Here is a 113,046-nt window from a genome sequence, read left to right as displayed (position 1 = left end):
GCCCTGCCGGATCCACTGCAATTCGTCGGAAATTGCCTTCTGCCGTCCGGACTCCTCGCGGTCCTCCTGCTCCAGCCGCTTCGCCTTTTTCTCCAGGTAGGTCGAGTAATTGCCCTCGTAAGGGTAATACGACCCGCGATCGAGTTCCAGGATCCAGCCGACGACATTGTCGAGGAAGTAGCGGTCATGGGTGATCATCAGCACCGCGCCGGCATATTCGGCGAGGTGATTTTCCAGCCAGTTCACGCTTTCAGCGTCGAGGTGGTTGGTGGGTTCGTCCAGCAGCAGGATCGAAGGCTTCTGGATCAGCAGGCGTGTGAGGGCGACACGGCGCTTTTCGCCACCGGAAAGAGGGCCGACCGCAGCATCGGAAGGCGGGCAGCGAAGCGCCTCCATTGCAATTTCAAGCTGATTGTCGAGCGTCCAGCCATCGACCGCGTCGATCTTCGCCTGCAAATCGCCCATCTCTTCCATCAGCGCGTCGAAATCCGGCGCGTCGGGATCGCCCATCTGCATGGAAATCTCGTTGAACCGGTCGACCATGTCGGCCGTTTCGCGTGCACCGTCCCTGACGTTTTCGAGAACGGTCTTGCTCTCGTCCAGATGCGGTTCCTGCGGCAGATAGCCGACCGTGATGTTTTCCCCGGCCCAGGCCTCGCCCTGATATTCGGTATCGATCCCGGCCATGATCTTCATCAGGGTGGATTTGCCTGCACCGTTTGGACCCACGATGCCGATCTTGGCACCCTGGTAGAATTGCAGGTTGATGTCCTTCAGCACCGGCTTCGGGGCAGCGGGGAAGGTTTTCGTCATGTTCTTCATGACATAGGCGTATTGCGCGGCCATCGGGCGTCCTTCGGATTGTGTTCTGTCGCTGGGTAATGGATTGCGCCCGCAGATAGGGTCTGTCGCGCGCGGGGGCAAGGAGGGTTATGCGCCTGCAGTCGGCGGCTGGGGCGAGGAGCCTTTTGCCGCGGTGCTGGACAGGGAGCAGGGCCAACGATAGCAGATGCGCCATGAAAAGAATCGCCATTGCGCTTACCGCTCTCCCGCTCGTCATTCCCGCCGCTCTCGCTGCCCAGCAGCCTTTATCGGCACAAGCACCTGCCGCCATGCAGGCCGAAGCCGCGTTGCAGAGCGACATGATTGCCTGGGACTTCGTGGAAGGGATTACGACCGAGGTCGGACCGCGTCAGGCCGGCACTCCGGCAGAGGCGCGGGGCCGCGAATGGGCGATGAACTGGCTGCGGCAGCAGGGCTTCGCCAATGTCGCGAACGAGCCTTACATGATGGACACCTGGGTTCGCGGCGACGAGCGCGCGACCATCGTCTCTCCATTCCCGCAGCCCATGCATGTCACTGCGCTCGGCAACACCAGCGCGACACCCGCTGGCGGCATTACGGCAGAAGTCGTGCAGTTCCTGAACTATGCCGATCTGGTCGCCGCACCAGCTGGCAGCCTTGCAGGCAAGATCGCCTTTATCAGCCACGACATGGAACCGACGCAGGACGGTTCGGGCTACGGCTTCGCCGGTCCGGCGCGCTGGACGGGGGCGGGGCTTGCCGCGAGCAAGGGCGCGGTCGCAACCGTCATCCGGTCCATCGGAACCGATGATCACCGGAACCCGCATACCGGCGGAACCAGCTTCCCGGACGGCGTAGCGCCAACCCCTGCCGGTGCCCTGTCGAACCCGGACGCCGATAATCTGGAGCGCATGTTCGAACGAGCCAATGGGCCGATCACGATGAACCTCGTGCTTACGCCGCGCAGCCTCGGGCGAACGGAAAGCGGGAATGTCGTCGCCGAGATCGTCGGGCGCGAACCGTCGCTCCCGCCGGTCCTCGTCGCCTGCCACCTCGACAGCTGGGATCTTGGTACAGGCGCAATCGACGATGCTTCGGGCTGCGGCATCGTCGCCGCCGCTGCGAAGAACGTTGCCGCCGCCGGCCAGCCTCTGCGCACCATCACGGTCTTGTTCGCAGGGGCCGAAGAAACCGGCCTTTGGGGCAGCAAGGCCTATGCCGCCGCCCATGCCGACGAACCGATCGCCGTGGGCCTGGAAAGCGATTTCGGCGCGGACCGTATCTGGCAGTTCCAATCGAACTTCACAGAGAGCAATCCCGATCTGTACCGCCGCATCGCCGATGCCGTGGCACCGTTCGGCGTCGCACCTACCTCGATCGTCGCGACCGGCGGGGCGGACATCAATATCGCTCGCGAACAGAACACCGCAATTATCGATCTTCAGCAGGACGGCACCCGCTATTTCGACCTGCATCACACGCCGGACGACACACTGGACAAGATCGACATCGCGCAGCTTCGCCAGAATGTCGCCGTCTGGACGCAAGTTGTTGGTATATTGGCGAATGAGCGGGAGCCGATCGCCCGCTGAGAGGGCGGCACAGGCGAAACGAAACGGGAACCGGCTCACCGACCGGCCGTTACAGGGGCATGAAAACTATTCTTCTACCTCTCGCCGCACTCGCCCTTCCTGCAACTGCACTGGCCCAATCGGTTTCGGGACCTGAACTGAACAATTCTGCTGATCGTTCGCAAAGCAATTCGCTCAGCGTCACACTGCCGGACGGCATTACGTCCAGCATGCTCGGCAAGCGCGATGCGCAGATGATCGCAGTGCAAACCATGCTCGATCGCAGCCGCCATTCGCCCGGTGTGGTCGATGGCTACAATGGTGAGAACACGCGGCGCGCTATCAGCGCCTACAGGCGTGCCAATGGTATCGGATCCGGTGGCAGCATCGATGGTGACCTGCTGCGCTCGCTGCTTGAAACGCAGGGCGGCGACGTGTTTCAGACCTATACGATTACTTCCGATGACTTAAACCGCAGCTTCACGGATGTTCCGGCGGATTTCGAAGCAAAGGCTGAACTGGACAGTCTCGGTTACGAATCAGCGCAGGAAATGCTGGCCGAACGGTTTCACATGGATGCCGATTTCCTCGCTGCCATGAACCCCGGCGTCGATTTCTCGCGTGCCGGGCAGACGATCAACGTCATCGCCAAGGGTGACGAGACTTTGAACGCCGACGTCGCGCGCATCGAAGTTCGCAAGAATGAAAACTCCGTCGTTGCCATGAACAGTGCGGGTGAAATGGTCGCCAGCTATCCTGCAACCATTGGCAGCGGTGAATTTCCCAGCCCTAGCGGCAACATGACCGTTGCTGCTATTGCGCCCGCTCCGAAATATTATTTCAGTCCTGAAGGCCGCGAGTGGGGCCCTGATCGCAAGCTCACCATCGCCGCTGGGCCCAACAATCCCGTTGGCGGAACGTGGATCGACCTCAGCAAGGAAGGCTACGGCATCCACGGCAGCCCCGATCCCAAAATGGTCGGCAAACGTAACAGCCACGGATGTGTGCGGCTGACCAACTGGGACGCGGAAGAACTTGCGAAGGCGGTGTCACAAGGGGTGACGGTCGTATTTACCTGAACTGACGAGGTATCGGACAAAGGGTTTCCGGACCGTTTCTGATTGCGCCTGACAGCGGGATGAGAGAAAAAGGGCGCATGGTGCGCCCTTTTTCCATGCCTGCTACGTGCGGTCTTCCGGCATGAGGAAGATGGCCGCGCCAGTCGATCTCAGCCCTCACTTCCTGGCCGCTAATCATATCGTCGCTCTTCAGGAGGGCGAGGGCGTCGTGGTAGTCACGGCGAGTCGACCCCTGTCCGATGCGGCACTTGCAGCCCTTCAATTCGCCGCGGGTCTTCCCGTTCGTGTCCAGATTGCAGAGCCTGAGCGGACTTTCGTCCGCCACGGGTTTGAAAAGCCAGATAGCAACGGCGATCACGAATACTCCGGCAGCCTTGCCACCAGCCTCTTTGCTCGCTTCGCCCGGCACGAAACGCAGACGAGTTCGCTTGCCGGTTTCGCCGAATGCCTGGAGGCCGGGTACTCACCGGTGCAGGCAGCAGACCTGATGCTTGCTTGCGGTGCTGGAGCGTCAGCGGATGCCGACCTCCGGAGCTTCTACCATGATCTCTGCGCCAGCAAAGATTTCGCGGCTGAAATCGCTAGGAGCACGGTGGTACCGCGCTGGATGGGTCAGGCAATTGCTTTTTTTCCAGGCCGGGAAATGCAGGTCCGCCTTTTTGCGCGGCTCATCCCCATCATCGCGGCATCGCGATCAAAGGCGCGGCAGGATCGGTTCAGGACGCTTATCTCCGCCACTGTCTGGATTCTCGCCGCTTCTGCATGGGCGCTGTTCTGGATTCTGGCTGGTCTCGCCATGGCGGCGGGCGGAATAGCTTTCGCTCTATGGCAGCGGGAAGGTCGCGCCGACGCCAGGGTGCAAGCTGCAGTTCTCCAGATTATCGAAGCGGCTCACCAGATGAACCTTCCGCCTGCCGTTTCGGTTCGCATAAGCGGCCAATATCTGCTCGAAATGCAATTGCTAACGGGGCGAATTCCGAAAACGCGGGAAAGCCTCGGCGCTGCATTGCACCTTTCTCCGCTGAGGCAGGCGCTCTTCGCAAAGGGTGATCTGGGAGAGGCGGCAGAGCGCCTGATCAAGATTACGGAAAGGGACAGGAAATCTGCCGACAGCAGGGCGCGACGGATCGTCTGCTGCATTGGTATTTCCGGCTTCGTGCCGCTCCTGATCATCGCAGCGCTGCAATGAAAAATACGCATGATGCCGATGAGGTCGTGCAATCAGTAGCAAGCCCGAGCGACGAGGTCGAATTACCGTTTCCTTCTCGGCTAGTCGTTCCGGCAGAGCTTTGCCTGATGGTTCAGTTGTCTCGCCGCCCCAACGGTGCCGCAGATTTCGCCGGATTGTTGCAGGAAGCAGTGCCGCTCAGGCTGAATGCGCTGGTGTGGACAGAACCGTTCGGACCTGATGCGCGCAGCGTGATTGTGGTTCGGCGGCATGAGTTCGAGCAGTTCCTTGCAAACGCCCAACCCGAAAACGGCGTCCGCCTGCCGGCTGTGACAGAGGAGGGGGAATGGCCCATCGGCCCTGCCTCGCGACCAGCGCCGAATATCTGGCTGACCTACATCATCGTTGCCGGAAGCCTCGTCACGATCCTTGCCGCCATGTCACTCGCCTCGACGGGAGAACCGGCTGTGAGGAACGTAACGACAGAGAAAGTTCGCACCACCTCGGCCCTGCTGCCGGATTTCCCCGGCTTGTCCGCTACGGTGCTAAGTTATGCCGGCAGGTCTGTGCAGAACGGAATCCTTACCGGGATCACCCGAACGGCCGATGGTGCGCTGGAACTCGTCTACACAGCCACTGATCCCGACGAATTGCGCGGTGAACTTGCCGGGAACACCACGCTGGCCCAGTTTCAGCCGGTGTCGCAATCAAGAGCGGAAGAGGGGATGGAAGGTTACAGAGTGAGCCTTCGCGCCGACCCGCAGGCTGATGGGCCGCTCCTGGCAGGCAATCCAATCGCCGCGCCGAACGCTGCAGCCGCAGCTTCCAGAGCCGAACAGGTGCTGCTGGCGCTCGGCAGGGGGAAGGACATCGAGATGAGCCTGTCGCGCGCCGACACGTCGCGATCGGGTGTCCTTCGCCATTCGCTGGAACTTTCCGGCCCGCAGCAGAATGTGCTCTCCTATGTCGATGATCTGGAAAGCGGAAACCCGCCCATGCGCTTGAGCGACTGGGCGCTTTCGCCGCAAATCAAGTCGCGCGGGCCAGCGGAAATCTTGTTGCAGGGGACACTGCTTGTTCCGTGGGAGGAGGGGCTGTGACCGTTTCAGCCCACCGGATCATTCGTCTGACTGCACTGATGCTGGCATTCGCAGCATTGGCGATCGCTCTTTCACCGGACACGCCCGCTTTGGACCCATTGCCGCAGTCAAGGTCATATCCATCGGAGTTGGTCGTGCCATTAGCTTCGGCAAATCCATCCGTCGCGAACCTGCCGCCGCTCTTCGGCACGAACTCTCCGCTGGATCAAGCCGAATTCGCATTTGCACCGGAAGAGCAAGCGACAGCTGCCGATGCGGCCTCGCCGGTCTTGCGCGAGCGCAGTTCGTCTCCTGCTTCCTTGCCGACGCTGATCGGAATTGTTGGCCGTTTGCCCGACGATGCTGAAGTGCTGCTGCGGCTCGTCGATGGATCGACCGCTACGCTTGCCGTGGGCGAAGATGCAGCGGGGCTGCGTCTGCAGTCGGTTGGTGCGGACAGGGCGGTGTTCGCGCGTGGCGGGCGCAGGATCGTGCTGACCATGGGCGAAGACTGACGCTTTTGCCTCGCGCTCAATAAACCCCGTCAATCTCCAGCGGCAGACGCGCTTCGGGTGGGTCGATTAGCAGGCTGTCCGTGTCATATTCGAGAAGCGTTTCCGCCGCACGAACCTGATCGTATCGCTCGCCCGCCGCCGCCCGGACCGCTTGCGGATCGCGAAGGATCGTCGGCTTCAGGAACACGAACAGGGTTCGGCGGGTCTTCTGTTCCTGGCGGCTTCTGAACAGTTCGCCGATGACGGGTATGTCACCCAGAATGGGAACCTGGCTGCGCGTTTCGATCTGATCGTCGCTGATCAGTCCGCCGAGCACGATCGTCTGCTCGTTATCGGCCATGACCGTCGTCTGGATGGATCGGCGGTTGGTGATGATATCAGCCGCGCCGACCACGCTGCCGACGAGGGAGGACACCTCCTGGCTGACCTCGAGCCGAACGGTGTCGCCCTCGTGAATGCGTGGGACGACGCGCAGGGTGATGCCCACGTCCGCGCGTTCGATGGTGGTGAAAGGCGTCACGTTGATGCCCTCCGACACGAAGGCACCGGTGCGGAACGGTACGTTCTGCCCGACGACGATCTCGGCAGGCTTGTTGTCGAGCGTGGTTATGCTGGGGGTGGAGAGAAGGTTGGCGCGTGTCGATTGCCCCAGCGCCTGCACCAGCAGCGCAAAGTCGCCGCGGCTGCCGAGCGCCGCCGACAGGCCGCTGACGGCAAGAGCGCCTGCCGCCGGCGCGCCGACGATCGCCAGCGCCTGTCGCAGCGAAAGACCAAGGTTGGTGAAGGAGGTGCCGCCGGAGTTCAGCGGAATGTCGGCCGCACCGCCAAGGCCAAGCTGCAGGCCGAGTTGTTCCGACTGATCGCCGGTGATCTCGACGATGGCCGCCTCGATCATCACCTGAGGGCGGCGGATGTCGAGTTCTGTAATAAGGTTTTCGATCGAGGCGATCTCGCTCGGCGCACCGCGGATGACGATGGCATTCAATTCCGGCGCTGCCTGGACCGACAATGTTTCGCTGGAATAGCCCACGACGCCGCCGGGTACGGTGCTGCCGATCGGCGTGTTGCGCAAACCGCCGGCAGTGGGGAAGCCGGCAGTCTGCCCGAGCGCCGGAAGGCCGCCCACGGCAGAAACCGTCTCCTGCACTGGCACGGCGCCACTCACCAGGCGGTTGTCACCGATTGTGCCAAGCGTGCTTGCAACGGGATTGTTCGCCCGCCTGTCGCCGCCGATCAGGCCACCTACGATGGCTGCGACTGTTTCCGCATCATTGTAGCGCAGCCGGATTACCCGCGTGATGCTTGCCTCGCCATTGATCTTGTCCAGCGTGTCGGCGATGCGGCGTGCCTCGGCGATCTCGGACAGCGTGCCGCGGACCAGCACGACATTGGCACGTTCGTCCGCCACGACGCGGGGGCCACCTTCCTCACCGCCGATGATACCTTCGATCGCGGTTGCAATCTCTGGCGCGGAACCGCGGGCGATATCGATCGTGGCGAAGCTCTGTTCCTCGCGCTGGCTGCCCCGGTCCAGCGACTGGGCGAGCGATGCGATCCGCGCGACATTGTCCGCATAGTCGGTCACCACAATGGCGTTCGGATTGGTAACCGCCTCGATACTGCCGAATGCGGCAATCAGGGGGCGGAAGATACGGACAGCCGCCTCGGGCTCCAGGTTCCTGAGGGATATCAGTCGCGTGACGACCCGGCCGCTTACAGCGCCGCCTGCAGGTTCGCGCACGGCCGTCGCCTGCGGTATGACACGCCAGGCACGACCGTTGCGAACGACCGCATATCCCTGGCCGCGCAGCACGCTCACGAACAGTTCCCACACGCCCGCAGGGCTGAGCGGTGCGGAACTCGTGACATTGACGGTGCCGGTCACACTGGGATCGAGGATGATCGTGCGCCCCGTAATGCGCGAGATCTGCTGCGCCACGTCCGCGATGTCCACGTCGCGCATGTTCACGACGACGTTGTTCGTCGCCACCGATGACTGCTGTGCCGCGCCCGGAAGAGCCAGCGCCATGGCGAGAGTGATGCTGACTGTCCAGCGTGAAATCCGTTTGATCTTCATGGCGTTATCCTGGCGCTCTTGCGCCGCTGGTTGGCTGTGCGGAAGGGGCTTCATCCGCAGCCGCACGGGGCGGGGGAGGTGGAGGCGGCGGCAATTGCGTAGCAACCGGCGAAGGGGCGATCTGGCGGTCAGGCGCAGCGCCGGAAGCAGAAGATGAGGGGGCAGCTTCTGGCGAGGCAGGCGCGGCAGGGTCGAAGCTGAGGACACGAAGACCGCTGCCGCTTCGCAGCAGGACGCGCTCGGATTCGATCGCTTCCACGATGCCGCCCGGCGTTGCCTCGCCGATGGAGAAGGGCGAAACCTGACCGCTGGCATCGGCGATCAGCGCGACCGAGGCGGATGCGGGCTGCGCTGCGAAAATGGCCCGCAGGCTCACTTCCTCGCTGCCAATTGCGACATCGCCCCCGATCACCCGTCCGAACGGCGCTAATGCCAGAATGCTCCCGATCTGCGATTGTCCGGACATCCCCGGAGCCACTGGCGCAGTCGCAGGACTCGTACCGGTATAGCCCTGCATGCGCCAGGTCAGCGCAGCCAGCGCCAGCGCCACCGATACGATCACCGCGGCGGTGAAGATATCCAGAGCCAGGCGTGCCTGTCGGGGCGTCACCGCGTGATCGTCCCGCGATCGACGAAACCGCGCATCGAAACCATTGTTTCCCCCTCGGCGGCGCCTTGCGGGCTTACTTCGATTCGCGCCAGAAGAATATCGGGATCGTCGCTGGGTTCGACCCGCGTGCTGACCGACCAGTTGCCGGCCAGCATGGGCACATTTCTGGCCTGGCCGGGCGGCATCCCCAGGCGGAGTTCGGCCAGGGCGTTCTCCGCCACCCAGAGGGCGGCGGCTCTCTGCTCCATGCTGCGAAGGCGATCCACATGCGCCTCGATGGCCTGCACAATGCCGACGGACGCTATGCCGAGGATGACGAGCGCGACCATCGCTTCGATCAGAGTGAAACCGCTTTCCGATGAGCTGGCGCGGCTCATCGGGCCAGATCTGTCGATGCGGGTGTCGCCAGCGGAACGAGTCGCGCGGTCATGCCATCGAAGATCACCGTCCAACCACCCGTGCCGGGGCGTTCGCTATCCTGCAGGTCCAGCGCGAAAGGCTGTCCACCTGCTTCAGCCCCGATCATGAAAAAGGAACCGGCGGGGCGGGCCGACAGAGCGAGTCCGCCTGTCAGTTCGTGAGTCTGGCCCAGATCGTCAGGCAAGGGCTGCCAGTCTCCAGCCGCAGAGGACATGAAGGCATAGCGGTCGTCGGTGAAGGACAGCGCCAGTGGGACCCCTTCAATCATCGTCCGGTCGGCAGCCATCTGAATACGCGCCTGAAGGCGTTTCGCCTCTGCCCGGCTGCGCATACCGTCGTCGGAGCCGAGCGCCAGCACCGAGATCGAAGCCGTTACCGCGATGATGGCCAGAACAACCAGCAATTCGACCAGCGTCATGCCGGAATCCCGATCGCGGTCCCGCGCATGCCCGGGCGACCGAACAGGCGCGCTACAGGCCATCTTCAGCGCGAATCGACAGTGATGTCGGCATCGGGCCCTTCGCCGCCGACCGTCCCATCGGCACCAAGAGTGGTTATGGCGAAACCGCTACCATCCGCCTGATAGGCATAGGGCTGGCCCCAAGGATCGACGGGCACCTGATCCAGATAGCCGCTGGGCGACCAATTCGCGGGCTGAGGGGGTGCAATCGGGCGTTCGGCAAGGGCAGCAAGGCCCTGCTGCGACGTCGGATAGGCGCCATTGTCCAGCCGGTACATTTTCAGCGCAGCGGAGATAGTACGCAGATCGGTGCTGGCGACGGTCGCCCGGGCCTGATCCGGCCGGCCGATCACGTTCGGCACGATGAGATAGGCCATGACCGCGATGATCGCGAGCACGACCAGAATTTCGATTAGCGTCAGCCCGGTTTCAGCGTCGGGCACCTGCCTCGCAGGAGCAGACGAGCGCGCGCCGGTTCCAATTAGCTTTTGGTTCTCGTCCATATTCGCTGATATATCCTGAAACGATGCAAAAGCCACTACTCGAACAGCCCTGGCCAGCCGTTTTCCGGTGCTGCCCGGTGGCGGGCTGCGGCGGGGAATTTGCCGGGTGACACCTGCCCGGACTCGCCTGGTCATCGATATATTCACCGCAGCGGTCGTGATCTCGGTCGCACTCGCGCTGGCCGCGCTGACATGGCGCTTGCAGGGCTACTCCGCAGTGCCCCCGGTGGCAGCTCCCTCACAGTCGGTGACGAGCAGCGCGGCGGACGCGGCTGCTGTATCGGCACTGGCGCCTTTCGGCCGTTCCACCGGCAACGCTGCGGTGGTCGGCAGCGGGGATGTGACGCTCCGCGCCATTTTCGCCGCTGTGCCGGCTGCAGCTTCCGTGACCTTGATCGCCGGTCCTGAAGGAAAGGTGGTGCCTTATGCAATCGGCGAGCTCACACCTGCAGGTGTCGTCGAAGCCATCGAGCCGGAGCGCGTCTTGTTGCGGAGCGGCAGTGGCCTCCAGGTCCTCAGTTTCGACCCCGCTGCCGCAGCGTCGTCATCCGGACCGGACGCGGAGGAGCCGCGAATCGCATCGGTCGCCGATCTGGCCGACCCTTCGGCGGAATTGCCGCCGCCGCCGCCTCTGCCGCCACCGGCCGCTCGCGGCAGATGAACTGTGCAGCTTCCGGGATCAGCTAACCCATTGTTTTTCCCTTGACCGAATCGTTAACCTGACGCAAATGAGTAGGTCCTCGCTAAGGGACAATTCGGGTTCGCATCGCAAGATCAAGCCCCAGGCGATTGGTTAGGTCTAGCTGGAAGCAGATCAGCCTTAGGTCGCAGGTACTGAACAATCTGGCTGGCCCCGCAACTCTTGGGGGGTTTGGTGATGAAACGTCGTACATTCATGCAAATCGGTGCCGCTGGCGGTGCCGCTGCCGCAATCGGGATGAAGACCGCCTCGGGTATCGCCCGTTCGAGCGATACCGAATTCGCGCTCACCATCTCTCCGGCCAATACCGAACTGATCGACGGTACGTGGGTCTACACGCTGTCGTATTTTCTCGGCTCCAGCCGACCGAGCCCTGAAATCAGGGTGACCGAGGGCGAGGAAATCTCGATCACGGTCACCAACAAGGACACGCAGACACACGGATTTGCGATCCCCGGCATCGCATCGGCGACGATACCCGCAATCGAACCGGGTGCTACCGCGCATGTGGTGTTCAAAGCCCCCTGGGCTGGCAGTTTCCTTTACGTGGATCCTTATAAGGAACCACTCAACCGCATCCTCGGTCTTCATGGCGCCTTCATCGTCGAAGCGGAGGAGGGGAAAACCCCTTATGGTTCCGAAACACCATTCTCGGGCCCGAAGCAGACGCCGCAGGTTCAGGCGCTATTCGATGCCCTGGGCGGCGGTGATCCGCGATTCCCGGGCGACCAGTGGCGTCGAAACGATCTGCGGCGCGACAAGCTGTGGCTGTTCTCGCAGACCGACCCTGCGCTTAATGCGCGCGTGGCCGCTGGTGAGATGGTCGATCCCGCGAAGGTGAAAGCCAATTTCGTGCCGCGTTATTTCACCATCAACGGACTGTCAGGTTACGACACGGCCATTCACGAAGGGTCCCATTCGGACGATGACGATGATGATTGGGACGATGACGACAATCCCGCGGGGCGGATCATGCCCTCGGGCAAGGAAGGTGAACCCTGCCTCATCCGGACGATGAATGCGGGCCTCGCAAACCATTCGGTGCACATCCACGGCAATCATTGCTTCATCCTGTCGGGAGTGGATTCCGAATATCGCAACGAGTGTGCATTGTACTGCTTCGAGCGCGACGTCTGGCAACTCAGCCCGATGCAGCGGACTGACGTGCTGCTACCGTTCAAGCGACCTCCGGATATTCCGCTTTCGGCATGGCCGCCAAAGGACGAACCCTTCCCGCTGCGCTACGTCATGCACTGCCATTTCGAGCTGTCCCAGACCGCAGGAGGCGGAAATTATCCGCAGGGAGCCGTGACGCACTGGGAGATGACTGCACCGCTTTGAGAACGGAATTTGGGAGGAGACCACGATGTCAAATCTGGAAGATACGGCGTTTGAAGAACGACTCACATTCTCGACCTTCGGCTGCGATCCGTTCAAGGCCGATCCGCGAACCCCCGACAGAGAGGATGCCGACGTCACGATCCGGCTCGAAGGTGCCGAGGGCATGGATCTGAGGGCACCGGACGGTCGCAAGATCAAGGTCTGGAGCTTCGAGAACAAATCGGTGCCGGATGGACAGAGAAGGCTGACCTATCCATCCGCGCCGATCCGCGTCAGGCAAGGGCAGATCGTCCATACAAGGCTGAGCACCTCCAAGGGCCCTCACACCGTACACCACCACGGGATCGAACCGAGCACCGCCAATGACGGGGTCGGCCATGTTTCCTTCGAAGTCGGCGATTCCTACACCTATCAATGGCAGCCCAGCAGCCCGGGAACATTTTTCTATCATTGTCACAGGAACACGGTTCTGCATTTCGAACTCGGAATGTTTGGCCTGCTCATCGTGGACCCCCCGAGCGGGCCCGGCAGCATCTATGAAGGCGGGCCGACCTATGATGTCGAACAGGCCTGGGTGGCGGACGACATGGATCCGCGCTTTCACGCCATCAGCAATCACGATGCTGGGCTGTGCGGGCTGGATGTCGGCCTAAATCGCTTCGAGCCGAAATATTTCCTGCTTTCGGGTGTGTTCAACAACCGCACCATGACCGATTCCCGCACGATGGTGAGTGCCAAGCTCGGGCAACGCATCCTCATCCGGCTGCTGAACGCCAGCTATTCGATCCTTCGCGTGGCGCTCGGCTGCGATGCGGAATGGGTGGCGTGCGACGGGCGCAACATGGGGCAAGATCCCTGGTGCGACACCGTGCCGATTCCGGCGGGAACGCCTTTCGAACTTACAACCGCACAGCGGTATGACCTGATCCTCTCGCCTCCTGCCAGGGGCACCTATCCGGTGCGGATGGAATTCCGTCACTGGATAACCGGAGAAATTCAGGATCGCGGCGCCGGCGTGGTGCAGACCAAGGTGGTGGTATCATGAGACAATCAGCCATTCGCATCTCCGAATCCTATCTCGTTGCGGAAGAGCAGAGAGCGGTCCTGGGGCAGGCAAGGCATCGCTACGGCGACAGCCAGCTTTCCCCGGACGAGATCGGCGGGCATTTCGACTATTCAGATTGGCGAGGGCGGTCCGTTTCGCAGCAGAACTTCCTCGGCCGCTGGACGATCCTCTATTTCGGATACAGCCGGTGCAATGGCTCTTGTCGAACTGTCGCTCCCATGATCGCACAGGCAGCCGATGAGCTTCGCGGCAAGGGCTACCCGGCAAAGGCGGTGTTCGTCGACATCGAAACGCAGCGCGTCGGCCCGGCCCGGATGATCAGCGGCGACGGGGTGGAGCATGGCGAACACAGCAACTGGCCGATGCGCTTCGCCATGTCGCGGCTCTATGCCGAACAGGGCGGCAAGCTGGAGGTGATGAGCGGAAATCGCGCGCAACTCGCACGGGCGACGGCCGGCTTCCACGTGCTGCGCGAACATGTACCGCCGCGCTTGAACGAGAAAGCGGTTAGCATCAATCATAGTTCGATTGTCTATGTGCTCGGCCTCGACACCTTCGTCGCCGCTTATGGCTACCACGACATGACCCGAAACGATCTGACGTCGCTGGTACAACAACTCGCCGCCGCAGAGCGGAAGAAGATCGATTATTCCGCGGTGCGAAACCGTTACATCAGCGGCGCTTGCGGAAATGAAGCAGCATGAGCGGAGTTACGCTGATTGGCGGTGCTTCTAACCCGGGATGCAATAGGCCTCGAGCTTGAGTTCGACGGGGATGAGCGTCCGTCCACGCGGATAGGTTCTCGCTTGCCGTTCTGCGTTGCGCGCCGCGACAAGGGCGGCGATCGCTTCACGCGCGTCTTCGCAGCGCTGCTGGCTGGGGTAATCCGTGATGGCTACGCCTGCTGGTTCTCGCAGGATGACCAGCTTGTAGGGCTGTTCCTCCTGCGCAACTGCCGCCGCCGACATGACGAGAGGCAAAAGGGCAAAATATCTGATCGGCATCATTCCTGTCCTTTTTTCATCGCACCCGCTTTGCTCCGCCAGCATACTTCTTTTCAAGGAACTGCGGAAGTATTGGTCCAAGGCGCATGTTCGATCTCCTGGGCAGGGACAGAGATGATCGCCTTCGACCGGGCAGATTTTGCACGTGCGTCGAAGAAGCGTGATGTTCTTCTCGGTTCGGCCTGCTATGTTGCCCGCCGATGGAACAGGCACCGACAGAGCGTCCCGAATACGTGACCGGATTGGATGAAGGTTCCGAACCGATGCTCCGCAACTCCAGCGGGATCTGGTCGCTCGACGGGGAGCGGCTGGCGAGCGTAGAGGATTTCGACGAAGGCCCGGCAGTGGTCCTCGTGCCCAGCGAACATGTGCTGCTGCTGGCGGTGGATCTTCCGCCGATCGCGAATGCGATGAAACGCAGGCAGGCCGCGCCCTTTGCCGTTGAAGATCGTATTGCTCAGCCGCTGGACGAGGTTCACGTCGCCATCGGAGACGAGATTGCGCCGGGTCGCTGGCTGATCGGCGTGGTTCGGCACGACACGATGCGCCAGTGGATCGCGCGGCTCGGTACTGCCGGACTGACTCATGCGGCCCTCGTGCCCGATTGCCTGTCCCTGCCGCGACCTGCCGGCAACAGCTGGTCGGTCGATCTTGCGGCAGGCAGGGCGATGGTCCGTCCCGCCGATGGTACCGGCTTCGCTGTTCCACTTGGGCTTCTTGAACGATCCTGGCGGTCTGCAGGGGAGCCCGAGTGCGTCGCATTCGGCGATGAATTGCCACCGCCCATGCATGCACCATCGCTCGAACTGCAGGCAGAACCACTGGCCGAACGGCTGCTCCGTCCTGCACTCGATCTGCGGCAGGGCATCTACGCCGCGCCGCGCCGCCGTGTCGATGCGCTGTGGAAACGTGTGGCGACCGTGGCGGCGCTGGGTGCGCTGGCCCATGCGGGAATCGCCATCGCAGACACGCTGGCATTACGCAATATTGCCGAACAGCGCGAGCAGGAGGTCCGCCAATTGGCGCAGACCCGGCAACCTCCGGTCATTCTCGGTCCGGACCTGTCCTCCACCGCCGGAACGCTGGAGGCGCAGGTTCTTGCAGAAGCAGAGAGCGGCGGCGCCGTTCAGCCCAGCCTGTTTCTGCCGCTGCTCACCCGTGCGGGGGGAGCATTGGCCGAAGTCGGGCCTTCGGTCACCTGGCGCTCGGTCGGCTATGACGGTTCGGGCCAGATCCTGACGATAGAGGTGGAGGCAGCCGACGCGGCGACCCTGCAGAGGGCAGCGAGCGCGCTGCAAGGCGCAGGGCTGCAGGTGACCCCCGGTGCGCCCGTCAGCGGCGGGATGGGCAGCATCGCCAGTTTCGCGGTGCGTGGCCAATGACCCGCGAACCCCGCTTCACCTTGCCTAATGTGGAACTGGGCGCGCTGGAGCCCTACTGGTATCGCCTGCGCGACTGGTGGGGCGCGCGCAGCTTGCGCGAACAGGTGCTGCTCGGCGGGCTTGCCGCCGTCGGCATCTTCGCTCTGCTGCTGCTTGTGCTTGCGCCGCTGCGTGAAGAGCGGTCGGATGCGATTGCCGATATCAGGGCAGCCAATCTGATCCAGGCGCGGCTGCTGTCGGGCGCGAGCATCGGGGCGCAGTTCCGCACCGGCGCACCTTCGGTAATCGTGAGTGAGACTGCTGCTTCGCGGCAGCTCACGATCGAGCAGGCGGAACCTGCCGGGACCGACCTCCGCGTCGTTCTGGCACCCGCGCCCTTCGATGCAGTGATGAACTGGATTGCCGAGGTGGAAGCGACGAGCAATCTGCGGGTGCGCGACCTGTCCTTACAGGGGCAGGGCGCTACAGGATATGTCGATGCCACCGTGGTGCTGGGCTGATGGACAATCCGCGTCCTCTGCCTCGCCCCGACCGCGACTTGCCAAGCGGCGCGGCTGCCGCGGCACCTTTCCTGCCTCCACATGCCTTGCGGGCTGTTGGTCCGATGGAAGACGAGGCACCGCTGGCACCCGCCATGCCTCGCACTGGCGCGCTGTCCTATTCTTTCGCGCGTGAGGGGGGCGTGCTGGTGCGGGATGATGGCGAAATGCTGGTCTGCCTGCACCGGGCCAATGCCGATCTCGCGAGCCTGCTCGAAGTGCAGCGACTGTTCGGCGATGTGGAATGGCGCGAGGTTTCAGACGACGACTTCACCGAAGCGCTGCAATCCGCCTATCGCGAGAACGCCGGAACGGCGGAAGATTTCGCCGCAGGTGACGATGTCGACCTCGCCTCGCTGGCCGACAGCGTGACCGAGGTGGACGATCTGCTCGACACGCGGGATGATTCTCCGGTCATCAGGCTGATAAACGCCCTGTTGCTGCAGGCGATCCGCGAAGGCGCGTCGGATGTACATATCGAGACGCAGGAAAAGCGCCTGATCGTCCGCTTCCGCATCGATGGCGTGCTGCGCGACATGATCGAACCGCGCAGGGCCCTCGCCCCGCTACTGGTGAGCCGTATCAAGGTCATGGCCCGGCTCGACATCGCAGAAAAGCGCGTGCCGCAGGACGGGCGAGTCAGCCTGCGCATCGGCGGTCACGAGATTGACGTGCGTGTATCCACCATTCCCACGCAGCATGGAGAGCGGGTGGTGATGCGCCTTCTTGATCGCGGGTCGGTGAAGCTGGAACTGGCGAGCCTCGGCATGAATGGTCGCGACGCCCAATTGCTCGACCGGCTGCTGCTTCGCCCGAACGGCATGATCCTCGTCAGCGGACCCACGGGCTCCGGCAAAACGACGACGCTTTATGCCGCGCTCACCCGGCTGAACGATCGCAACCGCAACATCATGACGGTCGAGGATCCGATCGAATATGAACTGGAAGGCATCGCCCAGACACAGGTAAATCACCGGACCGAGATGAATTTCGCGCGTGGCCTGCGCGCGATCCTGCGCCAGGATCCCGACGTCATCATGGTGGGCGAGATCCGCGACCGGGAAACGGCCGAAGTTGCCGTGCGGGCCAGCATGACCGGGCATCTCGTCCTTTCAACGCTCCACACCAACTCGGCCGTCGGCAGTATTACGCGCCTGATCGACATCGGTGTCGAACGCTATCTGCTCGCGCCGATGGTGGTGGGGCTGGTGGCGCAGCGTCTGGTTCGCAAGCTGTGCCCCGAATGCCGAGAGAAACGCGTCGCCGACAAGGCCGACGCCATCCTGCTCGACGGTGCGATCAGCGAAGGCGACACTCTCTGGCACCCGGTTGGCTGCGGTGCATGTCACGGCGAGGGATACAAGGGCCGGATCGGCCTGCACGAAGTCGTGCCGGTGGATCGTACGCTGGAAACGCTGATCCACGAAGGCGCATCGGAAGCGGAACTGACCCGCCATGCCCGGACGCTCAGCCCCTCGCTGCTCGACGATGGGGTGGCGAAGATCCGTGAGGGCCTGACCAGCGTGGCGGAAGTGGCCGGCGTCGTGCGCGAAGAAGGCTGACGTGGCAGGTTTCGCCTATCAGGCTATCGACGCGAAGGGGCAGACCCGCAAGGGCGTGATCGAAGCTGGCAATGCCGCTGCCGCCCGCGCAGCGTTGCGGGCGCAGAAATTGCTGCCGGTCGCCGTCACGGCGGGTGCGTCGACAAGCGCTGCCGTTGTGCGCCCCAACCGGACGATGGCAGGGCGTGAGAATGTGCCGGGCGAAGCCGCGGTTACGCGGCCCAGTTTACGCGAACGCTATGGCCGGGGGCGCCTGTCCAGCCAGGGTCTCGTCACGGCAACTCGCCAGCTCAGCACCCTGATCGGCAGCGACGTTCGGATCGAGGAAGCGCTCCGCCTCGTCTCCCGCCAGAACGACGCGCCTGCCTTGGCCGAGGTGCTGATGGATGTGCGCGGAAAGGTGATGGAGGGCTCGAGCTTCGCGCGCGGCCTGATGCAGCACCCCCGCATATTTCCGGATTTCTACGTCGCCTCGATCAACGCGGGCGAACAGTCGGGCCGACTGCCCGAAGTGCTCGCCTATCTGGCCGACTTCGTCGAGGCACGGCACGCCGCCAACCGCAAGCTGAAGCTGGCGCTGCTCTATCCCGCGCTGCTGGCCGGCGTCTCCGCCCTGATGATGACGATGATGATGATCTATGTCGTCCCGGACATCGTGCGGGTCTTCGTCTCGCGCGGGGCCGACCTTCCGCTGCTGACGCGCATGCTGATCGCGGTGAGCGGCGCCCTGAACAGCTTCGGTCTGTTCCTGCTCATCGGTAGCGTCGCAATCATCTTCTTTGCTCGGCTCGAATTTGCAAAACCGCACCGGCGGCTGGCGTTCGACAGGCTGATGGCCACGCGCCGCCCCTTCGCGCGGTTCAGCCGTCAGTTGAACGCTGCGCGCTTCGCCGCGACGCTGGCCACTCTCGTCCAGAGCGCAGTGCCGCTGCTCGATGCCTTGCGCGCCGCGGCGGCGGTGGTCCCCAATCGCCACGTGCGCGAGCGAATGGAAGATGTCGCCGACCGCGTTCGCGAAGGCGATAGCGTCAGCCGATCGATGCGCGAAGCGGACATTCTGCCGCCCATGCTGGTCGCCATCGTCGAAAGCGGGGAGGCGAGCGGCAAGCTCGGCCCGGCGCTGGAGCGGGCGGCAGGGGAACTGGACCGCGAAGTCGAGGCGCAGATGCAGGTTGCCGTGTCTCTGGTCGAGCCGATGGTGCTGCTGGCGATGGGCGGGCTGGTGCTGCTGATGGTGATGGCCATCCTGATGCCGATCATCGGCCTCAACGACCTCGCCATCGTCTGATCACTAATCAGCTCCGAAGCAGCCTTCAAGGTCAGTCTATACGAGTATCGTACCTTTGGCCGGCCAGCAGCGGAAGGCGCTCCACCGCCATCGGGGTCGGCCAGATGCTGAGCATCCCGTCGCGATCAAGCCGCATTTCGACAAGATGTTCCTTGCTTTGCTCCGTCATCAGCGCCCCGGCAGAGATTTCGTCGCTTGCCACAACATCGGCAGTCAGCGGCGGCAATTGCACGGGCAGGGCAGCCATAGCCTTGGCCGCACAGGTGACCGGTCCGGTTCCGATGTTGGCCAGCGCCACCTGATCGTCGCCGCCAAGTCGCAAATTATCTATTCGCGCCGCGCCGGTGAAGCTGCATGTCAGCGGCAGGCTGGGGAACAGCGCATCCAGGAGGCTTCCATCTATCTGGCCCGCTGCATCGTGCAGCGTCATGACGTCGCCCCGCTGGCTGATCACTCCGGCAAGGTCGGTGCCGCCGCCGGTGATACGCCAATCCGCGCTGAAGGCCAGGCGAGAAAGGGTGGTGATGGGAGCGAAGGACCATTCGACGCGGATGGTGGAGGCAAGCACCGCTTCGCCGTTCCAGATGGTTCCGCCCACCGCCAGCCGGTCGCTTTCATCCAGTACGGCTGCGGCGGGAATTGTGGCGATCAATCCGATCACATATGCTATGGCGGCGCAGCCAACGAATATCGCCGTGCGCCGCCGGTTCCGGTGCGGCGCAACAGGAGAATCTTGCCGTGCCAATGGATCGACGTCGGCTGCTGCGATCTGCGCCGCCATTCCTGCTTGCCCCGTCATTGCTGTCGGCATCTTCGCTTTCCCTGATTGCCGCACCGGCGACGGCGGCGCGTGCGGATGGGCCGGTGGCCCTGCTGATTCCCCGTAGCGGCCCCTATGCCGCATTGGGCCTGAGCATGGAACGGGCAGCGATGCTAGCGCAAGCAGCTTCTGGTGCGGACTCCTCGACCGGTCGCCTGTTGGTCATCGATACCGGAGGCTCCCCGCAGGGCGCGGCTGGCGCTGCGAACCAGGCGCGCAAGCGCAAGGCGGCGATGATCCTCGGTCCGCTGCTATCGGCTGAAGTTCCTGGCGTCGTGCAGGCGGCGGGCGGGCAGATGCCGGTCATCACCTTCAGCAACGATTCGAACTTGCGCGAAAGCGGTGCTTTCCTGCTCGGCGTGACGGCGCGGCAGAGCGTCGCCGGCATCCTGAGGTTCGCCGCAGACCGGGGTATCCGCTCCGTCGGAGTAGGGGCAGGAGCAGGGGACAATGGCTGGGCGGATCAGGTTCGCCTCGCCGCGACGAGCGAAGGAGAGCGGCTCGGCCTGCGAATAACATCCTTGCCAGCCGATCTTTCAAGCGGTTTCGGCGGCGGATATGGCGACACTTCCGACGGGCTGCCGGATGCTGTCCTGATGGCGGATGCGGCGAGCCTCGTCAGGGTTTCGCAGCAACTTGGCCGGCAGGGCATCCAGCCGCTGGGCGCATTTGCCGAACTGGAGGTGGACCGTTCCGCCTTTGCCGCTCTGGCGGGTAGCTGGCTCGCGCTGCCCGATCCTCGGGATTTTTCCGCTTTTGCACGCGACTTCGAACGCCGCATCGGCACGCGGCCCGGCATGATCGCCGCGCTCGCTTACGATGCCGCGAACATTGCGATCACGACTGCCGGTGCGGCTGGCCCCGGCCGTTCGGCCTTGCTCGCCGCAAATGGCTTCGACGGGGTTTGCGGCCATGTCCGTTTTCGGGAGGATGGCAGTGCCTCGCGTGCATTGGCCATCCTGGAGATCGCAGCAGCAGGCGCACGCAAGGTGGCCACTGTTACATCAGGGTGAGGCACGTCAGGGTGAGGCACTTCAGGGTGAGGGCAGTGGAACAAGAACCAGCGCGAGCGCCTGGCAGCGCCGGTTTCACGCTGGTGGAACTGCTGGTGTCGCTGCTGCTTTTCGCGCTTATTTCGTTGGCCGGCGTGGGCGTGGTGGAAACTGTTACCCGGGTTCAGGAACGTACCGAGGGCAGGGGTGAACGCCTCGCCGAAATACAGCGAGCAAGGTTTCTGCTGGCCGCCGACCTGGAGCAGATCGTCGCCGGTCCGGTGATGGAGGAAGATAGTTTTACCTTCCTGCGCGGCAGTGCGGCTGGTCCTTACCGTGTCGCCTACCGCTTCGCCGATGGCACGCTTTTTCGCGAAGCCGGAACCGTCGCGGCACCCATGCTGAGCGGGCTATCGCAATTCGGGCTGCGCTATTTGAAGGCGGATGGCTGGACCACTCAGCTTACGACGGAGGAGGATCCTTCGCGGCCCCGAGCGGTTGAATTGGGCTTTGCGCTGCAGGCGCGCCCCGGGCAGGCTGCAGGCCGGTTGCGGCAGATCGTCGAATTGCCGCAGGAGCCTTCGTGACCAGCGCCGCCGGTGCCGACCGAGGCGGAGATCAGGCAGGAATGATCCTCATCAACGTGCTCGTCATCGTGATGCTGGCGACCGCGGTGCTGGCCCTTATGATCGCCGGTGACGACAGCGATATCGAGCGCAGCATCCGCCTGCGCGAGGCGTCCGATGCCATGGCTGTCGCTCGGGGTGCGGAACTTTCGGCCATCGCAGCCCTGCGCCGCGACATGGCCGAAGGAGCGAACATGGATGCTCCGTCCGAAAAATGGGGCAGCATCGCAGACAGCAATGCCGCAATCGAAGGCGGCAGGTTCTCCTACGCCGTGCAGGATGCGCAGGCACGGTTCAACGTCACCAATCTCATCCGCATGGATGCCCGCAACTTGGCGCTGTTCACCGCGATTGCCTCCGGTGCGGGCTGGACCGAGGAGGATGTCGGCGCTCTGCAGCAGGCGGTGCTCGCGTCGGGGGACGTGCCTGACATCGACGATCTGCGCGCGATCGGCATTGCGGAGGACAAACTGGTCGCGCTGGCACAATTGGTGACCTTTCTGCCCGAACCCACGGATATAAACGCGAACACGGCCAGCGAAGGGCTGCTTGCCATCGTGTTGAACGATCCGGCGCTGGCCAGCCGCCTCGTTGCCGAGCGGGAGAGGAGCGGCGGCCTCACGCGCGGCGATCTTGCCGAACTGGGAATCGCGTTGCCTTCGGGCGTGTCAGTATCATCGAATTATTTCTGGTCTGGAGCCGGAGTGCGGATCGGATCGACCGTGCAGAGGCTGACCAGCCTGCTTCAGCGCAGGATCAGGGACGGAGAACCCGAAGTCGTCACATTGCAGCGATGGCGCGGTGCAACGCCGTTGCAGGCACCGGCGTTCCCCTTTGTTACGCCCTGAATTTCGCATGAGCATCCATCCTGTTCCAATGTTTGTAACCCATCAACTTAACCGAAGCACTGCATGGTGACGCAACTGCACGATTTGATGGCGGTACTTCCGGCCTGGTTCGCGGGCCTGCTCGGTGGAGTAGTGGGGCTTTGCATCGGCAGCTATCTCGCAACCGTTCTGTCGCGCTGGCCCCGAAATTTGCGGACCCGCGATGGACGATCACGCTGTGACAATTGCCATGTCGCTATCGGCCCGCTCCATCTGGTGCCGATCGCCGGTTATGTCATGGCGCGTGGTCGGTGCAGAAATTGCGGATCGAGCATCGACCCCGACCATCTGATCGTCGAAGCGATCTGCGGTGTAATCGGAGCGATTTGCGGCGCGGCCGGAGTGCTGCTGGTGGCACCGTTCCTGTGGCTGCTGGCGGTTCTCGCAATGTTCGATGCAAGATATTTCTGGCTGCCCGATCGCCTTGTGGCCGCAACTGCCGGCGCGGCGCTGCTGGTGCCGTCTGCCGCCGAATGGCATCTTCGTATTCTCGGCGGAATCATCGGTTTCGCAATGCTCTGGATTGTCGCCGCAGCCTATCGCCGGATCAGGGGCCGGGTTGGCTTGGGCGGGGGCGATGCGAAATTGTTCGGCGCGATCGGGCTTTGGTGCGGAGCCCTGAACCTGCCGCTCGTGCTCCTGATTGCAAGCTTGCTCGGCCTGCTCGACGCAGCAATTCGCACGGCACGCGGCGGTGACGCAGCGACCTTGCGCATTCCCCTTGGCACACATCTGAGCCTGGCTGCGGCCGGCCTGTTGCTGTTCCAAACCGCGCTGAACGGTTCTATCTAGATTGGCTTGAGAGAATATCCTGCCGGTAATCAAGATCGAGATGTTCTGCCAGAATCCGCAGGTCCTTGCGGCTGCCGTCGGTGAACAGGGGCAGCAGGTCTTCGGCCAGTCTCAGGACCAGCGTTCCCTCCTCAATAGAAAGCTTGCTCCCGACCAGCGAGCGGATCGAACAGCCGGCCAGTCGGCGGCAAAGCCGGATCGCAAACCCCCAGGCCTGCGCATCGTGCAGGGCCCCGGCATCGCACAGCTTGCCGAGTTCTGCGGGCAAGGTGGTTTTTCCGTTCTGCGCGAGCAGTGCCGCTGCCAGCATGGCTCTTTCCTTCGGCCTGATGCCGATCCAACGCTTGTGCAGCGCCCAATCAATCACGTGACGATCGCGCAGGTTGGTTTCCAGCCGCCTGCTGGCGAGCCCCAGCATGATGGCGACGAGACGCAGATGCTCCCTGTCCGCTTCCTTGCCGTTGTGGACCGCTGCAATCCAGCCAGCCAGAATCGTGGCCAGTTGCAGGGGCACCCCATGCGACGCGGAGAATTCCGAAACGCCGGACAGCAGCGGATCGCGGCTGCGTGTCTTGGGCGTCATGGCCCGGTGCAGCAATCCCTCGCGAAGTCCCCAGGCGGAAAAGACCAGCTCCGATGGAGCGAGCATGTCGATCAGTTCGAGCAGCAGGGCCGCCGCATCGGGCAGCATCGCCAGGCGGGACGAGGAAACCCCCGGGATCGGTCCGAGCTCGGCGGGTTTTCTGTCGGCAATCCTGGCAGCGATCCGCCGCGCCGTTTCGGTGTCCACTTCAAACCCGTGCGAATCTTCCAGCGGCGAACCGGTCTGAACCATGACAAGGCGCCCGAAGGCACGAAGCGATCCGCCGACGAGGTAAAGCACCTGCCCCGATTGAACCTCGAAACCGCTGCCGCGCAGGATCTTGCCGATGTTCGCGCCTGTGCGCGCCGGGTTCTTCCCGCGCAAGGCAGGCAGGCGCAAGGTGCCAAGCTCGGCACTGATGCCGTGCGAGACGCTGCCTCTGCCGAAATTCACCAGCTCAAGGCTTCCGCCGCCCAGATCGGCTACTATGCCTTGCGCGCCGGGAAATGCACCTAGCACCCCTTCCGCACTGGTCTCGGCCTCTTCCCTGCCGCTGAGCAGCCGCGGTGCGAAGCCGGTTGCACGAACAGCTTCGAGAAACTCTCGTCCGTTCGACGCATCGCGAACGGCTGCGGTCGCCACCACAGTCACATCCTGAACGCCCCAGTCCTCGACCAGCAAGGCGTAACGCCGCAAGGCGTCCAGGGCCATACTGGCCGCCTTGTCGGGTATGATGCCGGTTTCGGATAATTCACGTCCGAGCCGCGCCGATACCTTTTCATTGTGGACGATCTGCGGTGCCCGGGGCGGTCCGCCATAGATAACCAGCCGTACTGTGTTGGAACCGATGTCGACGACCGTGCGCCGCACTATCCGTTCGCCTTTGCGCGATGGTACGTTTTCATCAAGGCTGTTCATCGGTTCCGCTCCCCTTGGGCAGGGAGAGGCGCGGCACGTCCACACCGGTTTCCAAAGCACCGCCCCTGCCGGAAAGCGATGGATTGTTCATGAAATAACGGTGCAAATTGAACGATCTTTCCTCCGTGCTTTCACGTTCGTAACTGCCGTCAGGCAGCAAGCGCCAGCTTTGTTCGGTATCAAGCAGATTGGCGAGCATCACCTGCTCCAGCACCTGATCATGCACGGTGCGGTTGCGCAAGGGTACCAGCACTTCTACCCGCCGGTTGAGATTGCGGCTCATGCCATCGGCAGAGGATATCGCCACCCATGCCCGCCTGTGCGGCATCGCGGCCCCATTGGCGAAGGCGAAGATGCGGCTGTGCTCCAGGAATCGGCCGATGATCGATTTCACGCTAATGTTTTCGGACAGGCCCGGCACCTCGGGCTTGAGGCAGCAGATGCCGCGTACCACCAGATTGATGCGCACGCCGGCTGCGCTGGCACGATAGAGCTGCGCGATGAGATCGCGGTCCGTCAGCGAGTTCATCTGCGCCCAGATTGCCGCCGGACGGCTCTCTTGTGCATTTGCAATCTCGCGCTCGATGCGCTCGTACAGTTTTTCGCGCAGGCCTGTTGGCGAGAAGGTCAGCAGTTCCGTCCTGTTCGGCTCGACATAGCCGGTGACGAAGTTGAACAGGCGCGCCGCATCGCGCCCTGCAGCCGGATCGGCGGTGAAGAAGCTGAGATCGGTGTAGATCCGGGCGTTGATCGGGTGATAATTGCCGGTGCCGAAATGGCAGTAGGTGCGATAGGCATCGCCCTCGCGGCGGATGACCATCGACACCTTCGCATGGGTCTTCCAGTCGACGAAGCCGTAGATGACCTGCACCCCGGCGCGTTCCAGCTGGCTGGCCCACTGAATGTTCTGCTCCTCGTCGAACCGGGCTTTCAGTTCGACGACGGCCGTCACCGACTTGCCCGCCTCGGCAGCGGCTATCAGCGCCGAGATGATCGGCGACTGGCTGCCAGCGCGATACAGGGTCTGTTTCACCGCGACGACGTCCGGATCGTTGGCCGCTTGCATCAGAAAATCGACCACCACTTCGAAACTTTCGTAAGGGTGCTGGATAATGATGTCCTTTTCGCGGATGGCCGCGAAACAGTCGCCATCATGCTCCATGATCCGTTCAGGGTAGCGCGGATTGTAAGCCTCGAATTTCAGGGAGGGCGCATCAATATCGATGAGGTCGGCGAGACCGGAGAAATCGATGTGACCGTGAGTGCGGGCGACGATCGCGTGGTCAAGGTCGAGCTGTTCGTGCAATACAGCTTCGGCATCGGGATCGAAGTCGGTCTCGAGTTTTAGCTGGATAACCTCGCCGCGCCGGCGCCGCTGAATGGCTGTTCGGAAATAGCGGACCAGATCCTCCGCTTCTTCCTCGATTTCGATATCGCTGTCGCGCAGCACGCGAAACAGTCCGTGCCCTTTGAGGTGAAAGCCCGGAAACAGCAATTCGGCATAGCGGCAGATCATCTGTTCCACGGCGATGAAGATGCATTTGCCGTTCGCAAGGTCCTGCGGAATAGCCACGAAGCGCGGCAGCCCCGGCGGGATCAGGATCATCTCGATCAGATCAAGTCCGTCGCTCTTGCGCGTGAGCGAGAACAGGAGGCCCATCCCCTGATTCGCCACGAAGGGGAAGGGGTGGGCAGGGTCGATCGCCTGCGGCGTGATCACGGGGAGGATGTGATCGCGCACGTAAGCCTTCAGCCAGCGGGAAGGTTCGGCGGCAAGCTTCTCTCGCGTGAGCAAAGTGATGCCGTTATCGGCAAGTTCGTCCCGGAGATCCTCCCAGATTTCCTGCTGGCGCTTTTCGAGATGATCCAGTTCATCGCGAATGTTCGCCATCTGCTGCAGCGGCGTCATGCCGTCGACGCTGGGCTCCTCGATCCCTCGCTTGACCTGACCGGCCAGCCCGGCAACCCGAACCATGATGAACTCATCGAGGTTGCTGCCCGATATGGACAGGAACCGCAGCCGTTCGAGTAGCGGATAATCTCGATTGCAGGCTTCTGCCAGCACCCGGCGATTGAAGGCCAGCCAGCTCAGTTCGCGGTTGAAGTAGCAATCCGGCCCGTAAGGCGGGCTGGTGTGGTCCTGAGAAGATACGCGTTCGTTCACCACGCCCGCCTGCGCGGTGTTTGTGACAGTATCGATACGCCGGGACCGCATCATCGAAGGAGCCTATGCCCGTCGATCAAGCCCTGCAAGACATCGCCAGCAGCGGCCTTTTTGCAAGCTTGCACGATTTGGGGTTCAGTCCGGGGCTGGAAAGGGCTAGGCGGCAAGCCGTCGGGGAGTAGCGCAGCCTGGTAGCGCATCTGCTTTGGGAGCAGAGGGTCGCAGGTTCGAATCCTGTCTCCCCGACCAACATTCCCCCCGTTCCGGAACAATTATCGCAGCGGCGGCTCGGGTGGTGTGCAGGTTACGGTGGTGGGCCCGGCAGGACTCGAACCCGCGACCTAGCCGTTATGAGCGGCCAGCTCTAACCAACTGAGCTACAGGCCCGACGCACCGTTTGCGCGGCCTAGCCGCAGCCAATGCCAAGGGCAAGCCCGCTCTGGCTACTTCAAGCGAATCAGCGCTGCACATTCTGCATGATTTCAGCGACGGTCGTGGGTTGCACACCGCGCTTGCGCAATTCGGCATAGATGGTCCGCCACCAATCGTAGAGATCGTCCAGATCGTCCTCGCTGCGAACATAGGGGGTGTAGCCCGGCACGATTGAGGGGCTGTGAAATGACAGGATCATCACTGGCAGGTTCACTTCGAGCGCAGATTCCACGCCGCGCAGGGCTTCTGCCGCACTGACACCTTCCGGCGTGAGTGAGATGCGCTCCAGCAATCCGGCCCGTGCGAGTGCGCTACGCATCGCAGGAAGGTGCCTAAGCGCGGGATAAAGCCATTTGCCCTGCTGCCTCAGTCTCCCCGAGAACGGACTCGTAAGAGGTAGTTCCAAGAGGGTGCGCTCCTGATCCACCCAGTAAGGATGCGATGGATGGTTCCGGTAATCCGGCCCCTCGCCGGCGCTGTAATCGAAATGCGCGCGGACGGAACTGTCTATGGGAATGCCGGCATCCTTAAGCAATTCGGCGGTGTTCGGCCCAAGACCATAACGACCGGCGCGATAGATCATCGGCTGAACATCGAAGTTCTCTGCTATGGCATCGCGCAGGCGCAGGAATTTCTCCCTCTCGACAGCAGCAGGTAGATTGCCGGCGAAGCTGTTGCGGGCATTGACTTCCTCGCGGTGAGGCGGGTTGACCCAGGGGTGAAGCTGAATTCCGACCTCAGCCCTGCCGTCCCGAACGGCCCCGCCGATAGTGTCGATTGCGTATGAAGAATGGGCGATCGGCCAATCGATCAGATAGACGGGCGAAACGCCGATGTTCTCGCAAAATTGCTGAAATTTCCGCAATCTGGGCACGTGATCCAGCCCGTGACCGGTCAGAGAGAACGGACCGTTCCAGTCGAACTCTTCCTCGGTGTCGACGGTCAGCAATGCACGTGGCGCGAAACCCGGCTCGAAAGCTGCTCTGGCTTCTGGCGGCGGAACCTCGAGCATCGAGCGCGTGAAGATAATCGAACTCCCTCGTGGCGCTGACCGGTTCGATCCCACCTCGGTAGTGCCGCACCAGGCGCGGGCGGCGACCGCACCCCGCTAAGCGGAGGAAGCCTGCCGGTCAAATGCGGCATTCAGCAGCGGCAGGCGCAGCCGCACCGTATTGCCGGTCCTGTCGAGAGAGCCACCGGCCGCAGCAGCCTCGGCACGGCAAAGGCGCAGGACGAAACCTGTCCCGAACATGCCGACGTTCAGCGCGCCCGTCGAAGCCTTGTTCTTGAAAGAAAAGATGTCGCCTTCTTCGGTGAGCGAATCCGGAAGGTCGCAGACGACGGTTGCTCCTCGCGCATCGGACTTGATGCTGATCGTGATTTCCGTTCCGGCGTTTGCCGAACCCGCCAGCGTCGCCAGCAATCGCCAGATCAGCGCCCGGCATTCCTCGTCTGCGATCGGGACATGAACGTCTTCGGCTTCGCTTGCGAAGGAGAACGCCGCGCTGCGGCTCTGAAGAGAGGGGGCAAGCTGTTCGGCCGTTTCCCGTAGCACTTCCGCAAGATTGCTGCTGCCTGCTTCCGGTTCAAGAGCACCGCTTTCCAGCCGCGCCAGCCGGTCCAGCGCATCGAAACCCGACAGGATGCGTGCCGCATCGCCGGCGATCTCGGCGGCCAAGGCGCGATAGTCGTGCGGGACGGGCCCGAACAATTGCTGCTGGATGACCTCCGCGAAGCCCTGAATCGCGTTCACCGGCGTTCGCAATTCGTGCAGCAGCTGACGGAGACGGTCGTTCTGGTCGCCATCATGCTTGTCCGCAGACAAATCGGAGGCGCGGCGCAGGCGCCCAGCATATCCGCTGAACGACCCCCCAGGGATCGTGAATATGGGCGTGGCGTCCAGCCGCCACGATCCTGCAATCGCCGGAGCGCCAGTCAGAACAACCGGACAGGACTTGATGATCTGGCGCCGCTGAAATGCCTCGACGCCGTTGGCGACCAGTCCTTTCGGCAGGATTTCGGCAAAGCGCATCCCGTAGATCATCGCGCAGATCTGCGGTTCGGCTCTGTCGATCCGGCCTTCGGCATCGGTCGCGAAATCGAATGCATTCACCTCTCGGGGCGGGCGTGCCGAAGCGGATGCTCCAGCCGGATCGCCATCGCTTATGTCCTCGCGGCTCGTGCTGTCTTCGCGTGCCTGCTTGAAGGCTGCGATCCTTTTCACGAGTGCGCCGATGGCACTGTCGGGCTGTTCGGCAGCCGCCGCGATCACGTCATTGGCGGCCTCCGGCGGCTGACGGCGAGGTTGCAGCGAAGGTCTTGCTGGCTTCTCGCTTACAGCCGCTGAAGGTGCGGCTTTCGCCGGAGCTGCCTCGGCAGACGGGCAGGGAAGGCCGCGGTCGTGCACCCCTAGGCGCTCCAGCAGCGTGACGACCGAAAGCGGCAGATCCTTGCGCAAGCGCAGAAAACCGCGAGCCCTGACCGGCAGGCGTTCAACGAGCGCCAGCCAATCCGCCTCCGGCAGATCGGCCCTTGCGATGGCTGCCGCCGCGATGTCCGGATCCATTTCGGCCATCCGCTCCAACACGGAGGCATTGCGGATGCGCAGCCAGGGTTCACGCAGGATGGCTGCGCGAACTGGCGCGGAGATCATTCCCGACAGCGCGGCCAGACGCCGATGCGCCTCGTCGAGAAGGGCGCTGTCCGCCGCCGGTTCCGACGCACCGAGCAGATCCAGCAGCTGGCGGTACTGGGTATGCGCCGCCATCGCCCCATTCGTGCGCGCGCGCGTTACGGTGGCAAGGCGGTCGTCGATCTGCATTTGTCTCGAGGGTTCTCCGGAGCCTTCCAATTGGCAGGCCAGCGGCCCTGCTGCAATGGCGCTCTACCACTTCTCCCCCGCATGCAATTGCATCGTAGCGGGTGCGTTGCAAAGCGGGACAATTGCTGGCATCAATAATAATATTAGCCGCTCAGGATAGATGAGGCGGTGCTTATTGCTTAATCGACGCTACCTCTTCGGGTGAAGGAGGGTCGGACAGGTGAAGGGACAGGGGAACCATGGCAAATCTGGACCAGATAGACCGGCGGCTGCTGGCCGAATTGCAGGATGAGGGGCGCGTTACCAACGTGGAACTGGCGCATCGCGTCGGGCTGACGGCACCGCCCTGTCTTCGCAGGGTGCGATCGCTGGAAGAGGCAGGCGTCATTCGCGGTTACCACGCGGAACTGGATGCCTCGCAACTGGGGTTCGCCATAACCGTATTCGCGATGGTCAGCCTGAAGAGCCAGGCGGAAGAAGCGCTGACCGAGTTTGAGAACCATATGCGCGGCCTGCCGGAAGTGCGCGAAGTTCACATGCTGAACGGGGAAATCGACTTCATCCTGAAAATCGTAAGCCGCGATTTACAAAGCTTTCAGGAGTTCCTGACCAGCAAGCTGACGCCCGCGCCGAATGTTGCGAGCGTAAAAACTTCGCTGACGATCCGCACGGCCAAATACCAGCCGGGCGTGCCGCTCTGAACACAATCCAGGTCATTCAGTAACGGGCTGAATGGCAAATGCGGTTTGGCTAGGGGCCGCGAAAGTGTTGACGCGCGTTCGCTCACTTGAGCAAGGATGCAGCATGACCATGTATCTACGGCTCTTTCTCGCAAGTCTCATCTTCTGCTTCGGCTATGTGCCCGAACAGGCAGTGGCCGCGCAAACTGTGCATATTGCAGAAGTGCCGCCTTACACGCAGAAGGACAGCAGCGGCGGCTGGAGCGGCCCCGCCGTCGACCTGTTCCGTGCTGCTGCGCAGAATGCGGGCGTCGCCTATCGTTTCGAAGAAGTGCGACCGGCGGAACTGGCCACCTCCGGTGCTGCGGCCGCCTTCCCGGCCTATGCAGACGGTTCTTCACCGGGTGCAGGGCAGGTCGGTCCGAATGTTCAAAGCTTGCCATTCTACACTGACACGGTGGGATTGATCGGCGGAACGCAGGCGACGGCATTCGTGGAGGGCCTTACCAATTTGGCAAATTGGGGCTTTATGAAAGTGGTCCTGATCGTCAGCGGCCTCGTCTTCGTGGCGGGCGCGATCTTCTGGCTGGTGGAACGACGCGGCAACGATTCGGTGCAAGGTTCACAAGACCATCTCGCGCATCTCGGCGGGATCGGAAACGGGTTCTGGTGGGCGGGTGTCACCGCCACTACCATCGGCTATGGCGATATCGTGCCGAAAACGGCTGGCGGACGTTTCGTGGCCATGGTCTGGATGCTGTTCTCGATGGCCTTGACAGCGATTCTAACCGCCTATCTTGTCTCGCTGACTGGCAAGCCCGGCGGCAATACGGACCTTTCCAGCGCAATCGAAGGGCAGCATGTAGGCGTGGTGGCCGGTGAAGCCGTGCAACTTGCCGAGCTTGGATCCGCAGAGCGGGTGTCGCGGTTCGCAACTGCCGAAGAAGCCTTGAAGGCGCTGGACGAGGAGAGGATCGATCTAGTCGCCTATCCGGCGGCGCAGGCCCGCGCGGAGGCGGGTGATCGGAACGTGCAGGCGACCGGGGGTTCCGTGGTCTTTCCGCTGTTCCGCTTTGCGCAAGCCGGACCATTGTCGCGGGAAGTCGATCGCCTCATACTCACTCCGGCCTGGCAAGGCCGCGCCCAGCAAGAGTTCGGCAAGAACTGACCGCCCGCGGCAGGAGCGGTCAGCTCTCCCGCTCGGCCAGCCAGTCTTCCAGCCACTTGATGGAATAATCGCCCGTGCGAATGTCGTCCTGCTCAATCAGTTCCTGGTGAAGCGGAATTGAAGTCTTGACGCCTTCGATCACCATCTCCTGCAGTGCACGACGCAATCGCATCATGCATTTCTCACGGCTGCGGCCATAAACGATCAGCTTGGCAATCATGGAATCATAGTAGGGCGGAATGGAATAGCCGGCATAAATGCCGCTATCCACGCGCACGTGCATGCCGCCTGCCGCGTGGTAGGCCGTGACCTTACCGGGGCTGGGTGCGAAACTGTAGGCATCCTCGGCATTGATGCGGCATTCGATTGCGTGACCGGTGAAGCGGATCTCGTCCTGTGTGCAGGACAGATCCTTGCCGCTGGCAACTCGGATCTGTTCGCGTACGAGGTCGATGCCGGTGATCATTTCCGTGACCGGATGTTCCACCTGCAGGCGAGTGTTCATTTCGATGAAATAGAACTCGCCATCTTCCCACAGGAATTCGATAGTACCGGCGCCGCGATACTCCATATCGGCCATGGCCTTCGCCACGATGCCGCCCATCCGGTCACGCTCTTCGGCTGAAATGACGGGGGAGGGCGCTTCTTCCAGAACCTTCTGATGACGGCGCTGCAGCGAACAGTCACGTTCGCCCAGATGCACGGCATGGCCGCGCCCGTCGCCGAAGATCTGGAATTCGATGTGGCGCGGATTGCCGAGGTATTTTTCGAGATAGACGGTATCGTCGCCAAACGCCGACTTTGCTTCGTTCCGCGCCTGGCTCATCAGGGATTCAAGCTGGCTTTCGTCCGGCACGACCTTCATGCCGCGGCCACCACCGCCCGATGCGGCTTTCACCAGAACCGGGTAGCCGATCTGAGCCGCGATTTCGCGCGCCTGTTCGAAAGTGTCGATCGCACCGTCAGACCCGGGGACCAGAGGCAGGCCCAGCGCACCGGCAGTTCGCTTTGCCTCAACCTTGTCGCCCATCGTGCGGATATGTTCGGGCTTTGGGCCGATCCAGACAATGTCATGCGCCTCGACGATTTCGGCAAATTTCGCGTTTTCGGACAGAAAGCCGTAGCCGGGGTGGATCGCGTCGCAATGCGCGATCTCCGCCGCCGATATGATCGCCGCAACGTTAAGATAGCTGTCCTTGGCGGGCGGCGGGCCGATGCAGACGGCATGGTTGGCAAGGCGCACATGCATGGCATCGGCATCTGCGGTGGAATGGACCGCCACGGTTTCGATGCCCATTTCATGCGCCGCCCGCAGAATACGCAATGCAATCTCGCCGCGGTTCGCGATGAGAATGCGTTTTATCGGCTTGATCTCCGGCATCGTCAAATCAACCGATCACGACGAGCGGCTGGTCGAATTCGACCGGCTGCGCGTTGTCGACCAGCACGGCTTTGACGGTTCCGGCCTTGTCGGCGGTGATCGGGTTCATCACCTTCATCGCTTCCACGATCAGCAGGGTATCGCCGGCGGCAACCTTGTCGCCGATGCTGACGAAATTTGGCGATTCCGGTTCCGGTGCCAGATAGCAGGTGCCGACCATGGGGGATCGGATCGCATCCGCGGCGCTGTCCGGCGCAGCATCGGTCGGTGCGGCTGCAGCTTGCAACGGCGCCGGCTGACTGGCGGCAGGTGCGGCGGCCGGGGCTGCCATCTGCATGACCGGAGGGGCGGCGACGCTGCCTCGCGAAACACGGATCTTGCGCTCGCCGTCAGAAACCTCGATTTCCGTCAATCCGGTTTCGCCCAGCATCTCTGCCAGTTCGCGGACCAGCGAGCTGTCTACCGTCATCGCGCCATTGCTTTTGGCGGGTTTGTCCTCGGCATGGTGAGCCATAAGTTCCCTTTTGGAATATGTCAGTTGCGGGGCGGTCTATGCCGTGATGCCGCTGGCTTGCAAGGGCGCATCATCGATTCGCGGCGCATTTCCTACATTTCCGCTACAAATTCGAGAGCCTCCACATAGGATCGCGCGCCCTTTCCCTGAAAGGTGCGGACGGCGGCAAGGCCCACGTAAGTATGATGACGGAATTCCTCACGAGAGCGCGGGTCGGACAGGTGGACCTCGATCACTGGCGTACAAATAGCGCGGATCGCATCGAGCAGCGCAATGCTGGTGTGGGTATAGGCAGCAGCGTTCAGCAGGACGGCACGCGCGCCTTCGGCCTGCGCCTCGTGCAACCAGTCCACCAGATGCCCTTCGTGATTGGACTGGCGCAGATCGATCGAAAGCGCCAGATCACGGGCGCGGTCTTCCAGCATGCCTGCGATGTCGTCCAGCGTGTCGGAGCCATAGATTTCAGGCTCGCGCAGACCCAGCAGGTTCAGGTTGGGGCCGTTGAGGACATAGACGAGATTGCTCATGAAGCTCGGTTAGCCTTTGGCTGGCTGAACACCAAGCAGGTTTCAGGCGGAAAACTTGCGGCCCAGCCAAATAGCCGGTCGGTGGTCGGCAGGCCCGAACCGACCAATTTGTCAGTTTCAGACCCGCTGTTTTTCCTTCCAATTTCATGAAGCGAGTCACTCCAAGCAGCGCCTCGTTTGTTCAGCTTCATGTAAGCAGATGCTCTCTTTATTGGTAAGGACAAGAAAAGAAGAGGGATGACCATGCGCCTGAGGCTTATGATGAGCGTCGCAACTGTGACAATGCTTCTCGCGGCATGTTCGGTTCGCGAGGCGCGGATCGCATTGCCTGCCAATCTGACCGCATCGACCGAGCGCCTTGAACTGACCGGTATGGGCGGCGGCACTCGCGGCGACTTCAACCTGGCCGGAGCATACGGCACCTTCACCCGTTCGGCGGAGCGGATCGGCATCTTCGACCCGTTGCTCGTACGTCATCAGGGCGGCGGCGCTTTCCAGATCGAACCTGGGAGCGGCAATGCAGGGTTGGCGGGCCGCTGCAGCTATCGGGAGGGGCAGGTCAATGTCGGGCCCGTCGCGATTACTCCTGACCGCCTGGTTTATTATTGTGAGTTCGCTCGTGACGGGGCACCTATCGATGCCGAATTGATCATTGAAGATCCAAAGAACGCTTTCGGCACCGTTCACGGTCGATCCGAGCGTCAGGGGACAATCTTCTATGAAGGCCAGCAAATCGAGATCCGTTCCATTCACCGTGATGAAGGAGGCGGACTCCCGAGCCCGACCGCGCTCGGTTATCTACTGGTGGATGAAAGCGGCGAAATTGGCGCGATAGACATGAATGGGCTGAATAAGACCATCTTCGCGCCCTTGCTAGGCGAAAAGCGGGAAGCTGTCCTCGCCGCCGCATTGGCGCTGTCGATCTTCTGGGACCCGGCTGAGGTACAGCCTGATGAGTGAGGTGGTTCGGGGGCAAGGAGAAACGATCCTCCCTCGGCTCTGTGAACCAAGACCAATCAGCAGCAGGCAAGCTTGGCTTTAACTGAGCGTTTTAGCTTGCCTCATCAATGTGCGCGGTCGTGCAAGGTGGGGGCTTTCTACTATCACAACGGATTGCGGGATTACGGCTCTGCGCGAGATTCGATGACAGGGAGAAGTCCGCTTTCGCGCTTATCACCGAAGCATCGGTCTTCCAGCGAAAGACGCCATTGCCGGCATTCGCTCGTTGCTATAGGTTTGGATTTTAATGCTCACTACTCGGCCTGATTAGGTGAAAGCTGCCCTTGGATGCTGAGCGCTTTTACTTCATCGCATTGTAGCGCGACCGCAAGCTCCGCGTCCATTCCGCTTGTCCGTTCAATTCGGAGCGAAGTTGCATCTGCACAGCCAATTGGCAGTATACGGAAGCACCGCCTACTTGTCGGTTCCGCGCGCCTTCCCCCATTGGCGCGCGGCGGTGTAGCCGAGGTAACCCGTTCCGAACAAGGCGTAGAGCGGCTCCGGCAAACCTGCGAGATACCCGTTCATTCCTGCAGCGATGTCGAGCGCCATCTGCGGGCGAAAGGCCGCCAGCACACCCATTGGAAGTGCGGCCAGGATGATGACGTACATGACGTAGAGGAATGACGGACGCGCCCGGCTGGTCCACGGATCGTCACTCCGTGCTTCGGCAACGATCGCGGCAAGTTGCGCCTCGATCGCCTGCAATTCCTGTGTGCCCTGCATTTCCAGCAGTTCCAGCTTCGCCCTCGCGCGCGCCTCCTTGTCAGGGATGACCTTGTCGATGATCGATGCAATCGGTCCGACAAGTGATTGGATGAGGGCCATGACATTCCTTCCCGGTGTGTTTACGAGAAGGCTTTTAGCCATATAGGTTCGTGTAGGAAAGTTTTCTTGGCTAGGGTACAACCAGCCGTCGCTTACCTCGCCATGTCAAGGAGAGCCTGCGCCTGCCTCAGGTGAGGGCGGTCCAGCATCGCCCCCGCATGCCCGATGGTCCCTGCATCGGGATTGGCAGCGAACAGGGCGACAATCTCGCGTGCGCGGGCAAGTTCTTCCTCATCCGGGGTGAAGGCCGCGTTGATAATTTCCACCTGCGCCGGATGGATTGCCAGCATGCCGCGAAAGCCGGAACGCCGCAGCATCTCTGCACGCGTTTTCAGCCCTTCCAGATCGCGGAAATCCGCCATGATGGTTTCAATGGGAGCGACTTCGGCGGCAACCGCGCCGAGGAGGCAGAGATTGCGCGCGAGTTCATATAGCGGCGTATAGCTGCCGTCGGGCAGGGTGCGTTGGCTGGAGCCGAGGGCGCTGGAAAGGTCTTCCGCGCCCCAGCTCATCGCCACGAGCCGGTCCGAACCGGGATAGGTGCCGCGGTACTCGCCAGTCGTGAACATGGCGGACGCGGTTTCGGTGACGAGTGCGATGACCCTGGTGCTGCCTTGATCGATGCCGCTGACTGCTTCCAGTGCGGAAAGATAATGCGACAATTGCTCCAGATCGGCGCGGCCCGCGCTTTTCGGCAGCATGATCCCGCCCGGTCTGCCCGGCATCACCCGTGCCAGATCGTCAAGTGCCATGCCGCTGTCCAGAGGGTTGATCCGGACCCACAGCCGTTCGCGGTTGGTGGCGGATTCGAGAAAAGCGCGCGTTCTCTCACGCGCGGCGGGCTTGTTAGCCAAAGCCACAGAATCCTCGAGGTCGAAAATGACTGCATCTGCAGCTCCGCCGACAGCTTTTTCCATTTTCCTGTCGCTGTCCGCCGGGGCGAACAGCCATGATCTGGCGCTGAAACTGGCGGGCATGGCACATCCTTGAAAGAAGCGAATACGGCTTTTCTCTGGCGAAAAAGGTCGGCGCTGGCTAGCCCTCGGCGGCATGAAAACAGATCCGAACGAACCATTGCCGCCCAAGAGCCCCATGCCCCATTCCGGCCCTCTGGTCGGTGTGCGGGTCGTCGATCTGACCGCGATGGTCATGGGCGCGCATGCGACGCAGATGATGGCCGACATGGGCGCCGATGTCATCAAGGTCGAGGCTCCCGAAGGCGATCCCATGCGCTGGTCGACCGAGGGACCGGAACCCGAAATGTCCGGAATTTTCGTGAATATTAACCGGGGCAAACGCGGTATCGAACTGAACCTCGCAAGTTCTTCAGGCAAGGAAGCGCTGCGGGCGCTGATCGCGGGTGCGGATCTGTTCATCCATTCAATGCGTGCGAAGGCCATTGCGCGGCTGGGCTTCGACTACAACGCGGTGCGGGAAATTCGCCCCGACATCGTCTACGTCAACGGCTACGGCTATGGCCGCGCAGGGCCCTATGCCGACTTTCCCGCCTATGACGATACGATTCAGGCAGAGGTCGGGCTACCCCAGTTGCAGGAGATGGTGACAGGACAGCCCGGCTTCGTCGCCACGATCATGGCCGACAAGATCGCCGGTATGGCAATGTTCCAGGCCGCCTTGCTGGCGCTGTTCCACAAGCAACGAACCGGAGAGGGCCAGGAAGTCGAGGTGTCCATGTTCGAAGCGATGAGCGCCTTCATGCTGGTGGAACATGCCAATGGAGCCGTCTTCGATCCGCCCACCGCGCCCGCGCATTATCACCGGATTACCTCGCCGGAGCGCCGGCCCTATCGCACAGCAGACGGGCACATGGCCGCAATGGTTTACAACGACCGGCAGTGGAACGCCTTCGTGGCAGCCGTGCAACCGGAATGGTGCGACGACACCTACGACAGCCTGTCGAAGCGTGCAGCCAAGGTTGGCGAGGTTTACGCCAATCTTCGCCGAACCTTTGCGACACGGCCGACTGCGGAATGGCTCGACCTGCTGCGCGGGCTCGGCATTCCATGCGCGCCGCTGCGCTCGACTGCCGAATTGTTCAACGATGAACATCTGAAGGCGGTCGGTTTCTTCGAAAGCGTCGATTCGGACTACGGGCAGTTGACATTGCCCGGCATGCCCGCGCGCTTTTCGAAATCCCCGGGCAAGGTCGCCGGACCTGCTCCAAGGCGGGGCGAACACACTGCCGAGATTTTGCGAGAGTTGGGACTGGACGACTTGCCTGTTGATTGAACTCAGGCGAGACCGCGCGCGGTGTCCATCCGCGACGCGTCGCCGACCTGACTGCCGCCATCGCAGTCGAGAATGGTGCCTGTCACGTAGCAGGCCGCTTCGGAGCACAGAAAAACCGCGCATTCGGCCACATCGTGCGCGGTGCCCCAACGCTTCATGGCGATTCGCGCTTCATGAGCGGCCCGGGTCGCCGGGTCGGGTGCAAGGCGCTTCATGCCTTCGGTATCGGCAATCGGCCCGGGTGAGATGCCGTTTACCCGCACATCGGGGCCCCATTCCAGCGCAAGCACCCGCACGAGCTGGTTGATGCCCGCTTTCGCTGCGCATGCGTGGGATTGCAGCGCCATCGCGTTGACGGCCTGACCCGCGGTGATGGCGATGAGCGAGGCTCCGGGAGCGTCCAGCAAGTCGCGGCAACCTCTAAAAACGTTGAACGTGCCGTTCAGGTCGATGTCCACCACGGTAGAGAATGCATTCGCCGACATGTCGGTGGCAGGGGCTAGGAAATTGCCCGCCGCGCCGGAAATGACGATGTTGAAAGGGCCGAAAGCCTCATGCGCCTGCACCATCGCGCCACGCGTGCGGTCGTAGTCGCGAACGTCGGTAGACAGGCCGAGCGCACCATGGCCGATGGTTTCAGCGGCGCGCTGCGCCTTGCCTCCGTCGCGCCCGCATACAGCGACCCTTGCGCCCAACTCGGCGAGACGGATCGCGATGCCAAGGTTGATGCCGCTGGTACCGCCCGCGATGAACGCGGTCTTACCTGCGAAAAGATCGTCACGAAAAGGGCTCATCCATCCGGTCCTCGCTTCGGCGGGAATGCCGATGAAGCAGGATAGATCGGAATGGCTGATAAGGCGAGTAGTGCGGATGGCCGCGCTCGCGCAGGCCATCAACGAGGGGGATATTTTTACCACTGGTCGGGACGAGAGGATTCGAACCTCCGACCCCCACACCCCCAGTGTGATGCGCTACCAGGCTGCGCTACGTCCCGAGCCAGTGGAGCGCGGGCCTATAGGTCGTGGTTCAGCACTTGGCAAGCGGGGCGATGCAATGAAGGCGTGTAATCGGCGGGAGAATGCTTCGGCCATAAAGGTTGCAGCGCGACTCGTTGCTCTGCCCGCGCATTGCTGCTAGGCGCGCCGGACGCGGCAGGCCGAGCGATCGATTGCCGGAATTCGAATGCCAAATCCTCTGACGATACAGGCTTGATTTTGTGATGAATCATCTCCTCGCCGCTGCGGTCGGTGCCGACGCGCCGCCAGCATTGCTGCAGTTCCTCCCGCTTGTCGGCATGGGGCTGATCTTCTGGTTTCTGATCATTCGCCCGCAGATGAAGCGGCAGAAGGAACATGCCGCGAAGGTGGCGGGCCTGAAGAAGGGCGATCAGGTGGTTACCGCCGGCGGCCTCATCGGCAAGGTCGTGAAGGTCGACGATCATTATGCCGATATCGAGCTTGGCCAGAACATTCGCGTGAAGGCTGTGAAAAGCACGATCGGGGACATCATTCCCCCGGGCGGCGCCACCGCCGCCAACGACTGAGGCCTGATCCACCATGCTCGAATTTCCGCGCTGGAAGAAGATCTGGCTAAGTGGCCTGACGCTGCTGGCGATACTCGCCGCCCTGCCGTCTCTGCTGTCGGTCGTGAATGTCCGCTGGCCCGAGGCGTTGCCCGACCCGATGGTCAATTTGGGTCTCGATCTGGCCGGTGGCAGTCATATTCTTCTGGAAGCCGATCCTGACGAGGTCGCAGCATTAAGGCTCGAAAACGCCGAGGAAACGGTACGCAGTCTGATGCGGGATGCCGAACCGCGCATTCGCATCGGTGATCTCTCAACCGCCAATGGCCGTCTCAGCTTCATGCTCGAGAATGGCAGCGACGTGGACCGCGCGCGCGAATTATTACTGCCTTTCGTGAACGGCACCGGGATGACCCGGGAATGGGAACTGTCGGTAGTCGACCGGTCCCGTGTCATTCTGACGCCGACCGAAGACGGGCTTAGCACAGCCGTAGCTCAGGCGATGGACAGTGCCACCGAAGTCGTGCGGCGGAGGATCGACGAGCTGGGAACGCGCGAACCGACCATCATCCAGCAGGGTGACAATCGCATCGTCGTTCAGGTTCCCGGCCTTGAAAACCCCGACCAGTTGAAGGATCTGCTTGGGCAAACGGCGGCTCTTGAATTCAAGCTTGTCGATCAGACGGCACTGCCATCGGATGTCGCGCAGGGCATTGCGCCTCCGGGCAGCCAGATCGTGCCCTATGCACCCGGCACGCCGTTCGAAGGACAGTCGATTGCGGTTCGGCGGCTTGGCGGCATTCAGGGCGACAGCCTGGTAAATGCGCAGCAGACCTTCGATCAGCAGAACAACGAAGCTGTCGTCAGCATCGAATTCGATCAGCAGGGCGCATCACGGTTCGCCCGTTTGACCACGGAAAACGTCGGCAAGCCTTTCGCCATCATCCTTGATGGGGAGGTCTTGTCGGCCCCCAACATCAACGAGCCGATCCGCGGCGGTGCCGCCCAGATTTCCGGCAGTTTCACTGCGGAAAGTGCCAATGCGCTGGCTATCTCGCTGCGGTCGGGTGCGTTGCCGGTAGACCTAGCAGTAGTCGAGGAGCGAACGGTCGGCCCCGATCTTGGTGCCGATTCGATCCGCAAGGGTCTGCTCGCCATGATGATCGGCTCTGTGGCTGTCATCGTGCTGATGATCGTCAGCTACGGCCGATTCGGTGTTTATGCGACCGCAGCGCTCGTGCTCAACGTGCTGATGCTGCTCGGCATCATGGCTATCATGGGAACAACCCTGACCTTGCCGGGCATCGCCGGTTTCGTGCTGACCATCGGCGCGGCGGTGGACGCCAACGTTCTTATCAACGAACGGATACGCGAGGAACGCAAGCGCGGCCGACGTGTCGTCGCAGCGGTCGAGAATGGCTACAAGGAAGCCAGCCGTGCGATTTACGATGCGAACGTCACCAACTTCATTGCCGGCGTTCTGCTTTTCCTGTTCGGCTCGGGTCCGATCCGCGGCTTTGCAGTCGTGCTGATCATCGGCCTGTTCACATCGGTCTTCACCGCCGTCACGCTCACGCGCATGTGGGTTGCCGGCTGGCTGCGCAAGACGCGGCCAACAGACCTCAACATCTAGAGGCGAGCCACCATGCGACTTTTGAAACTCGTCCCTGACGATACGAACATCAATTTCCTTCAGTGGCGAATGCCCTTCTACGTGGTCAGCCTATTGCTGATCGCTGCGAGCTGGGTGCTCGTTTTCACGCAGGGATTGAACTACGGCGTGGATTTTGCCGGTGGTCAGGAAATCCGTGCGACCTTCGTCGGGCAGGAAGAAGCTGACATTCCGGCTATCCGCAGCACTGTTGGCGAACTGCAGAATGTCGGCGATCCCGTCGTTCAGCGCTTCGGTTCGCCGAACGAGGTCTCGATCCGCGTCAAACTGCCGCCAGAAGCAGAGGGCAATCCTGCATTTGCCGACCAGATGACGCGCACGATCACCGATGCCCTGCAGGCGGAGTATCCCTCTATCCGCATCGACGGGGTGGATTCGGTTTCAGGCAAGGTATCCGGTGAGTTCCGCGAAAAGGCTGCCTACGCGCTGCTTGCGGCCATGCTGGCGATTGCCATGTACATCTGGGTGCGCTTCGAATGGCAGTTCGGGGTTGGGGCGCTGTTTGCCCTGTTCCACGACGTGTCGCTGACCCTGGGCATGTTTGCACTTTTCCAGATGGAGTTCAGCTTGCAGATCATCGCGGCTATCCTCGCGATCATCGGCTATTCGCTTAACGACACGATCGTCATTTACGACCGGATCCGTGAGAACCTGAAAAAGTACCGCAAGATGCCCTTGCCTGAATTGCTGGACCTGTCGGTCAACGAGACGCTGGCACGCACGGTCATGACGTCGCTGACGCTGCTGATCGCGCTGATTCCCCTGCTGCTGTTCGGCCCAGCAAGTCTCTTCGGCCTTGTTGCGGCCATCACGCTGGGCATCTTCGTCGGCACCTACAGTTCGGTTTACATGGCGGCACCGATCCTGATCTGGCTCGGCGTGACGTCGCGCAGCTTCGTTCCCCAGGAGGGTGCCGCCGATCGTCAGGAGCGCATTGCGCGCGGGGAGGGATGAATTTCAGGCGGCGACGATTGGCACCGCCTGACCATTTGCGCTTACTCGTTTGAGAATCGCGCTGCTGTGCCAGTCAAGAATGCCTCGTAACATCTCGCCAAGACGGCGGCGTTCTCTCGCCAGCTGAACCTGCTCGCTGCTGCAACGACAGCATCGGTGGCGGGCGGTGCGCCCAGCAAATCGGCCACTCCGGTGACGATACTTTCAGTGTTCCGGTCCACGATCAATCCGGCATCTCTGCCGGTAACGACTTCCCGTGCTCCGCCTGCATCGGTGATGACGATCGGGGTGCCGCAGGCAAGAGACTCGATCCAGACGTTCGCGAGACCCTCGCTGGCCGACGGCAGCACCATGACGTCAGCCGCAGAGAGCAGCAGCGGCAGCAGATCGTGGTCGACGGAGCCAAGAAAATGGACTCTTTCAGCAATCCCGGCCCGCTCCGCCCGATCGCGCAGAGCGGCCTCGTCCGGCCCTTCACCCACGAGCAGCAGATGTGCTTTCGGCAAAGCTGAAAGTGCGGAAAGAACAAGGCGTTGCCCCTTGCGCTCGATCAGGGCGCCGACAGTCGCCAGCAGAGGCACATCGCCGGGTAGTTCGATGCGGAATTCGTCAGCTATCCTACGCCGCAAGGCGGTATGATCGAGAGGTCGGAACCGGTCGCGGTCAAGTCCGGTGTAATGGAGAGTAATCTTGCCCGGCTCCATGCCGATCGCCACCATATCTTTCGACAGGGCATTGCATACGGACAGCAGCACTTCCGCTCGCTTGGCACTCTCGATCATGGCCCTGCGCGCGTAGGGCTTGCTGCCCCAATAGTGAATGTCGGCACCGCGCGCCTTGATCGCAAAAGGTAGCGCAAGCGCTCGCGCAACCCGCTCGGCCGCTGGACCGTCGGGAAAGAAGAACTGCGCATCCACCATGTCGAACGGAACTTTTGCGTGCAGTCGGCGTGCAAGCGGCAGGACCGATCTCGCGATCATGGCCGGGTTGATCCGCCCGCCGATGCGCGGAAGCAGCGGAAAAGTCGGGCGGTGGACCGACACGCCATTCTCCACACCATCGACCGCAGCATGTTTGAGTGCGCGGTACCGGCCCCAAGCAAGTGGCGGCACACCAATGGGGTTGATGACGGTCACGTCCCACGCTTCGTGCCGGGCGAGCGCTTCCAGGGAACGGGCGACGAATGTGCCGAACCTTGGTCGATGAGAATTCGGGTACAGTGTGGAGATGGAAAGAAGGCGCTTTCGTGTCACCGGCGCTTTATTCCCATTCACAACCGGCGAACCAGCATCTCCGCCACTGCGATCCAGGCCGGGTCATCGACTACAAGCTGCTTTTGCCCAGCGCCGGGCGGCAGGATTCCCACCATGCCTTCGCGCCGGTCAATCAGGCGGCCGAACGCAAAGCGGCCACCTTTCCGTGGCACCAGAACGTCGCGATTTACGGCGCGCGCGGCATCGGAAGGTTCAGCCTGCCTGAGCCAGAGCTGGTCGCCGATCCGATACTCGCCCGCGCTGGCTACGATATCCAATACCATGAGCGCATCGCCATTCGTGGCCAACTCGCTCATGAGCAGCGCATCGCGCGGGCTCGACAGCGCCTCTGCACCCTTTTCGGTCAGAACCGCTACGATCTGCGGAGCGGCGAGGCCTTCGGACCGCACCAGCATTTCGGGTTCGACCCCTAGAGCAGCGCCGATACGCTCCATCCATTTCAGCGATAAATTGCGCATGCCGGTTTCCAGCCGACCGATCGTCTGCGCGGTGGTCGGCGGATCGCAAGCTGCCGCGACATCGGACAAGGTCATCCCCTTGTCCTTGCGGATCGCGCGGATGCGATTGATCATTGGCCATCTCCGTAACCAGAATGGTTTTTCACTTTCCTACAACCATGCGGTTTTGGCAAGCGCTGATCCGGCTTGAGAAGGATTCTCACAATGCAGCGCAAACTTGTGGAACGGGAAATGACATCGGGAGGGCCTTCGCGCCGTCCGGTCAACAAGCAATCCCGCCGTAGCGTCACGGTTAATGCCGCCGAATCGCCTCTGTCCTGGCTTCATGCACGTGGCCACATCGACGATCGCCTGTTCGACGCCGGCGAACGGCTGCGATCAGATTATGAGAAAGCGCAACTGAGTCCGCGCATGACCATGAGCTGGAGCCCGGTCCGGATAAAGGGGGGGTAACAGCGACCTGAGCCCGAAGGAACGTCAGCTAGCCGCAAAGGCGCGGTTCGACGCGGCGTTGGCAGAGGCAGGCACCGGATTCGCCGACATCCTCTGGCGCGTGGTCTGTGGCAGCGAAAGCTTGCCCGATGCGGAAAAAAGCATGTCCTGGCTAGCGCGCAGCGGCAAGCTGGTGCTGAAGCTGGCGCTGGACCGCGTCGCTACATATTACCGGATCAGCTAGTCGGGGCGCCGGGCCACCTCAGCTTTCGAGTGTTTCTGCCAGTTCCAGCCAGCGGTCTTCGGCGCTCTCCTTCTCGGCCCGGGCATTTTCGACCCCTTGGGAAATCTCGCGGAAACGCGCATTGTCGGCCGTAAACAGGTCCGGATCTGACAGGATTTGCTCTCCCCTGGCTATCGCGCTTTCCAGATCGGCAATGCGCTTCGGCAGGAGATCGTAGTCGCGCTGGTCCTTGTATGACAATTTGCGTGAGGGCGGGGGAGGGGCCGGAGTCGGAGAAGATATCTGGCGGCTTGGCGTCGATGCTTTCTCGGTCCGTGCCTTCGGCGTGCGGCGCGTGCGCTTTGCCTCCCAATCCGCATAGCCACCGGCCACGATATCGACCAATCCGCTGCCATCGAGACCGAGTGTCAGATTCACGGTGCGGTCGAGGAAATCGCGATCATGGCTGACGATCAGGACCGTGCCTTCGTAATCGGCAATGACCTCCTGCAACAGGTCAAGAGTTTCGAGGTCGAGATCATTGGTAGGTTCGTCCAGCACCAGCAGGTTCGATTTACGCGCAAATTCGCGGGCGAGCAAAAGGCGCGAGCGTTCCCCGCCCGAGAGCGTTGCCACCTTGGTGTCGACGATCCCGGGGTCGAACAGGAAATCCTTCAGATAGCCCTGAACATGCTTGCGCACGCCATCCACGTCGATCCAGTCGCCGCCTTCCGCGAGGATGTCGCGAACGCTTTTCTCAGGCTGCAGCAACGCGCGTTGCTGGTCGATCATCACGCCGGTCAGCGTCCTGGCGATCGTGACCTTGCCAGTGTCGGGCGGGATTTCACCGGTAAGCAGCTTCAGCAGGGTCGTCTTGCCCGCGCCATTGGCTCCGACCACACCTATCCGGTCGCCCCGCTGTACCCGTAGTGAGAAATCGCGAATGACAGGGCGTTCGTCGTAAGTCTTGGTCACCTTTTCCGCGACGATGACCGATTTGGATCGGGTTTCGTCCTCGCTCGCCAGCTTCAGCTTCGCAGTGCCTGCAGGGTCGATCATGGCAGCGCGACGCGCGCGCATTTCGTACAGTTTTTCCAGTCTGCCCTGATTGCGCTTGCGGCGGGCGGTGACGCCGCGTTCCAGCCAATGCGCCTCCAGCTTGAGTCGCGCGTCGAGCTTCTCGGCTGAGCGCGCTTCTTCCGCCATGACCTGTTCTTCCCAGGCCTCGTATCCGCCGAAACCGACATCCCTGCGGCGCAGCAGGCCACGGTCCAGCCATAGTGTCGCGTTGGTGAGGCGATTGAGGAAGGTACGGTCATGGCTGATGACAATAAAGGCGCCGCGATAGCGCCCCAGCCAATCCTCTAGCCAGTCGATCGCGGCAAGGTCGAGATGGTTGGTCGGTTCGTCCATCAACAGCAGGTCTGGGTCCTGAGCCAATGCGCGTGCGATGGCCGCCCTGCGCCTTTCGCCGCCGCTCGCACCCTGTGCCGCGGTCGTCATATCGATGCCGAGCTGGTCGGCGATCGCTTCCACTTCATAGCTTTCCGGCGCGTCGTCGCCGGCCAGCGCGAAGTCCATCAGCGTATCGTAAGCAGAGAAGTCCGGCTCCTGTTCCAGCACCGCGATACGCGTTCCGGGCTTCACCTTGCGCAGGCCGCGATCGGGTTCGATGCTGTCGAGGATCAGGCGGAAGAGCGTCGTCTTCCCAGCGCCGTTCCTGCCGATCAGCGCCATGCGGTCGCGGGGGCCGACGTGAAGATCAAGTCCGTCACTGTCGCCACCGCCGAACAGCCAGCGGCCACCCTGCTGAAGACCAATGCTTTCGAGGCTGAGAATGGGAGGTTGCGCCATGCGAGCCAGTTAGGGGGGCAAGCGAACATGGACAAGAGCGATGCGCAGCGGATAATGCCGGACCCTGATCCTGCGCGAGCGGTTCACTTGCCGTGCATCGTCAGGTCTGCACCTCTGGCGCAGGTCACATTGTGGAGTAACGAATCTATGGCACGAAATATTTATGGGCTAGCGGCCGCAATTGTTACTGCACCGATATTTGCCACAACAGCGGCGGCGGCAGAAATCCAGGTCGCAGCGCAGGGCCCTGTCGTCGAATTGAGCGTGACAGAAACCGTTCAGGCCGAACCGGACGTTTCGGAAATCACGGCGGGCGTTACGACCATGGCCCCGACCGCCGTCGAGGCGATGCGAATGAATGCCGAGCGCATGAATTCGGTGGTGGACCGGCTCGAGTCACTCGGGATCGCAGAGCGCGATATTCAGACCTCCGGGATCAATCTCTCAGCCAATTACGATTTCGATCAACAGACGCAGCGCCAGGTTTTCCGCGGGTATATTGCCTCGAACCGGGTACGGGCGAAGTTGCGGGATGTAAGCCGCACCGGGCCGGTCCTTGATGCGCTGGTCGCCGCCGGTGCGAACGATATCGGCGGACCGTCCTTCTCCATCGACGACGACACGGCTGCTCAGGCGCAGGCGAGGCAGGCGGCGATGCAGAAGGCGCAGGCGCAGGCGCAGGATTACGCCCGCTGGGCGGGTTATACAGGCGTGAGGCTGCTTCAGGTGAGCGAGAATGTCGGTTCAAGCCGGCCAGTTCCCTTCGCCAGCGACGAGATCATGGTGACCGGCAGCAGAATAAAGACACCCGTTCAGCCAGGACTGGTGGGGACATCGGTAACCATCAACGTTACCTATGAGATGACCCGCTAAAGTGTCTTCCGGGCAGCTTGAGACTTGCCCTGTCTCATTCAGAAGGGGTTAAAAGCCTTGGCCTTACGGTCTCGGACATGATTTCAAGAGCTTCCCGGATCGCCTCTTTCCTGCCTCGCCTGCGCACCGGTCTTGCCGTTGCAGCGGGTGCGGCCCTGACCCTGTCCGCTGTAGCGGCGACCCCCGCGGTCGCGCAGCGAAGCGAGCAGGGCGCGGCGCGCAAGGAGATGAAGGCGGGTAACGTCCTGTCCCTGCGCGAGATCGAACGGCGCATCCTGCCCACGATGAAGGGGTATGAATATCTCGGCCCTGCCTACGATTCGGCGGCGATGGCCTACCGCCTGAAGTTCATCAAGGACGGGCGAGTCGTCTTCGTCGATGTCGATGCGCGTACGGGCCGCGTGATCAACCGCACCCGGTGAAAACGAGCGGTCCGCGCATGAGATTGAAACTTTGCGTCGGCTTGACGCGTTCCTTCAACACGCCCAACTGACGGGCAATGACTTCGAAGGGGAACGGGGACCGATGCGCATCCTGATTGTCGAGGACGAACCTACACTCGGCCAGCAGCTGAAATCGACGCTGGAACAGAACGGCTATGCAGTCGATCTATCCACCGATGGCGAAGATGGCCACTACATGGGCGCGAATGAGGATTACGATGCCGTAATTCTCGACCTGGGCCTGCCCGAGATCGACGGGCTTACCGTTCTCGGCATGTGGCGCAAGGAAGGGCGGGTTTTCCCCGTCCTCGTCCTGACCGCACGCGACAGCTGGTCCGACAAGGTGGCCGGGCTCGATGCTGGTGCAGACGATTACCTGGCCAAGCCCTTCCAGACCGAAGAGCTGATCGCCCGACTTCGCGCGCTTATCCGGCGCGCGTCGGGAAACACCAGCAGCGAACTGACGGCAGGAGATGTCCGTCTCGACACGCGCAGCGGACGGGTCACTCTGAATGGCGAGCCGGTGAAGCTGACCGCTCAGGAATACAAGCTGCTAAGCTATCTCATGCACCACAAGGGCAAGGTGGTCAGCCGCACCGAGCTGATTGAGCACATTTACGATCAGGACTTCGATCGCGATTCAAACACGATTGAGGTTTTCGTCACCCGAATCCGCAAGAAACTGGGCGCGGATGTCATCACAACGATACGCGGCCTTGGCTACAGCCTCGACGATCCCGCCGACCAGCCGCGCGCCTGACGTCCCGCTGCGCGCGGGTGAGGATGTTCCGCCAGGAGGAGCAGACCGATCCGCGCCCGCGATAGGCGTGGAAGGGCCGCATACCGGCAGTCTGGCCCGGCGCATGATGCTGATCGCGGCAGGCTGGATCATGATTCTGTTGCTCGGCGGCGGCTTCGCGCTGGACCGCACGCTGGTGAACCTCGTCGAAGACAATTTCGACGATCAGCTGCGGTATATCCTCACCGCAATGATCGGGTCGACCGAAATCGAGCAGGGCGGTGAGGTCTATCTCAACCGTCCGCTTGGTGATCAGCGTTTCCTGGAGCCGGGCAGCGGACTATATTGGCAGGTCAGTGGTGAAGGATTTGAGGATCTGCCCTCGCGCAGCCTTTGGGACCGCCAGCTTGAGGTGCGCGGCGACCATTCGGATAATGATGTGCATATCTATGACAGCGCGCAGTTCCCGTCCGAACCGCTGAGAGTTGCCGAACGTTCACTGAAACTGCCCAATAGCGATACGAACTGGTGGTTTGTCGTTGCCGCCAGCCGCGAAGAACTGAACGCGCAGATCAGACAGATTCGCTCCATTCTTGTATGGAGCTTCGCCGTGCTCGGTTTCGGTCTGCTCGTGATGGCGATGCTCGTCACCTATTATGGCCTTCGACCTCTGCGCCGAATTCGTGTGGCGATCCAGCGCATTCGCACCACCGGCGAAAATCGCGTGACCGAACCGTTGCCATACGAGGTTCAGCCCCTGGTGCAGGAACTGAATGCGCTTCTGTCCCATTCGGAGCGCCAGGCAGAGGAGGCGCGGACGCATGCGGGCAATCTGGCGCATGCCTTGAAGACGCCGCTGACCGTCATCAACAATGCGGCCACAGCCAAGGCGCCCGATCTTCCGAACACCGTGATTCGAGAGGCGACGACGATGCGGCGCCATGTCGACCATCATCTGGCAAGGGCACGAGCAGTGGGCCGCCGCGCTGTCGGGCACGCACGGACGCCGGTGTGCGAAAGTGCGGAGGCCGTCCGGCGTGCTGTCGAGCGGCTTTACCCTGATGTGCGGTTCGACCTCGATGGCAATCGATCGGCTCAGGTTGCCATAGAACGGCAGGATCTTGATGAAATACTCGGCAATCTGATCGAGAATGCCGCAAAATACGGCGGCGGAAGCGTCTTTGTTACTGTCGATGCGGAAGAACTGAACCCGCAATGCGTCATCTGGGTCGAGGATGACGGGATGGGCATCCCCGACGAGGAGCGCACGCGCATCTTTGACCGGGGCGCACGTCTTGATACCGGAAAGCCCGGAACAGGACTTGGGCTCGCCATTGTGCGCGATGTGGCCGAAATCTATGGGGGGAGCGTGGAACTCGGCGAAAGCGAGGATCTCGGCGGGCTTCTCGTCAACCTGAGTCTGCCGCGCCCGCTCTGACCTGAAGAGGTAGGAATATCATCCCTGCAGCCCTGAATGGATTGGCTGCGATAACGTCAGAACCGATAGGCACAAAGAAACGGGGCCGAAATCGACCCCGTTCCATACCAGCTGTTCAGGAAGGTTCAGGCCGACAAAGGAATATCGTCTTCGTCGGCGAAGATGCCGATGGCCAGAGCGGCGATAGCAAAGAGGGCGAGAATACCGATAGAGCCACGGTCGCCCATGTCATTTTCAGCGGTGACCGGAGCAGCGGCACGATCGACAGTGGCGGCAGAAGCCATGACCGGCGCGGTCGCAAGGGAAAGGGCAGCTGCGGCTGCCGCGAATTTGGTCAATTTCATTACATCCTCCAGATTTGGATATCGCTTCCTGCAATACAATCCATGGTCCGATTGGCAACCGTTCAATCGCGCAGCCCACCACATCGGCAAGTGAGTGCGGCAAAAATGTGACGATATTATTGACCGCGCGCATTCTGATTATTGACCGCGCGCATTCTGATGGTGTCGAATGACTTCTTCAATGATGAAGCGGATGAACTTTTCACCAAATTCCGGATCGAGATTGGCTTCCCCGGCAAGATTTCGCAGCCGGGCGATCTGCTTTTCTTCACGTCCGGGGTCGGCTGGCGGCAGGTCCGCCTTCGCCTTGTACTGCCCGACCGCCTGGGTGATCCGGAACCGTTCGGCAAGGATATGGACGAGGGCTGCGTCAATATTGTCGATGGATCGCCTGTATCCAGCCAGTACCAGGTCTTCCTCAGCGCCCGCCGTGCCGGGCACGTAACGCCCTGTCGCACTTGCGGCTTTTGTTTCATCCTGACCGTGCTGACGACTGTCCATGCAGCAGAGGTAACACGCGCAAGCTGTTCGATCCATCCGGCAGAAGAGCGAATTCGTCTCGCCATGACTTGCTATCGAAGGGCGCATCGCCCATCTGCGCCTGCGACATGACGGCCGAAGTGGTCCCCCTCCCGCGCAAGCGACCCGAAAGCGCCCGATCCGGCGACAGCGATCCACCATCGCTCGATCCGATGCTGTCTCTTACGGCTGGCGGCATGAATTCGGTAAATTCCATCATCCTGGACAGGATGCAGAGCGAAATACCGTTGATACCCGCGCTGGCCGGGCATCTGATTTCCGGCGGAGGCAAGCGTCTTCGCCCGATGCTCACTCTCGCGGGCGCCGAACTGGTTGGTTATCAGGGCACACGCCATCACCGGCTGGCTGCTGCCGTGGAGTTCATTCACACCGCAACCCTGCTGCACGACGACGTGGTCGACGGATCCGATCTGCGGCGCGGCAAGGCGGCAGCGAATATCATTTTCGGAAACCCGGCAACGGTTCTTGTCGGGGATTTCCTTTTCAGCGGCGCTTTCGAACTGATGGTCGAGGATGGCAGCCTGAAGGTCTTGAAGATCCTTTCGTCTGCAAGTTCGATCATCGCGGAAGGCGAGGTCGATCAACTGACCGCGCAGCGGCAGATCGAAACGAGCGAGGAGCGTTACCTCGCCATCATCGGTGCCAAGACAGCCGCGCTTTTCGCGGCAGCCAGCAGGATTTCGGCCGTGGTGGCCGAATGCGACGACCGTCAGGAGCAGGCGCTCGACGATTACGGGCGGAATTTGGGTGTCGCCTTCCAGCTGGTCGACGATGCCATCGATTACAATTCGAGTGCCGCAGAGATGGGCAAGACCCGCGGCGACGATTTCCGCGAAGGCAAGATGACGCTGCCAGTCATCCTCGCCTATGCCCGTGGCGACGAGGCCGAGCGCGCCTTCTGGAAGTCCGCAATCGGCGGCCACTGCACCTCGGACGACGATCTCGGCGAAGCCATCTCCCTAATCGAGAAACACGACACGGTGGCCGCGACCCGCGACCGGGCCCGGCATTTCGCCAGCCGCGCGATCGAGGCGATCTCGATCTTTCCTGACAGCAAGGCACGCCGCGCAATGGCCGAGGCTGCCGAATTTGCCGTGGCGCGATTCTACTGAACGTTGGTCCGTGCAGCCACCCGGTCGCAGCAGGAGCGCCTGGCCTTGACTGATCACGAGCTGCCTGTCCATGCCGCCATGCCTGCACTGATGCAGGCGCTGGGCGAGGGGACCGGTGCGGTTCTTGTCGCTCCGCCGGGCGCTGGCAAGACCACGGCGATCGCTCCGGCCTTGCTCGAACAGGAATGGTGCGATGGCATGGTCATCGTCACGAGCCCGCGCCGCGTGGCCGCGCGCGCCGCTGCCGAACGCATGGCAGAAATCTTGGGCGAGGATGTCGGGCAGACCGTCGGTTATCTTACCCGTATGGACAGCAGGCAGTCTGCCGCGACGCGCATTCTGGTGATGACAGAAGCGATCTTCGTGTCGCGCATCGTTGCTGATCCGGAACTGGCAGATGTAAGCGCAATCCTGTTCGACGAGGCACATGAACGGCACCTCGACAGCGATTTCGGCCTCGCGCTGGCGCTCGAAACACGCGGTATCTTGCGCGAAGACCTGCGTATCTGCGTCATGTCCGCCACTATCGACGGTGCGCGCTTTGCCAGGCTGCTCGGCTTTGGGACGCCGGTGATCGAAAGCGAAGGGCGGGCATTTCCGTTGCGTATCGAGTGGCTCGGCGCGCGTCCCGACCTCTCCCTCGAGGACTCTATGACCTCTGCCATCATGCAGGCCTGGCGGGCGGAGAAAGGCGACATCCTTGCCTTCCTGCCGGGCGTGCGCGAGATCGAGCGGGTCGGGGAAAGGCTTGCCACGAAATTGCCGGATACACCGCTTCTCCCTCTGCACGGACAGGTGCGCCCGCCGCAACAGCGCGCTGCGATCCGGCGCGATCCTGAAGGTCGGCGGCGTGTCGTGCTGGCCACCGCAATTGCGGAAACCTCGCTCACGCTAGCGGGTGTTTCGGTTGTGGTGGATAGCGGAATGGCGCGCAGCGCCGAATACGATAAGGCTACCGGCACGGCCCGGCTGGTGACGATGCGCGCATCGCAAGCGGCTGCGGCGCAGCGGGCCGGGCGGTCTGCGCGAACTGGACCGGGTGTGGCGTATCGCCTGTGGGAAGAGGCTGCCCATGCGGGGCTCCCCGCCTTCACCGCGCCTGAGATTTTGAGCGCAGATCTGACGCCTCTGTCCCTCTCGCTCGCGCGCTGGGGTTCGGGCGATCCGCTTGAACTCCAATGGCTGGATCCGCCGCCCGCCGCCGCGCTGGCCGCTGCCGCGAACCAGCTGCGGCTGGCCGGTGCATTCGACGAGACGGGGCGGCTGACCGCTTTCGGTGAGAAGCTTTCCCGTCTGCCGATGGCTCCGGCCATGGCGGCGATGGTCCTGCATGGCGCGAAATCCGGTGCTGCTGGAGAGGCGGCTAGGATCGCGCTGCTGCTTCAGGAACGCGGATTGGGCGGCAGTGGCGAGGATCTGGAGCAGCGACTGGAACGATGGAATTCGGATCGCGGCAGCAGGGCGAGCGCCGCGTGCAAGCTGGCAGAACGCTGGGCCAGGCTGGCCGAACGCCTGATCGCCAGCGATTACGCCCGGACGCCGCCAGCCGGTGTGTTGCTGGCGCGTGCCATGCCGGGTCATCTTGCCCGCAGGCGCGATGCCTCTGGCGAGCAGTGGGCCTCAGCAGGAGGGCGCGGCTATGTTCTCGATCCTGCTTCTCCGCTGGCGAGGGCGGAATGGCTGGCGATCGGCGATGCACAGGGGCAGGCGAAAGGCGCGCGGATCACCGCCGCCCTGCCGCTCACGCAAGCCGAGGTGGAGGAATGGCTGTCGGACCGTATCGAGAAGCGCAGCGTGCTGCGCTGGAGCGACAGGCAGGAGCCTGCCCGGATCGAGGCACGGCTGGAAAGGCGTCTGGGCGCAATCGTCATGGCCACCGGTCCGGACCCCGCTGCCGACCAGTCCGCGCTGGAGGCAATGCTGCTGGCACGTGCGCGTGAGCAGATCAGCCAGATTGTGCCTGCCGATTTACTGGCGAGGGGGAGCTTCGCGAGGGTCGCGGCACTCTACCCGGAGCAGTTGGCCGAAGATGCCGAAAATTGGCTTGCACCGTTGCTGGCCGGGCGGCGCGATCTTGCTATTGAACCAGGTCGAATGGCTGAGGCCGCGCTTGGTCGGATCGACTGGAATGATCGTCAGAAGCTGGACCGGTTAGCCCCTCGGAACTTCACCTCGCCTGCCCAGACCAGCCACGCAATCGATTACACCGGAGACGATGCACCCAGTGTGGCTGTTCGTGTGCAGGCACTGTTCGGCCTGGACCGGCATCCGCAAGTCGGGGATACGCCGCTGCTGCTGAAACTGACCAGTCCGGCTGGTCGCCCAATTCAATCCACTCGCGACCTTCCGGGATTCTGGCGGGGCAGTTGGTCAGATGTGGTGAAAGAAATGAAGGGCCGCTATCCCAAACACCGCTGGCCAGACGAACCCTGGACCGAGAAGCCGAGCCTCAAGACCAGGAACGCGTTTGCCAAGTCTTGATTTTTGCCGGGAATGGTCGCAATTGCACAGCCATGCCTGCCCGTATCTATCAACGCCCGAGAAGCGCCATGCAGTCCGGCCGTGCGCGGACCGATGAATGGTTGCTCGAATTCGAACAGAGCGAGGCGCGCCGCGCCGACCCGCTGATGGGCTGGACTAGCAGCGGCGACACGCAGTCGCAGGTTCAACTGACCTTCAGCGATGTGGCCGAAGCAAAGGCCTATGCCGACAAGCACGGCATTCCTGCCCGCGTGCAGCCAACCCCACCGCGCAAGCTGAAACTGCAGGCCTACGCCGACAATTTTCGCTAAGACCGGCTTCGTATCAGCAAGCAGTCTGGACAAACCTGCGACCCTTCGCCATATGGCGCGCGGGAGTCGGGCGGACGTTTGCGTTCGTTCAACCTGGTCAGGTCCGGAAGGAAGCAGCCATGCCGGATTGCGGCGGGTCGTTCGGCTCCTTTTCCTCAGCCGCTGCATAGCGATGCGGCGGCGGATATCCGGCAAACACCCATGACATTCCGATGACCAGACCCTAACTAGTGGGCATGGATGATTCATCGCAAAATTCCGATTCTCCGCCATGGGACACTGGCTCGACGGGGCAGGATATAGGTTCGGAAGATGCGTCCCCTTCGGCTGCCGAACTGGAAGCTGCAGGGCAATCGGCCCTATTCGGCTCCGCGCCTGAAGGCGAGTCAAAGGCGGCATCCGACGAGCCGGAGATTACGAAAAGCCTTTCTGACACGCCGGTTGCTGCACCTCCCACAGTGCAGCCCTACCGCGTGCTGGCGCGCAAATACCGGCCGCAGACCTTTTCGGAACTGATCGGGCAGGAACCGATGGTCCGCACGCTCGGCAATGCGATCGAGCGTGACCGGCTTGCACACGCCTTTTTGATGACCGGAGTGCGCGGTGTGGGCAAGACCAGCACGGCCCGGCTTATCGCCAAGGCGCTCAACTGCATTGGACCGGATGGGAAGGGCGGTCCGACCATCGACCCTTGCGGTGAATGCGAACCCTGCCGCGCCATCGCGGAAGGGCGGCACATCGATGTCATCGAGATGGACGCCGCCAGCCATACCGGTGTCGACGATGTGCGCGAGATCATCGAAGCCGTGCGCTATTCCGCCGTATCTGCGCGCTACAAGATCTACATTATCGACGAAGTTCACATGCTGTCGCGCAATGCTTTCAACGCCTTGCTCAAGACACTTGAGGAACCGCCTGCACATGTGAAGTTCCTGTTCGCCACGACTGAGGTGGACAAGCTGCCCGTGACCGTTCTCAGCAGGACGCAGCGTTTCGACCTGCGGCGGATCCCGGCAGAGATGCTGGGCCAGCACTTCGCCAGCATCTGCCGGCGCGAGGATGTGGAGGCCGAGGACGAGGCAATCGCCATGATCGCTACCGCCGCCGAAGGTTCCGTGCGTGACGGCCTGTCCATACTCGACCAGGCGATCGCTCATGCCGACATGGGCAGCGGCGATGAAGAAGGTGAGGGCAGCACTGTCACGGCGCAGCGCGTGCGCGATATGCTGGGGCTTGCGGACAAGACCGCGCAGCGGCGCCTGTTCGCCGCCATTCTCGAAGGTGACGCCAAGGCATTGCTCGGCGGAATTGCCGACCAATATGCGCTGGGCGTGGAACCGCTGGCCTTGATGCGGGCGATGATGGACTTCGCGCATCGCATTACCGTGACGCAGGTCGGCGGAGAGTCCGATGCGCCCGACGCTGCAGAGCGCGCAATTCTGACCGATTGGGCGGCCAAGCTCTCGGCCGGGCAATTGCACCGCTTGTGGCAATTGCTCCTGAAAGGGCATGACGAGGTGAAGCTCGCGCCCGATCCGCTGGTTGCGGCGCAGATGGCGCTGCTGCGGGTTCTGCACGCCGCCGACCTTCCCGACCCTGGCAAGCTGGCGAAGCAATTGCAGGAATTGGCAGTTTCCGGCATGGCTGCTGCGCCGCAAATGCAGTCGAGCGAGGGCACAAGCTTACAGAAAACGCCGGCAGCCGCAGCAATGGCACCGCCGGCACGGCAGCTCGATTGGGCCGAACTCGTGGACAAGATCGAGTCGGTCGCAGGCATGCTGGTGGGCGACCAGTTGCGGATGCAGTTGCGCATCGTGACGCTCGAACCCGGGCGGCTGATCTATGCGATGAGCAAGGGCTTCGACACGGACTTCGGCCCGCAATTGCGGCAGGCGCTGCTGGAGGCGACCGGCCAGCGCTGGGAGGTCGAGCGGGTCGATGGCGATGCGGCAACAGGCGCACAGCCCTCCATCGTCGAACGGGCGGAGAGTGCCAGGGCGGACGCGAAGGCTGCGCTGCGCCGCGACCCGTTGGTCGAAGCAGCCTTTGCGGCGTTCCCCGATGCCGTGATGATCGAAGATGACGACCCGCCGAAACGACGGGAAATACCATTCAGCAGAAACGCATGATCGGAGAGAAAAATGCAATCCATGGAAGAAATGATCCAGGCAGCGCAAAAGGCTGCCGAACAGATCCAGACCCAGATGAGCGACACCCAGGCCAAGCTCGACGGTATTGAGGTCGAGGGCGTCGCAGGCGGCGGCATGGTGAAGGTGCGCTGCACGGCCAAGGGCCGGATGCTGGGCGTCACGATCGACGACAGCCTGATGAAGCCGGAAGAAAAGCAGATGCTGGAAGACCTCGTCGCCGCTGCATTCAACGACGCGCGCACGAAAGCCGACCGCGTGGCGAATGAGGAAATGCAGAAGGCTCAGGCCGGCATTGGCCTTCCCCCCGGCTTCAATCTGCCCGGGATGAGCTGACGACCCGTCTGCTCGGCCAAGGCACTGCGCCGTATCGGGTCGTTGCAGCCAGCGGCGACGCTTCCCATATAATTCGTCAGGATAGCGTCGCCCGCTGCTGATTGCCGGGCCATTTGACCGAAAGTATTTGCATGACCTTACTACCCCTCCTCCCCTTGCGCGATATCGTGGTGTTTCCCGACATGGTCGTTCCCCTGTTCGTGGGCCGCGACAAATCGGTTGCCGCGCTGGAGGCCGCGATGGAAGGCAGCAAGGATATCTTCCTGCTGGCCCAGCTCGACCCTGCCTGCGACGATCCGCAGCGGGACGATCTCTATGACGTCGGCGTGGTCGCTCAAGTTGTGCAATTGCTCAAGCTGCCCGATGGTACGGTGCGCGTGCTTGTGGAAGGCGGACAGCGTGCCACTCTGGAGAATTTGCGTGAGGAAGGCGAGTTCACCGTCGCGGAAGTGACCGTGAACGAAGAACAGACCGCCTCGGGCAGCGAAGTGACGGCGATGATGCGTCAGATCGTCGAGCAATTCGGCGAATATGCCAAGCTGAACAAGAAGCTGGGCGAAGGCGCTGGCGACGAATTGCCGGAGATCGACGATGCCGGCCTGCTGGCCGATGCCGTTGCCGGCGCGCTCAACGTGAAGGTTTCGGACAAGCAGGCCTTGCTCACCGAACCCGATCCGCTGAAGCGGCTGGAAATGGTGATGGCCTTCATGGAAGGCGAATTGTCTGTCCTGCAGGTGGAGCGCAAGATCCGCGGGCGTGTGAAGCGCCAGATGGAAAAGACGCAGCGGGAATATTACCTCAACGAACAGATGAAGGCGATCCAGAACGAACTGGGCGGCGAAGATGGCGAGCAGGACGAACTCGCCGAATTGCAGGCGCGCATCGACAAGCTGAAGATGCCGAAGGAAGCCAAGGCCAAGGCGGAGAGCGAGCTGAAGAAGCTGAAAGGCATGCAGCCCATGAGCGCCGAAGCCACGGTCATCCGCAACTATCTGGACGTGCTTCTCGGCCTGCCTTGGGGGCAGAAGAGCAAGATCAAGAAGGACATTGCCGAGGCGCAGCAGGTGCTGGACGCGGATCACTATGCGCTGGAGAAGGTCAAGGACCGGATCGTCGAATATCTCGCGGTGCAGGCGCGGACCAACAAGCTCAAAGGGCCTATCCTGTGCCTCGTCGGCCCTCCGGGTGTCGGCAAGACGAGCCTCGGCAAGAGCATCGCCCGCGCCACCGGGCGCGAGTTCATCCGCCAGTCGCTCGGCGGCGTACGGGATGAGGCGGAAATCCGCGGTCACCGGCGCACCTATATCGGCTCGCTGCCAGGCAAGATCGTCACCAATCTGAAGAAGGCGGGCAAGTCCAACCCGCTGTTCCTGCTCGACGAAATCGACAAGCTGGGGCAGGATTTCCGCGGCGATCCGGCCTCGGCCCTGCTCGAGGTTCTGGATCCCGAGCAGAATTCCAAGTTCCAGGATCATTACCTGGAACTGGATATCGACCTCAGCGACGTGATGTTCGTGACCACGGCAAACAGCCTGAACCTGCCGCAGCCGCTGCTCGACCGGATGGAGATCATCCGCCTGGAAGGGTACACGGAAGACGAAAAGGTCGAGATTGCCCAGCGCCACCTGATCGCCAAGGTCATCGACGAGCACGGCCTTGCAGAAGGCGAGTTCGAATTGACGGAGGCGGGTCTGCGCGACCTGATCCGATATTACACGCGCGAAGCCGGCGTTCGCACACTGGAACGTGAAATTGCTCGGCTTGCACGCAAGACCCTGCGCAAGATCCTGGAAAAGGACGTGACCAGCGTTACGATCACGCCGGACAATCTGGGCGATTTTGCGGGCGTGCGGAAGTTCAAGCATGGCAAGGGTGAAGATGATGCACAGATCGGTGCCGTGACCGGCCTTGCGTGGACGGAGGTCGGCGGCGAATTGCTGACCATCGAAAGCGTGACCACGCCCGGCAAGGGCGAGATCAAGACCACCGGCAAGTTGGGCGACGTGATGAACGAGAGCGTTGCCGCCGCATTCAGTTTCGTGAAGGCGAGGGCGCCCGCCTATGGCATCAAGCCCAGCATCTTCCAGCGCAAGAACATCCACATCCACTTGCCCGAAGGGGCGGTGCCGAAAGACGGACCGAGCGCTGGCGTCGGCATGGTCACGTCGATCGTGTCCACGCTGACGGGTATCGCCGTGAGGCCCGACGTCGCGATGACCGGGGAGGTCACGCTGCGGGGGCGGGTGCTGGCGATCGGCGGATTGAAGGAAAAGCTGCTGGCAGCCTTGCGCGGCGGGATGACGACAGTTCTGATCCCGGAAGAGAACGTGAAGGATCTGGCCGAGATTCCCGACAACGTCACGCAGGGCCTAGAAATCGTGCCGGTGTCGCATGTTGATGAAGTGCTGAAGCACGCTTTGACGAGGCCGACTTCGGAAATAGAATGGACGGAAGCGGACGACCTTGCCAGCCAACCTGCAGCGATCATCAACGGGCAGGGCGGCGCAGTCACCGCGCACTGATCAGCAAGCCAAGCAACCCTTACCGATCTGGAAATGACAGGCCGGTAAGGCGAGGCGCAGCGCCTCTGCTCTTCGTTTCGTCGCAATAGCAGCCCAATAAAAATCAAACTCGCAGTTTTCTGCGGATTTTTCTTTGACAGGTCGCAGCAAAGCGTATCAATTTGCGCGCCATCGGCGAGGCGATTCACCGACAACGCTGACTGAAACGAAATTAGGGGGATTTATCCATGAACAAGAATGATCTGATCACTGCAGTGGCGGACTCCAGCGGCCTTTCGAAGAATGATGCTTCGGGCGCAGTGGAAGGCGTTTTCGACGCCATCACGCAGGCCCTTTCCAAAGGTGACGAAGTTCGCCTGGTGGGCTTCGGCACGTTTTCGGTCGCCAAGCGCAAGGCATCGACCGGCCGCAACCCGCGCACCGGCGAACCGATGACCATCAAGGCATCGAACCAGCCAAAGTTCAAGGCCGGCAAGGGCCTGAAGGACTCCGTCAACTAAGACACTCGATAGCTGCCGGCTTAAATGCCGCAGAAGAAGAAAACGCCGCATCGGTCAATCCGATGCGGCGTTTTTCGTTTGCACCTGATGCGAGAAATTAGCCGGTGCGTGTAGCGATAGCGTAAAGCGCCACGGCGGCGGCGTTCGAAACGTTCAGGCTCTCGATAGCGCTACTGATCGGCAGGCGGGCGAGAGCATCGCAGTGATTTTCGATATTCTGCCGCATGCCTTCGCCTTCCGCGCCCAGCACCAGAGCCACCGGACCTGTGGGCAGCGCGGCAGCCAGATTGCTCTCTGCCTCTCCGGTAAGGCCGATCCGCCAGTATCCGGCGTCGGCTACCTGCTCCAGCGCCCGTGCCAGATTGACGACGCGCACCCAGGGCACGGTTTCGAGGGCGCCGGATGCCGATTTGGCGACGGTGCCACTCTCGGGTGGCGCGTGGCGGTCCTGCGTGACAATACAGGCGGCGTCGAAGGCTGCGGCCGACCGCAGGATCGCGCCGACATTGTGCGGATCGGTGACCTGGTCGAGAAAGACGATCACACGGCCGTCGGCCTGGTCCAGGACCTCGTCCAGATGCGTGTCCTCCAGCCCGGCACATTCGAGGACGAGCCCTTGATGCGGTGCGTCCCGCGCGACGAGCCTGCCGAGATCCTGCACATCCGCATATTCGACAGGGAAGTCGGCTGGCAGTTCGCCGTCCAGCGATGCCACGCCTTCGCGGGTCGCCCAAAGCTTGCGGTGATTGCGCGCGGGGTTGTTCAGCGCCGCTTCCACGGCATGTCGCCCCCACAGGCGTACGCTGCCCGTGCTGGCTCGCCCGCTGCCCCGCCCGCCCTGCATACGGCCGGCCCTGCCGCGCAAGGCCTTCTTGCGTTCGCCCTTCGCCACGTCTCACTCCTGATATTTTGATGATTTCTGCGGCCCTAGTGCCAGCAGCCCCATTGACAGGCAAGCGCCGCTTCGCCATTGCGCGCCTCTCGGCCGAACAGCCCCGCGTTGAGCGGGGATTGCAAACCGCTTCTGGCGGATCAGCAGGGCATGTGGACAGGTGGCCGAGTGGTTAAAGGCAGCAGACTGTAAATCTGCCCGCGCAAGCGTACGCTGGTTCGAATCCAGCCCTGTCCACCACTTGCCCTCAAGCCTTTGAACGGCAAGGAAATCGCGGAAATGCAGTGGCTTAGCCCCGGTCGGGTGCTACAATCGTGGCATGTAGGACGACCCCGTGTACCTCACCAAAAACAGTCATGGCGTGTACTATCATCGCCGCCCTATCATGGCCGAGGATCAAACCTTTTGGCGAGGTGCGGAGGATGCCCCGAAGAAAGAATGGAGCCGGTCGCTCCGCACAAAGGACTGCCGGGAGGCTGTCCTCCGCTTGGCCGATGCTGCTGATATGTACGAAGTGTAGCGGGAGAAACAGCTAATGCGCCATGCAGCAGACGACGACACAGAGCGGCGGCAGGAGAGCGAAAGAGAGCGAGAGGAGCGGGAGGCAGCGGAGATGGTCTTTGCGGAGCAGAGCGCACGTAGAGAGGCGCACAGAGAGCTTCGAATCGAGCGGCGCAAGCGCAGCTAAATGAGCACGGCAGAGCTATCTCCAAAGATGCTGCTTGGCATTACATCGTGAGAGAGCAGAACGCGGAGCTTGCCGAGCTGCGCGCGGCGGTCAAAACGGCCCGCCAAAGCGATACGGCGCTAGCCGGGGCAATCGGGCATCGGGCAAGCGAACCGAGCGGACCAACTGTAGAAGCCCGCATCGCGGCCTTTGAGACAGACAAGTCCCCGGCTTGAGCGGCAGCAAAAAAACAGTCGCACCCGTCTTCCGGGTGCTGCGGGACGTGTTCCCGAGTCGGGCGCTGACAAGCATTATCCGCCAAGATGCGCGCGCCCTGGTCGCTGTGCTGGAGGGCCTACCCGCAAACTTGGGCAAGAGGCGCGAGCTAAAGGGTCTGGCGGTGCCGCAAGCAGTCGAAAGGGGCAGGGCGCTTGGCCTGCCTACAATTAAACCCAAGACGATCAATGACCCTTATCTCATGCACATTGCGGCCATGTTCAACTGCGCAGTGAAGGAGCAATGGATCGCTTCCTGCCCATTCTCCGGCATGGCTGTGCACGATCCGGTGTGTGATGCGGAGCGTCCCGATCCCCTCATCTCTGAACAACTCCAGACGCTATTCATCAGTGCTCCCTGGGGTGCTCCTTGGACATTGGGAGCAGAAAAGCCAGGTGCTTACTGGGTGCCGCTGCTATGCTTGTTCCACGGCCTCCGCAATGGTGAGGCTGCGGGGATGCGCGTGGAGGACATTGACGAAGAGGACGGGTTTGCGAGCCGCCGAGCTGCCGGAGTGGACGGCACTTGCCTTGGCGCATTGTACGGAAAGCGGCTCCAGCCGGGTCCACGGGAACGGCCTGTCAGCACGGCAGAAGGCGGAGGCGATTGCCAAGGTGCAGTATCCCGGCTTAGACCTTATTCACTTGGCTGCCCCGAGCACCTCGGGAGACTGCTAGGAGGGGGAGGACAATCTATGCCGCTGCTAACGATTGCCACCGCAGGCGCTTTACTGCTGGTTGCCGATAGGTCGTCCGAGGATAGCTTATTGCCTTGCGGCCTCTTTGTTCACGACCCTCGATTGTAGAACAAGCGAATGTTCTGTATGTACTCGCCATGCTCCGTTCAGGTCATCTTTACCTGTTCCTCATCGTCGTTAGCATAGCTGCTTGTGACGGACCTCCCGATTACGCCTCGCTCTATCAAGTGGATCCTCAGGAACCAGCTTTCGCCGAGCGAGTGGAGGCACATGATACCACGCTGTGCAAGGAAAGGAGATTGGCCAACGAGGCAGTCTCAGCTTTGATGCCTTTCGCTGTTGATAGGCAGACTGGCTTAAGCAAGGAGGGGCAACACTATGTCTTTCAACATACGCGCTTCCACTTCCAAAACGTACAAGCTGATGAGGTGAACCTGAGCATGCCTGCGGTTGCCTGTCGTGCCACTCTGGTGATTGGAGAGCACCAAGCGCCGATGCGGTGGAGGATCAGCTCGGACAGCCTCGACACGGCGGATGGTGTATTTGTCTCTACGATGGATTTTCAGCCTCAGGTCACCGACGCGTTCCATGCAGCCGCTCAGACCGAGATGAGGGGGCTCGAGGAAGCTCGGGCAAAGCTCCGAGATGCAATTCAAGAATGAGGTACAACCAGGCCGCAGAGTTCACGGCTTGCCCCAAGTGCTACAATGGGATAGCACAAGGGTCCCAGAACCCCTTCTGTATACTGCTGAGTTAACACGATTTTTTAGGTGTCCATCGGCAATCCAGCCCTGTCCACCACTTGCCCTCTACTAATCACGTAAGCCATGTTCAGGCGGCTTCTGCCTCCAGCGTCTCGCCCAACTCCAGCCATTCGGCCTCGCGCTGCTCCAGCTTTTCGGCAATTGCAGCGCGCTGGCGGGCGAGCTCGCCCATCGACATCTTTGCAAGGTCTCCCGTTGCGCTTTCTGGCTCGAACAGGGTCTTGTCGAAGACGGCCAGCTGCTTCTCCAGCGCTGCCATTGCCTTCTCGCAATCCTTTAGCGCTGCCTTCCGCACGCGAGCAGCCTCGCGTTCCTTGGCCAGCGTCTTCTTGTCCTTCTTCGGCTTCTTTGCGCCGCCTTCTTCTTTAGGCTGATTCCTGCCGAGCACGAAATCGATGTAATCTTCCATGCTGCCGTTAAATTCGCTCGCGGTGCCTTCATCGACCAGCACGAGACGATCGGCCGTGAGTTCTACCATATGGCGGTCATGGCTGATGAGGATCACCGCGCCTTCGTAGTCGTTCAGCGCCTGGACCAAGGCTTCGCGGGCATCGACGTCCAGATGGTTCGTCGGCTCGTCGAGGATGAGCAGATGCGGCGCATCACGGGTAATCAGCGCCAGAGCAAGGCGCGCGCGTTCGCCGCCGGAGAGCGAATCGACCTTGCTGATCGCCCGGTTGCCCGAAAAGCCGAATCGCCCCAGCTGCGCGCGAATCGCGCCGGTCGGTTTGCCCTCCATCACCCTGGTCATATGCTCCAGCGGCGTGGCGTCGCCTGCCAGTTCCTCGACATTGTACTGAGTGAAATAGCCGACTTTCATCTTGCCGGAGACATTCATCTCCCCTTCCATCGGGGGAAGCTGCGCTGCAAGCAGCCTGGCCAGTGTCGTCTTGCCATTGCCGTTGCGGCCCAGCAGCGCAATGCGCTCGTCAGGGTCGATCCGCAGGTTCAGCCGCCGCAGGACAGGATGGTCATCGCTGTAGCCCACCGAGGCGAAATCGAGGGTGATGAGCGGCGGCTTCAACTCGGACGGTGCCGGGAAGTCAAAGCTGAGTGACGGATCCTCCATCAAGGCAGCAATGGGCTGCATCTTCTCCAGCATCTTCGCGCGGGACTGTGCCTGCTTGGCCGTGCTCGCCCGCGCGCTGTTGCGGGCGACGTAATCCTGCAGGCGGGCGCGCTGCGCATCCTGCGAGGCCTTGGCGGCGGCGAGCTGTGCCGCGCGTTCGGCGCGTTGCCGTTCGAAACTATCGTAGCCGCCGGGATACAGCGTCAGCTTGCCGCCCTGCAGGTGCAGGATATTGTCGACGACATTGTTCAGCAGGTCACGTTCATGGCTGATGACGACCACGGTGGCGGGGTAGGATTTGAGGAAGTTTTCCAGCCAAAGCGTCGCTTCAAGATCAAGGTGGTTCGACGGCTCGTCCAGCAGAAGCACGTCGGGCGCGGAATAGAGCAGGGCGGCGAGCGCCACGCGCATTTTCCAGCCGCCGGAGAAATCGTCGATGGGTTGCTCCTGCATGACTTCGTCGAACCCCAGCCCGGTCAGGATACGTGCGGCCCGAGAAGGCGCGCTATAGGCATCGATGGCGAGCAGCCTTTCGTGCACATCACCCAGCCGGTCGGGATCGGTACAGGTCTCCGCCTCCGCCAACAGGGCGGTGCGCTCCACATCGGCGGCAAGTACGGTATCGGTGGGCGTAATATCGCCGCTGGGCGCTTCCTGCGCGATATAGCCGAGGCGCATTCGCTTCGGCATTTCGACCGTGCCTTCGTCGGGTTCAAGCGCGCCAATCATGACCTTCATCAGCGTGGATTTACCCGCGCCATTACGGCCGATCAGCCCGACGCGGCTACCGGGAGGAATAGCCGCCGTGGCCGAATCGATGATGGTGCGGCCGCCGAGGCGCACGGTGATATCGTTGATGGAAAGCATGAGCGCGCGCGTAGCACCGACGGCGTTAAAAGCCTAATGCGCAAATGCAGCATGAGCCTCTTCGCGTCAGGCGCCAGTCAGCGGCACAAGGGGCGTTGCGCCCAATATCCTGTCGGGAGTGGGCGCTTCGTGTGGCTGGCTCGACGGCTCTTCCAGCGAAACCGCGATCGCGCTGCCTTCGACCATCGCGTTCCGCAGCTCCGGCGACAGCTGGAGGGTGACCGTCCCGTCCCTGTCGGCAAAGCCGAGCGAGCGCGGGGCTGCGCCTTCGCCGATGACCCAGACTTCCGGCACCAATTCTCCTTGCGGAATGTCCGGCACCCGCAAGGTCAGCGCGCCGGTGTCGCGGTTGTACACCCCGCTGAGCAGGATTTCGGATTCGCTTCCCGTAATCTGCGCGACGCTGATGGTTTCGCCCAAATCCACGGGCCGCTCAACCTCGACGATCCGGTTGCGGACCACGGGATCGGGACGATCAAACTGCCAGAGGCCGGCAAAGGCGAGGGCGGCGACTGATGCGGCCAGCGTGGCGAATTTCCAGCCAGCAGCATCCCCGCGATTGTCATTGGCGGCAACCTGCTCAGACCCGGTTTGTGCGAGGGGTGCTTGCAGCTTGCGCTCGATATCGGGGAACAGGTCCCTCTGCGGGCCTTCCCCGGGCAGATCGAGAAGCTCGGCTGATGCGCGCTCCGTCCACTCGCTGACCAGTGCAGCAAAATCGGCATCCTGCGCGATCAGCTGCTCTGCTTGCAGGCGCGCCTCTTCCTCCGCAAAGCCGAAGGCATATTCGGCTGCCAGCAGATCGCGCTCGTTCGAACCGGAGGGTGGCATGTTCGGGGGCTGGTTGTCAGCCATCGGCCAGCCCCCTCTTCATCGACATCAGCCCGCGCCGGATGCGGCTTTTCACCGTTCCGAGCGGCACGTTCGACTGTTCTGCAATCTCGGAGTAGGTCATGCCGCGAAGAAACGCCTCACGGATATAGGAGCGCGTGGGATCTTCGAGGTCATCGACGAGCGCGGTGATGCGGTCGGCCTCCTGCTCTCGCACCAGGCGGTCGTCCGCAGCTTCGCCATCATCCGCTATGAACTGCAGCGCGTCGTCACTTACCGTCGTGCGGCGATTCTGGGCGCGATACCAGTCGATGGCGCTGTTGCGAGCGACCATGCTGAGCCATGCCATCGCCGATCCCTTGGCAGGATCGAACCCGGCGGCGCGGTTCCAGACCTTGATGTACACGTCCTGTAATACGTCTTCCGCGGCCTCGCGGTTTTGAACCACCCTGAAACAGATGTTGTAAAGTTCGCGGGCGGTAGCTTCGTAGAGGCGGCGCAGCCCGGCTATGTCCCCCGAAGCGACGGCGGACAGATCATGCTTTAGCTGTGCCTGATCAGCCAGTCCCGACATGTTCGGCCGTGTGAAATCCTGTCCTGCGCCTGCGCTTCTATTGCCTGACTAGCTGCTTGCTGCCGCCTTGTCCCGAAAAATCACTGCCTCCCTGCATCCGCCTCAACGACCCGGGCGTAGAAGATGTGAGGGCGCCAGAAATGATGCCCGGGTAGTCACCTGAAGGCCGGGCGACTGCGCATGCATCTTCATCGGCATGCGCTACCCAAGTGCCACCCGGAATTCTCCATTCCGGCTGGGTCGTGCGTCGGGCCTCTGAGCACGGGCTTCTTCTTCCCGGGGAGCCCGTGCTCTTTTTCGCCCGATCGACGCGGCGGCTAAATTGCGATCGCACAAGGTGTTGCGAGGCGCGGGCGGCGTGCTAGTCAGGGCCGATGAAACCGACTTATCACCCCGTCATTTCGGCTACCGGCCTGTATACGCCAGCCGAAAGCATCTCGAATGCAGAGCTGGTCGAAAGCTTCAATGCCTTTGTCGTGCGGCACAATTCCGCCAATTCCGCAGCCATCGAAGCGGGTGAGATGGAGGCGCTGCAACCCAGTTCCGTCGAATTCATCGAGAAAGCGAGCGGTATCAAGGCTCGCTATGTAATGTCGAAGGATTCTGTGCTCGATCCTTCAACGATGGAGCCGCGGATGGCCGAGCGCGGTGACGACGAGATGTCGATCATGGCCGAGATCGGCATCAAGGCCGCTGAGCAGGCGCTGGAACGCGCCGGCCGCGATGCTGCCGATGTGGATGCCGTGCTGTGCGCCGCATCGAACATGCAGCGCCCCTATCCGGCCATGGCCATCGAAATTCAGCAGGGTCTGGGCATAGAGGGTTTCGCCTTCGACATGAATGTCGCCTGCTCCTCCGCGACCTTTGGCATACAGACGGCGGCGGATTACGTGCGGGCAGGCAATGCGAAGTCGGTGCTGGTGGTCAGCCCGGAAATCACCTCCGGGCACCTCAACTGGCGCGATCGGGACAGCCATTTCATTTTCGGAGATGTCGCTACGGCGGTGTTGGTGGAGGATTCCTCCATCGCACCCAGGCCGCACTGGGACATCGTCGGAACGAAACTGAAAACCGTCTTCAGCAACAACATCCGCAACAATTTCGGCTTCCTCAATCGCGCGGCGCCGGAAACGAAGGATGCGCCCGACAAGCTGTTCGTTCAGGAGGGCCGCAAGGTCTTCAAGGAAGTCGTGCCGATGGTTTCGGCCTTGATCCTGGAGGAAGCCGAGCGTCTGCAGATCGACCCCTTGAAGCTGCGCCGCCTTTGGCTGCACCAGGCGAATGCCGGTATGAATCGGTTGATAGCGCAACGCGTGCTGGGCCATGAGGCGAATGACGATGAAAGTCCGACCGTGCTGGACACCTATGGCAACACGTCGAGCGCCGGTTCCATCATCGCATTCCACCTTAATTCCGATGATCTCGACGCTGGTGACGAGGGGCTGATCTGCAGTTTCGGTGCGGGCTATTCCGTGGGTACGGTATTCGTGAAGCGCCATGCCTGATCATAATTCAGGTCGGTTGGGAACTGCGGGACCGCTTGTGGATGCGGCCGGCAAGGCGTAGGCCGGGGCATGGCTGGGGAGATATTCGACAACAGGGGCCGCGGCGATGCCGGCTGGCGCATGCCGTCCATCCATCCGGAAGGACGCCGCTTCGGGCTCATCGCGCTTGGCGTGGCTCTGTTCCTTCTGCTGGTGCTGGACTGGGAATTGCTTGGCTGGCCCGTCCTGGCGCTGGCCATAGGCATATTCGCATTCTTTCGTGATCCCGAACGCGTGGTCATGCGTGACGACGATCTGATACTCTCTCCCGCGGATGGACAAGTAATCCGCATCGAGCAGGTCACACCGCCCCGTGAACTCGTGGACGATGATGGCGGCGGAGTATCGGGCCTGAACGGCGAAGCCGCGACGCGCATCTCGATCTTCATGAGCGTGTTCGATGTGCACATCAATCGTGCACCGATCGGCGGCACTGTCCGGCGCGTCGTCTACATGCCAGGGCGGTTCCTCAATGCGGAACTCGATAAGGCGAGTTCCGAGAACGAACGGCACCACATCCTGATCGAACGGGCAGACGGGCGAAAAATCGGCTTTACCCAGATCGCCGGACTGGTTGCGCGGCGGATCGTGCCGTGGGTCAAGACAGGTGACATGCTCGCGGCGGGCCAGAGGGTAGGGCTGATCCGGTTCGGCAGCCGTGTCGACATTTATCTTCCCGGCGGGACCGATCCGGCCGTGCTTATCGGCCAGCGCGTGATTGCCGGTGAAACCATACTTGCCCGCTTCGGGCATCAGGAATTGATTGAGGGTGTGCTGCAATGAATCAAGACGATCGCTGGATCGGGCCCAGAGCCGCCGAAGACGAGGTGCCGCAGACACGGGGCGGCGCGCGCGGTCTGTCGCTGCGCGCAGTGCTCCCCAATGCCATAACCGCTGCGGCGCTATGCAGTGGGTTAACGGGTATCCGTTTCGCCATCTCCGGCGATTGGGCGGAAAGCATCGTAGCCGTCATTCTGGCCGGTGTGCTGGACGGGCTTGATGGGCGTGTCGCGCGCATGTTGAAGGCGCAATCGCGATTCGGTGCGGAGATGGACAGCCTGGCCGATTCGCTTTCCTTCGGCATGGCGCCTGCGCTGATCATCTATCTCTGGTCGCTTCAGGATCTGACCCGGCTCGGCTGGTTTGCCTGTCTCGCCTTCGCAATCTGCTGTGCACTTCGTCTCGCGCGTTTCAACGCACAGATCGATACCGACGACCAGCCGCATAAATCAGCCGGGTTCCTTACCGGGGTGCCTGCGCCTGTCGGGGCCGGGCTCGCTTTCCTGCCGTTCTATATCTGGATGGCGACTGGTTCGGCATTGTTCCGTGAACCGGTGCTTGTCGGCATATGGCTTGCCATCATCGCGTTCTTCATGATCTCGAACATCGCGACGCTCAGCTGGAAATCCATACGCCCAAGGCGCAACGTGCGACTCGAACTGATCGGGGCGGCAGGCCTGTTATTCGGTGCCCTGCTTCTCGAACCCTGGTGGTCCCTTGTCGGGATCTGCGCGATCTATCTCGCGCTGATGCCCTACGGGTTCTATCGCTATGCCAAGGTCAGGCGGCAGCGGTCAGCGAAGGGCGATCCGGTCGCGCCGCTGAACGCGATGGACGCATCGGACGCGGCTGCGCACGATAGGCCGGCATAGCTGCCTGCACGGGAACGCGCGTTCTAACCATGCTCGCTGAGCGACCGGCATCCAGCATCGCTATCTGCTTGCGTAATTGGCCGGCACCATGAGCGGCCCGCAAGAACCCATCTGCAAGGACGAGAAATGCCGCGGCAGCAGCGGCAAGAAACAGTGCGGGAAGGATGGTGGCGAGCATGAGACTTATCTTTCTTGACGGGCTTTCGAAAAATCGGCGGCCTGTGTATATGTCTGGGGATAAACCCCGGGACAGGATTGCGTTCCCTGATCTGGAAGGTTGTTCTCTCTTTGTTCCGTGGTGTCAAGCGATATAAGCGGCAGGTGCTGATATCTTTGCGATGAATCGAGTCTGGTAATTGCCTCGGCGAACGGCTATGGGCGCCTCACCTGCCATAATCGTGGCCAGATTTCTGGTTGCTGACTGGCAGGCAATCCACATGGAAAGCACCACATACCGGTGCCGCAGCGGGTAACGGGGTTTCGGCCCCCGCCGCACGGTTCCAGCTTTCCAGAGGCTCAACCGGAAAGGAATTCTACTATGGCGGCACCTACCGTCACGATGCAGCAGCTTATCGAAGCCGGTGCACACTTCGGCCACCAGACCCACCGCTGGAACCCGCGCATGAAGCCGTATATCTTCGGCGCGCGTAACGGTGTTCACATCATCGATCTTTCGCAGACCGTGCCGCTGATGGCCCGTGCGCTCGACTTCGTTCAGCAGACCGTCCGCGCTGGCGGCAAGGTGCTGTTCGTGGGTACCAAGCGGCAGGCGCAGGAGCCGGTTGCGGAAGCGGCGCGCGCTTCGGGCCAGCACTTCGTCAATCATCGCTGGCTCGGTGGGATGCTGACGAACTGGAAGACCATTTCCGGATCGATCAAGCGCCTCAAGACCTTGGAAGAGCAGCTTTCGGGCGACACTTCGGGTCTGACCAAGAAGGAAGTTCTCCAGCTGACGCGTGAACGCGACAAGCTGGAAATGTCCCTTGGCGGAATCCGCGACATGGGCGGCATTCCCGACGTGATGATCGTGATCGACGCGAACAACGAAGATCTCGCCATCAAGGAAGCCAATGTTCTTGGCATTCCCGTGGTCGCGGTGCTCGACACCAATGTCGACCCGAGCGGAATCGCTTTCCCTGTACCGGGCAATGATGACGCGGCCCGCGCCGTTCGCCTCTATTGCGATGCCTTTGGCGAAGCAGCCCAGACGGGCAAGGGTGAAGCGGTCGCACAGTCGGGCCAGGATTTCGGCTCGATGGAAAACCCGCCGGCAGAAGCCGCCACCGCCTGAGAGCGTCCACGCTGACAATTCGCGCGCCGGACGGGTCTGACCTGTCCGGCGCTGCAAACATTATCGAGAAGGAACAGACATATGGCTGCCTATACCGCCGCTGATGTGAAGAACCTGCGCGAAAAGACCGGCGCGGGCATGATGGACTGCAAGAAAGCATTGTCGGAAACGAATGGCGATGTCGAAGCCGCCGTGGACGCCCTGCGCGCCAAGGGTCTTGCCGCCGCCCAGAAGAAGTCGAGCCGCACGGCTGCAGAAGGCCTGGTCGGCGTTGCCGTGTCCGGAAACCGTGGCACGGCTGTCGAGGTGAATTCCGAGACCGACTTCGTCGCCAAGAATGATCAGTTCCAGGATTTCGTGCGTCAGGTGACCCAAGTCGCTCTCGAGAAGCAGGCCGACGAAGTCGATGCGTTGAAAGCTGCCGATTATCCCGGCGGCGGTACCGTATCCGACAAGCTGACCGGCAATGTCGCGACAATCGGTGAAAATCAGCAGATTCGCCGTATCAAGAGCGTGTCGGTGGGCAACGGCATGGTCGTCCCTTACGTGCACAATGCCGCCGCTCCAAACCTGGGCAAGATCGGTGTTCTGGTCGCTCTGGAAAGCGAAGCGGGCGCAGATGTTCTCGAACCTTTGGGCAAGCAGCTTGCGATGCACATCGCTGCCGCATTCCCGCAGGCGCTGAATGCCGAGGATCTTGATGCCGACGTGATCGAGCGTGAGCGCGCGATCGCCAAGGAAAAGGCTGCCGAAAGCGGCAAGCCCGAAAATGTCCAGGACAAGATGGTCGACGGCGCGGTGAAGAAGTTCGCCAAGGAAAATGCGCTGCTCAGCCAGATTTGGGTCATGGACAACAAGACTCCCGTGTCCGAAGTCGTGGCGAAAGCCGGCAAGGATGCAGGGCACGAGATCGTGCTGAAGGATTACGTCCGCTTCCAGCTCGGCGAAGGCATCGAGAAGGAAGAAAGCGATTTCGCAGCAGAAGTGGCAGCTGCCGTCGGCGGTTGAGCCCTTCACGGCTGGTGAAAAGATGAAGGCCCGCCGGACATCGTGTCCGGCGGGTTTTTTCACAACTTGCCTTATGCCTTGGCAGGACGCCGCGCGCCTCTATAAGGCTCTGAACTCCACAGTTTCGACGAAAGATCTATCCCTTCATGCCTGCTCCTGAATACAAGCGTATCCTGCTCAAGCTTTCGGGCGAAGTGCTGATGGGGTCGCAGGAATATGGCATCGATCCGGCATATGTGTCCCGCCTTGCCGAAGAGGTGAAGGCGGCGCGGGAGACTGGTCTTGAAGTCTGCCTCGTCATCGGAGGGGGCAATATTTTTCGCGGAATCGCAGGTGCGGCGCGCGGTCTTGACCGCACGACCGGCGACTACATGGGCATGCTCGCAACCGTGATGAATGCTCTCGCCATGCAGAACGCGCTGGAGCAGCTGGGCGTCGCCACGCGTGTGCAGTCGGCAATACCTATGGCGACGGTCTGCGAACCCTACATCAGGCGCCGGGCCGAACGACATCTGGAAAAAGGCCGCATCGTCATCTTTGCTGCCGGTACGGGCAATCCGTTCTTCACGACCGACACCGGCGCGGCCTTGCGGGCGGCGGAGATGAATTGCGATGCCTTGCTGAAGGGGACCAGCGTAGACGGTGTCTATGACCGCGATCCCAAGCTGTTCCCCGAAGCGCGCCGATACGATACAATCACTTATGGCGAAGTGCTGTCACAGAATCTCAAGGTGATGGATGCTGCCGCAATCTCGCTGTGCCGCGAGAACAGCATACCCATCGTGGTCTTCTCGATCCGCGAACGCGGGAACGTCGCGCGCGTTCTCGCCGGAAGCGGAATTCAGACCATCGTACAGGAACAGGTTGAGGATTAAGCGAACATGGCAAAATACGATCATTCCGATATCGACCGCCGCATGACAGGCGCCGTGGAATCGCTGAAGAGCGATCTCGCCGGTCTTCGCACCGGGCGCGCGAACACCACGCTGCTCGATCCCGTGCATGCCGAGGTTTACGGTGCCATGATGCCGCTGAACCAGGTGGCGACCGTTTCTGCACCCGAGCCCCGGATGCTGAGCGTTCAGGTCTGGGACAAGGCCAATCTCTCCGCTGTCGAGAAGGGCATTGCGAAGGCCGGACTTGGCCTCAATCCGATGATCGACGGGCAGACCATCCGCCTGCCGATCCCGGATCTCACGGAAGAGCGGCGTAAGGAGCTCGCCAAGCTGGCGGGGCAATATGCCGAAAAGGCGAAGATCGCCATCCGCAATGTTCGCCGCGACGGCATGGAAGCGCTGAAGGAAGACGAGAAGAAGAAGGACATCTCCGAAGACGACCGCAAGCGTCTGGAAGAAGATGTACAGAAGCTAACCGACAAGCACGTCGCCGAAGCGGATCGCGTGTCGGAAGCCAAGGAAAAGGAAATCATGACGCAGTAAGCGTCCTGTAAGATTGCCGGAACCGGGACAGACATAATGGGCGAGGACAGCGACAGCCGCGCGCGGCACGTCGCGATCATCATGGATGGCAATGGCCGCTGGGCGCGGCAGCGTGCCCTTCCGCGTGCCATGGGCCACCGGCGCGGCGTCGAAGCGGTTCGCAATCTCGTCCGGGCGGTCAAGGGGATGGGCATCGAATGCCTCACTCTCTACGCCTTTTCGTCCGAAAACTGGAAGCGGCCGGAGGATGAGGTCAGTGACCTCATGCAGTTGATGCGTCGCTTCATCCGCAGCGATCTTCCGGAATTCATTGCGAACGATGTTCGTTTGAAAATAATCGGCGATTACAGGGCCTTGGCGCCGGACATTGTCGAGATGCTTGAAGACGCTCTCGACAAGACCAGGAATGGTTCGCACATCCTTGCTGTCGCTTTGAATTACGGATCGCAGCAGGAAATCGCCCGGGCGGCTACTGCCGCTGCGGCAGAGGGCAGCATTACCGCGGAAGCGATTTCAGCCAACCTCGACACGGCGGATTTGCCGCCGCTTGACTTGCTCATTCGCACCAGCGGAGAGGTTCGTCTGTCCAACTTCCTGCTGTGGCAATGCGCCTATGCGGAAATGATCTTCACCGAAGTGCTGTGGCCGGACTTCACTCCGGATCACCTGAGCGCCGCGCTCGATCAATTCTCGTCCAGGGAGCGTCGATATGGCGGGCGATGATTTCGTAAGCGTCGAGCGCAAGCGCGACCGCCTGAAGCGGTACATGACCGTTCCCTTCGCGGTGCGGACATCCGACCTTCCGAAGCGCCTTGCGTCTGCAATCGTGATGCTGGTGATCACTGCCGTCGCATTGTGGCTTGGCGGCATATGGCTGGATGCCTTCATCCTCGCGGTTGCATTCGCCACTTTCTGCGAATTTGCCTTTCTCATTTCGCGCATGACGAACAGTTGGCCGACGCGCGTTTTGGCGACTCTCGCCGGAGCGATCTATATCGGCATAGCTGCTCTCGTTCTGGCCGGTGCGGGCAATTTCCTGCTGGTTCTGGTCATCGGCGCCACTATCGCCACGGATACCGGTGCCTACTTCATGGGGCGCGCAATCGGCGGTCCTAAAATCGCACCGTCCATCAGTCCTTCGAAGACATGGGCAGGCCTGTGCGGCGGGATATTGGCTGCCGCTGCCTGGGTGATCGTGTGGGTGCTGTTCATGAACGATCCGGAAACTGCAATCGGCCCCCCATTCGCGCTCGGCATATCTGAAAGCTTCAGCAGCCTGTTGCTCGTCGCATTGTTTGGCGGAGTTCTTGCGATACTAGCCCAGGTTGGCGACTTCTTTGAAAGCTGGCTCAAACGCCGGGCAGGGCGCAAGGACAGTAGCAATCTCATTCCGGGCCACGGCGGCTTCTTCGATCGCGTTGACGGCATGCTGCCCGTAGCCCTTGCCGTGTCGGCAATCGCAAGCCTGGCAGCTAACTGATGGCTGTGCGCAGCATCTCGATCCTCGGCGCGACCGGCTCTGTGGGTGCATCGGCGCTGGATCTCGTCCGCCGCAATCGCGATCAATGGCGGGTCGTGGCGCTTACCGCCAATTCAAGCGCCGACGAACTGGCAGCGCTGGCCAGGGAATTCGGTGCAGAGATCGCTGTCGTGGGCGGTGAGGCGCACCTGCCGGCCTTGCGCGACGCCCTGGGCGGCAGCGGGGTGGAAGCGGCAGGCGGACAGCAGGCGCTGTGCGAAGCCGCCTCCCGGCCGGCCGATCTGACACTTGCCGCTATCGTCGGTTGCGCCGGACTTGCCCCGACAATGGCGGCGATCAGAGAGGGCGGCACGATTGCCCTGGCGAACAAGGAAGCGCTTGTCTCTGCGGGCGCGGTGATGATGGCTGCGGTCGAGCGCAGCGGTGCGACTCTCCTGCCCGTGGACTCGGAACATAACGCAATATTCCAGTGTCTTGCCGGCAATGCACTCGACCAGGTGCGAACAATCACGCTTACCGCGAGCGGCGGGCCTTTGCGCGTGTTCAGTGCCGAGGAACTGGCGAAGGTCACGCCGGCTCAGGCTGTGGCCCATCCGAATTGGGATATGGGCGCAAAGATCAGCGTCGATTCCGCGACCATGATGAACAAGGGTCTTGAATTTATCGAGGCGCACCATCTGTTCCCGGTTGGACTGGAACGCATCCGCATTCTTGTCCATCCGCAGAGCGTCATCCACTCCATGGTAGAATATCGCGACGGGTCGACGCTGGCGCAGCTAGGGCCGCCCGACATGCGGGTGCCGATCGCCTCGTGCCTTGCCTGGCCGCGCCGCATGGAGACCCCCTGCACGCGGCTTGACCTAGCCGCCATAGGCGAACTGTCGTTCTTCGCGCCGGACGAGGAACGCTTCCCTGCTACCCGCCTCGCCCGGGAAGCGGTGCAGGAAGGGGGCGCGGCGCCCGCGGTTCTGAATGCGGCTAACGAGATCGCCGTGGCGGCATTTCTTGCCGGTCAGATTGCATTCACCCGCATCGCGCCACTGGTGGCGGAGACACTCGATGCGCTGCGCATCGCCACTCCACAGACGCTGGACGACGTGCTGGCCGCAGATGCGGAAGGCCGCCGCCGCGCCGCTGCCTTGCTGGAACAGGACTGATCTTGGAATCCCCTCCATTCTGGATTTACGCTCTCGGGTTTCTGCTGCTGCTTGGCCCGTTGGTCACCGTGCATGAATTCGGTCATTACCTGATGGGGCGCCTGTTCGGTGTGAAAGCCAAGGCATTTTCCGTCGGTTTCGGCAAGGAACTGGCGGGGTTTACCGACAAGCGAGGAACGCGCTGGAGATTGTCGGCCCTGCCGCTGGGCGGCTATGTCCAGTTCAAGGGCGATATGAATCCCGCCAGCATTCCCGATGCCGGTGAACGGGCGCATGCAAGCGCGGAGGAACGCGAGGGCAGCTTCCCCCATGCCCCATTGTGGCAACGTGCGCTGATCGTCCTTGCCGGTCCGCTGACGAACATCATCGTCGCGGTGGCGATCTTCGCCGGGTTCTTCATGGCCTACGGCAATCCGGTGACCCCACCGCTCGTGACGGGTTTTGCCGAGGAGTCCGTGGCGCGAGAGGCCGGAATTCGCGAAGGCGACCGGATTGTCGCCATCGATGGCAATGCCGTCGATGATTTCATGGAGGTGCGTGATGCGGTGATGCTGCACCCCGGACAGCCGATGGAACTGGTTGTCGAGCGCAGCGGCGAACGGCTTTCTGTTCCGCTCGTCACGCAGGATTACACCTTTACCGATCAGTATGGCAATCAGGGCCGGATCGGGTTGTTGGGCGTGCAGGGCGATCATCTCGAATTCGAGGATGTGGGCCCGGTGCAGGCAATCGGCCTTGCTGCCGAATCGAATATTCGGCTTGTGCAGATGATGGTGGAAGGTATTCGCCAGATCTTCGTGGGCGAACGGTCTGTGCGTGAACTTGGCGGCCCGATCAAGATCGCCAAATATTCCGGTGAGAAATTGTCGCAGGGGGCGCTGCCCTTCATTGAATTCGCAGCGCTGATCTCAATTAACTTGGCATTCATTAACCTGCTGCCAATTCCGGCGCTCGATGGCGGGCACCTTGCGTTCTACGCTGTCGAAGCAATCCGCCGCAGGCCCATCGGGCCGCGCGGCATCGAATATGCCTATCGCGGCGGTGTCGCGCTGGTGCTGGCGTTGATGGTCTTCGTTACCATCAACGACATAGTCTCGCTGCCGATTTTCGGCATTTGACAGGCGCTTCATCGGCAGTGCGGGTGCAACGCTACGGAGTGCAGTGGGTGGCAATCGCTTGATTGGCCCGGCTGCATCGGGCAGGGGGCGCGGACGGGTTTCGCCGGGGGGCGGAGCCGACCCTTTTCAACGAAGGGGGCGCAGAATTTTTATTGGACGGGATCACCCTTGTCGATGATTGGACGGACTATGACCGGCGCAGAAAATTTCGTTGCCGGTAAGCGGCTAGCTCTTGCATTGCTCGGCGGGACCATGCTCGCCGGAATGCCGGTTGCGGCGCTGGCGCAGGACACGGGGGATCAGCCCGACCCCGCGGACGCCCAGCTGGCGATGCCCGCAGCGCAGACCGTTCAACCCGCAACGCCTTCGCCGATGGCGCAGAACGAGATCATCCGCACGATTGCCGTGCAGGGTGCCGAGCGGCTGGAGCCGCAGACAATCCTCAGCTATATCAAGCTGCGCCCGGGCCAGGAATACACCCAGCAGGCAGCCGACCAGGCGCTGAAGGATCTGGCGGCGACCGAACTGTTCTCCGACTTCACGATCCGCAACAACAATGGCGCGGTGGTGATCGAGGTCACTGAAAATCCCGTCATCAACCGGATCATCCTGGAAGGCAACAAGCGGCTTAAGGACGACAAGATCCTTCCCGAAATCCGCCTTGCGCCGCGCCAGATCTTCACGCGTTCCAAGGTTCGCGCAGACGTGGCTCGCATCCTCGAACTGTACAAGCGCCAGGGCCGGTTCGCCGCCACGGTCGAACCGCAGATGGTGCAATTGGCGCAGAACCGGGTCGATATCGTCTATGAGATCACCGAAGGGCCGAAAAGCAAGGTCCGCCAGATCAACATCATTGGCAACGAGGAATTCTCCGACAGCGACCTGCGCGGCGAGATGGTCACCAAGCAGGCCCGTCTGACCAGCTTCCTGAGTTCCAACACCAGCTACGACCCTGACCGGCTCGCTTTCGACCAGCAGAATTTGCGCAAGTTCTACCTCACGCAAGGTTACGCCGATTTCCGGGTCGTTTCGGCTGTTGCGGAGCTCACGCCCGACAATCGCGACTTCATCATCACCTATGTGGTCGAGGAAGGCGAACGCTATCGCTTCGGCGATGTCGAGGTCGATAGTCAGTTGCGCGATTTCGACAGCGAAGGCCTGACCCGCAGCCTGCAGATCAAGGAAGGCGACTGGTACAACGCCAAGACGGTCGAGGACACCGTAGAGCAATTTACCGAGTTGGCCGGAACCTTCGGCTATGCTTTCGCCGACGTGCAGCCGCAGTTCCGCCGCAACCGCGAAGATCTGACGATGGATGTCACCTTCGTCATCAGCGAAGCGCCGCGCGTCTATGTCGAACGGATCGACGTGAACGGCAACACGCTCACTCAGGACAAGGTGGTGCGCCGCGAATTCCGCCTGGCGGAAGGCGATGCATTCAATTCGCTGGCCGTTCGCCGCACCAGCAACCGCATTAAGTCGCTCGGTTTCTTCCAGGAAAATTTCGAGGTCACCCAACGAGAGGGTTCGACGCCCGATCAGATCATCCTCGAAGCCAATGTCGAAGACCAGCCTACGGGTGAATTGCAGCTTTCGGCTGGCTTCTCCTCGATCGAGAGCTTCATTCTCGCCGCCTCGATCCGAGAGCGGAACTTCCGCGGGCGGGGGCAGACAATCGGTCTGAGCGCGAACTATTCACGCTTTTCGCGCTCTTTCGGTCTCAGCTTTTCCGAACCCTATGTGTTTGACCGGAACATTTCCGCCGGTATCGACATCTACCGCCGCGACCTGAACAGCCCCAGCTTCAACAATCGAATCTCGCGTTACGAACAGTCGACCACTGGCTTTACAGTGCGCGCAGGTGTGCCGCTCACCGAATATATCTCGATGGTAGGCAGCTATACCTTGAACTTCGAAGATGTTTCGATCGACGAATCACAATTTTTCTCAGACCTGGACGGCGACGGCATAGCGACTTGCGATCCTTTTCAGGCATCGCGCTATCTGTGCGATGCCCTGGGCGAGCGGACCAGCTCCATCCTCGGCCTGACACTTTCTCTCAATCAGCTCGACAACACATTCCGACCTACGAGGGGTCGCAGCATGTCGATTTCCGCGGAATATGCAGGCCTTGGCGGGTCAGTCGAATATCTGCGCCTGCGCGGCAAGGCGGCGCAATACTTCAACCTCGGCAATGGCTTCATTTTCTCGCTTACGGGTGAAGGCGGTGCAATCCGCGGCCTTGAAAACCGGCCCGGTGCAGATGACGTTCGCCTGACCGACCGCTTTTTCCTTGGCGAACCGCAATTTCGGGGTTTCGACATCCGGGGCGTGGGGCCGCGCGTAGTGAGGCAGCCGATCGTTGCCGGTGAAGACGGCGAACCGATTATCCTAACCGACCAGGACGGCCAACGGGATGATCCGATCGGCGGTACTGTTTATTACCTCGGCCGAGCGGAACTTGAGATACCTCTCGGCTCTGGTGCCAGCGAACTCGGCCTGCGTCCGTCTGTCTTCATGGATGTCGGTGCCCTTTTCAACGTGCGCCAGCCGGAACTGCTGAACGCTCCCTTCCCGGATGGGATCAGCAGACAGTTGCGTAATGCTGACGGTGAACTGCTGTATCTCGGCCCGAATAGCACGCTTGTCGCTACTCCGAACGATGCTGCAGGCAATCCTCTCGATCCTGCCCTTCAGCAGGTGGCCACCCCTTTCCGCGAAATCTTCGTGGGTGATTCTGCCAGCCCGCGCCTGTCCGTGGGCATCGGCGTCAACTGGAACTCGCCTTTCGGCCCGTTCCGCATCGATCTCGCCAAGGCCCTGCTGACGCAGGACGGCGATGACACCAAACTCTTGACCTTCAACGTAGGGACGCAATTCTGATGAAAACCTTTCTCAAGCCTCTGATGATGGCTGGGCTGATCCTGACCGCATCCGCACCGATCGCTGCCGTACCCGCCGCTGCCCAGCAGGCACAGGGCTTAGGCGTCGTAAACCTGAACGCCATCATCGCGCGCTCGAACGCTCTGCAGACTGCGGAGCAGCAGCGCCAGACCACCTATGCCGCTCAGATCCAGCAGGCGACGCAGCGCCAGCAGCAGCTCGCCGCCCAGCTTCAGCCGCTTTACACGCAGTTCCAGGCGGCGCAGCAGAGCAACGCAGGGCAGCAGGCGCTGCAGCAGCAGGCGGCGCAGATTCAGCAGATCGAAGCTGCCGGGCAGCGTGAATTGCAGACGATCCTTCAGCCGGTGGCTCTCAGCCGCGCATATGTTCAGGAACAGATCGAGGAACAGCTCGACAGGGCGATACAGCAGGCCGCGACGAAGAAGCGCATCGATCTCGTCATCGAGGCGGGTCAGGGCGGGGTCCTCTATGCCGCTGCTCCGCTGAACATCACGCAGGATGTGCTGACGGAGCTCAACACCCTGCTGCCCAGCGCGCAGCTCGTGCCGCCGCAGGGCTGGCTACCGCGTGAAATTCGCGAACAGCAGGCAGCCGCAGCGGCCCAGCAGGCGCAGCCCGCTGCCGCGCCCGCACCCCAGCAGCCCACCGGCCGCTGATAGCATACACACGGATAGCGAAGGGGCAGGGTGATGAGCGATACCGAACCGGTTGTCTGTTACGACATCAAGAAGGTGCTTGCCGCCCTGCCGCATCGCTATCCCATGCTTCTGGTCGACAGGGTGAAAAGCCTGGTCAAAAGTGAGGAAATTCACGCCATCAAGGCGGTGAGTTTCAACGAAGAATATTTTCAGGGGCATTTTCCCGGTCGCCCGATAATGCCGGGCGTGCTGCAGATCGAGGCCTTGGCGCAGGCCGCCGGAATTCTGGCGGTGGAAACACTTGAACTCGCCGGTAGTGGCAAGCTCGTTTATTTCATGGCGATCAGCGAGGCCAAGTTTCGTGCTCCGGTGGAGCCGGGCTGCCTGCTGGACCTGAAGGCCGGGTTCGTCCAGCAGCGCGCGCGCGTTTGCAAATTCTGGGGCAAGGCCGAGGTTGAAGGCAAGGTGACATGCGACGTGCAGTTCACCGCCATGATTGCCGATGCACCGGAAGAGGGCGCCTAAAGCGCTTGTAATCCACTGCCGCTCCCGCTAGGCGCGCGGCTTTCCCGGGCAATTGCCCACACCCGATATTTGCGGGCCCGGTCGGAACCGGTCCCATGCACGGAGACTACGCCATGAAGGCCGAAACGCACCCAGATTATCACACCATCACCGTCAAGATGACCGATGGCACCGAATTCCAGACCCGTTCCACCTGGGGCAAGGAAGGCGATACGCTCACGCTCGACATCGACCCGACCAGCCATCCGGCGTGGACCGGCGGCAAGCAGCAGCTTCAGGAAGGCGGCCGCGTTGCCCAGTTCAACAAGCGCTTCGGTGGGCTTTCGCTCGGCAAGAAGTAAGCGTTCAAGAGATAAGCGGTCGCAAGACCGTTTAGGAGGGCGGTCCGACGGGGCCGCCCTTTTCATGTATCCGCCACAGATCTTGAACTGTATCGAGAATGATCGGTTCAAGCGTTTCGATCGGCGGCCACGCGTACCCGCTTTGCAGTCGAGCGAAAGCTGCGTCTCTCGTCTCGCGGTCAGGCCATAAAGCGATGGCATGGTATATGCCGTCCTGCGCCTGTGCCAATAGCGATCCCATCGAGTCGAGGGGTGCAAGGTCTCGGGTCGCTGCTGCCCAGGTCAGGCGAAAATCGCCGAGATGTTTGACTCCGATCCGCCAGCGATAGATTACAATCAGGCCAGGGCTGGCACTCAAATCCAAGGCCGTTCGCGGTACCATTTGGTAATGATATATTTGGTGCCGCGCCGCACCTTCATTCCGTGATGCATCGTGTGCGAATTGCCGCTCCCGTCGGGCCGGCGGTTGTTCCAGCACAGTAGCTTGCCCTGTTCGGGAGCGATCGTCTTGCGAATGCTCCTGAACCGCGTGCCGCCCCCGGCCTCCACATTGTTCAGGTACACCATGAAGGTCCAGCTTCGCTGCCCGGCAACCGAACAGAAGCGGTGGTAGTCCGGACCTTCGGGTTTGAAATAGTCGGTGTGCGCTTTGAATTCCTGACCAACGGCATAGCGCTGGCCCTGAACAGGTTCGCCATGAGCAGGGTCGATCCCGGACAGGTCGGTCAACGCGGCTTCGAGGGCGATCACCGCGGCATCGTCTTTCGGCAGATCGCAGGTTTCACTCGTGCGGAAGGCGCTGTCGCCATTGTCGTCGGCAATCGTGGATGGTCGCCGGTCCCGGTCGATCAGCGCAACCAGGCTTTCGCAGATGTCAGGAGCGAGGAAATCGCGCAATTGCAGCAGTTCGAGTTTATCTGTCGGAACTCGCTGCATTCCGGCATGCGCGGTCAGACGTGCCACTGAAGATTCGCCGGGCGATAACATCGTCTTTCAGGATAGAGCGCGGATCGCCTGCCGCAAGCCTGAAACAATATTGCGCGTAAAAAGCGTTATGGCATTTTTCCCTTCCAAGATTACCATGTTTGTGCAAGAGGGTCCGCCCGGTGGCTACTACCCCTTGACCGGGTGGTGATCCGCCGTAAAGCCCGCCCATCCGAAGATGCGCGGCATCGTGTGGCGATCGTAGCTCAGTTGGTTAGAGCGCCGGTTTGTGGTACCGGAGGTCGGGGGTTCAAGACCCCTCGATCGCCCCATTTTTCCCGCTTCGTATCAGGAAATTACTGCTCCTCGTGCAACGGGATATTGCGATGACGGCCTTCTGGACCGAAGTGGATTTCGACGATCACGAGCAAGTCCAGCTCGTGCGGGACATGGCCTCGGGCCTGACAGCCATCATCGCCATTCATTCCACCCATCTCGGCCCTGCTGCCGGTGGTACCCGCTTCTGGCATTATGCCGAACCGCGCGCAGCCATGCGCGACGCCCTGCGCCTCAGCCGCGGGATGAGCTACAAGAACGCTATGGCCGGGCTACCCATGGGTGGCGGCAAGGCCGTGATCCTGGCGGATGAGTCCCGCGAAAAGACGCCCGGGATGCTTGCCGCCTTCGGCGATGCCGTCCAGAACCTCGGTGGCCGTTATGTGACGGCTGAAGATGTCGGCATCAGCGAACAGGACATGGTCGCAGTCGCCCGCCGGACTCGTTACGTGTCCGGCTTGCCCGTCGACGGGGCCGGCGACGCGGGCGGCGATCCTGGCCCTTTCACCGCCATGGGAATTTATCACGGCATTCGTGCTGCGGTAGAGCACAAGCTGGGCCGCAGCGATCTGTCGGGCGTCCATGTTGCCATTCAGGGCACCGGCAGTGTGGGGGGCGGCGTTGCACGGCTGCTGGCGAAAGACGGGGCAAGGTTGACGCTGGCTGATGTAAATGCGGAACGGGCTGCCGCGCTCGCCCGCGAAGTCGGTGGCGAAGTAGTTGCCACCGACGCGATCATGGGCGTTCAATGCGACGTGTTCAGTCCCAATGCGCTCGGCGCCATTCTGGACGACGACGGCATCGCACGCCTCGAAACGACCATCGTCGCTGGCGGCGCGAACAACCAGCTTGCGCGCGAGGAACATGGCGCGAAGCTCTTCGAACGCGGCATCCTCTATGCTCCCGACTATGTCATCAATGCGGGCGGTATCATTTCGGTCACGCTGGAATATCTGGCGCGTGAACACGGGCAGCCGAGCGACATCAACGAAGTTCGCAAGCGCATCGGGCAAATACCCGTTCGGCTGAAGGAAATCTGGCAGGAAAGCGACCGGACCGGAGTGTCGCCCGACATCGTATCGGACCGGATGGCCCAGCGCCTCATCGGACGGTAAAAGCGGCGGATCCGTGCTGGGTTCACGAGGCTGACGAGGCGCTGATCATCGCAGGCTTTGCTTGCAGAACGGGCATCTTCCTGCCAAAGGCTGGCCCTGGAAAATCGATATGCATGGCTTCGCCAATCCCAAGCGCTTCCTGTCGCTCGCACGCTGGCTGACACCGCTGTTTATGCTGAGCGGTCTGCTGCTGGCAGCGATTGCGCTTGCCTGGGGTCTGTTTGCGGTTCCGCCCGACAGGTTGATGGGGGAAACGGTCCGGATCATGTTCATCCACGTACCCGCCGCATGGCTCGGGATGGGCGGGTGGACGGCACTTGCGATCGCCAGCCTCGTTTATCTCGTCTGGCGCCATCCGCTGGCTGACATCGCCGCCCGTGCCGTAGCTTTGCCGGGTCTGGTTTTTACCGTCATCTGCCTCGTCACTGGCTCGATCTGGGGCCGGCCCACTTGGGGGACCTGGTGGGTTTGGGACGGGCGTCTCACCAGCATGCTGGTGCTGGCTTTCCTTTATCTGGGTTATATCGCCCTTGCTCAGGCAGTGGCGCGTGAAGGGGCCTCGGCTCGCATACCAGCGATCTTCGGCCTCGTTGGTGCGGTCAATATCCCGATCATCAATCGTTCGGTCGTCTGGTGGAATTCGCTGCATCAGCCGCCGAGCATCACGATGGGCAATTCTACGATCGATAGCCAGTTCCTCGTTCCCTTGCTGCTGGCGACTGCAGGATTTTCGTTGTTGATGGGCGGTATCGTGCTGGCACGCATGCGAACCGTCCTGGCCGACATGCAGGCTGAGGCCCGCTTTCGCAGGAAGGTCGCGACGAGTGGCGGCAATCATTCACATCAGGCTTCCCTGCAGGGCACTGCCTGATGCGCGAAGGGCTGGATCAATGGCAATTCGTGTTGGCCGCTTATGCAATCGGCATATTCGCCACGCTGCTGCTGGCGGCGCATAGCTGGCTAGCGATGCGCCGGGCCGAAGCGAAACGCGCCGCGACAAGGCGGAAATGAACGCTCTCAAACCCAAGCATCAGCGCCTGGTCCTAATCGTGGTGTCGCTGATCGCGTTGATGGTGGCGGCCCTGGTGGCAGCCTATGCCTTGCGCAATCAGGCGAGCTACTTCTACGTGCCGAGCCAGTTCGTGTCCGAACCGCCGGAAACCGGCCGGGCCGTGCGCCTGGGCGGCATGGTGCGCGAGGGATCGCTTGAGCGACTGCCGGACGGCGTGACCGTCGCGTTCATCGTAGGCGATGGCGATGCGCAGGTTCCGGTACGCTTCACCGGGATCGTGCCCGATCTGTTCGTAGAAGGATCAGGTGTGGTCGCAGAAGGCCGGCTCGGCCCGGAAGGCACTTTCATCGCGGACAACCTCCTAGCCAAGCATGACGAAAACTACGTCCCGCGCGAACTGGAAGAGATGACCGCCATGCAGAAGCGAGAAGTCGTTGCAGAGACGGAAGCCGCAGCGGGGCGGGCGATTACGCAATGATTGCCGAACTCGGCCTTGCTGCATTGTGGCTGGCAGCCGCACTAGCCTTGCTGCAACTGGCGACGGGTGTTCTGGCGCTGCGCAGCGGCACCAGCGATACTGGCGCGATCCTGTCCGCGCTGGTTCGTCCAGTGGCGATCCTGCAGGGCCTTCTGGTTTCTTTCGCATTCCTGATGCTGATGTGGCTGTTTGCCCGCACCGATCTTTCAGTCGCGCTGGTCGCCGCCAATTCGCATTCCGACAAGCCCATGATCTTCAAGCTGGCAGGTACGTGGGGCAATCACGAAGGGTCCATGCTGCTTTGGATCACGGTCATGGCCCTGGCCGGAGGACTAATCGGGCTGGCGGAAAGGCGCCTGCCGGAACCGACGCTGCTCGCCACATTATCTGCGCAGGCTTTTGTCGGACTGGGTTTCTATGCCTTCCTGTTGTTCAGTTCCAACCCGTTCGCCCGCCTGGCGCAACCTGCGGCGGAGGGGATGGGGCTGAACCCCTTGCTCCAGGACATCGGCCTCGCGCTGCATCCGCCTACCTTGTATTTCGGCTATGTCGGCCTCTCGGTTGCTTTCAGCTTCGCCGTCGGAGCGCTGGTCACGCGGCAGGTCGGGCCGGATTTTGCCCGCGCCATGCGGCCGTGGGTGCTTGGCGCCTGGATATTCCTGACACTCGGCATCACCGCAGGCAGCTATTGGGCCTATTACGAACTTGGCTGGGGCGGCTGGTGGTTCTGGGATCCGGTGGAGAACGCTTCGCTCATGCCGTGGCTGGCGGCAACCGCGCTGCTGCATTCGGTCAGCGTGCTGGCCTCGCGCGATGCCTTGCGGGCATGGACGATCATGCTGAGCGTCGTGGCCTTTTCCATGAGTATGCTCGGCACCTTCCTGGTGCGATCGGGCATTCTTACCAGCGTTCACGCCTTTGCCGTCGATCCGGAACGCGGCACCTTCATCCTTGCTTTGCTGGCGCTGTATGTCGGCGGCGCGCTGCTGCTCTTCGCCCTGCGAGTGCAGACCGTGACCGAGGGGGAGCGTTTCGCCGTCACCAGCCGCGAGGGCGCTCTGGTGGTGAACAACGTGCTGCTCAGCGCCATTCTCGGGATTGTGCTTCTAGGCACGCTCTATCCGATCCTTACCGAGGCGCTCGGATTCCGCGTTTCCGTCGGGCCGCCGTACTTTAACCCTGTGGGGGCAATATTCGTGATGCCGATGCTGGCTGTCATGGCCGTTGGCCCGCTACTACGCTGGCGGCGTGACCGCCTAGAGCGGATACAGAAACCGGCAGTGTTCCTTATCGTCATGGTAATTCCCGCGATCATACTGTCGTTGATGGTGGGCTATTCGGGCATTCTGCCCCTTCTCGGCGTTGGCCTTGCTGCCGGGCTTGCTGTCGGCAGCTTCCTGCCGCTGCGCGGGCGCAATCTGTTGCGCGTTCCGCTGAATGTGTGGGGTATGGTGATCAGCCACTTCGGCATCGCGGTCGCCCTGTTCGGAATGTCGAGCGAGGCGGCCTGGTCGGTCGAGAAGCTCGCTGCGCTGAACGCCGGTGACCAGACGCAGGTCGGCCCCTGGACTGTCGATCTGACCGATGTGCGTCCACGCGCAGGGCCGAACTGGACGGCGATCGAGGGAACGATGCTGGCGCGCTATGGCGAGCAGGACCCGATCAAGGTCGCTCCGCAGTCACGTACCTTCTGGTCGCCTGTGCAGCAGACCACGGAAAGTGCGTTGTTGACGCGCTGGAACGGGCAGCTCTACGCCGTGATGGGTAGCCAGGGCGATGATGATCGCTGGCAGGTGCGGCTGTGGTGGAAACCGTTCGTCACCTTCATCTGGTATGGCGGTATCCTGATCGGGCTTGGCGGATTGCTCGCGCTGATCGGGCGCCTGCAGGGCGACTGGAAGCGCCGGCATACGGAGCGCCGTATTGCCGAGAGAGCCGCGGCTGCATGAAGCGCCTCGTCATCATCATCGCGTTGCTTGGCCTCGCTGGCTTCGTCGCACTGGCGGCTGTAAAGATGCAGCAGCCCAGGGACGATTTCGTGCGCAGCGCGATGATCGGTCAGCCTCTGCCGGCATTTGCCCTTCCTGCTGCGAGCAGTGAGGGTGAAGAGTTGACCCAGGCGGATTTCCGCGACGGAACACCGCGGCTGCTGAATGTATGGGCAAGCTGGTGCGTACCCTGTATCGCAGAGGCGCCGCAATTGTCCGAACTTCAGCGGCAGGGTGCGGATATTGTTGGCGTAGCCATCAACGATACGCCCGAGAATATCGCGAAGTTTCTTGCCGATTACGGCGATCCGTATTCTGCGGTCGCAAGCGACCGGATGTCGCAACTGCAGCTGAAGATCGGATCGTCGGGAGTGCCGGAAACCTTCGTCATCGATGGCGACGGCGTCATTCGCTATCAGCATCTGGGCGATATCATGGAGCGCGACGTTCCGGTTCTGATGGCCGAACTGCGGAAAGCAGGGCTGTGATTGCCCGCTTTTCTGTAGTTGGAGCGCTTCTGTCGCTGATGGTTGCGTCACTGACCTTGCCAATCGCCGCAGCGGCAACGCCGCATCCGCCTCTTGCATACCGTCAGCTGGACAACCCTTCACGCGAGGCTGCCGCGCAGGAACTGATGGAGACCCTGCGGTGCCTGACCTGCCAGAGCCAGTCCATCGCCGATAGCGATGCTCCCATGGCGGCCAGCATGCGGCATGAGGTCCGCACGAGGATCGCGGCGGGCGAGGATCCCGAGGCGATTCGCAACTGGCTGATCCAGCGTTATGGCGATTACGTCAGCTATTCTCCGCAGGTTGGGGCCGCCACATGGCCGCTTTATGCCGGGCCGATCGTCCTGCTTCTGATTGCCGGTCTGCTGATCAGGCATCGGCTGGGAGGGAAGCGATGAGCTGGTTGCCAATTGCCCTCCTTGCCGCACTCGTATTCATCCTCGCCGCCTTGGTGTTGAAGCTGCCGCGACCGCTCTGGACCCTGTTCGCAGCCGCGCTGACATTCGGTCTGGCAGGTTATGCGTGGCAGGGTTCTCCGGGGCAGGGCGGCGCGCCGGCGGAACCTGCTGCAGATGCTTCGGAATCAGGGGAGGCACTGGTGGCTGCGCGTCGCAGCATGTTCGCCAGCGAATTGCCTCCGCCGCGCTGGATCACGGTGGCGGATGCCTTTACCCGCAAAGGCCGGTATGAGGATGCCGCCAACATGCTGCGAAACGCGGTGGCGGAAAATCCCGACGATCTCGAGGCTTGGCTCGCCCTCGGCAACGTTCTGGTCGAACATGCAGATGGGGCACTGACGCCTGCAGCAACCTATGCATACGATCGCGCCGAACAATTGGGACCCGACCATCCCGGCGCGCCTTTCTTCGTCGGTATCGCCTTGCTGCGGTCGGGCGAACCGCAACAGGCCCGCGATGCCTGGGCCGAACTGCTTTCCCGTACGCCTGTTAATGCTCCTTGGCGCGGCCAGCTTGAGGACCGGGTCACGATCCTTGACCAGTTGCTGGCCATGCAGGCGCAGCGGATGGGACCGCCCGACCCGGTGCAGGATGATACGCCCGCTCCTGCTGGTCCGGCGCTGCCGCCCGCAATGCCCTGACCTGACCTGCTGTTGCAGGGCCCTGAGTATGCTGGTAACGGGCGTCGCCTTGCCGCGCCCGGCATCAAGCGTGACATTGAAAGCCATTCGTCATGACCGAAGCTGCGGTTCCGCAAAAGCATCCTTCCGCCGATGCCATTCCCCCTGGCGGGCGCGGAAATAGGTTTTCTCCGAAGGCTGCACTGGCGATTGGTTCAATCGGGATCGTGTTCGGCGATATCGGAACCAGTCCGATCTACGCCTTTCGGGAAACCTTCGTCGGGCCTCATCCGCTGACGCTCGACACCCTGCACGTGCTAGGCGTCATGAGCCTGATCTTCTGGGCGATGACGCTGATCGTTTCGATCCAGTACGTGACCATATTGATGCAGGCAGACAACAAGGGGCAGGGCGGCAGCCTGGCGCTGGTTGCGCTGATCTCGCGATCGCTGTCGAAGTCCCGCTATGCGTGGATAACCGTGCTGCTCGGCGTATTCGCAACATCGCTGTTTTACGGCGACAGCATGATCACGCCCGCAATTTCGGTGCTTTCCGCCGTGGAAGGCCTGACCGTTGTGCAGGCAGGGCTCGAGCCACTGGTTCTGCCGATTGCACTCGTGCTCCTCATCTTCCTGTTCATCATCCAGAAGCGCGGCACCGCGAAAGTGGGCGCACTGTTCGCCCCCGTGATGATCGTCTATTTTCTCGTCATCGCCGTGCTGGGCACTATTCAGATCGTGCAGAACCCGGGCGTGCTCGCGGCGCTGAATCCCTGGTATGCGGTGCAGTTCTTCATCACCGACAAGATGCTGGGATTTCTGGCGCTTGGCTCGGTCGTGCTGGCGGTAACGGGTTCGGAAGCGCTGTATTCCGACATGGGCCATTTCGGCCGCGGACCGCTGCGCCTGTCATGGTTTGGCTTTGTCATGCCATGTCTGCTGCTCAACTATTTCGGCCAGGCGGCCATGATCATCAGCCTGGAACCGATCGCAGCGGCAGAAGCGATCAAGAATCCGTTCTTCATCCTGGCGCCCGAATATCTGCGCTTTCCGTTAGTCATCCTCGCGACGGCGGCCACCTTCATCGCCAGCCAGGCCGTGATTTCCGGTGCGTTCTCCATCACGCATCAGGCCATGCAGCTGGGCTTCATTCCCCGTCTGTCGATCCTTCACACCAGCGAGACCGAAGCGGGTCAGATATACATCCCCTTCGTCAATTGGGCGCTGCTGGTCGCGGTATTGCTGCTGGTGGTGACATTCGGTAATTCGTCCAGCCTCGCATCAGCCTACGGCATTGCGGTGACGGGCGCGATCCTGATCGACACCTGCCTCATGGCGGTGTTGCTCATCGCGGTATGGAAATGGCGCTGGCTGTGGGCTCTGCCGGTCATTATCCTGTTCTTCATCGTGGACGGTGCATTCTTCGCGGCGAACGTTCCCAAGATCCCTGACGGTGGCTGGTTTCCGCTGCTGATCGGCGCGATCATCTTCACGTTGCTCACCACCTGGGCCAAGGGGCGCACGCTCATGCGCGAACGCATGGCCGAGGTCGCGCTGCCTATCGAGATCTTCGCAAAATCTGCCCGGAACAGCGCGGCACGCGTGCCCGGGACCGCTGTGTTCATGGCCTCGAATTTCGGCGGCGTGCCATCGGCCCTGCTGCACAATATCAAGCATAACAAGGTGCTGCATGAACGCGTCGTGGTGCTGACCGTCCTGATTGCGGACGAACCCTACGTCGATCTGGACGGGCGATACGAGGTCAAGGATCTGGGAGACGGCTTCTACCGCATGGTGCTGCATTACGGCTTCATGGAAGAAACCGACGTGCCGCTCGCGCTGAAAGATGCCGATCTTTGCGGCGGCAGCTTCGACATGATGCGCACCAGCTTCTTCCTGTCGCGGCAGACGCTGCTACCGTCGAAGAACCCGGCCATGCCTATCTGGCGAGAGCGGATCTTCGCGTGGATGCTGCGCAATGCGGCGACGGCGATGGAATTCTTCCGCCTGCCGACAAACCGCGTGGTCGAACTGGGAAGCCAGGTAGAAATCTGATCCTATTCGCCGGTAGGCGGCCGGTCCGATATGACCTCTTCCTTGCGTTCGGGATCGAGCCCGTGGCGCATCAGCATGGGTATCTGGCTGAAGGTGAAGAGAAAGCTGACGGGCAGGAAGACCCAGATCTTGGCCGCGAGCCAGTCCCCGAAAGACAGATAGAAGCGCAGGCCCTCGTTCAGGGCGGCAAGACCAAGAAAGAATATGCCCCAGTTTCGTGACAGCTTCATCCAGCCGGCATCGTCCAACCCTTCGAATGCCGCTTCCAGCAATATCTTCAGGAGCGGGCGTCCCATCCTGTAACCGACCAGTAGGGCGACCCCGAAGATCGTATAGAGCAGCGTCGGCTTGATCTGGACAAAGTCGGGATCGCCGAAGAAGACCGTCAATCCGCCGAAGCCAATGATCAGGGCGGTTGAAAACCACAGCATCGGCGACACCTTGCCAAGGTGCCATTTCGAAACGGCAAGGGCGATCACCGAAGCAACCATGAAGGCCAGTGTGCCGCGAATAACCGCGGCGATTTCCCCAACGGGCTCCGGCTCGTCCGGCGAGAAATAGCGGTAGGTGAAGAAGAAGACGATCAGCGGTCCGTAATCGACAGCGACGTTCAGCCAGCCGGATTTCTTCGGCTTATCTTTGATCGTATCGTTCATCAGGCAACTCCGGCGATCACGCGGGCGACAAGGTCAGGGTCGAAGGGGCGCAGATCGTCGATCTGTTCACCGACGCCGATGGCATGAATGGGCAGGCCATATTGCTGTGCCGCCGCCACCAGGACACCGCCCCGGGCCGTGCCGTCCAGCTTGGTCATGACCAGGCCGGTCACGCCGGCAACTTCGCGAAACGTCTCGATCTGCTGCAAGGCATTCTGCCCATTGGTTGCATCCAGCACCAGCACGACATCATGGGGCGCTTCGGGATTGATCCGGCCAAGGACGCGGCGGATCTTTGAAAGTTCATCCATCAACTCGCGCTTGTTCTGCAAGCGGCCCGCCGTATCAACGATCAGGGCATCGGTGCCGCGATCGGTAGCCGATTTCACCGCGTCGAAAACGATGCTCGCGGGGTCGCCACCTTCCGGCCCGCGGATCAGAGGTACGTCGATCCTGTCCGCCCAGGTCTGCAACTGCCCGATTGCGGCGGCGCGGAACGTGTCGCCCGCGGCCAGCATGACAGCGTAGTCGTCCTCCTGAAACCAATGCGCCAGTTTGGCGATCGTGGTCGTCTTGCCGCTGCCGTTCACCCCGATCACCAGGATCACCTGCGGGCGCGGGAAAGCGGTGACATCCAGCGGCTTGGCCACGGGTCGGAGGATTTCTGCAATCTCCTCGGCTACGGCTTCCTTCAATTCACGTTCGGTGATGTCGCGGCCGAAGCGCTTTTCAGCCAGACTCGCCCGAATGCGCGCAGCGGCCGACGGACCGAGATCGGAGATGATGAGAGCGTCCTCGACATCGTCTAGGGTCGCATCGTCCAGCTTCGCGGTGCCGACGACCCCGTTCAGATTGGAAGACAGCCTTTCCGATGTCTTGCGAAATCCGCCTAACACGCGGGCGGACCAGCCGGTCTCGCTCATATCAAAAGGCCTTCCTGAACAGAATTTGGTTCAATGGTGACGAGGGTACCCGCCGCCGTTCCGGCAGGCAGGCGCAGCCGCGCGAAGTGTGGAGTGTAGCCCGTACCGTCTCTTTCGGCGAGGACCGAATGGGATTGCCCGGTGAGGCTGTCCAGCCAGGCCGCTCGGCGCATGGAGACGGCGGCGCGCAGATCGGCGGCGCGCTTCTTCACGATTTCGCGGCGCAGCTGGGGCATTCGCGCTGCCGGTGTGCCCTCGCGCGACGAAAAAGGGAAGATGTGACCATGGACGATATCGAGTTCATGGATGATCGAGAGATTGGCCTCGTGCATGGCTTTACTCTCTGTCGGAAAACCGGCGATGAGATCCGCGCCTATCGCGATCTCCGGGCGCGCAGCTTTCAAGCGCGTGACAAGATCGACGGCATCGGCACGGAGGTGACGCCGCTTCATGCGCTTCAGGATCAGGTCATGCCCATGCTGCAGCGACAGGTGGAGATGCGGCATGAGCCGATCCTCACCTACAAAAAGTTCGAAGAGCAGCGGGTCGATCTCGATCCCATCGAGCGACGACATGCGAAGGCGGGGCAGTTCGGGAAAGGTGCTCAAAATCGCCGCCACCAGCGCTCCCAACGGCGGACTGCCCGGCAGGTCATGCCCCCAGGATGTCACATCGACGCCGGTCAGCACCAGTTCCGATGCGCCGCGATCCAGATGGAGGCCGACCTCACGCAGCACTTGAGCGATCGTCAGCGAACGGCTGGGGCCCCGGCCCCGTGGAATGATGCAGAAGGTGCACGCATGGTCGCAGCCATTCTGCACGGTGACAAAGGCACGGGTGCGGGCAGCAGGGCGAGGGGATGCGTTCGCGGCAACGTTCCAAGCGCGCGGGTCCAGCTTCGCTCCATTGGGGATGATCCCATCCACCTCGGGCATGGCGGCGATGGCTTCGCGTTCCACCTCGGCTGCGCATCCTGTCACTAACAGGCGCGCATCAGGGCGAGCGCGGCGGGCGCGGCGAATGGCCTGGCGGGTCTGGCGCACAGCTTCCGCTGTGACCGCGCAACTGTTGACCACGATCATGTTGTCTTCAGCGCCGAGCAGTTCACGCAGTCTTTCGCTTTCGGAAATATTCAGCCGACAGCCGAGTGTGCGAATTTCAGGCCCGCTCATAGATAGTCCTGCAAGTCAAATTCGCCGCGAAAGCTTTCCTGCGCCGGGCCTGACATGATGATCGGCCCGCTGCCATCCCAGCTGATCTGCAAGGCGCCGCCGGGCAGATGGACCGTCACCTCATTATCCACCAGCCGCCTGCGAATGGCGGAGACTGCCGTGGCGCAGGCGCCGGTTCCGCATGCGCGTGTCAAACCGGAGCCGCGCTCCCAGACGCGCAAGCGAATGGTGCCCCGGTCAGTCACGGTGGCGACGTTCACGTTGATGCGCGCGGGAAAGAGTTGATCGTTCTCGATTTCGGGCCCGAGATGTTCGAGGGGAATGTCCTCCTGCCGGTCAACGAAGAAGACCACATGAGGGTTGCCGACATTCACGGCAGCCGGGTTTTCCAGCACGTCCCAAGCCACCGGCATCGCCAGCGTATCCATCGGGTAGGCCAGCGGCACCGATTCCCATTCGAATCGCGGGACGCCCATGTCGACGTCGACTCCCGAATCTGAAGGATGGGCCGAGACTATACCGCTCTCGGTCTCGATCCTTGCCGGTCTGCCATGAAGAAGCGCCACCGCCCGGCTGGCATTGCCGCAGGCGCCGACTTCCCCGCCATCGGCGTTGAAAATGCGCATGCGAAAATCCGCTTCTGCTGCACTGGTTGGCTCAAGACGCACCAGCTGGTCGCACCCGATCCCCGTGCGCCGGTCTGCAAGCGCGGCAATGGCGCGGGTGGACAGCACCGGCAGTTCCTGCTCCCGCGCGTCGAGAATGACGAAATCATTGCCGAGGCCGTGCATCTTGACGAATGGAACGCGCATGGCCTGCGCATCTAGGTGCCCATGACCCCTGCGTCCAGTGGCGCAGCCGATCAGCCTGCCTGGCTGACAGGCTCGGCAGCGTCTGCTGGCATGAGGATCGGCAGGTCCGCAGCAGCGCCGCTATGCTTCAGCAGACCGAGCGATTGCAGGCGACGCCTTACGTCACCTCCGCTTTCGGGCTTTCCGTAATGATAGCCCTGGCCCTTGAGTTGTCCGAATTGCTTCAGCGTATCCAGAATGCGCCCATTCTCGATGCCTTCGGCCGTGATTGGCAGGTTCAGGCCTTCACCCAGCGAAATAATAGCCTCTATAAGCTTGGGATTGGCCGTGTCGTTCTGAAGTTCCTGGATAAAGCTGCGATCGATCTTGAGCCGGTCGAAGGGCAGGCTGCGTAATTGGGAAAGGCTGGAATAGCCGGTTCCGAAGTCGTCCAGGCTGATGCGCACGCCCTGATTTTTCAGGCTGGTGATCATCACGCGCACATTGCCGAGGTTCTCGTGAAGGCAGCTCTCGGTAATTTCCAGATCGAGCCTGTGCGGCGGGAAATTGTGCTGGATCAAGGTCTTCAAAAGCTTCTGCGAAAACCAGGGATCACGCATCTGAACGGGCGAGATATTTACCGACAGGGTCAGGCGCGGATCCCAGTGGGCGGCTTCTGCCAATGCCGCATTGATCAACTGGTCGGATAATTGCGTGATCACGCCGATTTCCTCGGCGATGGGAATGAATATTTCCGGGCTGACTTCGCCCAGCTTCGGCGAATGCCAGCGGGCGAGCATCTCGAACCCGACCAGCTCATTCGTTTCGAGATCGATCTGCTGTTCGTAGAAGGGCTGGAATTCGCCGCCAAGCAGCCCCTGCCGAATGCCCGTTTCAATCTCGTTGCGGAGCAGGAGTTCCTTTTCCATCGGCATTTCGAACCAGAAGAAGCGGTTCTTGCCCTTCTTCTTCGCCTGATACATCGCGATATCGGCCTTGTGCAGCAAAGCCTGCGCCACCGTATCTTCTGCATCCTGTGCTTTTCCGCCTGCGAATTCCTTCGAGGCGGAAGAGGCGATCATTTCGGTCGATGCTATGCCGATGGACACCGTGACCTGCGCACTGATCCCGTGATCGTCAAAAGTCGCCGGGATGGTGTCGACGAGCTTTTCGGAGAAGCGGTCAATATATTCCGGCTTCGCGGCATCGTAGGGAACGACACAGGCGAATTCGTCGCCGCCCAGGCGGGCCAGCAATGCATTGCCGGGCAACAGCATGGCAATCTGTTCTGCCATGCGTACCAGGATGCGATCGCCGGCAGCATGACCGTTCAGATCGTTGACCTGCTTGAAATTGTCGAGGTCGATCATGAGGAAGGCGACGGCCTGCCCCTTCAACTTGCTGGACTCCACGAGCCGACTGGTCGCAGGCGAAATGCTGCGGCGGTTCAGGCAGCCGGTAAGCGGATCGGTTTCGGCCAGCCGCCGCGCTGCTTCTTCAGCCTCGCGGCGTTCGGCGATCTCCTGCGTCAGTTCGCGGTAGCGGCGCCAGCCGAAGATGATGAGCGCGATGTTGAGGAGCAATGCGTTGACCAGCATTGCGTCGGGTGCGGCGCCGATTCCCCGCAGGTTGCGAACGATCATCGGCAGGACCGATCCACCCGTACCGACGAACATCAGGATCGCACCTGTCGCGATGCCGAGAGCGATGAAATCGCGCTCTGCAGGTCCGACTTTCGATGCTACCTGTCTGAACTTGTCGCCCATCCGCCTGTCCGTCGCCTTTCGGCGCACCCCGTTGCCCCTTGTTCTGAGTTGGAATGAGGGATTACACTGAAGATCAGGTTAATTCGGAACCTGTCCTGCAGCGAGCCAGTACTATTTCGATCAGGCTGCCAGCCTTTTGCCTGAACGGGCGAGCTAGAGATTCCAAAGATTGGAGAATTTGAGTGCCACGATACTGGTTGATGAAGTCCGAACCCGATGCCTATTCATGGGACGATCTCGAAGCGGCGGGAGAGGGCGTCTGGGACGGCGTTCGCAACCACGCGGCCAAGAACAATCTTGCAGCCATGGAAGTGGGCGACCAGGCCTTCTTCTACCATTCGAACATCGGCCGCGAGATCGTGGGCATCATGGAGGTCAGCGAGGCCGGCCTGCTCGATCCCACGGACAAGGAAGGCAAATGGGCCGCGGTCAGAGTGATCCCGCGCACGAAACTGCCGGCTACCGTTACCTTGAAATCGATCAAGGCGGCTGACGATGAACTGGGCGAGATGCAGCTGGTCAAGCAGTCCCGTCTTTCCGTTTCGGAAGTGACCAAGCACGAATGGTCGAAGATATTGTCGATGGCAGGCATTTGAGCGGAACTGCACGATGCGATGAGGCGTTTCTTTCCTGCACGGCGAATCCTTCGCCGCATCAAGGAGCAACGACATGGGTGAACTCGGAGACAAGGCCAAGGGCGTCGCGAACGAGGCTGCCGGCAAGGTCAAGCAGCAGTCGGGCGATCCCGAAACGCGGGCCGAAGGTCATGCGCAGGAACGCAAGGGCGAAGCGCAGAACCTGAAAGGTGAAGTCAAAGGGGCCATGGGAAACAAGGTCTGAAACACTTCAACCTGCGATGAAAGAAGGGGCGCTGTTCAGCGTCCCTTTTCATGTCTTCCGTATTTGAGAGCCAATCAGCGGCCTATTCGCCTTTCTCGCGAAGGCCGCTGATGGTGGCGCCGCTGGCCGCCAGCTGCTCCACATCAATGATGCAATGGATCACCCGAAGTCCCGTTCGGCCCTGCGCCGCCATGAGGCCGTTTCGAAATTCGTCCGTCGTTTCACATCGGACCGACCATGCACCGAAGGAAGCCGCCAGAGCGGCGAAATCCGGATTGACCAGACATGTTGCTGAAATTCGTCCGGGGAACTCCCGTTCCTGGTGCATCCGAATGGTTCCGTAAGCTCCATTGTCGACAATGACCACGATCATGTCGAGCCCGTGCTGCACTGCAGTGGCAAGTTCCTGCCCGTTCATCAGGAAATCGCCGTCGCCCGCCACGGCGACGATCTGCCTGCCGGGAAAGCGTGCAGCCGCTGCCACCGCTGCCGGAACGCCGTAACCCATGGCTCCAGCAGTCGGTGCCAGCTGCGTCGGGAAGCCTTCGTAGCGCCAGTAGCGGTGCCACCATCCCGAGAAATTACCAGCGCCATTGCAGATGATCGTGTCGGCAGGCAGCGTATCGCGCATGAAGATCACGCATGCCGCGAGGTCGAGCGGATAGGCGCTTTGCGGAGGCGGCGATGCCCAATCCTCCCATTCCCGATGAGCTTCTGCACCGGCGTCGAAATCGGTAATTCCGTCGTCCCAAAGCGCTGCCGTTTCCGCGAATTCCGCCATATCCGCACAAATCGCCAGATCGGTCCTGTAGACCCGGTTGAGTTCCTCGGGATCGGGATGCACGTGAATCAGCACCTGGCCCGGATGCTCGGGCGAGGGAAGGGTGTAACCATCGGTCGTGGCCTCGCCCAACCGGGCGCCGATCGCCAGGACCAGATCGGCATTTCTAACCCGATCGACCAGGGCCGGGTTGGGTCCATAGCCAAGGTTGCCCGAATATACCTTGCTGGATGGCGCGATGGCGTCCTGACGACGGAAGGCCGTAGCCACCGGCACACCAATGCGTTCCGCAAACAGTGTAAAATATTCGCGGGCCTTGGCGTTCCATCCGGCGCCCCCGACAATTGCCACAGGCGAAGCGGCGTCGGCGATCATGGCCATCATCGCCTGCATGGCGGATGGGCAGGGCGGCTGGGCAGGACGAAGAATTTCGGGGCGAGGAAAGAGGCCCTCGACCGTTTTGGACAACACGTCTTCAGGCAGGGCGAGAACGACCGGCCCTGGACGGCCGCTGATCGCCGTTGCATAGGCGCGCGCGACATATTCGGGAATCCGCCGCGCATCGTCGATCCGGGCACTCCATTTCGCCAGCGGTGCGAACAGGGCGGGCATATTGACCTCCTGAAAGCCTTCCCGGTCCCGCATTGCGCTGTCCACGTCTCCGACGAACAGGATCATCGGCTGCGAATCCTGCATGGCGACGTGTACGCCGATACTTGCATTTGTTGCCCCGGGGCCACGGGTCACGAAGCAGATGCCAGGCCGTCCCGTCATGGTCCCATCGGCGCAGGCCATGAACGCGGCGCCGCCTTCCTGGCGGCAGGTCACCACATCGATGTCGTCACGGCCGTGAAGTGCGTCCAGAACCGGCAGGAAGCTCTCTCCCGGCACCGTGAAAATCCGGTCGCAGCCCTGATGGGCGAGGCAATCGACCAGCAGTTCTGCCGCCGATACTGGCCCATCGTCTGCTTTTTCGGAAGAGACGGGGCGGTCGGCGGAAGAGGAATGATCGTGGTTCATGCCGGAAGACTAGCCGTAACTCACAAAGCGGGCAATCCGCGGCAGGCTACGGCTGCATTGCCCCGGAGACACGCCTGAACCATCGATCATGGTTAACGTTTCATTATGCAACAGGGCGCAATCAGCGGGAGCGAAATAGTTACCGGGAAGTTAACGTCTGCATCATGAGACGCTCCCTTGTTCTATCCGATGAAGCCGCTCGCCACCCATTTCTGGCCAGCCTGCCCCCACACGTCCGCAGCGGCGCCGACCCCGTCCCGGCCCGCCCTGAGTGGAAATTGACGAGAGACGATGTGAGCGGATTTCTTACCGCCTATTTCGGCTGTCTCGTTGCGGTCGGCATATTCATCAGCTGACCAGCCTTCGCGGCCCCATCATCACGGCACAAGCGCGTGCCGTTCATGCCGTTCCGCAACATAGAGCCGCGCACCCAGCCAGGCTGAAACGAGGCACATGGCGGCGCTCAGCAGCAATTGTTCGACGATGGGGATGCCAATCATGTTCAGCAGCATGACAATGGCCGATCCGCCGACCATGGCTCCGGAATTTACGATATTGTTGGCCGCGATGGTGCGCGCAGCCTGCGTCTTTGGCACAAAGGTTGTGAGGAAGGCATAGAGCGGCACCACGAACATGCCGCCGGCCACCGCGATCCCCATCAGCGATACCATCATCTGCAAGGCAAGCGGTTGGGCGAGGAATTCCGGAATGTTTCGCAGGTGACCCGCGGGCGGAATGTTCCACCTGTCGGCCACCATGTAGAAAGCAACGACGAACAGGCCCATCGTCAGCACCGACACAGGTGCGAAACGCGCAGAAACTGTCCCTTTCAGCAGCGCATTGATCGAAACCGAACCCACAGCCACGCCAACCGAGAAGATCGCAAGGAACAGACTTGCCACTTCGCGCGTGCCGCCGATCACATTGTTGACCAGAACGGGAAAGTGGATGAACAGGACGGTGCCGATCGTCCAGAAAAAGCTGATCGCGATAATGGCCAGCCAGACGCGCTTGTCCTCACGCACCTGCCGGATGATCGTTGCGGACGCCCTGAGCACATGGAAATCCAGCGGCTCCGGCTCCTGCATCGCGGGAGCCGGGGGTACCTGCCGACCCGAAATGTAACCCAGCACCGCAATCAGCAGGACAAGGAACGCTGCAGTTGCCACGCTGATGAAGCCTGCCAGAATCGTGCCGAGCAGAATAGCGATATAGGTGCCCGCCTCGACCAGGCCGGTCCCGGCCAGCACTTCGTTTTCCTTCAGATGTTGGGGGAGAATTGCATATTTGATCGGGCCGAAGAACGTCGATTGCAGGCCAGTCAGGAACAGCGCCAGCAGCATCAGCGGGATTGCAATTGCCTCTACTCCGAAGCCCACCCACGCCAGCAACAGCCCGGCCGCGCCGATGATCATCAGCCCGATTTCGCACAATTTGACGATTCGGATGATCCGCGCCTTGTCGCGCATATCGGCCAATTGGCCGGCGAGCGCGGAAAACAGGAAGAAGGGGAGAATGAAGAGCAGGCTGGCGACGGAGCTGAAGATGCCGTCGGCCTCTTCCGACCGGTACACGGCATAGACGACGAACAGGACCATCGCGGTCTTGTAGAGATTGTCGTTGAAGGCACCGAGCAGCTGCGTGATGAACAGCGGCAGGAATCGCCTCCGGCCCATTAGATGCGTAATGGTCGTCATGATATCCTACCGCGAACCCATATTTGCACACGGCCCTAGAGATATGCGCGATGCGGACAAGGACTTTCGCAAATGGAAAGCGCTGTCCCGCTTTTGCAGCAGCGGAAGGTGCGCTAGGGAGCCGATGCGATGATGACCCTTCCCAACATCCTGACGCTGTCGCGAATCGTGACCATACCATTGCTGGCGGCGCTGTTGTGGTGGCCGCAGTGGCAGCTCGGCTATGCGCTCGCCTTTGTGCTTTACTGCCTGATGGGCATCACCGATTATTTCGACGGCTATTTCGCCAGGTCCAGCGACAAGGTGTCGCGGCTTGGCCAGTTCCTCGATCCCATAGCGGACAAGTTGATGATCGCCGCGGTGATCCTGGTCCTGACCGCACAAGGCTATCTTCGCGGTCCTTACGTTGGCGACCTGCACGTCGTGGCAGGACTCATCATCCTGATGCGCGAGATCGCGGTTTCGGGGCTGCGCGAGTTCCTGGCCGGGCTGCAGGTCAGCGTCCCGGTCACGCGGCTGGCGAAATGGAAAACGACACTGCAGCTCGTGGCGCTCGGCGGTCTGATACTGAGCGGTGCCCTGCCGAATTGGGATTGGCTCCACCTTCTCAGCCTGATTGCGCTGTGGAGCGCGGCTGTCCTGACGGTAATCACCGGATGGGATTACCTGCGGGTCGGTCTCAGGCACATGGACTGATCGGCGCTGGTTTAGACTAACCGAGAATTGGAATACCGAACCTGTCGCGCGGATCGTTGCTGTCGAAATCTTCGTCCGGAGCGGAAAAGCCGAAGTGCTCCACAACTTTCTGATGCAGCGGCACTTCGAACTTGATGCCTGCGTTGCGTCCGATGCGCCAGACTATCCGGCCCGGCATCGTTGCCAATTCCCGCAGCCGGACTTCGACTGCGCTGCCTTCGCTGAGGTTGCCGCTGCGCGTCTCAATCATGCAGCCGCCGGACGACAAATTGTACAGCATCACGACGTCGCGTTCGCCTGCGATATCGCATTCGATTTCCTGATCGACGATGAAACGATTGTAGGAACGCATGTGTAACCCCCGGATTGTGGGCGTTACCTAGACGCAAAGTGATCAATAATTAGTAAATCAGCCGGCGCGGACTTCTTCCGCCAAAAGCCGGAATTCCTCCGCTCGTGGAGAATTCCGGCGCCAGGCGAGGACGATCTCGCGCGTCGCGGCCCTGGCCTTCAGCGGGCGGGCGACCACCTTCGTGTCGCGCAGAATCCCGGCCTCCAGCGCCATTTCCGGCAGCATGGTTACGCCGAGCCCGTTATCGACCATCTGCACAAGCGTATGCAGGCTGGTTCCGATCATGGCTGCGCTCGCGCGCAAGCCCGGTCGGTTGCAGGCGGCGAGCGCATGTTCCTTCAGGCAATGGCCATCCTCCAGCAGCAGGAGGCGGCCATCGTCGATCATCGAAGCGGGTATGGATTCAGGTGGATTGCGCGGTTCGCCTTCGGGCATGGCGACGAACAGGCGATCGTCGGAAATATGCGCCGTGTCCACTTCGCCGGTCGGAAAGGGCAGGGCGAGCAGCACGCAGTCGGCCCGGCCCTGGTGCAGCGAATCGATAGCGTCCTGACTCGGCTCTTCGCGCAGGAACAGCTTGAGGTCGGGCCGTTCCCGCCTCAGCCGCGGCAACATGCGCGGGAGCAGGAAAGGCGCGATGGTCGGTATGACGCTCATCCGCAATTCGCCCGAAAGCGGTTTGCCCGCGGCAAGCACGAGTTCCGAAAGCTCCTCCGCCTCGCGCAGCAGGCGATGTGCCTTTTCGACGACCTGATTGCCAAGTGGCGTGAAGCGGATGACCCGGCGGCTGCGTTCGACCAGCGTCACTCCCAGCAGCGATTCGAGTTCTCGAATACCGGCGGACAGCGTCGATTGCGAAACAAAGCTCGCTTCGGCAGCGCGGCCGAAATGCCCATGTTCGTGCAGTGCCACCAGATATTGCAGCTGCTTTATCGTGGGCAGATAGGTGCTCACTCTTCCTCGTCTCCGACGGAGTTGTCGTTGAACACTGCCGGGGGAGTGTTCAACGCAGGATCTGCCCCCCGCTTCGTGTCGTCACGTTCGAAATGCGTCATCTCGAGGCGGCCCTGCTTCACGGTAAAGCCGACGCGGCCCTCGACCAGCTCAAGCGCATCCTTGCCAAAGACGTCGTAACGCCACCCCTCCAGCACCGGCAGGTCGCGGGTGCCAGCGGCGAGAGCTTCCATTTCGTCGCTGCGGGTCAGCAGGCGCGGGGCGACATCGATCTCTCGGCTGCGGATCTTCAGCAGCAATTTCAGCAGATCGGCCACGAGAGCGCCTTCCTTGCCCAAGGGCGCGCCGCGCTGATTGCGTTCCGGCATTTCGGATTTGGGCAGCGGTCCGGCACCCGCGATCACATCCATCATGCGCTTGCCGATATCATTGTCCTTCCACGCGGCGGAAAGGCCGCGCACCTTCGCAAGGTCGGCCTGGACGCGCGGCGGGTGGGCGGCGATGTCGGCCAGGGTTTCGTCGCGCATGATCCGGCCGCGCGGAATGTTCTTGTGCCGTGCCTCGTTCTCCCTCCATCCGGCGAGAGCCTTGAGGCGGCCCAGCACGTCGGCCTTGCGGCTCTGAGCGCGAATGCGTTTCCAGGCCTCGCCGGGGTCCTGCGCGTAATTGGCGGGATCGGCCAGCTTCTCCATCTCGGCATCGAGCCAGACGCCGCGGCCCGTTCCGATCAGCTTCTTCAGCATCTTGGGAAACAGCCGCGACAGATGCGTCACGTCGCCGATCGCATATTCGATCTGCCGTTCGGTCAACGGGCGGCGGCTCCAGTCGGTGAAGCGTGCGCCCTTGTCCACCGTGATGCCCAGCCAACTTTCCACCAGGTTCGCATAGCCGATCTGTTCCGACTGGCTGATCGCCATCATCGCGATCTGGGTATCGAAGATGGGGTGCGGAGTCTTACCGGTCAGATTGTAGATAATCTCCACATCCTGACCGCCCGCGTGAAAGACTTTCAGCACATCCTCATTGTCGCAGAGCAGATCGAGCAGCGGGGTCAGATCGATGCCTTTCGCCATCGGGTCGATGGCGGCGGCTTCCTTGTCATCCGCGATCTGCACGAGGCAGAGCTCCGGATAATAAGTATTCTCGCGCATGAATTCGGTATCGACCGTGACGAAATCGGCATTGGCGAACCGGTTGCACAAGGCGGTCAGTTCATCGGTCGTGGTGATGAGATCGTGTATTTTCATCGTTCTTTTCTATATGCGGGCGGCACGCCACCCTGCGGGCCAGAAGCCCCTGCCGAAAGCGCCGCGTCCTTGACAAAGAGCGGTGCTTCCCCTGTTAGCGCCCCATTCAGGACAGACCGGTTCTGCAGGTGCAGCGCCGGTCGAAACGCCTTAGACCCATAGCCTCCCGAATGGAAAGACTCTCCATGCACGCCTATCGCACCCATACTTGCGCCGCGCTTTCGAAAGACAATGTCGGGGAAACCGTCCGTCTGTCTGGCTGGGTCCACAGGAAGCGCGACCATGGCGGCGTCCTTTTCGTCGATCTGCGCGATCATTACGGCATGACCCAGATCGTCGCGGACGAGGACAGTCCGGCGCTCGCATTGCTGGAATCGCTGCGGGTGGAAAGCGTCATCACCATCGATGGCGAGGTCAAGGCCCGCAACGAAGCGACGGTGAACGCCAACCTGCCGACCGGTGAGATCGAGGTTTTCGCCCGCTCCGTGACTGTGCAGAGCCGTGCCGACGAACTGCCGCTGCCGGTCGCGGGCGAGCAGGAATATCCCGAAGACATCCGCCTGAAGTACCGCTTCGTCGATCTTCGCCGCGAGACCATGCATCGCAACATCATGCTGCGCAGCGACGTGATCACCTCGCTCCGCCGCCGCATGGTGGAGCAGGGCTTCCGCGAATATCAGACGCCGATCCTGGCAGCGTCCAGCCCTGAAGGCGCGCGAGACTACCTGGTGCCCAGCCGCCTGCATCCTGGCACATTCTACGCGCTGCCGCAGGCGCCGCAGATGTTCAAGCAGCTGCTGATGGTGGCAGGCTTCGACCGCTACTTCCAGATTGCCCCCTGCTTCCGCGACGAAGACCTTCGTTCGGACCGCAGCCCCGAATTCTACCAGCTCGATTTCGAGATGAGCTTCGTCACGCAGGAAGACGTGTTCAACACTATCGAGCCTGTGCTGGCTGGTGTGTTCGAGGAATTCTCCGGCGGCAAGACGGTTACGTCTGCCGGCGAGTTCCCGCGCATCCCCTATGCCGAAGCAATGCTGAAATACGGTTCGGACAAGCCGGACCTTCGCAACCCGCTGATCATCAGCGACGTGACATCGCATTTCGAAAAATCGGGGTTCGGCCTGTTCGAAAAGATCGTCGGCAGCGGCGGCCGCGTGCGCGTCATCCCCGCGCCGAACACTGCCGACAAGAGCCGCAAGTTCTTTGACGACATGAACAATTGGGCACGCGGAGATGGCTTTGCCGGCCTCGGCTATGTGACTCGCAAGGGTGGCGAATTCGGCGGTCCCATTGCCAAGAACCACGGGCCGGACCTGATGGCCGACCTGTATGACGAACTCGGCCTCGGACCGGATGACGGGCTGTTCTTCGCAGCTGGCAAGGAAGCCGAAGCAGCCAAGCTGGCCGGTGCCGCGCGGACCAAGGTGGGCGAGGAGCTCGGCCTGATCGAGCAGGGCTGCTTCAAGTTCTGCTGGATCGTCGATTTCCCGATGTTCGAATATGACGAGGCGCTCGGCAAGGTCGATTTCAGCCACAACCCTTTCTCGATGCCGCAGGGCGAGATGGAGGCGCTGGAAGGCAAGGACCCGCTCGACATCCTCGCGTGGCAATATGACATCGTGTGCAACGGCTACGAATTGTCGAGCGGGGCGATCCGTAACCACCGGCCCGACATCATGTACAAGGCTTTCGAGATCGCCGGCTATTCCAAGGAAGTCGTCGACGCGCAGTTTTCCGGCATGATCGAGGCGTTCAAGCTGGGCGCGCCGCCGCATGGCGGATCGGCCCCCGGCATCGACCGCATCGTCATGCTGCTGGCAGATGAACCGAATATTCGCGAAGTCATCGCCTTTCCGCTGAACCAGCGCGCGCAGGACCTGATGATGGGTGCGCCGTCCGCCGTCAGCAAGCAGCAGCTGAAGGACGTGCACATCAAGCTGCTAGAAGAGCCGCGTGCGGCCGACGCGGAAAAGGCGAGGACCGATCAGCTGGGTGACTGAAGGCGGGCCTTGTGCCGCATGGGCACTTGCCAGCCAGCGCCCCGTTCATTAGGGCGAAAGACAAATGAACAACCCGCAATTTTGAGAGGGAAAACATGAGCGATACTGCTGAACGCGTACAGAAGATCGTCGTCGAACATCTGGGCGTCGAATCCGACAAGGTGACCCAGGAAGCCAGCTTCATCGACGATCTGGGTGCGGACAGCCTCGACATCGTCGAACTGGTCATGGCGTTCGAAGAGGAATTCGGTGTCGAAATTCCCGACGATGCGGCTGAAAAGATCACGACCGTCGGCGATGCCACGAAGTACATCGAAGAACACAAGGGCTGATCGCCCGCTGGTCAAACTGCCTGGCAGATCATTTCGGGCTCGCCCCGCCGGACAGGCCGGCGGCAGGCGGATCATGACAGGCTCGACCCGGTAAGGGCCGGGCCTGTTGCATTTAACGGAGAGTCGCATGCGCCGTGTCGTCGTAACCGGTCTCGGTCTCGTAACCCCGCTCGGGGCCGACGTCGAAACAGTCTGGTCCAACATCCTTGCCGGTAAGAGCGGGGCAGGGCCCATCACGCGCTTCGACGCATCGGACCAGAAATGCCGCATCGCCTGCGAGGTGAAGCCGGCTGACCACGAATATGGTTTTGACCCGAACAAGCGCGTCGATCACAAGGTGCAGCGCCAGGTCGATCCGTTCATCGTCTATGGCATCGACGCCGCCGGTCAGGCGATCGAGGATGCCGGGCTGGAGGATATGGACGAGGCGACGCGTTTGCGTGCCGGTTGTTCCATCGGGTCGGGCATCGGCGGGCTTCCCGGTATCGAAAAGGAATCGCTGGTCCTGGCCGAGAAAGGGCCGGGCCGCGTTTCGCCGCATTTCGTGCATGGGCGGCTGATCAACCTGATTTCCGGCCAGGTCTCGATCAAATACGGCCTGATGGGCCCGAATCACGCAGTCGTGACCGCCTGTTCCACGGGCGCGCACTCGATCGGCGACGCGGCGCGGATGATTCGTGACGACGATGCCGACATCATGCTGGCCGGCGGCGCGGAAGCGACCATCTGCCCTATCGGCATCGCCGGATTCGCCCAGGCGCGCGCGCTCAGCACTGCGTTCAACGACCAACCCGAAAAGGCGAGCCGCCCCTATGACGAAGCGCGCGACGGCTTCGTCATGGGCGAAGGCGCAGGTGTCGTCGTGCTTGAGGAATATGAGCACGCCAAAGCCCGAGGCGCGAAGATCTACGCGGAAGTGATCGGTTACGGCCTCTCGGGCGATGCATATCATGTCACGGCGCCGCATCCCGAAGGTTCGGGCGCGTTCCGCTCCATGCAGATGGCGCTCCGCAAAGCCGGTGTTGGCCCCGCAGACATCGATTACATCAACGCGCATGGCACTTCGACGCCGCTGGGCGATGAGCTTGAGCTTGGCGCAGTCCGCCGCCTGTTCGGTGACGACATTGCTCGCGTTTCGATGAGCTCGACCAAATCCGCCATCGGGCATCTGCTCGGCGGTGCCGGTGCAGTTGAGTCCATCTTCTGCATTCTCGCCATGCGTGACCAGATTGCGCCGCCAACACTCAACCTCGACAATCCGAGCGACGGCTGCGTCGGAGTCGATCTTGTGCCCCACACGGCCAAGAAGCGCGAGATTCGCGCCGTGCTGAACAACAGCTTCGGCTTCGGCGGCACCAACGCAAGCCTCGTGATGAAGCGGCCCGACTAATCATGATCAAGCGGGTCTGGATCATTGCCGCCGCGGGGCTGCTGGCTCTGCTGGCCGTCGCCGCCTTTTTCGCGGCCGGCTGGTACGGCGATGCCGATCTCGATGAAGATACCGCCTTCATCGTACCATCGGGCTCCAGCCTGACGGCGGTGGCTGCCAAGCTCGCGGATGAAGGCTATATCGGCTCTGCTGACGCCTTCCTGTTGCGGGCAAAGATCTTCGGCAGCGGCGATCCGATCAAGGCGGGCGAATTCATGCTTCCCGCAGGATCAAGCCCGGCGAACATACTGAAAACGCTGCAGCATGGCGAAGTCATCCGTCGCTTCGTGACGATCCCGGAAGGCATGCCTTCGATCCTGGTGCATGAACGGCTCATGGCGACCCCGCTGCTGACCGGAGACGCACCCGTTCCGGCGGAAGGAACGGTTCTGCCGGATACCTATGATTTCGAACGGGGAGAATCACGCGCTGCGGTGCTGCAACGCATGCAGGACGCCATGAGCGAAACCCTGGCGGAGCTTTGGGCCAAGCGCGGTTCGAACATCGCTGTGTCCACACCGCAGGAGGCCATCACGCTGGCTTCCATAGTGGAGAAAGAAACCGCTGTTCCCAGTGAACGCGAGATGGTTGCAGGTCTGTACTCCAACCGGGTGCGCCTGGGCATGAGGCTGCAAGCCGATCCGACGATCATTTACCCGATTACTCAAGGCAAGCCCTTGGGAAGGCGCATCCGCCAGTCCGAAATCGCGGCGGTAAACGATTACAACACCTACAGCATGGTCGGCCTGCCCCAGGGTCCGATCACCAATCCCGGCAGGGGCGCAATCGCCGCCGTGCTGAACCCGGCAGACACCAGCGCGATCTACATGGTCGCAGACGGTACGGGCGGCCATGCCTTCGGCGATACGCTGGCCGAACATAATGCCAATGTGGCGAAATGGTTCGCGCTGCGGCGACAACGCGGCGAGATGTGAGAGAGGCGGTTGTCAGGCGATGCGCCTCTGATCCTGACGGCGGACCTGCCGCAGGACATGCAAAGCTGGGCCACAGGCCTGCGCGACCAATATTTCCCGCCCGAGCGCAATCATTTGAAAGCCCACGTGACCCTGTTCCATGCGCTGCCGCCATCCTGCGAAAGAGAAATCCAAGACGCACTGGCTGCCATCGCCGCCCGGTCGGCACCGGTGCCAGGCAGGCTCGAGGGGCTGATGTCGCTGGGGCGGGGAAACGCGCTTAAACTGGCCAGCCCGGCGATGGTGGAGATCTGGGAGGATCTGGCGGACAGGTTCCACGGCCTTTTGACGCCGCAAGACGGACACAAGCCGCGCCTGCACGTCACGATCCAGAACAAGGTGAGTCCAAGAGAAGCGAAGGAACTGAACGCCATCCTCGCGCCGCAGATCATGGGGCGGGAATTTCGCTTTCGCGGCCTGTCGATGCATGCCTATCGCGGCGGACCCTGGGACCATCTGAAGTCATGGTCTTTTCGCGGTTGACCGCGACACACAGCCGCCCTAAACGCGCCGCGCTGGACAGGCAAAAAGCGATGCACGACATCCTTTCCTTGCCCGTGGCGGAGTAGCTCAGCTGGTTAGAGCAGCGGAATCATAATCCGCGTGTCGGGGGTTCGAGTCCCTCCTCCGCTACCAATCTTGTCGAACGCGGTGCGCGTTCGGTTTTCCTCTAGTCTGTTATCCGGTGTAAGCTGTCACCCCGGTCTGGCGAGGTTTTTCGTCATCGACGGAGGGGCTGCAACAGCACTAAGTCGGGCTATGAAGTCGAACGGATTCGTCCCGTCCACGCGCGGAAACCATTTGGGGAAGATTTATTTGTGAACCCAAACAAACACATTGAGGATTATCTTACCTATTTCCTGCGTATGAGTAATGAGCCTCACTACGCTGTGCTTTTAAACGGCGCATGGGGAACCGGCAAAACGTTCTTCGTCAAAAGCTTGCTGAGCAGACTGGCTGAACCAGACGGCTTTGTGTATGTTAGCTTATATGGGCTGAAGTCCACAGAGGAGATCGACCAGGCCGTTCTCCGTGCAGTCTACCCTTTCATCGGGACGAAAGTCGCGCAGCTAGGCGGGCATGTCGTCAGGGCAGCTCTGAAGTTCGGCGGAGTTGAGACAGACATCGGTATGGCTGACATCCTGCCAAGCGCTGTCGATAAGATTTTTATCTTTGACGACCTCGAAAGGGCTCAGCTCACACCAAACCAGACACTCGGCTACATCAACGAGTTTGTTGAACACATGGGCCGGAAGGTCTTGATCATCGCTAATGAGGCCGAAATTAGTGCTCGCAACTATCGGGTCATTCGAGAGAAAGTGATTGGAAAGACGCTACTGGTTCAGCCGGCTCTAGACCAAGCCCTTAGTTCATTTGTCGAAAAGATCGACGACAGCGGCCTGAGAGATCTGGTGCTGGCGAACACACCTTTTATCGAGAAGATCTTCATCCAGTCGGGGACAAGTAATCTCCGCATCCTTCAGCAGACCTTGTGGGATTTCGAACGGGTCGGAGCAGCCCTGACTGAGGAAATGAAGGAGAATGAGCCGGGCGTTAAAGCGCTCATTGGTCTTTTCTTCGCTCTGTCGATTGACCTGAAGTCCGGCAGTATTGCGCCTCATGTCCTGTCAGAACGATCGGCAATCGTCGGCCCCAGTGGCTGGCTTCTCGCCGCCCCAGACAATCACCCCATGCGAAAGACTATGGAGCGCTATCCAGAAGTTAATGTCGGCGATCAAATTTTATCCGACCAGGTTTTGGAGGATGTTTTAGTCAGAGGCTCGATCAACGTGGAAGAGGTCAGATCGACAATCTCGCAGAGCACATACTACGTTAGTAGCTCGGAGGAGCCGGCATGGCGCACTGTCTGGTATGGTTGGGAGCGTTCAGAAGAAGAGTTCGAAAACGCGCTCAAGAGGTTCGAGCAGCAGGTTCTAGAACGAGCTATCACCGAGCCCGGTGAGGTAGTCCACATGTTCGGGCTCCGGCTCTGGCTGAGCGAAATTGGAGAGCTTCCCATCGCGCTGTCGAAGGTGGTGGCTGAAGGGAAGGCTTACGTGGATGATCTTTACCAGGCGGGCGAGCTGGAGCCGTTACCAGAAGTTGCGGACGACGACCTGAGATATGGCGGATGGGGCGGCCTGCAAATTCGCTCACTTGAGCATGGAGAGATGAAGGAGCTTTGGGCATACTTCCGTGAAAGGAGGGGAGCGGCAGCGAAGGACGCACTCCCTTCTTTGGCTCGCGAGCTTCTATCGGAGTTGGCTAAGGATCCTGATCTCTTCGAAAGACGTATTTCACCCGAGAGCGGAGACGACAGCACGTTGGCGAGGGTGCCGGTAATGACGGCGATGCCCGTCGATGAAACGATAGCGGCGCTGCTCCATCTGCACCCGGTCAAGCAATGGCGGGTGTTCGCCGGGCTTCGTGCTAGATACGAGCACGGCTTGATTGATCACCGCTTTCCCGAAGAGCGGATTTGGGTCTCGAAGTTCGCGGATCACTTGCGACCGCAACTTGTGGATCAGCGACCACTCACTCGTGACCGCTTAAATCGTCAACTGGACGCTCTCCTGGAGCTGATTGGGCCCCCTCCAGAAGATGGAGCTGCCGGCAAGTAGATGAGTGCTGTGTCGGTGAGCGGCACACGTTCAAGGTGCAGCAGCCGCGCTCAGTTTTTCAGCATGATCTGCGCTTCCTACCACATGCATCATGCGGTGGCAGTTTGGGCACAACGCTACGGTGTTCTCAATGGTATCGGCGCCTCCCTGCGAGAGCCACTGGACATGATGCACTTCGAGGTAAGGCTCGCCCGCCTTCGTTGAAAAAGGTGCGGGCTTGGTGCACAGCTGGCAATGACCAGCCGCGCGACGCTTAGCGTATTCAGCAACCCAAGGATTCCGCTGATACTGCTGCGTTATAGCGGGCCTCACTCCCACCCGAGTGCTGCCGCTTTGCTTTGCCTTCGCCTTCAAGGCCGCATCGCTAAGGGCCTTGGCCCTCTTGGCTTGTGCCTCCGCCTCAATCCGAAGCGCTTCTAAGGATAATGGCTTGGTGCTGCCCGTCTTGGGAGTGACGGGAAAGATCCACACTTTACGGCTTGTCCCGTCCTCACCATTCTGCGCGTCTTGATAAGGTTCTGAGGCCAGCTCGACCGGTCCGACATAGGAATAGACGCTTGGCTTGTGCACCTCGAATAAGTGCACAGCCACGCCGTTCACCGAGCTTTCTGCCAGCGTCTTGTTCTGCATGAAGCCGATCGATTGATCTCCCGACTTGCCCATGCCGGTGTAGTGCAGGACCTCGCCGACCCAGCGGTCGATATACAGGCCCTTGAACGGGTCACTAACGATCACTGGACTTGTAACGTTTTTGCGCCGGTCACCTGAGCGATTAGAGCTCGCAACAGGAGACCGACGAGATGATCAAGCATACAGAAGAGTTCAAGCAGGAGGCGGTG

General features: G+C 61.6%; 108 protein-coding genes, 6 tRNA genes, 1 other RNA gene and 1 pseudogene (1 of these 116 only partly in view). 75 read left to right on the top strand and 41 right to left on the bottom strand.

Going from position 1 to position 113,046, the window contains the following annotated elements:
- A protein-coding gene (ettA, locus tag G7A66_RS05060) for an energy-dependent translational throttle protein EttA (protein ID WP_174294607.1) crosses the window boundary here: on the bottom strand, positions 1-846 show its 5' portion. It extends 831 nt beyond the left edge of the window; only the first 846 of its 1,677 coding nucleotides appear in the window; its start codon is at positions 844-846; the stop codon falls past the left edge of the window.
- 170 nt (positions 847-1,016) lie between these two features.
- Between ettA and G7A66_RS05055 the strand changes: the two genes are divergently transcribed.
- The 5 genes from G7A66_RS05055 (at position 1,017) to G7A66_RS05035 (ending at position 6,216) form a co-directional block, all read left to right on the top strand.
- The gene (locus tag G7A66_RS05055) at positions 1,017-2,396 is read left to right on the top strand and encodes a M20/M25/M40 family metallo-hydrolase (RefSeq protein WP_174294606.1); all 1,380 of its coding nucleotides are present in this window, start codon (positions 1,017-1,019) and stop codon (positions 2,394-2,396) included.
- 59 nt (positions 2,397-2,455) lie between these two features.
- Positions 2,456-3,454 (top strand): L,D-transpeptidase, encoded by a 999-nt coding sequence (locus tag G7A66_RS05050; RefSeq protein ID WP_174294605.1) that lies wholly within the window; start codon positions 2,456-2,458, stop codon positions 3,452-3,454.
- Between the two features lie 121 nt (positions 3,455-3,575).
- A complete protein-coding gene (locus tag G7A66_RS05045) occupies positions 3,576-4,643 on the top strand; it encodes a GspE/PulE/PilB domain-containing protein (RefSeq protein WP_174294604.1) in 1,068 nt (355 codons plus the stop codon).
- Positions 4,640-5,722: a hypothetical protein gene (locus G7A66_RS05040; RefSeq protein WP_174294603.1), complete on the top strand. Its 1,083-nt coding sequence runs from the start codon at positions 4,640-4,642 to the stop codon at positions 5,720-5,722. Before G7A66_RS05045 ends, G7A66_RS05040 begins: the two co-directional genes overlap by 4 nt.
- The gene (locus G7A66_RS05035) at positions 5,719-6,216 is read left to right on the top strand and encodes a hypothetical protein (RefSeq protein ID WP_174294602.1); all 498 of its coding nucleotides are present in this window, start codon (positions 5,719-5,721) and stop codon (positions 6,214-6,216) included. Before G7A66_RS05040 ends, G7A66_RS05035 begins: the two co-directional genes overlap by 4 nt.
- 16 nt (positions 6,217-6,232) lie before the next feature.
- Here G7A66_RS05035 and gspD read toward each other — a convergent pair whose 3' ends face one another.
- The 5 genes from gspD to gspG are packed head-to-tail and all read right to left on the bottom strand — an operon-like array spanning position 6,233 to position 10,226.
- A complete protein-coding gene (gene gspD, locus G7A66_RS05030; RefSeq protein WP_206675071.1) occupies positions 6,233-8,293 on the bottom strand; it encodes a type II secretion system secretin GspD in 2,061 nt (686 codons plus the stop codon).
- Between the two features lie 4 nt (positions 8,294-8,297).
- Entirely contained in the window at positions 8,298-8,903 is a 606-nt protein-coding gene (locus G7A66_RS05025) for a type II secretion system protein N (RefSeq protein WP_174294601.1), read from the bottom strand.
- The gene (gene gspI / locus G7A66_RS05020) at positions 8,900-9,280 is read right to left on the bottom strand and encodes a type II secretion system minor pseudopilin GspI (RefSeq protein WP_174294600.1); all 381 of its coding nucleotides are present in this window, start codon (positions 9,278-9,280) and stop codon (positions 8,900-8,902) included. Before gspI ends, G7A66_RS05025 begins: the two co-directional genes overlap by 4 nt.
- Positions 9,277-9,804, bottom strand: a complete 528-nt coding sequence (locus G7A66_RS05015; protein WP_269748156.1) for a prepilin-type N-terminal cleavage/methylation domain-containing protein — start codon at positions 9,802-9,804, stop codon at positions 9,277-9,279. The genes gspI and G7A66_RS05015 overlap by 4 nt, the downstream gene beginning before the upstream one ends.
- Positions 9,805-9,806: 2 nt before the next feature.
- Positions 9,807-10,226 (bottom strand): type II secretion system major pseudopilin GspG, encoded by a 420-nt coding sequence (gspG, locus tag G7A66_RS05010; protein ID WP_332310489.1) that lies wholly within the window; start codon positions 10,224-10,226, stop codon positions 9,807-9,809.
- A 166-nt stretch (positions 10,227-10,392) separates the two neighbouring features.
- On the opposite strand from gspG, the gene G7A66_RS05005 reads away from it, so the two are divergent.
- The 4 genes from G7A66_RS05005 (at position 10,393) to G7A66_RS04990 (ending at position 14,097) form a co-directional block, all read left to right on the top strand.
- The gene (locus tag G7A66_RS05005) at positions 10,393-10,947 is read left to right on the top strand and encodes a type II secretion system protein N (RefSeq protein WP_174294597.1); all 555 of its coding nucleotides are present in this window, start codon (positions 10,393-10,395) and stop codon (positions 10,945-10,947) included.
- A 216-nt stretch (positions 10,948-11,163) separates the two neighbouring features.
- A complete protein-coding gene (locus tag G7A66_RS05000) occupies positions 11,164-12,327 on the top strand; it encodes a multicopper oxidase domain-containing protein (protein WP_232366651.1) in 1,164 nt (387 codons plus the stop codon).
- 25 nt (positions 12,328-12,352) lie between these two features.
- A complete protein-coding gene (locus G7A66_RS04995; protein ID WP_206675070.1) occupies positions 12,353-13,372 on the top strand; it encodes a multicopper oxidase domain-containing protein in 1,020 nt (339 codons plus the stop codon).
- The gene (locus G7A66_RS04990; RefSeq protein WP_174294596.1) at positions 13,369-14,097 is read left to right on the top strand and encodes an SCO family protein; all 729 of its coding nucleotides are present in this window, start codon (positions 13,369-13,371) and stop codon (positions 14,095-14,097) included. The genes G7A66_RS04995 and G7A66_RS04990 overlap by 4 nt, the downstream gene beginning before the upstream one ends.
- 27 nt (positions 14,098-14,124) lie before the next feature.
- Here the strand turns inward: G7A66_RS04990 and G7A66_RS04985 are convergent, their stop codons facing one another.
- Positions 14,125-14,400, bottom strand: a complete 276-nt coding sequence (locus G7A66_RS04985) for a hypothetical protein (protein ID WP_174294595.1) — start codon at positions 14,398-14,400, stop codon at positions 14,125-14,127.
- 197 nt (positions 14,401-14,597) lie between these two features.
- Here G7A66_RS04985 and gspL point away from each other — a divergent pair, with 197 nt between their 5' ends.
- The 4 genes from gspL to G7A66_RS04965 are packed head-to-tail and all read left to right on the top strand — an operon-like array spanning position 14,598 to position 19,168.
- Positions 14,598-15,779, top strand: coding sequence for a type II secretion system protein GspL (gene gspL, locus G7A66_RS04980; RefSeq protein ID WP_174294594.1), 1,182 nt, complete (start codon positions 14,598-14,600; stop codon positions 15,777-15,779).
- Positions 15,776-16,279: a type II secretion system protein GspM gene (gspM, locus tag G7A66_RS04975; RefSeq protein ID WP_174294593.1), complete on the top strand. Its 504-nt coding sequence runs from the start codon at positions 15,776-15,778 to the stop codon at positions 16,277-16,279. Before gspL ends, gspM begins: the two co-directional genes overlap by 4 nt.
- The gene (gspE, locus tag G7A66_RS04970) at positions 16,279-17,880 is read left to right on the top strand and encodes a type II secretion system ATPase GspE (RefSeq protein ID WP_269748155.1); all 1,602 of its coding nucleotides are present in this window, start codon (positions 16,279-16,281) and stop codon (positions 17,878-17,880) included. Before gspM ends, gspE begins: the two co-directional genes overlap by 1 nt.
- 1 nt (position 17,881) lies before the next feature.
- Complete coding sequence (locus G7A66_RS04965; protein WP_174294592.1) at positions 17,882-19,168, top strand: type II secretion system F family protein; 1,287 nt, start codon at positions 17,882-17,884, stop codon at positions 19,166-19,168.
- 31 nt (positions 19,169-19,199) lie between these two features.
- On the opposite strand, the gene G7A66_RS04960 is transcribed toward G7A66_RS04965, so the two are convergent.
- Positions 19,200-19,979, bottom strand: a complete 780-nt coding sequence (locus tag G7A66_RS04960; RefSeq protein ID WP_174294591.1) for a hypothetical protein — start codon at positions 19,977-19,979, stop codon at positions 19,200-19,202.
- On the opposite strand from G7A66_RS04960, the gene G7A66_RS04955 reads away from it, so the two are divergent.
- The 4 genes from G7A66_RS04955 to G7A66_RS04940 all read left to right on the top strand — a co-directional run bounded on the left by G7A66_RS04955 (position 19,967) and on the right by G7A66_RS04940 (position 23,285).
- A complete protein-coding gene (locus G7A66_RS04955; RefSeq protein WP_174294590.1) occupies positions 19,967-21,001 on the top strand; it encodes an ABC transporter substrate-binding protein in 1,035 nt (344 codons plus the stop codon). The two genes, G7A66_RS04960 and G7A66_RS04955, sit on opposite strands and share 13 nt — an antisense overlap.
- A gap of 35 nt (positions 21,002-21,036) precedes the next feature.
- Positions 21,037-21,567 carry a prepilin-type N-terminal cleavage/methylation domain-containing protein gene (locus G7A66_RS04950; RefSeq protein WP_174294589.1) on the top strand — a complete coding sequence of 177 codons (531 nt, stop codon included), beginning with the start codon at positions 21,037-21,039 and terminating at the stop codon, positions 21,565-21,567.
- Positions 21,564-22,454 (top strand): type II secretion system minor pseudopilin, encoded by an 891-nt coding sequence (locus G7A66_RS04945; RefSeq protein ID WP_174294588.1) that lies wholly within the window; start codon positions 21,564-21,566, stop codon positions 22,452-22,454. Before G7A66_RS04950 ends, G7A66_RS04945 begins: the two co-directional genes overlap by 4 nt.
- Positions 22,455-22,517: 63 nt before the next feature.
- Complete coding sequence (locus G7A66_RS04940; protein ID WP_232366649.1) at positions 22,518-23,285, top strand: prepilin peptidase; 768 nt, start codon at positions 22,518-22,520, stop codon at positions 23,283-23,285.
- Here G7A66_RS04940 and G7A66_RS04935 read toward each other — a convergent pair.
- The gene (locus tag G7A66_RS04935; protein ID WP_174294587.1) at positions 23,278-24,786 is read right to left on the bottom strand and encodes a Ppx/GppA phosphatase family protein; all 1,509 of its coding nucleotides are present in this window, start codon (positions 24,784-24,786) and stop codon (positions 23,278-23,280) included. The two genes, G7A66_RS04940 and G7A66_RS04935, sit on opposite strands and share 8 nt — an antisense overlap.
- Positions 24,773-27,004, bottom strand: coding sequence for an RNA degradosome polyphosphate kinase (locus G7A66_RS04930; protein ID WP_232366648.1), 2,232 nt, complete (start codon positions 27,002-27,004; stop codon positions 24,773-24,775). The genes G7A66_RS04935 and G7A66_RS04930 overlap by 14 nt, the downstream gene beginning before the upstream one ends.
- Positions 27,005-27,122: 118 nt before the next feature.
- On the opposite strand from G7A66_RS04930, the gene G7A66_RS04925 reads away from it, so the two are divergent.
- A tRNA-Pro gene (locus tag G7A66_RS04925) sits at positions 27,123-27,199 on the top strand.
- Positions 27,200-27,260: 61 nt separating this feature from the next.
- On the opposite strand, the gene G7A66_RS04920 is transcribed toward G7A66_RS04925, so the two are convergent.
- From G7A66_RS04920 to G7A66_RS04910, 3 genes are all read right to left on the bottom strand, one after another.
- Positions 27,261-27,337: transfer RNA gene (locus tag G7A66_RS04920), tRNA-Ile, on the bottom strand.
- Between the two features lie 70 nt (positions 27,338-27,407).
- Positions 27,408-28,394: a polysaccharide deacetylase family protein gene (locus G7A66_RS04915; RefSeq protein ID WP_174294586.1), complete on the bottom strand. Its 987-nt coding sequence runs from the start codon at positions 28,392-28,394 to the stop codon at positions 27,408-27,410.
- A gap of 96 nt (positions 28,395-28,490) precedes the next feature.
- Entirely contained in the window at positions 28,491-30,203 is a 1,713-nt protein-coding gene (locus G7A66_RS04910; RefSeq protein WP_174294585.1) for a sensor histidine kinase, read from the bottom strand.
- 239 nt (positions 30,204-30,442) lie between these two features.
- Between G7A66_RS04910 and G7A66_RS04905 the strand changes: the two genes are divergently transcribed.
- Together G7A66_RS04905 and G7A66_RS04900 are read left to right on the top strand one after the other, a co-directional pair.
- Entirely contained in the window at positions 30,443-30,904 is a 462-nt protein-coding gene (locus tag G7A66_RS04905) for an Lrp/AsnC family transcriptional regulator (protein ID WP_174294584.1), read from the top strand.
- 103 nt (positions 30,905-31,007) lie between these two features.
- On the top strand, positions 31,008-32,051 hold the full coding sequence (locus tag G7A66_RS04900) for an ion channel (RefSeq protein WP_174294583.1): 1,044 nt from the start codon (positions 31,008-31,010) through the stop codon (positions 32,049-32,051).
- A 19-nt stretch (positions 32,052-32,070) separates the two neighbouring features.
- Here the strand turns inward: G7A66_RS04900 and accC are convergent, their stop codons facing one another.
- From accC to G7A66_RS04885, 3 genes are all read right to left on the bottom strand, one after another.
- A complete protein-coding gene (gene accC, locus G7A66_RS04895; protein ID WP_174294582.1) occupies positions 32,071-33,432 on the bottom strand; it encodes an acetyl-CoA carboxylase biotin carboxylase subunit in 1,362 nt (453 codons plus the stop codon).
- Between the two features lie 7 nt (positions 33,433-33,439).
- Positions 33,440-33,946: an acetyl-CoA carboxylase biotin carboxyl carrier protein gene (gene accB / locus G7A66_RS04890; RefSeq protein ID WP_232366647.1), complete on the bottom strand. Its 507-nt coding sequence runs from the start codon at positions 33,944-33,946 to the stop codon at positions 33,440-33,442.
- 92 nt (positions 33,947-34,038) lie between these two features.
- Positions 34,039-34,473, bottom strand: a complete 435-nt coding sequence (locus G7A66_RS04885; protein ID WP_174294580.1) for a type II 3-dehydroquinate dehydratase — start codon at positions 34,471-34,473, stop codon at positions 34,039-34,041.
- Between the two features lie 243 nt (positions 34,474-34,716).
- Between G7A66_RS04885 and G7A66_RS04880 the strand changes: the two genes are divergently transcribed.
- The gene (locus G7A66_RS04880) at positions 34,717-35,433 is read left to right on the top strand and encodes a VV20781 family protein (protein WP_206675069.1); all 717 of its coding nucleotides are present in this window, start codon (positions 34,717-34,719) and stop codon (positions 35,431-35,433) included.
- A gap of 453 nt (positions 35,434-35,886) precedes the next feature.
- On the opposite strand, the gene G7A66_RS04875 is transcribed toward G7A66_RS04880, so the two are convergent.
- Complete coding sequence (locus tag G7A66_RS04875) at positions 35,887-36,300, bottom strand: holin family protein (RefSeq protein ID WP_174294578.1); 414 nt, start codon at positions 36,298-36,300, stop codon at positions 35,887-35,889.
- A 92-nt stretch (positions 36,301-36,392) separates the two neighbouring features.
- A complete protein-coding gene (locus G7A66_RS04870) occupies positions 36,393-37,277 on the bottom strand; it encodes an HpcH/HpaI aldolase/citrate lyase family protein (protein WP_174294577.1) in 885 nt (294 codons plus the stop codon).
- A gap of 73 nt (positions 37,278-37,350) precedes the next feature.
- On the opposite strand from G7A66_RS04870, the gene G7A66_RS04865 reads away from it, so the two are divergent.
- Positions 37,351-38,550 (top strand): CaiB/BaiF CoA transferase family protein, encoded by a 1,200-nt coding sequence (locus G7A66_RS04865; protein ID WP_232366646.1) that lies wholly within the window; start codon positions 37,351-37,353, stop codon positions 38,548-38,550.
- A gap of 2 nt (positions 38,551-38,552) precedes the next feature.
- On the opposite strand, the gene G7A66_RS04860 is transcribed toward G7A66_RS04865, so the two are convergent.
- On the bottom strand, positions 38,553-39,344 hold the full coding sequence (locus G7A66_RS04860) for an SDR family oxidoreductase (protein WP_174294684.1): 792 nt from the start codon (positions 39,342-39,344) through the stop codon (positions 38,553-38,555).
- 123 nt (positions 39,345-39,467) lie between these two features.
- A tRNA-Pro gene (locus G7A66_RS04855) sits at positions 39,468-39,544 on the bottom strand.
- A gap of 225 nt (positions 39,545-39,769) precedes the next feature.
- Between G7A66_RS04855 and yajC the strand changes: the two genes are divergently transcribed.
- The 3 genes from yajC to secF are packed head-to-tail and all read left to right on the top strand — an operon-like array spanning position 39,770 to position 42,698.
- Complete coding sequence (gene yajC, locus G7A66_RS04850) at positions 39,770-40,093, top strand: preprotein translocase subunit YajC (RefSeq protein ID WP_174294576.1); 324 nt, start codon at positions 39,770-39,772, stop codon at positions 40,091-40,093.
- A 13-nt stretch (positions 40,094-40,106) separates the two neighbouring features.
- Positions 40,107-41,705 (top strand): protein translocase subunit SecD, encoded by a 1,599-nt coding sequence (secD, locus tag G7A66_RS04845; protein ID WP_174294575.1) that lies wholly within the window; start codon positions 40,107-40,109, stop codon positions 41,703-41,705.
- A 12-nt stretch (positions 41,706-41,717) separates the two neighbouring features.
- On the top strand, positions 41,718-42,698 hold the full coding sequence (gene secF / locus G7A66_RS04840) for a protein translocase subunit SecF (protein WP_174294574.1): 981 nt from the start codon (positions 41,718-41,720) through the stop codon (positions 42,696-42,698).
- A 41-nt stretch (positions 42,699-42,739) separates the two neighbouring features.
- Here the strand turns inward: secF and G7A66_RS04835 are convergent, their stop codons facing one another.
- Both G7A66_RS04835 and G7A66_RS04830 read right to left on the bottom strand, forming a co-directional pair.
- Complete coding sequence (locus tag G7A66_RS04835; RefSeq protein ID WP_174294573.1) at positions 42,740-43,951, bottom strand: glycosyltransferase; 1,212 nt, start codon at positions 43,949-43,951, stop codon at positions 42,740-42,742.
- 17 nt (positions 43,952-43,968) lie between these two features.
- The gene (locus G7A66_RS04830; RefSeq protein ID WP_174294572.1) at positions 43,969-44,544 is read right to left on the bottom strand and encodes a helix-turn-helix domain-containing protein; all 576 of its coding nucleotides are present in this window, start codon (positions 44,542-44,544) and stop codon (positions 43,969-43,971) included.
- Positions 44,545-44,634: 90 nt separating this feature from the next.
- Between G7A66_RS04830 and G7A66_RS04825 the strand changes: the two are divergent.
- A pseudogene (locus tag G7A66_RS04825) lies at positions 44,635-45,106 on the top strand (DUF6456 domain-containing protein).
- 18 nt (positions 45,107-45,124) lie between these two features.
- Here G7A66_RS04825 and G7A66_RS04820 read toward each other — a convergent pair.
- Positions 45,125-46,939, bottom strand: coding sequence for an ABC-F family ATP-binding cassette domain-containing protein (locus tag G7A66_RS04820; RefSeq protein WP_174294571.1), 1,815 nt, complete (start codon positions 46,937-46,939; stop codon positions 45,125-45,127).
- Positions 46,940-47,086: 147 nt separating this feature from the next.
- Here G7A66_RS04820 and G7A66_RS04815 point away from each other — a divergent pair, with 147 nt between their 5' ends.
- From G7A66_RS04815 to G7A66_RS04800, 4 genes are all read left to right on the top strand, one after another.
- Complete coding sequence (locus G7A66_RS04815; RefSeq protein WP_174294570.1) at positions 47,087-47,812, top strand: SIMPL domain-containing protein; 726 nt, start codon at positions 47,087-47,089, stop codon at positions 47,810-47,812.
- 77 nt (positions 47,813-47,889) lie between these two features.
- Complete coding sequence (locus tag G7A66_RS04810) at positions 47,890-48,234, top strand: PepSY domain-containing protein (RefSeq protein WP_232366645.1); 345 nt, start codon at positions 47,890-47,892, stop codon at positions 48,232-48,234.
- A 103-nt stretch (positions 48,235-48,337) separates the two neighbouring features.
- Positions 48,338-49,015 carry a response regulator transcription factor gene (locus G7A66_RS04805; RefSeq protein WP_174294569.1) on the top strand — a complete coding sequence of 226 codons (678 nt, stop codon included), beginning with the start codon at positions 48,338-48,340 and terminating at the stop codon, positions 49,013-49,015.
- Positions 48,972-50,432, top strand: a complete 1,461-nt coding sequence (locus G7A66_RS04800) for a sensor histidine kinase (RefSeq protein WP_408609239.1) — start codon at positions 48,972-48,974, stop codon at positions 50,430-50,432. The genes G7A66_RS04805 and G7A66_RS04800 overlap by 44 nt, the downstream gene beginning before the upstream one ends.
- Positions 50,433-50,557: 125 nt before the next feature.
- Here the strand turns inward: G7A66_RS04800 and G7A66_RS04795 are convergent, their stop codons facing one another.
- Positions 50,558-50,776 carry a hypothetical protein gene (locus tag G7A66_RS04795; RefSeq protein WP_174294567.1) on the bottom strand — a complete coding sequence of 73 codons (219 nt, stop codon included), beginning with the start codon at positions 50,774-50,776 and terminating at the stop codon, positions 50,558-50,560.
- Between the two features lie 138 nt (positions 50,777-50,914).
- Entirely contained in the window at positions 50,915-51,217 is a 303-nt protein-coding gene (locus G7A66_RS04790; RefSeq protein ID WP_456298146.1) for a chorismate mutase, read from the bottom strand.
- 167 nt (positions 51,218-51,384) lie between these two features.
- Between G7A66_RS04790 and G7A66_RS04785 the strand changes: the two genes are divergently transcribed.
- The 8 genes from G7A66_RS04785 to G7A66_RS04750 all read left to right on the top strand — a co-directional run bounded on the left by G7A66_RS04785 (position 51,385) and on the right by G7A66_RS04750 (position 60,725).
- Positions 51,385-52,428 (top strand): polyprenyl synthetase family protein, encoded by a 1,044-nt coding sequence (locus G7A66_RS04785; RefSeq protein ID WP_174294565.1) that lies wholly within the window; start codon positions 51,385-51,387, stop codon positions 52,426-52,428.
- A 45-nt stretch (positions 52,429-52,473) separates the two neighbouring features.
- Positions 52,474-54,909: an ATP-dependent helicase HrpB gene (gene hrpB / locus G7A66_RS04780; protein ID WP_269748154.1), complete on the top strand. Its 2,436-nt coding sequence runs from the start codon at positions 52,474-52,476 to the stop codon at positions 54,907-54,909.
- A gap of 32 nt (positions 54,910-54,941) precedes the next feature.
- The gene (locus G7A66_RS04775) at positions 54,942-55,220 is read left to right on the top strand and encodes an ETC complex I subunit (RefSeq protein WP_174294564.1); all 279 of its coding nucleotides are present in this window, start codon (positions 54,942-54,944) and stop codon (positions 55,218-55,220) included.
- Positions 55,221-55,279: 59 nt separating this feature from the next.
- An RNA gene (gene ffs / locus G7A66_RS04770) (signal recognition particle sRNA small type) lies at positions 55,280-55,375 on the top strand.
- An 81-nt stretch (positions 55,376-55,456) separates the two neighbouring features.
- Complete coding sequence (locus G7A66_RS04765; protein ID WP_174294563.1) at positions 55,457-57,349, top strand: DNA polymerase III subunit gamma/tau; 1,893 nt, start codon at positions 55,457-55,459, stop codon at positions 57,347-57,349.
- A 12-nt stretch (positions 57,350-57,361) separates the two neighbouring features.
- Positions 57,362-57,703 (top strand): YbaB/EbfC family nucleoid-associated protein, encoded by a 342-nt coding sequence (locus tag G7A66_RS04760; RefSeq protein WP_174294562.1) that lies wholly within the window; start codon positions 57,362-57,364, stop codon positions 57,701-57,703.
- Positions 57,704-57,834: 131 nt separating this feature from the next.
- Positions 57,835-60,225, top strand: coding sequence for an endopeptidase La (lon, locus tag G7A66_RS04755; protein ID WP_174294561.1), 2,391 nt, complete (start codon positions 57,835-57,837; stop codon positions 60,223-60,225).
- A gap of 227 nt (positions 60,226-60,452) precedes the next feature.
- Positions 60,453-60,725, top strand: coding sequence for an HU family DNA-binding protein (locus G7A66_RS04750; RefSeq protein ID WP_174294560.1), 273 nt, complete (start codon positions 60,453-60,455; stop codon positions 60,723-60,725).
- 97 nt (positions 60,726-60,822) lie between these two features.
- Here G7A66_RS04750 and rlmB read toward each other — a convergent pair whose 3' ends face one another.
- Positions 60,823-61,617: a 23S rRNA (guanosine(2251)-2'-O)-methyltransferase RlmB gene (gene rlmB / locus G7A66_RS04745; RefSeq protein ID WP_332310487.1), complete on the bottom strand. Its 795-nt coding sequence runs from the start codon at positions 61,615-61,617 to the stop codon at positions 60,823-60,825.
- A 154-nt stretch (positions 61,618-61,771) separates the two neighbouring features.
- Here rlmB and G7A66_RS04740 point away from each other — a divergent pair.
- Positions 61,772-61,857 (top strand) — tRNA-Tyr (locus G7A66_RS04740).
- A 1,699-nt stretch (positions 61,858-63,556) separates the two neighbouring features.
- Entirely contained in the window at positions 63,557-63,919 is a 363-nt protein-coding gene (locus G7A66_RS04735; RefSeq protein WP_206675068.1) for a hypothetical protein, read from the top strand.
- Between the two features lie 169 nt (positions 63,920-64,088).
- Here G7A66_RS04735 and G7A66_RS04730 read toward each other — a convergent pair whose 3' ends face one another.
- From G7A66_RS04730 to G7A66_RS04720, 3 genes are all read right to left on the bottom strand, one after another.
- Entirely contained in the window at positions 64,089-65,957 is a 1,869-nt protein-coding gene (locus G7A66_RS04730) for an ABC-F family ATP-binding cassette domain-containing protein (protein ID WP_174294558.1), read from the bottom strand.
- 66 nt (positions 65,958-66,023) lie between these two features.
- Complete coding sequence (locus tag G7A66_RS04725; RefSeq protein WP_174294557.1) at positions 66,024-66,812, bottom strand: anti-sigma factor; 789 nt, start codon at positions 66,810-66,812, stop codon at positions 66,024-66,026.
- Positions 66,805-67,362 carry a sigma-70 family RNA polymerase sigma factor gene (locus G7A66_RS04720; protein WP_174294556.1) on the bottom strand — a complete coding sequence of 186 codons (558 nt, stop codon included), beginning with the start codon at positions 67,360-67,362 and terminating at the stop codon, positions 66,805-66,807. The genes G7A66_RS04725 and G7A66_RS04720 overlap by 8 nt, the downstream gene beginning before the upstream one ends.
- A 374-nt stretch (positions 67,363-67,736) precedes the next feature.
- Here G7A66_RS04720 and G7A66_RS04715 point away from each other — a divergent pair, with 374 nt between their 5' ends.
- The 15 genes from G7A66_RS04715 to rpmE all read left to right on the top strand — a co-directional run bounded on the left by G7A66_RS04715 (position 67,737) and on the right by rpmE (position 82,459).
- A complete protein-coding gene (locus G7A66_RS04715) occupies positions 67,737-68,867 on the top strand; it encodes a beta-ketoacyl-ACP synthase III (RefSeq protein WP_174294555.1) in 1,131 nt (376 codons plus the stop codon).
- A 69-nt stretch (positions 68,868-68,936) separates the two neighbouring features.
- A complete protein-coding gene (locus G7A66_RS04710; RefSeq protein ID WP_174294554.1) occupies positions 68,937-69,689 on the top strand; it encodes a phosphatidylserine decarboxylase in 753 nt (250 codons plus the stop codon).
- Complete coding sequence (locus tag G7A66_RS04705) at positions 69,686-70,558, top strand: CDP-alcohol phosphatidyltransferase family protein (RefSeq protein WP_174294553.1); 873 nt, start codon at positions 69,686-69,688, stop codon at positions 70,556-70,558. Before G7A66_RS04710 ends, G7A66_RS04705 begins: the two co-directional genes overlap by 4 nt.
- Before the next feature lie 538 nt (positions 70,559-71,096).
- Positions 71,097-71,849, top strand: a complete 753-nt coding sequence (gene rpsB / locus G7A66_RS04700; RefSeq protein WP_170002959.1) for a 30S ribosomal protein S2 — start codon at positions 71,097-71,099, stop codon at positions 71,847-71,849.
- Positions 71,850-71,930: 81 nt separating this feature from the next.
- Positions 71,931-72,857, top strand: coding sequence for a translation elongation factor Ts (gene tsf / locus G7A66_RS04695; RefSeq protein WP_174294552.1), 927 nt, complete (start codon positions 71,931-71,933; stop codon positions 72,855-72,857).
- Between the two features lie 146 nt (positions 72,858-73,003).
- Entirely contained in the window at positions 73,004-73,732 is a 729-nt protein-coding gene (gene pyrH / locus G7A66_RS04690; RefSeq protein ID WP_174294551.1) for a UMP kinase, read from the top strand.
- Between the two features lie 6 nt (positions 73,733-73,738).
- Positions 73,739-74,296: a ribosome recycling factor gene (gene frr, locus G7A66_RS04685; protein WP_174294550.1), complete on the top strand. Its 558-nt coding sequence runs from the start codon at positions 73,739-73,741 to the stop codon at positions 74,294-74,296.
- 36 nt (positions 74,297-74,332) lie between these two features.
- Complete coding sequence (uppS, locus tag G7A66_RS04680) at positions 74,333-75,019, top strand: polyprenyl diphosphate synthase (RefSeq protein WP_174294549.1); 687 nt, start codon at positions 74,333-74,335, stop codon at positions 75,017-75,019.
- Entirely contained in the window at positions 75,006-75,776 is a 771-nt protein-coding gene (locus tag G7A66_RS04675) for a phosphatidate cytidylyltransferase (protein ID WP_232366644.1), read from the top strand. The genes uppS and G7A66_RS04675 overlap by 14 nt, the downstream gene beginning before the upstream one ends.
- Positions 75,776-76,933: a 1-deoxy-D-xylulose-5-phosphate reductoisomerase gene (locus G7A66_RS04670; RefSeq protein ID WP_174294548.1), complete on the top strand. Its 1,158-nt coding sequence runs from the start codon at positions 75,776-75,778 to the stop codon at positions 76,931-76,933. The genes G7A66_RS04675 and G7A66_RS04670 overlap by 1 nt, the downstream gene beginning before the upstream one ends.
- Positions 76,934-76,935: 2 nt before the next feature.
- Positions 76,936-78,051 carry an RIP metalloprotease RseP gene (gene rseP, locus G7A66_RS04665; RefSeq protein ID WP_232366643.1) on the top strand — a complete coding sequence of 372 codons (1,116 nt, stop codon included), beginning with the start codon at positions 76,936-76,938 and terminating at the stop codon, positions 78,049-78,051.
- A gap of 189 nt (positions 78,052-78,240) precedes the next feature.
- The gene (gene bamA / locus G7A66_RS04660; protein WP_174294547.1) at positions 78,241-80,934 is read left to right on the top strand and encodes an outer membrane protein assembly factor BamA; all 2,694 of its coding nucleotides are present in this window, start codon (positions 78,241-78,243) and stop codon (positions 80,932-80,934) included.
- The gene (locus G7A66_RS04655; RefSeq protein ID WP_174294546.1) at positions 80,934-81,611 is read left to right on the top strand and encodes an OmpH family outer membrane protein; all 678 of its coding nucleotides are present in this window, start codon (positions 80,934-80,936) and stop codon (positions 81,609-81,611) included. The genes bamA and G7A66_RS04655 overlap by 1 nt, the downstream gene beginning before the upstream one ends.
- A 33-nt stretch (positions 81,612-81,644) precedes the next feature.
- A complete protein-coding gene (gene fabZ, locus G7A66_RS04650; protein ID WP_174294545.1) occupies positions 81,645-82,118 on the top strand; it encodes a 3-hydroxyacyl-ACP dehydratase FabZ in 474 nt (157 codons plus the stop codon).
- A gap of 113 nt (positions 82,119-82,231) precedes the next feature.
- The gene (gene rpmE / locus G7A66_RS04645) at positions 82,232-82,459 is read left to right on the top strand and encodes a 50S ribosomal protein L31 (RefSeq protein WP_170002942.1); all 228 of its coding nucleotides are present in this window, start codon (positions 82,232-82,234) and stop codon (positions 82,457-82,459) included.
- 354 nt (positions 82,460-82,813) lie between these two features.
- Here rpmE and G7A66_RS04640 read toward each other — a convergent pair whose 3' ends face one another.
- Entirely contained in the window at positions 82,814-83,446 is a 633-nt protein-coding gene (locus G7A66_RS04640; RefSeq protein ID WP_174294544.1) for a prolyl hydroxylase family protein, read from the bottom strand.
- A gap of 192 nt (positions 83,447-83,638) precedes the next feature.
- On the opposite strand from G7A66_RS04640, the gene G7A66_RS04635 reads away from it, so the two are divergent.
- The 10 genes from G7A66_RS04635 to G7A66_RS04590 all read left to right on the top strand — a co-directional run bounded on the left by G7A66_RS04635 (position 83,639) and on the right by G7A66_RS04590 (position 91,953).
- Positions 83,639-83,715: transfer RNA gene (locus G7A66_RS04635), tRNA-His, on the top strand.
- Positions 83,716-83,769: 54 nt separating this feature from the next.
- Positions 83,770-84,834 (top strand): Leu/Phe/Val dehydrogenase, encoded by a 1,065-nt coding sequence (locus tag G7A66_RS04630; protein ID WP_174294543.1) that lies wholly within the window; start codon positions 83,770-83,772, stop codon positions 84,832-84,834.
- A 109-nt stretch (positions 84,835-84,943) separates the two neighbouring features.
- Complete coding sequence (ccmC, locus tag G7A66_RS04625) at positions 84,944-85,705, top strand: heme ABC transporter permease CcmC (protein ID WP_174294542.1); 762 nt, start codon at positions 84,944-84,946, stop codon at positions 85,703-85,705.
- Positions 85,705-85,845 (top strand): hypothetical protein, encoded by a 141-nt coding sequence (locus G7A66_RS04620; RefSeq protein WP_174294541.1) that lies wholly within the window; start codon positions 85,705-85,707, stop codon positions 85,843-85,845. The genes ccmC and G7A66_RS04620 overlap by 1 nt, the downstream gene beginning before the upstream one ends.
- Positions 85,842-86,324 (top strand): cytochrome c maturation protein CcmE, encoded by a 483-nt coding sequence (gene ccmE / locus G7A66_RS04615; protein WP_174294540.1) that lies wholly within the window; start codon positions 85,842-85,844, stop codon positions 86,322-86,324. Before G7A66_RS04620 ends, ccmE begins: the two co-directional genes overlap by 4 nt.
- A complete protein-coding gene (locus G7A66_RS04610) occupies positions 86,321-88,273 on the top strand; it encodes a heme lyase CcmF/NrfE family subunit (RefSeq protein WP_174294539.1) in 1,953 nt (650 codons plus the stop codon). Before ccmE ends, G7A66_RS04610 begins: the two co-directional genes overlap by 4 nt.
- Entirely contained in the window at positions 88,270-88,800 is a 531-nt protein-coding gene (locus G7A66_RS04605; protein ID WP_174294538.1) for a DsbE family thiol:disulfide interchange protein, read from the top strand. The genes G7A66_RS04610 and G7A66_RS04605 overlap by 4 nt, the downstream gene beginning before the upstream one ends.
- Positions 88,801-88,838: 38 nt before the next feature.
- Entirely contained in the window at positions 88,839-89,219 is a 381-nt protein-coding gene (locus G7A66_RS04600; RefSeq protein WP_174294537.1) for a cytochrome c-type biogenesis protein, read from the top strand.
- Positions 89,216-89,920: a tetratricopeptide repeat protein gene (locus G7A66_RS04595; protein WP_174294536.1), complete on the top strand. Its 705-nt coding sequence runs from the start codon at positions 89,216-89,218 to the stop codon at positions 89,918-89,920. The genes G7A66_RS04600 and G7A66_RS04595 overlap by 4 nt, the downstream gene beginning before the upstream one ends.
- A gap of 92 nt (positions 89,921-90,012) precedes the next feature.
- On the top strand, positions 90,013-91,953 hold the full coding sequence (locus G7A66_RS04590; RefSeq protein ID WP_174294535.1) for a potassium transporter Kup: 1,941 nt from the start codon (positions 90,013-90,015) through the stop codon (positions 91,951-91,953).
- A gap of 2 nt (positions 91,954-91,955) precedes the next feature.
- Here the strand turns inward: G7A66_RS04590 and G7A66_RS04585 are convergent, their stop codons facing one another.
- From G7A66_RS04585 to G7A66_RS04565, 5 genes are read right to left on the bottom strand one after another with little or no spacing between them, the layout of a single operon-like run.
- Positions 91,956-92,609, bottom strand: coding sequence for an inner membrane-spanning protein YciB (locus G7A66_RS04585; RefSeq protein WP_174294534.1), 654 nt, complete (start codon positions 92,607-92,609; stop codon positions 91,956-91,958).
- Complete coding sequence (ftsY, locus tag G7A66_RS04580; protein WP_174294533.1) at positions 92,609-93,532, bottom strand: signal recognition particle-docking protein FtsY; 924 nt, start codon at positions 93,530-93,532, stop codon at positions 92,609-92,611. Before ftsY ends, G7A66_RS04585 begins: the two co-directional genes overlap by 1 nt.
- Positions 93,529-94,704, bottom strand: a complete 1,176-nt coding sequence (locus G7A66_RS04575; protein ID WP_174294532.1) for a MiaB/RimO family radical SAM methylthiotransferase — start codon at positions 94,702-94,704, stop codon at positions 93,529-93,531. The genes ftsY and G7A66_RS04575 overlap by 4 nt, the downstream gene beginning before the upstream one ends.
- On the bottom strand, positions 94,701-95,516 hold the full coding sequence (gene dapF / locus G7A66_RS04570) for a diaminopimelate epimerase (protein WP_174294531.1): 816 nt from the start codon (positions 95,514-95,516) through the stop codon (positions 94,701-94,703). Before dapF ends, G7A66_RS04575 begins: the two co-directional genes overlap by 4 nt.
- A 50-nt stretch (positions 95,517-95,566) precedes the next feature.
- Positions 95,567-97,261, bottom strand: a complete 1,695-nt coding sequence (locus tag G7A66_RS04565) for a putative bifunctional diguanylate cyclase/phosphodiesterase (protein ID WP_174294530.1) — start codon at positions 97,259-97,261, stop codon at positions 95,567-95,569.
- A gap of 200 nt (positions 97,262-97,461) precedes the next feature.
- Here G7A66_RS04565 and G7A66_RS04560 point away from each other — a divergent pair, with 200 nt between their 5' ends.
- Positions 97,462-97,857: an EVE domain-containing protein gene (locus tag G7A66_RS04560; RefSeq protein ID WP_174294529.1), complete on the top strand. Its 396-nt coding sequence runs from the start codon at positions 97,462-97,464 to the stop codon at positions 97,855-97,857.
- Between the two features lie 73 nt (positions 97,858-97,930).
- Positions 97,931-98,101, top strand: a complete 171-nt coding sequence (locus G7A66_RS04555; protein ID WP_174294528.1) for a CsbD family protein — start codon at positions 97,931-97,933, stop codon at positions 98,099-98,101.
- Positions 98,102-98,183: 82 nt separating this feature from the next.
- Here G7A66_RS04555 and G7A66_RS04550 read toward each other — a convergent pair whose 3' ends face one another.
- Positions 98,184-99,902: a thiamine pyrophosphate-dependent enzyme gene (locus G7A66_RS04550; protein ID WP_174294527.1), complete on the bottom strand. Its 1,719-nt coding sequence runs from the start codon at positions 99,900-99,902 to the stop codon at positions 98,184-98,186.
- A 377-nt stretch (positions 99,903-100,279) separates the two neighbouring features.
- Positions 100,280-101,599, bottom strand: a complete 1,320-nt coding sequence (locus G7A66_RS04540; protein ID WP_174294525.1) for an MFS transporter — start codon at positions 101,597-101,599, stop codon at positions 100,280-100,282.
- A gap of 129 nt (positions 101,600-101,728) precedes the next feature.
- On the opposite strand from G7A66_RS04540, the gene pgsA reads away from it, so the two are divergent.
- Complete coding sequence (gene pgsA / locus G7A66_RS04535; RefSeq protein WP_174294524.1) at positions 101,729-102,295, top strand: CDP-diacylglycerol--glycerol-3-phosphate 3-phosphatidyltransferase; 567 nt, start codon at positions 101,729-101,731, stop codon at positions 102,293-102,295.
- Between the two features lie 16 nt (positions 102,296-102,311).
- On the opposite strand, the gene G7A66_RS04530 is transcribed toward pgsA, so the two are convergent.
- The 3 genes from G7A66_RS04530 to rnd are packed head-to-tail and all read right to left on the bottom strand — an operon-like array spanning position 102,312 to position 104,848.
- Complete coding sequence (locus G7A66_RS04530; protein ID WP_174294523.1) at positions 102,312-102,647, bottom strand: PilZ domain-containing protein; 336 nt, start codon at positions 102,645-102,647, stop codon at positions 102,312-102,314.
- Between the two features lie 57 nt (positions 102,648-102,704).
- Positions 102,705-103,601, bottom strand: coding sequence for a hydrogen peroxide-inducible genes activator (locus G7A66_RS04525; protein ID WP_174294522.1), 897 nt, complete (start codon positions 103,599-103,601; stop codon positions 102,705-102,707).
- A complete protein-coding gene (gene rnd / locus G7A66_RS04520) occupies positions 103,598-104,848 on the bottom strand; it encodes a ribonuclease D (protein ID WP_174294521.1) in 1,251 nt (416 codons plus the stop codon). The genes G7A66_RS04525 and rnd overlap by 4 nt, the downstream gene beginning before the upstream one ends.
- A 185-nt stretch (positions 104,849-105,033) precedes the next feature.
- On the opposite strand from rnd, the gene aspS reads away from it, so the two are divergent.
- From aspS to G7A66_RS04485, 7 genes are all read left to right on the top strand, one after another.
- Positions 105,034-106,851, top strand: a complete 1,818-nt coding sequence (aspS, locus tag G7A66_RS04515) for an aspartate--tRNA ligase (protein WP_174294678.1) — start codon at positions 105,034-105,036, stop codon at positions 106,849-106,851.
- A 95-nt stretch (positions 106,852-106,946) separates the two neighbouring features.
- On the top strand, positions 106,947-107,183 hold the full coding sequence (locus tag G7A66_RS04510; protein ID WP_174294520.1) for an acyl carrier protein: 237 nt from the start codon (positions 106,947-106,949) through the stop codon (positions 107,181-107,183).
- Between the two features lie 127 nt (positions 107,184-107,310).
- Positions 107,311-108,573: a beta-ketoacyl-ACP synthase II gene (gene fabF, locus G7A66_RS04505; protein ID WP_174294519.1), complete on the top strand. Its 1,263-nt coding sequence runs from the start codon at positions 107,311-107,313 to the stop codon at positions 108,571-108,573.
- A 2-nt stretch (positions 108,574-108,575) separates the two neighbouring features.
- Positions 108,576-109,547 (top strand): endolytic transglycosylase MltG, encoded by a 972-nt coding sequence (mltG, locus tag G7A66_RS04500; RefSeq protein ID WP_174294518.1) that lies wholly within the window; start codon positions 108,576-108,578, stop codon positions 109,545-109,547.
- Positions 109,548-109,556: 9 nt separating this feature from the next.
- Positions 109,557-110,069 carry a 2'-5' RNA ligase family protein gene (locus G7A66_RS04495; RefSeq protein ID WP_232366642.1) on the top strand — a complete coding sequence of 171 codons (513 nt, stop codon included), beginning with the start codon at positions 109,557-109,559 and terminating at the stop codon, positions 110,067-110,069.
- Positions 110,070-110,145: 76 nt separating this feature from the next.
- Positions 110,146-110,222: transfer RNA gene (locus tag G7A66_RS04490), tRNA-Met, on the top strand.
- A gap of 182 nt (positions 110,223-110,404) precedes the next feature.
- The gene (locus G7A66_RS04485; protein ID WP_174294517.1) at positions 110,405-112,207 is read left to right on the top strand and encodes a P-loop NTPase fold protein; all 1,803 of its coding nucleotides are present in this window, start codon (positions 110,405-110,407) and stop codon (positions 112,205-112,207) included.
- A gap of 30 nt (positions 112,208-112,237) precedes the next feature.
- On the opposite strand, the gene G7A66_RS04480 is transcribed toward G7A66_RS04485, so the two are convergent.
- Entirely contained in the window at positions 112,238-112,942 is a 705-nt protein-coding gene (locus tag G7A66_RS04480) for an HNH endonuclease (protein ID WP_206675067.1), read from the bottom strand.
- Positions 112,943-113,046 lie beyond the last annotated feature (104 nt).

This window comes from Alteripontixanthobacter muriae (genome assembly GCF_013336795.1).
In the GTDB taxonomy this organism is placed as follows: domain Bacteria; phylum Pseudomonadota; class Alphaproteobacteria; order Sphingomonadales; family Sphingomonadaceae; genus Pseudopontixanthobacter; species Pseudopontixanthobacter muriae.
This window is presented reverse-complemented; position numbering and strand designations above follow the sequence as displayed.

Excerpts from the sequence above, each read along its gene's own strand:
- G7A66_RS04985 (WP_174294595.1), bottom strand. The coding sequence starts at position 14,400 with ATGATGCCGATCAGATATTTTGCCCTTTTGCCTCTCGTCATGTCGGCG.
- G7A66_RS04720 (WP_174294556.1), bottom strand. The coding sequence starts at position 67,362 with ATGTCGGGACTGGCTGATCAGGCACAGCTAAAGCATGATCTGTCCGCC.
- G7A66_RS05015 (WP_269748156.1), bottom strand. The coding sequence starts at position 9,804 with ATGGCCTGTAGCGCGCCTGTTCGGTCGCCCGGGCATGCGCGGGACCGC.
- G7A66_RS04940 (WP_232366649.1), top strand. The coding sequence starts at position 22,518 with ATGGTGACGCAACTGCACGATTTGATGGCGGTACTTCCGGCCTGGTTC.
- G7A66_RS04815 (WP_174294570.1), top strand. The coding sequence starts at position 47,087 with ATGGCACGAAATATTTATGGGCTAGCGGCCGCAATTGTTACTGCACCG.
- rpmE (WP_170002942.1), top strand. The coding sequence starts at position 82,232 with ATGAAGGCCGAAACGCACCCAGATTATCACACCATCACCGTCAAGATG.
- tsf (WP_174294552.1), top strand. The coding sequence starts at position 71,931 with ATGGCTGCCTATACCGCCGCTGATGTGAAGAACCTGCGCGAAAAGACC.
- G7A66_RS04880 (WP_206675069.1), top strand. The coding sequence starts at position 34,717 with ATGCGCCTGAGGCTTATGATGAGCGTCGCAACTGTGACAATGCTTCTC.
- gspD (WP_206675071.1), bottom strand. The coding sequence starts at position 8,293 with ATGAAGATCAAACGGATTTCACGCTGGACAGTCAGCATCACTCTCGCC.
- yajC (WP_174294576.1), top strand. The coding sequence starts at position 39,770 with ATGAATCATCTCCTCGCCGCTGCGGTCGGTGCCGACGCGCCGCCAGCA.
- pyrH (WP_174294551.1), top strand. The coding sequence starts at position 73,004 with ATGCCTGCTCCTGAATACAAGCGTATCCTGCTCAAGCTTTCGGGCGAA.
- ftsY (WP_174294533.1), bottom strand. The coding sequence starts at position 93,532 with ATGAGCGAGACCGGCTGGTCCGCCCGCGTGTTAGGCGGATTTCGCAAG.
- G7A66_RS05045 (WP_174294604.1), top strand. The coding sequence starts at position 3,576 with ATGAGGAAGATGGCCGCGCCAGTCGATCTCAGCCCTCACTTCCTGGCC.
- G7A66_RS04585 (WP_174294534.1), bottom strand. The coding sequence starts at position 92,609 with ATGAACGATACGATCAAAGATAAGCCGAAGAAATCCGGCTGGCTGAAC.
- uppS (WP_174294549.1), top strand. The coding sequence starts at position 74,333 with ATGGGCGAGGACAGCGACAGCCGCGCGCGGCACGTCGCGATCATCATG.
- G7A66_RS04640 (WP_174294544.1), bottom strand. The coding sequence starts at position 83,446 with ATGTTATCGCCCGGCGAATCTTCAGTGGCACGTCTGACCGCGCATGCC.
- G7A66_RS05000 (WP_232366651.1), top strand. The coding sequence starts at position 11,164 with ATGAAACGTCGTACATTCATGCAAATCGGTGCCGCTGGCGGTGCCGCT.
- G7A66_RS04930 (WP_232366648.1), bottom strand. The coding sequence starts at position 27,004 with ATGATGCGGTCCCGGCGTATCGATACTGTCACAAACACCGCGCAGGCG.
- accC (WP_174294582.1), bottom strand. The coding sequence starts at position 33,432 with ATGCCGGAGATCAAGCCGATAAAACGCATTCTCATCGCGAACCGCGGC.
- G7A66_RS04775 (WP_174294564.1), top strand. The coding sequence starts at position 54,942 with ATGCCTGCCCGTATCTATCAACGCCCGAGAAGCGCCATGCAGTCCGGC.
- G7A66_RS04565 (WP_174294530.1), bottom strand. The coding sequence starts at position 97,261 with ATGGGCGACAAGTTCAGACAGGTAGCATCGAAAGTCGGACCTGCAGAG.
- G7A66_RS04910 (WP_174294585.1), bottom strand. The coding sequence starts at position 30,203 with ATGCAGATCGACGACCGCCTTGCCACCGTAACGCGCGCGCGCACGAAT.
- G7A66_RS04725 (WP_174294557.1), bottom strand. The coding sequence starts at position 66,812 with ATGGCTGACAACCAGCCCCCGAACATGCCACCCTCCGGTTCGAACGAG.
- G7A66_RS04595 (WP_174294536.1), top strand. The coding sequence starts at position 89,216 with ATGAGCTGGTTGCCAATTGCCCTCCTTGCCGCACTCGTATTCATCCTC.
- G7A66_RS05055 (WP_174294606.1), top strand. The coding sequence starts at position 1,017 with ATGAAAAGAATCGCCATTGCGCTTACCGCTCTCCCGCTCGTCATTCCC.
- G7A66_RS04795 (WP_174294567.1), bottom strand. The coding sequence starts at position 50,776 with ATGAAATTGACCAAATTCGCGGCAGCCGCAGCTGCCCTTTCCCTTGCG.
- ccmC (WP_174294542.1), top strand. The coding sequence starts at position 84,944 with ATGCATGGCTTCGCCAATCCCAAGCGCTTCCTGTCGCTCGCACGCTGG.
- G7A66_RS04600 (WP_174294537.1), top strand. The coding sequence starts at position 88,839 with ATGGTTGCGTCACTGACCTTGCCAATCGCCGCAGCGGCAACGCCGCAT.
- gspM (WP_174294593.1), top strand. The coding sequence starts at position 15,776 with ATGACCCGCGAACCCCGCTTCACCTTGCCTAATGTGGAACTGGGCGCG.
- G7A66_RS04765 (WP_174294563.1), top strand. The coding sequence starts at position 55,457 with ATGGATGATTCATCGCAAAATTCCGATTCTCCGCCATGGGACACTGGC.
- G7A66_RS04560 (WP_174294529.1), top strand. The coding sequence starts at position 97,462 with ATGAAGTCCGAACCCGATGCCTATTCATGGGACGATCTCGAAGCGGCG.
- aspS (WP_174294678.1), top strand. The coding sequence starts at position 105,034 with ATGCACGCCTATCGCACCCATACTTGCGCCGCGCTTTCGAAAGACAAT.
- G7A66_RS04870 (WP_174294577.1), bottom strand. The coding sequence starts at position 37,277 with ATGCCCGCCAGTTTCAGCGCCAGATCATGGCTGTTCGCCCCGGCGGAC.
- secF (WP_174294574.1), top strand. The coding sequence starts at position 41,718 with ATGCGACTTTTGAAACTCGTCCCTGACGATACGAACATCAATTTCCTT.
- G7A66_RS04630 (WP_174294543.1), top strand. The coding sequence starts at position 83,770 with ATGACGGCCTTCTGGACCGAAGTGGATTTCGACGATCACGAGCAAGTC.
- G7A66_RS04865 (WP_232366646.1), top strand. The coding sequence starts at position 37,351 with ATGAAAACAGATCCGAACGAACCATTGCCGCCCAAGAGCCCCATGCCC.
- G7A66_RS04605 (WP_174294538.1), top strand. The coding sequence starts at position 88,270 with ATGAAGCGCCTCGTCATCATCATCGCGTTGCTTGGCCTCGCTGGCTTC.
- G7A66_RS04900 (WP_174294583.1), top strand. The coding sequence starts at position 31,008 with ATGACCATGTATCTACGGCTCTTTCTCGCAAGTCTCATCTTCTGCTTC.
- G7A66_RS04550 (WP_174294527.1), bottom strand. The coding sequence starts at position 99,902 with ATGAACCACGATCATTCCTCTTCCGCCGACCGCCCCGTCTCTTCCGAA.
- G7A66_RS04810 (WP_232366645.1), top strand. The coding sequence starts at position 47,890 with ATGATTTCAAGAGCTTCCCGGATCGCCTCTTTCCTGCCTCGCCTGCGC.
- rpsB (WP_170002959.1), top strand. The coding sequence starts at position 71,097 with ATGGCGGCACCTACCGTCACGATGCAGCAGCTTATCGAAGCCGGTGCA.
- G7A66_RS04785 (WP_174294565.1), top strand. The coding sequence starts at position 51,385 with ATGACGGCCGAAGTGGTCCCCCTCCCGCGCAAGCGACCCGAAAGCGCC.
- G7A66_RS04530 (WP_174294523.1), bottom strand. The coding sequence starts at position 102,647 with ATGCGTTCCTACAATCGTTTCATCGTCGATCAGGAAATCGAATGCGAT.
- gspE (WP_269748155.1), top strand. The coding sequence starts at position 16,279 with ATGGACAATCCGCGTCCTCTGCCTCGCCCCGACCGCGACTTGCCAAGC.
- G7A66_RS04860 (WP_174294684.1), bottom strand. The coding sequence starts at position 39,344 with ATGAGCCCTTTTCGTGACGATCTTTTCGCAGGTAAGACCGCGTTCATC.
- gspL (WP_174294594.1), top strand. The coding sequence starts at position 14,598 with ATGGAACAGGCACCGACAGAGCGTCCCGAATACGTGACCGGATTGGAT.
- G7A66_RS04820 (WP_174294571.1), bottom strand. The coding sequence starts at position 46,939 with ATGGCGCAACCTCCCATTCTCAGCCTCGAAAGCATTGGTCTTCAGCAG.
- G7A66_RS04875 (WP_174294578.1), bottom strand. The coding sequence starts at position 36,300 with ATGGCCCTCATCCAATCACTTGTCGGACCGATTGCATCGATCATCGAC.
- bamA (WP_174294547.1), top strand. The coding sequence starts at position 78,241 with ATGACCGGCGCAGAAAATTTCGTTGCCGGTAAGCGGCTAGCTCTTGCA.
- G7A66_RS04905 (WP_174294584.1), top strand. The coding sequence starts at position 30,443 with ATGGCAAATCTGGACCAGATAGACCGGCGGCTGCTGGCCGAATTGCAG.
- G7A66_RS04555 (WP_174294528.1), top strand. The coding sequence starts at position 97,931 with ATGGGTGAACTCGGAGACAAGGCCAAGGGCGTCGCGAACGAGGCTGCC.
- G7A66_RS04620 (WP_174294541.1), top strand. The coding sequence starts at position 85,705 with ATGCGCGAAGGGCTGGATCAATGGCAATTCGTGTTGGCCGCTTATGCA.
- G7A66_RS04705 (WP_174294553.1), top strand. The coding sequence starts at position 69,686 with ATGAATCAAGACGATCGCTGGATCGGGCCCAGAGCCGCCGAAGACGAG.
- G7A66_RS04610 (WP_174294539.1), top strand. The coding sequence starts at position 86,321 with ATGATTGCCGAACTCGGCCTTGCTGCATTGTGGCTGGCAGCCGCACTA.
- rnd (WP_174294521.1), bottom strand. The coding sequence starts at position 104,848 with ATGAAAATACACGATCTCATCACCACGACCGATGAACTGACCGCCTTG.
- G7A66_RS04655 (WP_174294546.1), top strand. The coding sequence starts at position 80,934 with ATGAAAACCTTTCTCAAGCCTCTGATGATGGCTGGGCTGATCCTGACC.
- pgsA (WP_174294524.1), top strand. The coding sequence starts at position 101,729 with ATGATGACCCTTCCCAACATCCTGACGCTGTCGCGAATCGTGACCATA.
- G7A66_RS04675 (WP_232366644.1), top strand. The coding sequence starts at position 75,006 with ATGGCGGGCGATGATTTCGTAAGCGTCGAGCGCAAGCGCGACCGCCTG.
- G7A66_RS04590 (WP_174294535.1), top strand. The coding sequence starts at position 90,013 with ATGACCGAAGCTGCGGTTCCGCAAAAGCATCCTTCCGCCGATGCCATT.
- G7A66_RS04990 (WP_174294596.1), top strand. The coding sequence starts at position 13,369 with ATGAGACAATCAGCCATTCGCATCTCCGAATCCTATCTCGTTGCGGAA.
- accB (WP_232366647.1), bottom strand. The coding sequence starts at position 33,946 with ATGGCTCACCATGCCGAGGACAAACCCGCCAAAAGCAATGGCGCGATG.
- G7A66_RS04935 (WP_174294587.1), bottom strand. The coding sequence starts at position 24,786 with ATGAACAGCCTTGATGAAAACGTACCATCGCGCAAAGGCGAACGGATA.
- fabZ (WP_174294545.1), top strand. The coding sequence starts at position 81,645 with ATGAGCGATACCGAACCGGTTGTCTGTTACGACATCAAGAAGGTGCTT.
- G7A66_RS04510 (WP_174294520.1), top strand. The coding sequence starts at position 106,947 with ATGAGCGATACTGCTGAACGCGTACAGAAGATCGTCGTCGAACATCTG.
- frr (WP_174294550.1), top strand. The coding sequence starts at position 73,739 with ATGGCAAAATACGATCATTCCGATATCGACCGCCGCATGACAGGCGCC.
- G7A66_RS05050 (WP_174294605.1), top strand. The coding sequence starts at position 2,456 with ATGAAAACTATTCTTCTACCTCTCGCCGCACTCGCCCTTCCTGCAACT.
- G7A66_RS04915 (WP_174294586.1), bottom strand. The coding sequence starts at position 28,394 with ATGCTCGAGGTTCCGCCGCCAGAAGCCAGAGCAGCTTTCGAGCCGGGT.
- G7A66_RS04830 (WP_174294572.1), bottom strand. The coding sequence starts at position 44,544 with ATGATCAATCGCATCCGCGCGATCCGCAAGGACAAGGGGATGACCTTG.
- G7A66_RS04730 (WP_174294558.1), bottom strand. The coding sequence starts at position 65,957 with ATGCTTTCCATCAACGATATCACCGTGCGCCTCGGCGGCCGCACCATC.
- G7A66_RS04575 (WP_174294532.1), bottom strand. The coding sequence starts at position 94,704 with ATGAGCGGGCCTGAAATTCGCACACTCGGCTGTCGGCTGAATATTTCC.
- G7A66_RS04670 (WP_174294548.1), top strand. The coding sequence starts at position 75,776 with ATGGCTGTGCGCAGCATCTCGATCCTCGGCGCGACCGGCTCTGTGGGT.
- G7A66_RS04885 (WP_174294580.1), bottom strand. The coding sequence starts at position 34,473 with ATGAGCAATCTCGTCTATGTCCTCAACGGCCCCAACCTGAACCTGCTG.
- G7A66_RS04540 (WP_174294525.1), bottom strand. The coding sequence starts at position 101,599 with ATGACGACCATTACGCATCTAATGGGCCGGAGGCGATTCCTGCCGCTG.
- G7A66_RS04995 (WP_206675070.1), top strand. The coding sequence starts at position 12,353 with ATGTCAAATCTGGAAGATACGGCGTTTGAAGAACGACTCACATTCTCG.
- G7A66_RS04710 (WP_174294554.1), top strand. The coding sequence starts at position 68,937 with ATGGCTGGGGAGATATTCGACAACAGGGGCCGCGGCGATGCCGGCTGG.
- lon (WP_174294561.1), top strand. The coding sequence starts at position 57,835 with ATGACCTTACTACCCCTCCTCCCCTTGCGCGATATCGTGGTGTTTCCC.
- G7A66_RS04750 (WP_174294560.1), top strand. The coding sequence starts at position 60,453 with ATGAACAAGAATGATCTGATCACTGCAGTGGCGGACTCCAGCGGCCTT.
- dapF (WP_174294531.1), bottom strand. The coding sequence starts at position 95,516 with ATGCGCGTTCCATTCGTCAAGATGCACGGCCTCGGCAATGATTTCGTC.
- ccmE (WP_174294540.1), top strand. The coding sequence starts at position 85,842 with ATGAACGCTCTCAAACCCAAGCATCAGCGCCTGGTCCTAATCGTGGTG.
- G7A66_RS04960 (WP_174294591.1), bottom strand. The coding sequence starts at position 19,979 with ATGCCGACAGCAATGACGGGGCAAGCAGGAATGGCGGCGCAGATCGCA.
- G7A66_RS04760 (WP_174294562.1), top strand. The coding sequence starts at position 57,362 with ATGCAATCCATGGAAGAAATGATCCAGGCAGCGCAAAAGGCTGCCGAA.
- G7A66_RS05040 (WP_174294603.1), top strand. The coding sequence starts at position 4,640 with ATGAAAAATACGCATGATGCCGATGAGGTCGTGCAATCAGTAGCAAGC.
- mltG (WP_174294518.1), top strand. The coding sequence starts at position 108,576 with ATGATCAAGCGGGTCTGGATCATTGCCGCCGCGGGGCTGCTGGCTCTG.
- G7A66_RS04715 (WP_174294555.1), top strand. The coding sequence starts at position 67,737 with ATGAAACCGACTTATCACCCCGTCATTTCGGCTACCGGCCTGTATACG.
- gspI (WP_174294600.1), bottom strand. The coding sequence starts at position 9,280 with ATGAGCCGCGCCAGCTCATCGGAAAGCGGTTTCACTCTGATCGAAGCG.
- fabF (WP_174294519.1), top strand. The coding sequence starts at position 107,311 with ATGCGCCGTGTCGTCGTAACCGGTCTCGGTCTCGTAACCCCGCTCGGG.
- secD (WP_174294575.1), top strand. The coding sequence starts at position 40,107 with ATGCTCGAATTTCCGCGCTGGAAGAAGATCTGGCTAAGTGGCCTGACG.
- G7A66_RS04805 (WP_174294569.1), top strand. The coding sequence starts at position 48,338 with ATGCGCATCCTGATTGTCGAGGACGAACCTACACTCGGCCAGCAGCTG.